At 56.1% G+C, this 115343-nt stretch carries 85 protein-coding genes and 1 pseudogene (1 of these 86 cut by a window edge); 23 read left to right on the forward strand and 63 right to left on the reverse strand.

Translation table 11 applies throughout. The features are described 5' to 3' along the window. Positions 1 to 66: 66 nt before the first annotated feature. From IDH45_RS04095 to IDH45_RS04110, 4 genes and pseudogenes are all read right to left on the reverse strand, one after another. Entirely contained in the window at positions 67 to 516 is a 450-nt protein-coding gene (locus tag IDH45_RS04095) for an SMI1/KNR4 family protein (protein ID WP_190924961.1), read from the reverse strand. A gap of 42 nt (positions 517 to 558) precedes the next feature. Further along, positions 559 to 1665 (reverse strand): hypothetical protein, encoded by a 1107-nt coding sequence (locus tag IDH45_RS04100; RefSeq protein WP_190924963.1) that lies wholly within the window; start codon positions 1663 to 1665, stop codon positions 559 to 561. A 49-nt stretch (positions 1666 to 1714) separates the two neighbouring features. Next, a complete protein-coding gene (locus IDH45_RS04105; protein ID WP_317891140.1) occupies positions 1715 to 3418 on the reverse strand; it encodes a DUF6138 family protein in 1704 nt (567 codons plus the stop codon). A 249-nt stretch (positions 3419 to 3667) separates the two neighbouring features. Continuing rightward, positions 3668 to 4836 (reverse strand): annotated as a pseudogene (locus IDH45_RS04110) (ABC transporter transmembrane domain-containing protein); the annotation flags it as partial. 568 nt (positions 4837 to 5404) lie between these two features. On the opposite strand from IDH45_RS04110, the gene IDH45_RS04115 reads away from it, so the two are divergent. Next, positions 5405 to 5833 carry a VOC family protein gene (locus IDH45_RS04115; protein WP_190924965.1) on the forward strand — a complete coding sequence of 143 codons (429 nt, stop codon included), beginning with the start codon at positions 5405 to 5407 and terminating at the stop codon, positions 5831 to 5833. A gap of 241 nt (positions 5834 to 6074) precedes the next feature. Further along, the gene (hfq, locus tag IDH45_RS04120; protein WP_317891141.1) at positions 6075 to 6317 is read left to right on the forward strand and encodes an RNA chaperone Hfq; all 243 of its coding nucleotides are present in this window, start codon (positions 6075 to 6077) and stop codon (positions 6315 to 6317) included. 76 nt (positions 6318 to 6393) lie between these two features. On the opposite strand, the gene IDH45_RS04125 is transcribed toward hfq, so the two are convergent. Both IDH45_RS04125 and IDH45_RS04130 read right to left on the reverse strand, forming a co-directional pair. After that, positions 6394 to 7617: a GTP-binding protein gene (locus IDH45_RS04125; protein WP_190925411.1), complete on the reverse strand. Its 1224-nt coding sequence runs from the start codon at positions 7615 to 7617 to the stop codon at positions 6394 to 6396. 311 nt (positions 7618 to 7928) lie between these two features. Next, a complete protein-coding gene (locus tag IDH45_RS04130) occupies positions 7929 to 8354 on the reverse strand; it encodes a Fur family transcriptional regulator (RefSeq protein WP_190924966.1) in 426 nt (141 codons plus the stop codon). Between the two features lie 268 nt (positions 8355 to 8622). On the opposite strand from IDH45_RS04130, the gene IDH45_RS04135 reads away from it, so the two are divergent. Continuing rightward, entirely contained in the window at positions 8623 to 10197 is a 1575-nt protein-coding gene (locus IDH45_RS04135) for a sigma-70 family RNA polymerase sigma factor (protein WP_190924968.1), read from the forward strand. Positions 10198 to 10395: 198 nt separating this feature from the next. Here the strand turns inward: IDH45_RS04135 and IDH45_RS04140 are convergent, their stop codons facing one another. Continuing rightward, positions 10396 to 11181, reverse strand: a complete 786-nt coding sequence (locus IDH45_RS04140; RefSeq protein WP_190924970.1) for a DeoR/GlpR family DNA-binding transcription regulator — start codon at positions 11179 to 11181, stop codon at positions 10396 to 10398. 167 nt (positions 11182 to 11348) lie between these two features. On the opposite strand from IDH45_RS04140, the gene IDH45_RS04145 reads away from it, so the two are divergent. After that, positions 11349 to 11807, forward strand: a complete 459-nt coding sequence (locus IDH45_RS04145) for an RrF2 family transcriptional regulator (RefSeq protein ID WP_190924972.1) — start codon at positions 11349 to 11351, stop codon at positions 11805 to 11807. Between the two features lie 230 nt (positions 11808 to 12037). On the opposite strand, the gene IDH45_RS04150 is transcribed toward IDH45_RS04145, so the two are convergent. The 8 genes from IDH45_RS04150 to IDH45_RS04185 all read right to left on the reverse strand — a co-directional run bounded on the left by IDH45_RS04150 (position 12038) and on the right by IDH45_RS04185 (position 18844). Beyond that, positions 12038 to 13489, reverse strand: a complete 1452-nt coding sequence (locus IDH45_RS04150) for a SulP family inorganic anion transporter (RefSeq protein ID WP_317891142.1) — start codon at positions 13487 to 13489, stop codon at positions 12038 to 12040. Positions 13490 to 13802: 313 nt separating this feature from the next. After that, positions 13803 to 14057: a hypothetical protein gene (locus IDH45_RS04155; RefSeq protein WP_190924974.1), complete on the reverse strand. Its 255-nt coding sequence runs from the start codon at positions 14055 to 14057 to the stop codon at positions 13803 to 13805. A gap of 10 nt (positions 14058 to 14067) precedes the next feature. Continuing rightward, positions 14068 to 14334, reverse strand: coding sequence for a DUF4184 family protein (locus tag IDH45_RS04160; protein ID WP_190924976.1), 267 nt, complete (start codon positions 14332 to 14334; stop codon positions 14068 to 14070). Positions 14335 to 14480: 146 nt separating this feature from the next. Continuing rightward, positions 14481 to 15233, reverse strand: coding sequence for a type I methionyl aminopeptidase (map, locus tag IDH45_RS04165; RefSeq protein WP_190924978.1), 753 nt, complete (start codon positions 15231 to 15233; stop codon positions 14481 to 14483). Positions 15234 to 15263: 30 nt separating this feature from the next. Then, complete coding sequence (locus IDH45_RS04170; RefSeq protein WP_223836368.1) at positions 15264 to 15902, reverse strand: serine/threonine-protein kinase; 639 nt, start codon at positions 15900 to 15902, stop codon at positions 15264 to 15266. 140 nt (positions 15903 to 16042) lie between these two features. Then, entirely contained in the window at positions 16043 to 17419 is a 1377-nt protein-coding gene (locus IDH45_RS04175) for a sensor histidine kinase (RefSeq protein WP_190924981.1), read from the reverse strand. Further along, positions 17416 to 18123 (reverse strand): response regulator transcription factor, encoded by a 708-nt coding sequence (locus IDH45_RS04180; protein ID WP_190924983.1) that lies wholly within the window; start codon positions 18121 to 18123, stop codon positions 17416 to 17418. Before IDH45_RS04180 ends, IDH45_RS04175 begins: the two co-directional genes overlap by 4 nt. 100 nt (positions 18124 to 18223) lie before the next feature. Next, positions 18224 to 18844 (reverse strand): phosphatase PAP2 family protein, encoded by a 621-nt coding sequence (locus IDH45_RS04185; protein WP_190924985.1) that lies wholly within the window; start codon positions 18842 to 18844, stop codon positions 18224 to 18226. A gap of 155 nt (positions 18845 to 18999) precedes the next feature. Between IDH45_RS04185 and IDH45_RS04190 the strand changes: the two genes are divergently transcribed. Further along, on the forward strand, positions 19000 to 19866 hold the full coding sequence (locus tag IDH45_RS04190) for a class I SAM-dependent methyltransferase (RefSeq protein WP_190924987.1): 867 nt from the start codon (positions 19000 to 19002) through the stop codon (positions 19864 to 19866). A gap of 127 nt (positions 19867 to 19993) precedes the next feature. Here IDH45_RS04190 and IDH45_RS04195 read toward each other — a convergent pair whose 3' ends face one another. Then, the gene (locus IDH45_RS04195; RefSeq protein ID WP_190924989.1) at positions 19994 to 20398 is read right to left on the reverse strand and encodes a MarR family winged helix-turn-helix transcriptional regulator; all 405 of its coding nucleotides are present in this window, start codon (positions 20396 to 20398) and stop codon (positions 19994 to 19996) included. A 251-nt stretch (positions 20399 to 20649) separates the two neighbouring features. On the opposite strand from IDH45_RS04195, the gene IDH45_RS04200 reads away from it, so the two are divergent. Beyond that, the gene (locus tag IDH45_RS04200; protein WP_190924991.1) at positions 20650 to 20820 is read left to right on the forward strand and encodes a hypothetical protein; all 171 of its coding nucleotides are present in this window, start codon (positions 20650 to 20652) and stop codon (positions 20818 to 20820) included. On the opposite strand, the gene gyrA is transcribed toward IDH45_RS04200, so the two are convergent. From gyrA to IDH45_RS04295, 19 genes are all read right to left on the reverse strand, one after another. Further along, positions 20817 to 23261: a DNA gyrase subunit A gene (gene gyrA, locus IDH45_RS04205; RefSeq protein ID WP_190924993.1), complete on the reverse strand. Its 2445-nt coding sequence runs from the start codon at positions 23259 to 23261 to the stop codon at positions 20817 to 20819. The genes IDH45_RS04200 and gyrA overlap by 4 nt on opposite strands. A 181-nt stretch (positions 23262 to 23442) precedes the next feature. Continuing rightward, positions 23443 to 25380: a DNA topoisomerase IV subunit B gene (parE, locus tag IDH45_RS04210; protein WP_190925413.1), complete on the reverse strand. Its 1938-nt coding sequence runs from the start codon at positions 25378 to 25380 to the stop codon at positions 23443 to 23445. Positions 25381 to 25666: 286 nt separating this feature from the next. After that, positions 25667 to 26665: an ABC transporter permease gene (locus tag IDH45_RS04215; protein ID WP_223836370.1), complete on the reverse strand. Its 999-nt coding sequence runs from the start codon at positions 26663 to 26665 to the stop codon at positions 25667 to 25669. Beyond that, on the reverse strand, positions 26658 to 27623 hold the full coding sequence (locus IDH45_RS04220; protein ID WP_190924995.1) for an ABC transporter ATP-binding protein: 966 nt from the start codon (positions 27621 to 27623) through the stop codon (positions 26658 to 26660). Before IDH45_RS04220 ends, IDH45_RS04215 begins: the two co-directional genes overlap by 8 nt. A 12-nt stretch (positions 27624 to 27635) precedes the next feature. Further along, complete coding sequence (locus IDH45_RS04225; RefSeq protein ID WP_190924996.1) at positions 27636 to 28436, reverse strand: GDSL-type esterase/lipase family protein; 801 nt, start codon at positions 28434 to 28436, stop codon at positions 27636 to 27638. Positions 28437 to 28598: 162 nt separating this feature from the next. Further along, positions 28599 to 29882: a LysM peptidoglycan-binding domain-containing protein gene (locus tag IDH45_RS04230; RefSeq protein WP_190924998.1), complete on the reverse strand. Its 1284-nt coding sequence runs from the start codon at positions 29880 to 29882 to the stop codon at positions 28599 to 28601. Positions 29883 to 30535: 653 nt separating this feature from the next. Beyond that, a complete protein-coding gene (locus tag IDH45_RS04235) occupies positions 30536 to 32314 on the reverse strand; it encodes an ABC transporter ATP-binding protein (protein ID WP_317891147.1) in 1779 nt (592 codons plus the stop codon). 89 nt (positions 32315 to 32403) lie between these two features. Then, positions 32404 to 34176, reverse strand: a complete 1773-nt coding sequence (locus tag IDH45_RS04240; RefSeq protein ID WP_190925000.1) for an ABC transporter ATP-binding protein — start codon at positions 34174 to 34176, stop codon at positions 32404 to 32406. Between the two features lie 668 nt (positions 34177 to 34844). Next, positions 34845 to 35903: a hypothetical protein gene (locus IDH45_RS04245; RefSeq protein ID WP_190925001.1), complete on the reverse strand. Its 1059-nt coding sequence runs from the start codon at positions 35901 to 35903 to the stop codon at positions 34845 to 34847. A 280-nt stretch (positions 35904 to 36183) separates the two neighbouring features. Then, a complete protein-coding gene (locus IDH45_RS04250; RefSeq protein WP_190925003.1) occupies positions 36184 to 39852 on the reverse strand; it encodes a dynamin family protein in 3669 nt (1222 codons plus the stop codon). 89 nt (positions 39853 to 39941) lie between these two features. Next, positions 39942 to 40214: an NAD/NADP transhydrogenase alpha subunit gene (locus IDH45_RS04255; protein WP_190925005.1), complete on the reverse strand. Its 273-nt coding sequence runs from the start codon at positions 40212 to 40214 to the stop codon at positions 39942 to 39944. A 38-nt stretch (positions 40215 to 40252) separates the two neighbouring features. Further along, the gene (gene nth, locus IDH45_RS04260) at positions 40253 to 40918 is read right to left on the reverse strand and encodes an endonuclease III (RefSeq protein ID WP_190925007.1); all 666 of its coding nucleotides are present in this window, start codon (positions 40916 to 40918) and stop codon (positions 40253 to 40255) included. 117 nt (positions 40919 to 41035) lie between these two features. Continuing rightward, positions 41036 to 43798 carry an S-layer homology domain-containing protein gene (locus tag IDH45_RS04265; protein ID WP_190925009.1) on the reverse strand — a complete coding sequence of 921 codons (2763 nt, stop codon included), beginning with the start codon at positions 43796 to 43798 and terminating at the stop codon, positions 41036 to 41038. 52 nt (positions 43799 to 43850) lie between these two features. Continuing rightward, on the reverse strand, positions 43851 to 44381 hold the full coding sequence (locus IDH45_RS04270) for a GerMN domain-containing protein (RefSeq protein ID WP_190925011.1): 531 nt from the start codon (positions 44379 to 44381) through the stop codon (positions 43851 to 43853). A gap of 153 nt (positions 44382 to 44534) precedes the next feature. Further along, complete coding sequence (locus tag IDH45_RS04275; protein WP_190925013.1) at positions 44535 to 46394, reverse strand: N-acetylmuramoyl-L-alanine amidase family protein; 1860 nt, start codon at positions 46392 to 46394, stop codon at positions 44535 to 44537. A 440-nt stretch (positions 46395 to 46834) separates the two neighbouring features. Further along, positions 46835 to 47428 carry a 3-isopropylmalate dehydratase small subunit gene (gene leuD / locus IDH45_RS04280; RefSeq protein ID WP_190925014.1) on the reverse strand — a complete coding sequence of 198 codons (594 nt, stop codon included), beginning with the start codon at positions 47426 to 47428 and terminating at the stop codon, positions 46835 to 46837. A gap of 34 nt (positions 47429 to 47462) precedes the next feature. Next, a complete protein-coding gene (gene leuC / locus IDH45_RS04285) occupies positions 47463 to 48884 on the reverse strand; it encodes a 3-isopropylmalate dehydratase large subunit (RefSeq protein ID WP_190925016.1) in 1422 nt (473 codons plus the stop codon). A 186-nt stretch (positions 48885 to 49070) separates the two neighbouring features. After that, positions 49071 to 52268, reverse strand: a complete 3198-nt coding sequence (locus IDH45_RS34915; protein WP_190925018.1) for a DUF4838 domain-containing protein — start codon at positions 52266 to 52268, stop codon at positions 49071 to 49073. Between the two features lie 25 nt (positions 52269 to 52293). Then, positions 52294 to 53640: an ABC transporter substrate-binding protein gene (locus tag IDH45_RS04295; RefSeq protein ID WP_190925020.1), complete on the reverse strand. Its 1347-nt coding sequence runs from the start codon at positions 53638 to 53640 to the stop codon at positions 52294 to 52296. A gap of 377 nt (positions 53641 to 54017) precedes the next feature. Here IDH45_RS04295 and IDH45_RS04300 point away from each other — a divergent pair, with 377 nt between their 5' ends. Further along, a complete protein-coding gene (locus IDH45_RS04300) occupies positions 54018 to 56945 on the forward strand; it encodes a TIM-barrel domain-containing protein (protein ID WP_190925022.1) in 2928 nt (975 codons plus the stop codon). A gap of 110 nt (positions 56946 to 57055) precedes the next feature. Here the strand turns inward: IDH45_RS04300 and IDH45_RS04305 are convergent, their stop codons facing one another. Both IDH45_RS04305 and IDH45_RS04310 read right to left on the reverse strand, forming a co-directional pair. Then, on the reverse strand, positions 57056 to 60865 hold the full coding sequence (locus IDH45_RS04305) for a heparinase II/III domain-containing protein (protein ID WP_190925023.1): 3810 nt from the start codon (positions 60863 to 60865) through the stop codon (positions 57056 to 57058). Between the two features lie 95 nt (positions 60866 to 60960). Continuing rightward, entirely contained in the window at positions 60961 to 62319 is a 1359-nt protein-coding gene (locus IDH45_RS04310) for an ABC transporter substrate-binding protein (RefSeq protein WP_190925025.1), read from the reverse strand. A gap of 324 nt (positions 62320 to 62643) precedes the next feature. On the opposite strand from IDH45_RS04310, the gene IDH45_RS04315 reads away from it, so the two are divergent. Continuing rightward, positions 62644 to 64239, forward strand: coding sequence for an FAD-dependent oxidoreductase (locus tag IDH45_RS04315; protein WP_190925026.1), 1596 nt, complete (start codon positions 62644 to 62646; stop codon positions 64237 to 64239). Between the two features lie 158 nt (positions 64240 to 64397). Then, positions 64398 to 67307 carry a TIM-barrel domain-containing protein gene (locus IDH45_RS04320; protein ID WP_190925028.1) on the forward strand — a complete coding sequence of 970 codons (2910 nt, stop codon included), beginning with the start codon at positions 64398 to 64400 and terminating at the stop codon, positions 67305 to 67307. Here IDH45_RS04320 and IDH45_RS04325 read toward each other — a convergent pair. The 3 genes from IDH45_RS04325 to IDH45_RS04335 are packed head-to-tail and all read right to left on the reverse strand — an operon-like array spanning position 67282 to position 73104. Next, positions 67282 to 71064, reverse strand: a complete 3783-nt coding sequence (locus IDH45_RS04325; protein ID WP_190925030.1) for a heparinase II/III domain-containing protein — start codon at positions 71062 to 71064, stop codon at positions 67282 to 67284. The two genes, IDH45_RS04320 and IDH45_RS04325, sit on opposite strands and share 26 nt — an antisense overlap. 19 nt (positions 71065 to 71083) lie before the next feature. Continuing rightward, positions 71084 to 72100 (reverse strand): Gfo/Idh/MocA family protein, encoded by a 1017-nt coding sequence (locus IDH45_RS04330; RefSeq protein ID WP_190925032.1) that lies wholly within the window; start codon positions 72098 to 72100, stop codon positions 71084 to 71086. Beyond that, positions 72097 to 73104 carry a Gfo/Idh/MocA family protein gene (locus IDH45_RS04335; protein ID WP_190925034.1) on the reverse strand — a complete coding sequence of 336 codons (1008 nt, stop codon included), beginning with the start codon at positions 73102 to 73104 and terminating at the stop codon, positions 72097 to 72099. Before IDH45_RS04335 ends, IDH45_RS04330 begins: the two co-directional genes overlap by 4 nt. Positions 73105 to 73374: 270 nt before the next feature. Between IDH45_RS04335 and IDH45_RS04340 the strand changes: the two genes are divergently transcribed. Both IDH45_RS04340 and IDH45_RS04345 read left to right on the forward strand, forming a co-directional pair. Next, positions 73375 to 74343 carry a LysR family transcriptional regulator gene (locus tag IDH45_RS04340; RefSeq protein WP_190925036.1) on the forward strand — a complete coding sequence of 323 codons (969 nt, stop codon included), beginning with the start codon at positions 73375 to 73377 and terminating at the stop codon, positions 74341 to 74343. Further along, a complete protein-coding gene (locus IDH45_RS04345) occupies positions 74340 to 75119 on the forward strand; it encodes an MBL fold metallo-hydrolase (protein ID WP_190925038.1) in 780 nt (259 codons plus the stop codon). Before IDH45_RS04340 ends, IDH45_RS04345 begins: the two co-directional genes overlap by 4 nt. Positions 75120 to 75181: 62 nt before the next feature. Here IDH45_RS04345 and IDH45_RS04350 read toward each other — a convergent pair whose 3' ends face one another. From IDH45_RS04350 to IDH45_RS04370, 5 genes are all read right to left on the reverse strand, one after another. Further along, positions 75182 to 75613: a methylglyoxal synthase gene (locus tag IDH45_RS04350; protein ID WP_190925040.1), complete on the reverse strand. Its 432-nt coding sequence runs from the start codon at positions 75611 to 75613 to the stop codon at positions 75182 to 75184. 699 nt (positions 75614 to 76312) lie between these two features. Beyond that, a complete protein-coding gene (locus IDH45_RS04355) occupies positions 76313 to 77071 on the reverse strand; it encodes an amidohydrolase family protein (protein ID WP_190925042.1) in 759 nt (252 codons plus the stop codon). A 37-nt stretch (positions 77072 to 77108) separates the two neighbouring features. Next, the gene (locus IDH45_RS04360) at positions 77109 to 77894 is read right to left on the reverse strand and encodes an amidohydrolase family protein (RefSeq protein ID WP_190925043.1); all 786 of its coding nucleotides are present in this window, start codon (positions 77892 to 77894) and stop codon (positions 77109 to 77111) included. Between the two features lie 29 nt (positions 77895 to 77923). Then, positions 77924 to 79153 carry an aspartate aminotransferase family protein gene (locus IDH45_RS04365; protein ID WP_190925045.1) on the reverse strand — a complete coding sequence of 410 codons (1230 nt, stop codon included), beginning with the start codon at positions 79151 to 79153 and terminating at the stop codon, positions 77924 to 77926. Positions 79154 to 79389: 236 nt separating this feature from the next. Beyond that, positions 79390 to 80187, reverse strand: a complete 798-nt coding sequence (locus IDH45_RS04370; RefSeq protein ID WP_190925047.1) for a carbon-nitrogen family hydrolase — start codon at positions 80185 to 80187, stop codon at positions 79390 to 79392. A 170-nt stretch (positions 80188 to 80357) separates the two neighbouring features. Between IDH45_RS04370 and IDH45_RS04375 the strand changes: the two genes are divergently transcribed. Beyond that, positions 80358 to 81560, forward strand: coding sequence for a pyridoxal phosphate-dependent aminotransferase (locus tag IDH45_RS04375; protein ID WP_190925049.1), 1203 nt, complete (start codon positions 80358 to 80360; stop codon positions 81558 to 81560). 93 nt (positions 81561 to 81653) lie between these two features. Here the strand turns inward: IDH45_RS04375 and IDH45_RS04380 are convergent, their stop codons facing one another. After that, entirely contained in the window at positions 81654 to 83540 is a 1887-nt protein-coding gene (locus tag IDH45_RS04380; RefSeq protein WP_190925051.1) for a PQQ-binding-like beta-propeller repeat protein, read from the reverse strand. A 574-nt stretch (positions 83541 to 84114) separates the two neighbouring features. Between IDH45_RS04380 and proB the strand changes: the two genes are divergently transcribed. The 7 genes from proB (at position 84115) to IDH45_RS04415 (ending at position 91848) form a co-directional block, all read left to right on the forward strand. Continuing rightward, positions 84115 to 85221 (forward strand): glutamate 5-kinase, encoded by a 1107-nt coding sequence (gene proB, locus IDH45_RS04385; RefSeq protein ID WP_190925053.1) that lies wholly within the window; start codon positions 84115 to 84117, stop codon positions 85219 to 85221. Between the two features lie 8 nt (positions 85222 to 85229). After that, positions 85230 to 86963 (forward strand): proline--tRNA ligase, encoded by a 1734-nt coding sequence (locus tag IDH45_RS04390; protein ID WP_190925054.1) that lies wholly within the window; start codon positions 85230 to 85232, stop codon positions 86961 to 86963. An 83-nt stretch (positions 86964 to 87046) separates the two neighbouring features. Continuing rightward, a complete protein-coding gene (locus IDH45_RS04395; protein WP_190925056.1) occupies positions 87047 to 88294 on the forward strand; it encodes a glutamate-5-semialdehyde dehydrogenase in 1248 nt (415 codons plus the stop codon). Positions 88295 to 88380: 86 nt separating this feature from the next. Continuing rightward, entirely contained in the window at positions 88381 to 89253 is an 873-nt protein-coding gene (proC, locus tag IDH45_RS04400) for a pyrroline-5-carboxylate reductase (protein WP_190925058.1), read from the forward strand. Positions 89254 to 89256: 3 nt separating this feature from the next. Next, a complete protein-coding gene (locus IDH45_RS04405; RefSeq protein WP_190925059.1) occupies positions 89257 to 90540 on the forward strand; it encodes a 2,3-diketo-5-methylthiopentyl-1-phosphate enolase in 1284 nt (427 codons plus the stop codon). Further along, positions 90537 to 91202: a 2-hydroxy-3-keto-5-methylthiopentenyl-1-phosphate phosphatase gene (locus IDH45_RS04410; RefSeq protein WP_190925061.1), complete on the forward strand. Its 666-nt coding sequence runs from the start codon at positions 90537 to 90539 to the stop codon at positions 91200 to 91202. Before IDH45_RS04405 ends, IDH45_RS04410 begins: the two co-directional genes overlap by 4 nt. 1 nt (position 91203) lies before the next feature. After that, positions 91204 to 91848, forward strand: coding sequence for a methylthioribulose 1-phosphate dehydratase (locus IDH45_RS04415; RefSeq protein ID WP_223836372.1), 645 nt, complete (start codon positions 91204 to 91206; stop codon positions 91846 to 91848). Positions 91849 to 92817: 969 nt separating this feature from the next. Here the strand turns inward: IDH45_RS04415 and IDH45_RS04420 are convergent. From IDH45_RS04420 to IDH45_RS04445, 6 genes are all read right to left on the reverse strand, one after another. Then, positions 92818 to 93504, reverse strand: coding sequence for a DnaD domain-containing protein (locus tag IDH45_RS04420; protein WP_190925065.1), 687 nt, complete (start codon positions 93502 to 93504; stop codon positions 92818 to 92820). A gap of 21 nt (positions 93505 to 93525) precedes the next feature. Further along, positions 93526 to 94818, reverse strand: coding sequence for an asparagine--tRNA ligase (gene asnS, locus IDH45_RS04425; protein ID WP_190925066.1), 1293 nt, complete (start codon positions 94816 to 94818; stop codon positions 93526 to 93528). Between the two features lie 39 nt (positions 94819 to 94857). Continuing rightward, the gene (locus tag IDH45_RS04430) at positions 94858 to 96075 is read right to left on the reverse strand and encodes an acetate/propionate family kinase (RefSeq protein ID WP_190925068.1); all 1218 of its coding nucleotides are present in this window, start codon (positions 96073 to 96075) and stop codon (positions 94858 to 94860) included. Further along, positions 96072 to 96944 (reverse strand): 3-hydroxyacyl-CoA dehydrogenase family protein, encoded by an 873-nt coding sequence (locus IDH45_RS04435; RefSeq protein WP_190925070.1) that lies wholly within the window; start codon positions 96942 to 96944, stop codon positions 96072 to 96074. Before IDH45_RS04435 ends, IDH45_RS04430 begins: the two co-directional genes overlap by 4 nt. A 317-nt stretch (positions 96945 to 97261) precedes the next feature. After that, positions 97262 to 98623 carry an AAA family ATPase gene (locus IDH45_RS04440; RefSeq protein WP_397326981.1) on the reverse strand — a complete coding sequence of 454 codons (1362 nt, stop codon included), beginning with the start codon at positions 98621 to 98623 and terminating at the stop codon, positions 97262 to 97264. Positions 98624 to 98762: 139 nt separating this feature from the next. Continuing rightward, positions 98763 to 99296 (reverse strand): hypothetical protein, encoded by a 534-nt coding sequence (locus tag IDH45_RS04445; RefSeq protein ID WP_190925074.1) that lies wholly within the window; start codon positions 99294 to 99296, stop codon positions 98763 to 98765. Between the two features lie 185 nt (positions 99297 to 99481). Here IDH45_RS04445 and IDH45_RS04450 point away from each other — a divergent pair, with 185 nt between their 5' ends. Next, positions 99482 to 99856 carry a cytochrome-c oxidase gene (locus tag IDH45_RS04450; RefSeq protein WP_190925076.1) on the forward strand — a complete coding sequence of 125 codons (375 nt, stop codon included), beginning with the start codon at positions 99482 to 99484 and terminating at the stop codon, positions 99854 to 99856. A gap of 60 nt (positions 99857 to 99916) precedes the next feature. Here IDH45_RS04450 and IDH45_RS04455 read toward each other — a convergent pair whose 3' ends face one another. Both IDH45_RS04455 and IDH45_RS04460 read right to left on the reverse strand, forming a co-directional pair. Beyond that, a complete protein-coding gene (locus IDH45_RS04455; RefSeq protein WP_190925078.1) occupies positions 99917 to 100402 on the reverse strand; it encodes a cell wall elongation regulator TseB-like domain-containing protein in 486 nt (161 codons plus the stop codon). Positions 100403 to 100441: 39 nt separating this feature from the next. Continuing rightward, positions 100442 to 101740: an amidohydrolase gene (locus tag IDH45_RS04460; RefSeq protein ID WP_190925080.1), complete on the reverse strand. Its 1299-nt coding sequence runs from the start codon at positions 101738 to 101740 to the stop codon at positions 100442 to 100444. A gap of 243 nt (positions 101741 to 101983) precedes the next feature. Here IDH45_RS04460 and IDH45_RS04465 point away from each other — a divergent pair, with 243 nt between their 5' ends. Beyond that, positions 101984 to 102604, forward strand: coding sequence for a DUF47 domain-containing protein (locus IDH45_RS04465; protein WP_190925082.1), 621 nt, complete (start codon positions 101984 to 101986; stop codon positions 102602 to 102604). Positions 102605 to 102625: 21 nt separating this feature from the next. Continuing rightward, the gene (locus IDH45_RS04470) at positions 102626 to 103624 is read left to right on the forward strand and encodes an inorganic phosphate transporter (protein ID WP_190925084.1); all 999 of its coding nucleotides are present in this window, start codon (positions 102626 to 102628) and stop codon (positions 103622 to 103624) included. A gap of 269 nt (positions 103625 to 103893) precedes the next feature. Here the strand turns inward: IDH45_RS04470 and IDH45_RS04475 are convergent, their stop codons facing one another. Beyond that, entirely contained in the window at positions 103894 to 105630 is a 1737-nt protein-coding gene (locus tag IDH45_RS04475) for a hypothetical protein (RefSeq protein ID WP_190925086.1), read from the reverse strand. Between the two features lie 107 nt (positions 105631 to 105737). Then, positions 105738 to 107066: an ABC transporter substrate-binding protein gene (locus IDH45_RS04480; protein WP_190925088.1), complete on the reverse strand. Its 1329-nt coding sequence runs from the start codon at positions 107064 to 107066 to the stop codon at positions 105738 to 105740. A 169-nt stretch (positions 107067 to 107235) separates the two neighbouring features. On the opposite strand from IDH45_RS04480, the gene IDH45_RS34920 reads away from it, so the two are divergent. Next, entirely contained in the window at positions 107236 to 108057 is an 822-nt protein-coding gene (locus tag IDH45_RS34920) for a helix-turn-helix domain-containing protein (protein ID WP_190925090.1), read from the forward strand. Between the two features lie 174 nt (positions 108058 to 108231). Here the strand turns inward: IDH45_RS34920 and IDH45_RS04490 are convergent, their stop codons facing one another. From IDH45_RS04490 to IDH45_RS04520, 7 genes are all read right to left on the reverse strand, one after another. Then, positions 108232 to 108852 carry a redox-sensing transcriptional repressor Rex gene (locus IDH45_RS04490; protein ID WP_190925092.1) on the reverse strand — a complete coding sequence of 207 codons (621 nt, stop codon included), beginning with the start codon at positions 108850 to 108852 and terminating at the stop codon, positions 108232 to 108234. Further along, the gene (dinG, locus tag IDH45_RS04495; protein WP_190925094.1) at positions 108849 to 111707 is read right to left on the reverse strand and encodes an ATP-dependent DNA helicase DinG; all 2859 of its coding nucleotides are present in this window, start codon (positions 111705 to 111707) and stop codon (positions 108849 to 108851) included. Before dinG ends, IDH45_RS04490 begins: the two co-directional genes overlap by 4 nt. 94 nt (positions 111708 to 111801) lie before the next feature. Next, the gene (locus tag IDH45_RS04500) at positions 111802 to 112452 is read right to left on the reverse strand and encodes a tetratricopeptide repeat protein (protein WP_190925096.1); all 651 of its coding nucleotides are present in this window, start codon (positions 112450 to 112452) and stop codon (positions 111802 to 111804) included. A gap of 152 nt (positions 112453 to 112604) precedes the next feature. Then, the gene (panD, locus tag IDH45_RS04505) at positions 112605 to 112988 is read right to left on the reverse strand and encodes an aspartate 1-decarboxylase (RefSeq protein WP_190925098.1); all 384 of its coding nucleotides are present in this window, start codon (positions 112986 to 112988) and stop codon (positions 112605 to 112607) included. 14 nt (positions 112989 to 113002) lie between these two features. Continuing rightward, entirely contained in the window at positions 113003 to 113881 is an 879-nt protein-coding gene (panC, locus tag IDH45_RS04510) for a pantoate--beta-alanine ligase (RefSeq protein WP_190925100.1), read from the reverse strand. 31 nt (positions 113882 to 113912) lie between these two features. Further along, positions 113913 to 114776: a 3-methyl-2-oxobutanoate hydroxymethyltransferase gene (gene panB / locus IDH45_RS04515; RefSeq protein ID WP_190925101.1), complete on the reverse strand. Its 864-nt coding sequence runs from the start codon at positions 114774 to 114776 to the stop codon at positions 113913 to 113915. 267 nt (positions 114777 to 115043) lie between these two features. After that, a protein-coding gene (locus IDH45_RS04520) for a biotin--[acetyl-CoA-carboxylase] ligase (protein ID WP_190925103.1) crosses the window boundary here: on the reverse strand, positions 115044 to 115343 show its 3' portion. 663 nt of this gene lie beyond the right edge of the window; 300 of the gene's 963 nt are visible here — the last part of the coding sequence; its start codon lies beyond the right edge, outside the window — the gene reads right to left on this strand; its stop codon occupies positions 115044 to 115046.

Raw genomic sequence — 115343 nt, forward strand, 5'->3', positions numbered from 1 at the left:
GTTCGTGATACGGCAATCGAACCTCGGTAACCTGATCCTCGTCGACAGCGATCCATCTTTCATTCCCTAGTATTCGAAAAAGTTATCTTCGATCAGTTCGGCAAATGATCCCGCCAGCATGCTCGTCTCTCCCGAGTCATGGTAACAAATATAAACTCCCCCTGTGGAAGCAATTAGGATGGGATCGCCGGAGCCGTCCAGCGAGATGACAAGGCCGCTTCGCAGCAGGGTCTCCGCCTCCGTTACGGTTCCCTCGTACTGCTTCCTGAAGTCCAGCGTTAATTCTACTACCGTCTCGTTTCCCATCGCCGAGCCGTTCGCAAAGGCATGTACGGGAAGACCAGCATAAGCGCCTCCGAACGCTTTAATAAATTCGATATAGTCGGCATCAAAACGAACATCCAACAACCGCTCGGCGGAGGCGATCTGCTCGTCGCCCGCCGGCGTGCCGGACAGCGAAGCGTTATCCGCCCGGCCCAAAAATTGTCGCAGCCGCTCCATCAGTTCTTCCTTCACCGCGGAAACCTCCTATTCCTCCAGCCCGTTACCGGCGCCGGGTTACTCTAAAGCATATAAGCTTACACAACCATAGTCCGTATAAACCGCCAAACAGTCCTTCGTAAACGCGAGATAACACGTTTTGACCACATGCTCGACATCCAAAACGAGTGTCTGCTCCCTCGTATCGAGATCGTACAGGCGAACTTTGCCGTACTTGTATACGGCGAGCAAGTTTTTGCCGGTATGGATCGCATAGCTCTTTATTTCACCCAGGTCCCAGTCTTCGCTCTTGGCCGGTTCCGCCACGTCATAGGCGAGCAGCGACCAGGAGCCGTATTCCTCTTGGGTGAACAAATAACGGCCGTCCGGCGAGAAGGACATGCTCGCCGTCATCGCTTGTTTCGCTTTGCTTATCGGCTGCTCGCGCCCTGTCGCCAAATCGACTATGACGATTTCATCGCTTTGCGCGCAGTAAGCCATCCTGCTCCCGTCCGGCGATAATACCGCACAAAGCTGGGGGCTGTGCCCGCCGTACAGCTCGGGTGTAACTTGGCGGGTATACCGGACGGCGTCCGCCCTCAGGTCGTACACGACGAGATGCGGATCGTCGTACCATACCGCCGACGCGCCTGACAGAGCCAGAGCGCTAACCGGATGCCGGCTCACGGCCGTATAGGCCCGGACTTCACCGTTCCCTGCAGACAGCCCGATGATTTGATGATCCCGGTTCATTAGCAGTACGTTCAGCTCGGGACAGAAACGCATGTCGAAGATCATCGGCCCGCCGGGAAGCTCGTACGATTTCCGTGTCTCGCCCTGATCGTCCAGCAGGTACACGTCTTCTTTCTCGAATTGATTCACTACATAGCTGCAGTAAAAAGTATTCGTATCCTCAACCGGCGCAAGCGGCATCGAACCGGTGTAACCGCCGCCGATATACCGGTGCAGGACGGGCTGTCCGGCGTCCGCCTCCGGGTTCAACAGCACCATTCCTTTTTTCAGCCGGCTCCATACTTCCTTCTGTACGTGCTTGGCGGCTTGCTCCGGATTTTCGAACGTTTTCTCTTTCGGCTTGCCTCCGTTTCCGGTGGTGAAAATCCGATTTCCGTCCTGCTGGATCGACCAGGTTTTCCCGCTCGCTTTATCCGTTAACGTTCGTTCCATAACATCCTCCTTGTGAATACACGGCAGCCATCCGAACGCGCACTCCCGTTCAGGGAAGGCGACGCTTCTTGTCCGTAAATGACAGGATGGAGGCTAATAATGGCGCAGGCTCTCCTTTTTCTTTGCGGATTCTCGCCTGTAGCTTGTCTGCGCCGCCCCAGACGATATCTACGAGATGCTCGGCCTCATACGGCTCCATGCCTTGAACGACAGCAGCCAAAGCTTGCAGAACCGCTTCGGTTTCGAACAAGGCCCGCTCCTTGGCGAGCTGCTTGGCGAATCGGCCTTCCGTACACTTCAGAAGACAGGCGGCTACGATCGGGATCGTCGACTCGTCGATTCCGTACTGCTTGACGAAGGTCAAGGTGAAAGCCGTCTGCACCGACTGATGCTCCTCGTCCACACAGCGCATATACGATTCGATCAACGGGAAATACCGCCGGTCCGCAAGCCCCAGTCCGAATACGGCGTACGTACCGGGCATGCAGCACGGCTCATCTTCGGTATCGTCATACCATTCATACTCGGCGATCGCGAGCTTCGCATACGTTTCCAGCCTTGGATACAGCTCGGCATATTGCAACGCGTTGGCGAAAAACCGGTGCGTTAACGATTTGTCCAGGCCCGGTACGGGGAGGACGTGCTTGGCCTGGGATTTCAGCTTGATCCGGTAGCTTTTGGAAAACCCCTTTTCGAGCAAATTGCATATAAAATCGATCGCTTTGGCGTAACTGTCGGCACACTCCGTCTTGATCTGCACCGTCACGGTCGAAAATACGTCGTTAGCCCGGCATTCCACAAGTTCGTCGCGATATCCGACATCCGCCGCATCCATCGTGCCGCTGCCTTCCTTCATGATCCGTTCCGCCTTGTCGCTTCCGAGTTCCTTCAGCCGTTCGAGCAAGTCCAGGCCCGATTGTCTGCTGTAATTCGGCTCGTGCTTGATAATGAGTATCGCCGTATTGAGCGCTAGCTCCATCTCCTTCGGATCTGCGGGCGTCTGCTCGCCGATCGCTTTCATCGTGTAAACCGGGAGGCCCCATTGTTCCTTTCTGCAATCGAAGTGCCGCGGGAGGAAGACGGTTTCCGTCCACTGGCTCAACGCGCGGATAAATGTAGCCCGATGCTCGGCCAGCTTCTCCTTGTTGCTTTTGTTCAGCTCGATGACTCGCTCGTACAGGCTCAGGATGCCGGCCGCGTCAACGTTCGGATACAAGCCCGGATCAACCAAATGATTCGATAGAAAAAAGGTTTCCAGCGGTTTCGTAGGATACTGTCCGTTGCGCAGCTTGTTCTGTATGTATTGGTCGAGCCTTAGCAGCAGCTGTGCTTTTTTCCCCTCATCGACATAGTCCACGACCGGGACGACGAGTTTGCCGTCCGCCAGCGTGAATTCGCCGATTACGGTAAACCTGTAATTCAACAGCGGATTCGACGCATAACGCGTAATCCGTTGCAGCAGACGCTCTTGCAGCTGCGGCAGCAACCCGCTTTCGATCGCCTCCTTCGTCAAAGGTTCCGTCCAGCGGCTGCCCTGCTCCTCCACTTCCGGCGAGCCGAAATCGTCGTCATACGAATAAAGGCGGATGCGGCCGTCTTTGTATTCGAAGCGCAAATAATCGTGGATGCCGATCTGCAGCGTCGTGCGTCTTACAATCTCCCCGGCATCCTTCTTCTCGATCTGATCGAACCACCGGTTGACCGCATCCGCGATCTCCTCCGCAATCGTTGTGATTTTCGTCTGTTGTTCCACTGTTGCTTCACCGCCATAACCAAATGATGTAGTAATAAATCTGCTTCCCTTGAAAACGATTATAAATTTTCAACAACGAAAGGTCTGCGGGTCCTTGTACCTAATTGCCTGGGACGCCTGCCGCCCGATTCGGTAAAACGTACTGCCGCCGGTCCGCTCGTCTCCGGAACGTACCAGCCGAGCGTATACCCGCTGACGATCACGTTCCCGCTTCCCGCTCCGACACCTCCTTACGGAGAACCCCCGCCGGCCCATCTTCACTTCCCCCTGGTCCGGATCGTAGAAACGGGCAATTAGCCGGAGCACGGTGCTTTTGCCGCTTCCCGACGGGCCGACGAGCGCTGTAAAGGAGCCGGACGGCATGGGCAGGCTCACGTCTTTCAGCACCGGCTTGTCGAGATAGCCGAACGTGACTTGCCTGAACTCGATATCGTGTCCTTCCGGCGGCGGCCGATCCCCTTGCATGACAGGCTCCTGCATCAGCTGTACGATCCGCTCCCCTGCTTGCTCATAGTACCGGAATTCCGCATAACCCGTAAGCGCCGTCGTCAAAGGATCGAACAACCGGGTACCGACGAAAAGAAAGGCGACGAATACGACAACATCCAGACTTCCCCCGAGCAGCGTGTATACCCCGGTGATGACCATCAGGGTAAGCCCCGCCCGGATGAAAACGATCGCGCTAAGCACGACCGGTCCGAGCGTTCCCTCAAGCCGGATGCTCTCCCGCATAAAGTCCAGAAACGAACGGTCCAGCCGGGCAAACCGGTCTCCGGTCATATTATACGCTTTGATGACACGGATGCCGCTCAAATACTCCTGGAACCGGTTCACCGCGCCGATCTTGGAGCTTCCGCTGGAGCCCGGAGGTCGTCAGGACGAGCAGGACGAGCAAGACGGCAACCCGGAAGCGCGGCGAACAGCGAAAGCGCCATCCGCCAGTCGAGCAGCGCCAGACCGGCGGGCGCGACAACCGGCATGACGACCGCGCCGATCATTTGCGGGACGAGATGGGAGATGCCGTGCTCCAGCATCGTAAAGTCGCCCATCATCATACCCGCCAGATCGCCGGGATCGCGCTTGTTCAAATAGCCGAGCGGCAGCTTGCGCAGATGTTCGGCCAGCCGCGCTCTCCCTTCCGCCGCCGCGCTGTATGCACTGCGGAATTGCGCCTTGCACGCCGGTACTTCGCACAGGTACAGCACCACCAGCGAAGCCGCCATCGCGCCGCACACCCACCAAAGCCGTACCGTATCGAATACCGCTCCGGGAGATGCAAACGGTTCGAACAGAAGCCTGACCGCTTCCGCCAACAGCGCATAAGGCACGATTCCCGCCAGATTGGCGAGCGATGTTAACAAGACGGGCTTGAGTAAAGCACGGGGATTACCCGCGGTTATGTTGCGCAGCATGTTCATGTCCGGGCACAGCCTTCATCCGCCAGCGTGTGGGAGTGAATGGGGATCTTCGCTCAACCGCTCGTTGATTAGGGTGTGTGAACAACTCGAATCCGAATGAAGCCACGCCCGTAAACCCGTTTCTTGTGAATGATCGCGTTGGGCGTTGCCGGGACGGCATGCATACAGGCTGCCACCGCAGGCAGGAGAAGTCGAGCAGCCGGGTGCCGGCCGCTTCCTCCATAAACCGGTGGAAGGCGGAAACCGGAATTCCGATCGCCAGCATCAGATAAGGCTCTTCCCCGTTAAACTCGAAATGGACTCCGAGCCCTAATCCTCTTGTCCTCGCCCCGGATGCAGCCGATATGCGTCTGCACAAGTTTAATCGGGAAACACAGGGGGAATATTGGATTCATGAGCCAAGTTGAGCAATCCCTTAGAGGTGATGCGCTAGAATTCAGGTGCAGTTCATACAACCTTTACAGATCATCGCCGCTTAGGAGGTTGGCTCAGAAGGCAGATCAATGATACAATTTTGTTGGACAACAATTTTCGCCCTTTCCAAATCCGGTTACGAGGAGTGAAGCAAGTGTCTGTCGATATTTACATGAATTTTAACGGTAATTGCAGGGAAGCCGTGCTGTTTTACGCTAAAGTGTTCGCTACGGAGCAGCCGCATATTATGACCTTTGGAGAGGCACCGCCGCCCCCCGACTACACCCTTCCGGAGGAAGCCAAAGAATTGGTCATGCACTCCCGTCTTCAGATCAGCGGCAGCAACGTGATGTTCTCGGACATCTTTCCGGGCATGCCGTTCGTCCAGGGTAACAACATAAGCCTCGCCGTCGTCAGCTCCAATCTCGACAATATCCAATCGTACTTCCATAGCCTGAAAGAAGGCGGCACGGTCCGGATGGAGCTTCAGGAAACGTTCTGGAGCAAATGCTACGGCAGTCTCGTTGATAAGTTCGGCATCGAGTGGCAGTTCAGTCACGACAACGGAGAAATGACGAAATAATTTAAAAAACCTCCAAAACCCATTTGCATGGTTCTGGAGGTTTTTCGTTGCCGGCGGTTCGGCTCAGCCGATCCGGTACAGCATACATTCGTAGTATCGGATGTGAAAAACCTTCCGAAACGGAAAAATTTCGCCTTCCCGTTACGATTACGTTGGAAATTCATGTAACTCGACATGATATTAAGTGCGGATCTATAGTATAATAGAGATAACCCTGATTAGTAGAGAGAGAGGGATATTGGTGATTGAAGAGCTGGCCCCGACAAAGGCGGAATTGATTCAAGACCGCCGTCTGAACACCCTGCGCAAAAACCGAGCAATCTGCACCATCATCATTATGAACGGAGCCCGGATTAAAGGCACGATCGACGCCTTCGACAAATTCGTCGTGTTGATCCGCGAATCCAAAAGCAAGCAGTATTTAATCTACAAGCACGCCATATCGACCATCGTTACAGACACCGCTGTCGAGTTCGACTCCTGAGCGCACAAGAAGAGGCACACCGGGAAGCTGCCGTACGGGCAAACTTCTCGGGGCCTCTTTTTCTTCGCGCTTTGGCTTACAACGGTTCGACCGCGCTCCATTCTTCCGCAGGGGCTTTCGGGAAATCGTCGCGGAAGCCGCGCCAATCGCGCGCCATCTCTTCCTCGGTCAGCAGACAGGAATCGAGCGCCGAGGCGATCGACGGAATATCCATCTCCATCCCGATCATCACCATCTTGCTTGCCCGGTCTCCATACGCCGGATGCCAGCTGGCCCGCAGCTTCTCGTCCTCCTGCAAATACAACCGACGCTCCTCCTCCGGCAGCGAAGCGATCCAGTAACCGGCGGGGCCGAATTGGATCGACGGACCGGCCTGGCTGATCGATTGGCCCATCTCATTGCGCGTAGCGAGCCAGACGATGCCTTTCGCACGGACGATTTCCGGCGGCCATTCGCTCATCCACCCCATCAGCCTGCCCGGGTGAAAGGGCCGTCTCCGTTCGTAAACGAACGACGATATACCGTATTCTTCCGTTTCCGGCGTATGGGCCGGCTTCTCCATTTCTTGAATCCAACCTGCGGACACACTCGCCTCGTCAAAATTGAACAAGCCGGTATTTAAAATTTGCCCGGGATCGACCTGCCCGTTCACCGCCCGAAGGAGTCTGGCTCTCGGCTGAAGCTTACGCAGCGCCGCCTCCAACTGTTGCAGGTCGTTTTCCTCCACCATATCGCACTTGTTAAGGATCAGCACATCGCAAAATTCGATCTGATCGACGAGCAGATCGACAACGTCCCGGGTGTCCTCCTCGCCTACAGCCTGCCCCCGGTCAAGCAGCGTCTCCCCCGACGAATAATCGTGCCAGAACCGGTAGGCGTCCACGACCGTCACCATGCAATCAAGCCGGCAATACCGCGACAGATCGATCCCCTGCGCCTCATCGACATAGGTGAACGTCTGGGCGACCGGCACAGGCTCCCCGACCCCCGTCGATTCGATCAGCAAGTAATCGAACCGGTTCTCCTTCGCCAGCTTCTCCACCTCGTGCAGCAAATCTTCCCTGAGCGTACAGCAGATGCAGCCGTTCGACAGCTCGACCAGCTTCTCGTTCGTGCGCGACAAACCTCCGCCGTTTTTGATCAGATCCGCGTCTATATTCACCTCGCTCAAGTCGTTTACGATGACGGCCACCTTCAGCCCGTTGCGGTTATTTAGCACATGATTCAGCACCGTCGTTTTTCCCGCTCCCAAATAGCCGCTTAATACGGTAACCGGAATTTTGTTGTCGTTCAATGCAATCGCGCTCCCTTGTATGTAATTTTTACGATCACAAGCCACACTTGCGCTTTCGTGCAACAATTTTTCGAAACCGGGCTGGCCCGGACCAATCGATGTACGCGTCTTGTATTAAATCGTAATTTTTACTATTAAATCGTAACACAAATCCGCTGATGCCGTCAACAGGCTATATGTGGGCCCGCCGTTTCCACCAACGGCCAAAAAGCCGCAAAAGCGGCTTGGGGAAAAAGCGCCGGACCCTTCCGCTCAGTAAAGTCCTCCGGCAAGTCCGTATCCGGTGCCGCTTCCGGCTGCGGCAGGTCCAGCCGTTATTAACTTTGGCATTCCTCGCAAATCCCGTAAATTTCGAAGCGGTGGTTCATAATTTTATAGTTACCCGGCAGACGATTGAGCTGCTCCATCGGGCAAAAGTCAAACGTTAACGTTTTCTCGCAATTGGTGCAAATTAAATGATGGTGATGGTGCGACGAACAGCTCGCCCTGAACTTCAAGCCGCCCTCCAGAAAATAAAACTGCTCCAATACGCCCATCTCGCTGAGCATCCGGAGATTACGGTATACCGTATCGAAGCTGACTCCGGGGTATTTGACCCGCATCTGGTCGTACACGTCCTTGGGAGACAAATAACCGTCCGCGCCTGCGAAGATGGACGCCATCGTCTTCCGCTGGTCCGTAATTCTCCATCCGCTTCTCGCCATCTTATCCAGCATGTTCTGTATCGAGCCGGTCTCCGTCATCCTAATCTCCTCCGTGTCGTATACTCTCCATTGTGCCGCAAAAGCTGTCGTAAATCAAGGCTTACTCCCCGGTACGGCCGTTCGAGCGGACTTTGCGCGGTTTGCCCGCTGGACAAAACAGCGCGATTGACATTGAATACCGGCAGCTTTTCCAGTACCATCGGAATGAACGTACGATTTTCGCATTCCTTTTTTATACGATCCGGTAACCTTTTCGTCAGCCTCCGGCACTTAGTAATAGAACGCTAGTCAGAAAGGATGGCATCTCATGGATTCGGTAAAAGCGGCGCAGCAGGGAGACCGCGATGCATTCGCTCAACTGGTCCGCCAATTCGGCGATATGGCCTATGCCGTCGCCTGCAATCAACTGAACGACCCTTATCTGGCCGAGGATGCGGTGCAGGAATCGTTTGCCGAAGCTTTCGTTCATTTATCCCGCCTGCGCGACCCGAATGCTTTTCCCGGCTGGTTCAAGACGATTGTTACCCGCCAATGCAACCGGATTGTGCGCCGGAACCGGGAATCGTCCTTGCCGTACGAATTCGTGTCACAGCTCGCCTCCGACCAGCCCTCGCCGCACGAACTGGCGGAGAAAAGGGAATTCCGCCGGATGATTCACCGGTCCGTCTCCGTCCTGCCCTACCGGCTGAGGGCCGCGGTCCAGCTGTTCTATATTCACGGGTATTCCCTCGCCGAAATTTCGGCCTTTCTCGGAACGCCGGTCCCGGCCTTGAAGAAACGTTTGTTTGACGCCAGACACAAATTGAGAAGCGTGATACCGGTTGCGGATTTCGTATCCGTATTCCGGGAGCTGAATGAAGGAGGAAGTAAGGTGCTGCACATTGTTAACGGCGATTCGGTAGTGGAAACTTTAAAGCAGGGGGTCGTTCAGGGGGACATTTTGGTATGGCGGGAAATTTATTCGGAAGGTCCGGTATTTGCCGAGCAGGCGAATCCGGACGCCCTCGCTTTCCGGGCTTCCCGCTTGGAGCAGACGCTCGGGATTCCGCGCGATCTGTTTTTATCCGGCTGTGAGGCGCAGGAGCGGCAGCTGGCCGGATTTCGCGACTATGACGAGATCGTGTTATGGTTCGAGTACGACTTGTTCGACCAGACGATGCTTTGTTACTTGCTCGACTGGTTTTCGAGACAATCGCTGGGACGGACGAAGCTGCATTTGTTATGCATCGGGTCGTTTCCCGGAATCGAGAACTTTCGGGGATTGGGCCAATTATCGTCCGGGCAATTGACATCGTTATCCGGAACGTGGAATCCGGTCAACCACTCGGAGCTGGAACTGGGCAGCCGCGCCTGGCAAGCGTTCGTTTCCCCGGACCCGCGCCCGCTGGCCGCGCTGCTTCAGGAAGACTGCTCCGCTCTGCCCTATCTCAAGGAAGCGTTTCGGTTCCACCTGTCGCGGTACCCTTCGGTGCACAACGGACTCGGAATCGTGGAGCAGTTGCTGCTGGAGCAGCTTGCCGGCGGCATCGACCGGCCGTTTGAACTGTTCAGCCGGGTCGGAGCGAAGGTGAACTGGTTCGGCATGGGCGATATCCAGTTCTGGTCCATTCTGCGTTCGCTGGCGCAGGGACGGGAAGCCCTTCTTCGTCTGGAAGGCGCGTCCGATTTCCCCGGTCTCACAGGCCCCCCGCCGGAATTCGGCAGCAGCCGCCTTGTCCTGACCGAGACCGGCCGTAATGTGCTCGAAGGAGCGCTGGATCGGATCGCAGTGCAAGGAATCGACTGCTGGCTGGGCGGCGTCCATCTGCATGCGGGTTCCCCCGACTGGCGGTGGGACCCGGAGCGACAAACGATTGTACGGATGGAACCCGGTCCGGAGTAAGGAGACACATGCGACACCAAAGGACTTAAAAACCGCAATTCGCCAACTGCCCGTTATCGTGCTGGCACGACATGTGCATCCGGCCCGAGGCGGGGCGGTTGGCCCTTCTTCCGGCGTATGGAGCGTATCGCCGCCACGTCCCGAGCTGTCCCCGGACGCGTCTATTCGAACCGCTCGCCTCCCGCCGCCAGCCCGCACTCAAAGCGCATGAATCCAGTTCACATCCAGCTCCTGCATGATCTCTCTCCACTCTTCCGGCATATCTACGTCGCATACGATGGTATCCACCTGCTCCAGATCGGCCATCTTATAAAAACGGGCTTCCCCCAGCTTGGAGTGGTCGGTCAGGACGACCGTCCGTCTGGAGTGTTCGATAATTTTGCGGGCGAGCTGCCCCCGTTCGGCATCGAACCCGGTAATTCCCCGCTCCGGCGTTACGCCGTCAACCGAGATGAAGGCGATGTCCGCATAAAATTGTTCGACCGCCTGTTCCGCGATCGAACCGGATACCCGGGCGTGAGCCGCATTCACTTTGCCGCCGAGAAAATACGCTTGTCCGGTAAACAGCCCTTTGTTCATATAGTCGATCAGCAGATGGAGCGCAGGCACGGCAAATGTCAGCACGGTCACATTGCGCTTATCCGACAAATAATGGATCACCTGCTGCGTCGTCGTGCCGTCGTCGATAAAAACGACGTCGTTGTCCTCCACCAGCGTAACGCCCGCCCGGCCGATGCGTCTCTTCTCTTCGGCAAACAACACTTCGCGGTTCAAATACGGCGGCTCCTCGCGCGACGGATTGAGCTTGACCGCTCCGCCGTACACCCGCTTCAGCTTGCGTTTGGCCTCCAGCTCCTCCAGATATCTTCGGATCGACTCGGAGGATACGCCGAACTGCTCCACCAGCTCCTGCGTCGTCACTTTCCCCTCGCTCTCAAGCCTGTCCAGTATCCAATGTTTTCTCTCCTCGCCTGCAAGCGACATCCGATCAGCTCCCGGAAACATATTCGTATTTTGCCATTATACCACGTTTGTCTCCACAATCTGTATACAACCGCCCTCCTGGTGGTCCGCCGGCAGACGGCAACGATAAGAAACCGCTTTTCAAATCGGACGGGAAGCGTCACAATAGAGAGGGAGGTGGAACTTGGATGACGACACCGGGCAATCAACACCCTTCAACGCCGAAAAGGCTCGGATACGCCCTGCAAACCTTAATCTTGCTGTCCAGACATCAGGACGGCGTCTGTCCCAGCTGCAATATGGCGGAGAGCATCGAATCCCAGGCGGCGCTGCTGCGCCGTATTTTGGCGCGGCTGGCCAGCCACGGGTTGGTCGAGGCAAAGGAAGGGCGGGACGGCGGATACCGGCTCGCCAAGCCGCCTGAGGCGATTACGATCGCGGACGTCTACGTCGCTATGCAGGTCGAAGAACCGCTTACCCGCGGCTTGATCGATTCCACCTCAAGCGGAATGTTCGGACAAGAGATGCAGGCCGTCTTCGCCGGATTGACGGAAGATTTGGAGAGACGGCTGCTGGACGGGCTTCGCCGGCAAACGGTCGCAGATCTGATCCGCTCGCTCGAATGCCATACCCGGGCCGCCAGATGAGGACCGAATCGGGGGCTGCTCCCGTACCTCATCCCCTATAAGGAAACAGCTTCGCATGATTTCCTGAGCCTGAATGAAGAAAAGCTTCTGCACAGGCGGCAGCTTTTCTCGTTGTTTAGGTCATGACGAGCCCCTACAACTACCAATAAGGCACTCCCTACAAAAAAGAATCCCTCCTGACTTCGCATCAAGGATGCGTCCGGAACGGATTCTTTTTTTGCTGGCGCTCGTTAGGGATTGGCCGGAACGGCCAGCCCCAGCTTGTCGACGAGCTGCCGGCTTTGCTCGTTAAGCCCGACGAGTTGTACCTGTTTACCCGCTTGCGCATATTTGGCCTGTACTTTGGCTATCGCCTTAACCGCCGACTGGTCCCACACATGCGAATGCGCAAAGTCGATCCGCACGATATCGGGGTCTTCCGTTACTGCAAACAAATCGGCGAACGGATACACCGTTCCGAAGAACAGCTGCCCGTACACCGTATAGGTGCGGACGCCTTGATGCTCGGAGGCGGTCGTCCGGATCGACGCCATTTTCCACGCAAATATAATCGCGCTTAGTACCACCCCGGCAATAACTCCTTTGGACAAATCATGAGTGACGACGACAATCGCCACGGTTGCGATCATCACGACCGCATCGCCAAGCGGAACTTTACGAAGCTCCGTTAAGGAACGCCAGTCAAACGTGCCGATCGAGACCATAAACATGACGCCGACGAGAGCGGCCATCGGAATTTGCTTCACTACATTCCCGAGCACGAGGATGAGAAAAAGCAGGAACATACCGGCCACGAACGTGGACAGCCTCGTTCGCCCTCCCGATTTGACGTTGATAACCGACTGTCCGATCATCGCGCAGCCCGCCATGCCGCCGAAGAAGCCGGTCACCACGTTGGCAATGCCCTGTCCTTTGACTTCCCGGTTTTTATCGCTTGGCGTATTCGTCATCTCGTCCACAATCGTTGCCGTAAGCAGCGATTCCATAATGCCGACTAGCGCCAGCGAGAACGAATATGGCAGCACGATCCACAATGTGTCCAGCGTGACCGGAACTTGCGGAAGATGAAATACCGGCAGCGAACTGGAAATAGTCCCCATATCACCGACCGTTTTCACATCGATTCCCGTACCGATCACAATAGCCGATATGACGATAATCGCTGCTAATGCCGAAGGGAACACCTTTGTCAATCGGGGAAGAAGATAGATGATGGCCAGCGTCGCGGCGACGAGCACATACATCAGCCAGCCCTCTCCTGCAAAATGCGTCAGTTGCGCCATAAAGATCAAAATCGCCAAAGCGTTGACAAATCCGGTTAAAACCGAATGGGGTACGAACGTAATCAGCTTGCCGATTCGCAGAACGCCCATCAACACCTGCAATATCCCGGTAACTACCGTAGCCGCGAACAAATACTCGACTCCATGCTGCTTCACCAATGTAACCATCACAAGCGCCATCGCTCCGGTCGCCGCCGAGATCATCGCGGGCCTGCCTCCGACAAATGCGATAATGACGGCGATGCAAAACGAGGCATACAACCCGACCATCGGGTCCACGCCCGCAATGAGCGAGAATGCGATCGCCTCCGGAATGAGCGCCAAAGCAACTGTAATGCCGGACAACACGTCTGCTCTCACGGTCGATACGTTCCAATTATTCAATTTTCCGCCAAACACAGGCAAAACTCCCCCTCTTATCGTTGTATCGTTGACTTTCCACTCTCAGAAAAGTCGGGTCCGATGTTCGCCAGTAGCCATTATACATAAAACGTTCGGATGGGACGAGTCCGGCAGTGTCGAATGAAAGCGCTTGTATAATCGTTATCCTTACTAATCCTCTTGCTTACGAATTATTTCCGACTGATTCGTCTGCACGCGTTGGCCGAGCCAGGCCAAGCACCAATAGACGCTCCCCGAACCACTTCTGAAGTGGATAGGAAGCGTCTGCCGCAGCAGTATGGACTCCAGTCGAACTTGGAGCAACTTGACCTCAACTCCCGGCGCCTTGTTTCCGGTCCGCCCGGGGCCTTCTCCTGCGCGCCGTAAGAAACGCCACCAAAGCGGTTATGAATCCGATCACCGCTCCCGTTACCGAAGCGACGGATACAATCATCAATCCATACCTGCGATACCCGGTATCGTACAGCAGCAGGCCCAGCGCCGTAGCGCCAAACAAAGACAACAGGACGACCGACCAATAACCGATCTTCGCCGGTCCGGATATAAATTCCGGTATACGGATCACATCACGTCTGCTATGTATAAAAGCAACAAACACCAGCAGCTCGATCGCCATGCACTAGCTTGTGAAAAAGATAACACATCAGGATGGAAACCGGCAGCCCAATCGTCAGCATCCCCATCGGAGAATGACCGAAACCGGTATCGGCCGGCCGGAGCACGACGAAATTCATCAAATCCGGCGCCAGCGTTCCCGCTACGAGTCCGGTTCTGTTGAATTTGTTCGGAAAAAGCTTGTCGATCGCGATAGCCGTTACCGGATGAGCGGGCGTGTAAGGCATCAAGCACCTCCGGCAGCAAAATCGGGGACGGTATCATCAGGATAAGTCACCGATACAAAACGTATCAGATCCTGTTTTATCTGTCAAATCCGATCCGCCTCCTTATCATTGCGTCTTTAACCGCTAATCGCGCTTATCCCTAGCGGTCAGACAGTCAGCACTACAGGCCCCTCGCTGGTCACCACAACCGTATGCTCGAATTGCGCGACGAGACTGCCGTCCGGCGTCCGGATCGTCCAGCCGTCCTGTTCCTCCAAGACGTATTCCGCACCTGTGGACAAAAACGTTTCGATAGCGACCACGACACCGTTCTGAAGCAGCCGTCCGTCCTTTTTATTCTCAAAATTCACGATATCGCCCGGCTCCTCGTGAAGCTTTCTCCCTACACCGTGCCCGGCCAGATTGCGAATGACCGTAAACCCGCTTCGGCGGGCTTCGCGTTCGATCGCTTTGCCGATCCGGTTCAGCTTCGCCCCCGGCTTCGCTTCCGCGATTGCCAGATCCAGCGCAGTCCGCGAGCTGTCGACCAGCCGCCGCTTCAGCTCCGTATTCAAACCGTTCCCTTCAACGACGATCGTAGCTCCGGTGTCGGCGTAATACCCGTCCAGCTCGGCCGAGACGTCTACGTTGACCATATCGCCCGTGCGGATTTTTCTGCGCCCCGGGATGCCGTGTGCGGCGACGTCGTTCAGGCTGATGCACGTCACACCCGGAAAATTATAGGTTTTGCGCGGAGCGGAGACGGCCCCGTGCTCCTTCAGCACCGATTCGCCGATCGCATCCAGCTCGGCCGTCGTCATACCGGGACGAACCGAACGCAGCATCGAGTCGCGCGCCATCGCCACAATCCGGCCGATTCGTCTAAGTCCCGCCCAGTCTTTCTCATTCTCAACTGTCATCGCAATCCCTCCCACTGCCTATGTTTCGGATCAGGAGCTGCCTCTTTTGCGGATGATCCGGTACCCCTTGCGCAGCATGTTCAGCAGCGGATTCGGGATCGGAACCGTCACGCGCAGCAGAAGCGGCTTATAAAACAAATTATACATCCTTTTGAAATCGTCCCACATCGCACAGTGCTCGTCTTTCAGAAAATCCGATACGTCCAGAACCGCTCCGCGCCCGTCGATCATCATCACATTTTTGCCGTGAACGTCGTGCGGATTAAGCCCTTGCTTCCGCGCATAATCGAGCGCCTTATCGATATCGGTAATAACCCGCTCCGGAATCCGGATTCCTCTTCGCAAACATTCGTACAGCGTCACTCCGGTAAGCCGCTTTAGAACGAGAAACGTATCGTCTGCATAATAACATTCCGAATAGGCCGGATGACACCCCAGTTTCCGGTATACCTGGATCTCATCGGGCAGTCCGGGACGGCCTTCGGCATAAATTTTGACGACTCTATCCGGCTCAGCCGGATGGAGCAGTACCGCCGCATAATTGCCGGCGCCAACTACCCTCCACGGCTTGGGTACGAAGACCACTTCAACCGGTTCGTACGGATCCAAACTGCGGATACTCAGCTGCGGCAACAGCTCGTCTTTCACCTGTTTCACATACGGTATCATCAGCAACACACTCTCCCGGACATCACACGGCCGCCGCATGCCGGACATCCTAATCAGCTACCGGTTTCCCGGTACTAGAATTATCCGGCAAATTCGCGCTTCCGTCAATTCTCCTCCGGATAAAATGAGCGCTTGTACGGTTACGGCGCAGTCAAACCGCCCGAGTCTAACGGTATCGATACGGCCACTCTCGTACCGGCGCCAAGCCGGCTTCGCACTGCAATCGTGCCCCCGTGGCGGCTCACTATATTTTTGGCGATCGACAGACCGAGCCCGAAGCCGCCGGTATGCCGTTCCCGGGCATGGTCGACCCGGTAAAACCGGTCGAAGATGTAGGGAAGCTCCTTCTCCTCAAATCCGATCCCCCGGTCCTCCACCTCGAACCGGACCGTCTGCTCATGGGAGGCGGCCCGGATTCGTACCGGCTTGGAGCTGTACTTCACGGCGTTATCCAGCAAGATGATCAGCAGCTGTCTGAGCTTCTCCGGATCGCCGGTCATCGGGATGGACTTCGCTTCGCATTCCACCTCGATCCGCCGCTGAAACCCGATCTCCATCGCCGCCGCCGCCGCACGGATGACGGCCAGCATGTCCATCGGCTGCGGCTTCAGCCGGTCCTCCCTTTCCGTATCGGCAAGCTGCATCAGCGCCTCTACCAAACCTTTAAGCCGGTTCGCCTCGTCTTGAATCGCTTCCACCGCTTCGTCCCGCAGCGCGGGATCTTTGCCGCCCCATCTCCGGAGCATGTCGGCATAACTTGCGATAATCGTCAGCGGAGTTCTCAGCTCGTGCGAAGCGTCGACGACGAATCTTTTCTGCTTGAGCACCTGCTCCTCCAGCCGGGCGATCATCTCGTTGAACGTAGTGCCGATTTTGCCAAGCTCGTCGGTTTTGTTCGTAAACCCGTCGTCGAGTTTACGGAACGTGCCGCTTTGCTGAATCATGTGCATCGTATTGTACAGCTGCCGGAGCGGTAAAAATATAAACCGGGAATAAAAAAAGCTGCCGATCACCGAGATCATAACCGCCCCGACCGAGGCGAGGACGATGGCCGACAACAACACATCCATATAATCGTTCCACCGGTGAAGCAGCCGCCCAATCTCCAGCACGCCGATTTGTTCATTTTGGGTCTGGATCGGCACGAGCACATACATATACCGTAGCCGGTCGATCCGCTTGATCAGAAACAGCCTGCGATCGACAACTTGAGGCGGCTTAAGCGCGATCGCCTCGTTGTTCAGCAGCTGCACCTTCACCTTGCCGTCCATGCCGACGATCCGGATCATCTCGTCGCTGACATGAAACTCGGCGAACAGCTTATTCGGACTGCGCCAGTTTTTCGGATCGAGCACCTGCTTGTTTTCGAGAATCGACTTCGCCTTGGTCAGCATCAGCTCTTTCTCGCTTTTCGTCGTAATGTTGATGACGAACCAATACAGGAACCCGCTGAACAGCACGAGGATGAACACGAGCCAGGCCGAGGATAACACCATTAACCGGACGCGGAGACTCATGTCGTCTTCTCGCCCTCAGACGGGTCTTTCATGTAATAGCCGACCCCCCGGCTCGTCTGGATCAGCTTCGTTTTATGGCCTTCGTCCACCTTCTGCCTCAAATAACGCACGTACACATCGACCAGATTCGTATCCCCGGCGAACTCGAATCCCCAAACGTCCGCCAGTATTTGTTCCCTGGACAGAACCGTTCCCGCATACTTCATAAAATAAAGCAGCAGCTCGAACTCCCGGGGAGTCAGTTCAATGTTCGCACCGCTCCGGACTACCGTTCTCGTCTGGGCATCGAGAGTCAGATCGTCGACCCGGTACGTCTGCTCCTTTCCTTCGGCCTTCAGCCTCGAGGAGCGGATCAGTCCGCGCACCCGCGCCATCAGCTCTTCGATCGCAAACGGCTTCGTCACATAATCGTTGGCGCCGAGGTCCAGACCGCTGACCTTGTCCGGAACCGAATCCCGGGCGGTGAGCATGATGACGGGGACCGTCTTGTTCGTCTTGCGCAAGTTCTCAAGCACTTCCAGCCCGTCCATACCCGGCAGCATAATATCCAGCAGGATCATATCCCAGGCGCCTGTCTGCGCCAGCTTGAGCCCTTCCGGCCCCGTCTTGGCCAGCGTGACCTCATATTGCTCGTGCCGCAGCTCCAGCTCCAGCACCCGGGCAATTTTCTTCTCGTCTTCCACCAGCAATACTTTACCGCTCATAGCTCCTCCGCGATCCGTCACATGTCCTAAGAATCCCTTCCGCTTCCACTTGCAGGGTCTTATTCCCATTGTTCCCGACCGGGACGGTTGTAATTCCTGATTAGGACCGTCCGGACACGGCTCCGGCACATACAAGCATCCAGGCGCCGCCTATGGCAAATCCCGCGACGATATCACTCGGATAATGGACGCCCAGATAGATCCGGCTGATGCCGATCCCCAGGATGAGCAGGATGCCGGCCACGACGGTCGTATAAGCGGCTGCCTTGTTGCGCCTTCTCCATTGCCGGTACAGCAAATAAACGATCAGGCCGTAGAACGACGCCGACATGAGCGCATTCCCGCTCGGAAAGCTGTAGCCCGCCGCTTCGATCAAAGCGTCGGCAGTTGGACGCGGCCGCTCGAATACACTCTTCAGCCCTTTGTACAAGCCGAAGGCGACAGCCAGGTTCATGACGAGTATAAGCGGCTCGAGCCGTTTCCTGAACGTAAAGACGAACAAAGCGGCAAACACAACCAGCAAAAGCGAGAATACCGTCGTGGACACCAGCGGGGAAAAAGCTTTGAACACGATGGTCAGACCGTCTGACCTCCAGCCTCTAATCCAGTCTCCGACCGCCTCGTCGAAGGCGGTCGGACCGTCCTTGCGCATCGTAGCCGCAATAACCGCAAACAAAACGAGCAACGCTACAGAACCGATCCAGTAGTTCCGTCCTTTCATTCCTAACCCTTCTTTCTTAGTTATCCGTAAAAATTTCAACTCCATGCTATCACAGATCGGCGTCCGTGAACAGAACGGAAAAGGAGAGTGGATATCGGCTTCCTTCATGATGTAGAATAGAGTGGAACCTTAAGATGAAAGAAGGATTGTGCCGCATGTTTTACGCAAACGATTGGAAAGATTACGAATTGCTGGACACCGGAGACGGGGACAAGCTTGAACGTTGGGGCGATGTCGTATTAAGACGACCGGACCCGCAAATCATATGGCCAATCCGCAAAGAGACGGGCGCCTGGAAAAACGCGGACGCTCACTACCACCGCAGCAGCTCCGGCGGAGGACAATGGGAGACGAAGGGCGAGCTGCCGGAGCGTTGGGTGATCGGGTATGACAAGTTATCCTTTTACATAAAACCGACCGGTTTCAAGCACACGGGACTATTTCCGGAGCAGGCGGTAAACTGGCGGTGGATGATGGACAAAATCGCATCGGCCGGCAGACCGGTCAAAGTCCTCAACCTGTTCGCCTATACGGGCGGGGCGACCGTTGCCTGCGCGTCCGCAGGCGCCGAAGTGTGTCATGTCGACGCGTCCAAGGGTGTCGTCCAGTGGGCGAAGGAGAACGTACAGCTGTCCGGACTCAGTCAGAAGCCGGTCCGGTTTATTACCGACGACGTGTTCAAATTCGTACAGCGCGAAGAACGCCGGGGCAACCGGTATGACGCCATCATTATGGACCCGCCTTCCTATGGACGAGGCCCCGGCGGCGAGACGTGGAAGCTGGAGACGAATTTGTATCCGTTCGTCGAGTTTTGCGCCGGGATCTTGTCGGACAACCCGTTGTTCTTCCTGATTAATTCCTACACGACCGGGCTGTCTCCTACCGTCATGCATAACATCTTGTCGATGACCGTCGCCCGCAAATACGGAGGGACGATCACATGCGGAGAGATCGGGCTGCCGATCACCTCGTCGAAGCTGTTCCTGCCGGCCGGCATCCTTAGCCGATGGGAAAGCAAGTAATCGCATACACAAGGAAAGAAGCGTACAGGGCCACTCCGCTGTGCGCTTCTTTCGTTTCACTGATATGGAATTCCAGACCGTCTACTTCCTTGAACATGATTTCCGGGCTAGACCGGAATAGAATGGACTAATTAGCTACCTTGCCGAGCAAATACACGAGGAGCTGCTGATTATGAGACGAGATCCGGTCCAACTGCGAGTGAATGAACTCATTGCGGAGCTCTACGCCGCGCGCGCACTCCGACTTTCCTTTCTCGGTCGGAATAATCCAGACGATCCGGCGGTCCTTCTCGTCGCGCTGACGCACGATTAGTTCGTTTTTCTCCATCCGGTCAAGCAGTGTCGTTACCGCAGCCGGGGTCGTATTCAGATGCTCCAGCAGATCGGACGGCTTCATCTGATCCTGGGCAAGCAGCACTTCAAGCACGTTTAACTGGCCTTCCGTAAGCGTCGGGGCAAGCTGCGTCTCCATGTATGTTCTCAAGTCTCTGCTGATTTTACTCCACAGCTTTACAAATTGGTTGGAATACAAATCATTCACCTCTCTTCAGCTTTGCGCGGGCAAAGCCGGCATGGGAAGCGCGGGGACGATCAACGATATCCGTTATGTTGCTACCTGTCTCTATTATAGCACCCGAGATTGTCGGATTAAAGGTTAATACTATTAATATTTTGCAACAGAAACCGGGGAAAGCTTTAACATTTTGATAGGTTTCAACATATGCTGAAGGATACGGCTCGCGGAACTTGGCGACTGGGAGCGATGAAGGAGGAATACCCGAGATGGATCAGGCGCAAAAAGCGGAGATTGTCAAAAAAGCGTTAACCGAGGGCATAATAAACGACCCACAGTGGCTTCATAAGCTGGATGAGCCTATGCCCGCGTGGGCCGTTATCGAATTAATCGTCAAGCTGCTGGAAAAGCTTGATCCTCCGTACGATACGTACGATTAAAGCGGGACGGATCGTTTGATGACGGAGATAACCCGGTCCCCTTTGGCAACGGGAATCACCGGCTTGCCGGGCGATTTGCGATCCTCGATCGACGCCTCCTCGGTCGAGAAGGAGTGCTGGACGCCGCTTTGAAGAATCGCAGTCAGATGAAGCGCATGTTTGACAAAAAACACTTCCTGCAAAGCCGAACCATTCGGCTTGACCCGCTTGCCTTCCTTGAATTCGAATGTAATGATCCCTTTGCCGCCCCGCCCTTGCACCGGATAATCGAGCAGGAGCGAGCTTTTGGCATATCCCAGATCGGTGACGACCCAGATTTCGCCTTCCTCGCCTTCCACCCACTGCGCCGCGATCACTTCGTCGTCATCCTTAAGCTGTATGCCCCTGACGCCCGCGGCCGCCCGGCCCATCGGGTTCACTTCCATTTCCTTGAACCGGATGCTCATCCCGAGCCGGGTTACGATTAATATTTCTTTCGAGTTGTCGCTTAGCACGACATCGATCACTTCATCCGAATCGCTGAGCTTAATCGCAACGATTCCTCCGGAGCGGTTCGTGTAATACTCTTTCAGCTCCGTCCGTTTGACTTGCCCTTTTTTGGTAAGAAAAACGAACGATTTGCCGGGATCGTCAAACGACTTGATCGGAATGACGGAGATGATCCGGTCTTCTTTGGCAATCGGAATCACGTTCACGATCGCGGTCCCGTTCTCCTTCCATTTGTATTCCGGAATCTGATGGACCGGGAGCAGATAAGACAACCCTTTTTGCGTAAAAATAAGCAGGCTGTCGATCGTATTCACTTCCAGCAGATGGCGGATGTAGTCGCCTTCCTTGACGCCGGTGCTTTCGATCTCCCCGCCCGAGCGGGTAAACGACAGCATGCTCGTCCGCTTCAGGTAGCCGTCCTGTGACAATGTAACGAGCACGTCCTCCGGCGTCACCATCACTTCCAGGTTCACCTTCAGCTCCTCGATCTCTTCCTGGATATCCGATCTCCGGTTGATGCCGTACTTGTCGCGAATCTCCGTCATCTCTTCCTTGATGACAGCCATCAGCTTCTTTTCGCTCGACAGCAGGCCACGCAAATATTGAATCGTCTTCTGGATTTCCTTGAGCTCTTTCTCGAGCGACGTAATCTCCAGATTGGTCAACCGGTATAATTGCAACGTTAGAATTGCGTCGGCTTGCCGTTCGGTAAAAGCAAACTTCTCGATCAAGTTTTTTTGTGCGTCCTGGCGGTTTTTCGAGGAACGGATCGTTTCGATGACAGCGTCGAGAATGTTCAGCGCCTTAACGAGCCCTTCCAAAATATGCGCCCGATCCTCCGCCTTCTCCAGCTCGAACTGCGAACGCCGGGTCAGCACTTCCTTCTGATGGGCGATGTACGCTTCCAGCATCTCTTTGACGCCAAGCTGCCTAGGCGTTTTGTTGACGATCGCCACCATGTTGAAGTTGTAGGCTACTTGCAGATCCGTCTTTTTCAGCAAATACGTCAATATCCCTTGGGCATCCGCTTCCTTCTTCAGCTCGATGACGATGCGCAGACCGTTCCGCCCGCTCTCGTCGCGCACTTCGGCGATACCCTCGATCTTTTTCTCGATCCGGATATTCTCGATCGCCGTGACGAGCTTCGACTTCACGACCTGGTACGGAATCTCGGTAACCACAATTTGCTGACGGCCGCCCTTCATATCTTCAATCGCGGTTTTCGCGCGGATATAGATACGGCCTTTACCGGTCTGATACGCTTCCTTGATCCCTTCCGAGCCCATAATGATGCCGCCCGTCGGGAAATCCGGACCTTTCATGATCTGCATCAGCTGCTCAAGCGTCATGCTGGAATCGTCGATCAGAGCGATGCAAGCGTTGATGACTTCGCGAAGGTTATGGGTCGGAATTTCCGTAGCGAAACCGGAGCTGATGCCGCTGACGCCGTTCACGAGCAAGTTCGGATAACGCGACGGGAGCACGGCAGGCTCCTTGGTCGTATTGTCGAAATTGTCCTTGAACAACACAGTCCGCTTGTCGATATCCCTCAGAAGCTCCATCGCGATCTGCGACAGTCTCGCTTCGGTATACCGCATCGCCGCCGCCGGATCATCGTCAAGCGAGCCCCAGTTGCCGTGCCCGTCGATCAGCGTATGCCCCATCTTCCACGGCTGCGCCATCCGGACCATACCTTCATAGATGGAGGAGTCTCCATGCGGGTGATAATTGCCCATGACGTCCCCGACCGTCTTGGCGGACTTGCGGTAAGGCTTGTCCGGCGTATTGCCGGCATCGTACATCGCATACAGGATGCGGCGCTGTACCGGCTTCAGACCGTCGCGGACGTCGGGAATCGCCCGGTCTTGAATAATATATTTGGAGTAGCGGCCAAACCTGTCGCCGACTACTTCTTCGAGGAATGCAGGCAAATGCTGTTCGGATGCGCTCAAGCTCGGATCACCTTCCTATCGATAATTAACAAACGCAAATTGGGATGCGAAAAGGGCGGAACGTTCCGGCTGATGCCGGCAGAAACGCGGAATAACTGTAAATTCGACGAATTTACAGCAAAAGCGCGACAACCGCGACCGATCTTCAAGGAGGTCGAGAAGCCGGTCGGATGCGGGCCTCCTACTCCTCGTATTCCGTAAAATCTACATTTTCGATAATCCACCGTTTTCGCGGGTCCACTTTATCGCCCATCAGTGTCGATACGCGGCGTTCGGCTTTGGCCGCATCTTCGATCTGCACTTGCAGCAGCGTCCGCTGCTCGGGGTCCATCGTCGTCTCCCACAACTGATCCGGATTCATCTCGCCGAGTCCTTTGTAGCGCTGCAGCTCGACGTTTTTCCCCATTTCCTTTACAATCGCCGCGAGCTGTTCGTCGGAGTATGCGTACTTGACGACCGTCTGCTTCCCGGACTTCTTGGACACCTTGAACAGCGGCGGCTGGGCGATGTACACCCGTCCGGCATCGAGCAGCGGCTTCATATACCGGTAGAAAAACGTCAGCAGCAGCACCTGGATGTGTGCGCCGTCCGTATCGGCATCGGTCATAATAATGACTTTGCCGTAATTGATTTCTTCGAGTTCGAAGTCGGACCCGACTCCCGCGCCGATCGCCGCGATGATCGCCTTGTACTCGTCGTTCTTCAGCACGTCGGCCAGCTTCGCCTTCTCCGGATTCATCGGTTTGCCCTTCAGCGGCAGCAGCGCCTGATGGCGCGAATCGCGTCCCTGCTTGGCCGAGCCGCCGGCGGAATCACCTTCCACGATGAACAGCTCGTTGCGCATATGGTCTTTGGATTGCGCCGGCGTAAGCTTACCGCCCAGATTGGAACTTTCGCTTTTTCCTTTTTTGCCGTTGCGCACTTCTTCCCTAGCTTTGCGCGCCGCTTCCCTCGCCTTGGCGGACTGCACCGCCTTGCGGAGCAGCAATTGGGCGACTTGCGGATTTTCCTCGAGAAAAACCGCCATCTTCTCCATCACGACGGCATCGACCGCACTGCGCGCCGATGCGCTGCCGAGCTGGTCTTTCGTCTGGCCGACGAATTCGACCTCGCCCATCTTGATGTTGATGACGATCATCATGCCTTCGCGGAGATCGACGCCTTCCAGGTTTTTATCTTTTTCTTTCAGCAGCCCCGCTTTTCTCGCATATTCGTTCATGATCCGGGTGAAAGCGGTTTTAAAGCCCGTCTCGTGCGTACCGCCCCCGCGTGTCGGAATCGAGTTGACGAACGAAGCGATCGTCTCGGTATACCCGTCGTTATACTGGAACGCCACCTCGACCTCGATCTCGTCCTTCTCCGCCACAAAATGGATCACATCGTGCAGAACCGTCTTGTCCTCGTTCAAAAATTGGACGAACTGTTTCGCTCCGCCCGCATATTCGAACGTCTCCTCGTTGCCCGAACGTTCGTCCTTCAGATGGACTTTCAGTCCGGAGTTCAGGAAAGCGATCTCCTGCAGCCGCTCCGATAACGTATCGTAATTAATCGTCGTCCCGCTCTGAAACACCCGTTTGTCCGGCTTGAACGTAATCTGCGTGCCGGAACGGTTCGTATTGCCGAGCATCTGCAGGCCGGTTACCGGCTCTCCCACATGCTCCTTGCCCGATTCGTCCACCCAATACTCGAACCGCTGCCGGTGCGTCTTGCCGTCACGCCATATTTCCACTTCCAGCCATTCGGACAACGCGTTCGTAACCGAAGCGCCGACGCCGTGAAGCCCCCCGGATTTCTTATATCCGCTGCCGCCGAACTTGCCGCCCGCATGCAGAATCGTAAATACGACCTGCGGAGTCGGTATCCCGGTCTTATGCATGCCTGTAGGAATTCCGCGGCCGTTATCGCGAACGGTTACGGACTGATCTTTATGTATAATGACATCGATCTTCGAGCAAAACTTCGCGAGATGCTCGTCAACCGCGTTGTCGACGATTTCCCAGATCAAATGGTGAAGCCCGGAAGCGCTTGTGCTCCCGATATACATGCCCGGCCTTTTGCGGACAGCCGTTAGCCCCTCGAGTACCTGAATATCGTCCGCATCGTAACCGGAAGAAAGCACGTCCGATGACGCGCCTGCGGCCGGCTGTTTATTCGTGGCAGCCTTAGCGCTTCCCGCTTGTTTCTCTGCGGAAGCTTTGCCGCCGTTACCCGATTTGCCGCCCGGCGAAGCAGGCGCCGTTTTTTTACCGTCCGATGACGCCGGTGCCGAAAACAAGTCCAACTGCTGCTCTGACAATCCGCGTGCCCCCTATTCTTTCGTTTCTTTTGTGTCAGCTATTATGCATTATACTCAAAGCGGGCCGCTTTTACCATGCCCGCCTGAAAAGCGGCTCCGCCTGCAACTCCTAGTTCAAAATATCTTTTTTGGTGAATACCCAAAACGACACGATCAGCGACGCGATTCCCCATACCGCTAGAACGGTCATCGAGAAGGCGAGATCCATCCCCTCGATCGGCGGCAGCCTGCCGGACAAGTAGTCGGTCAGGGTCAGATTGACCATAAACAAATATTTGGCCGTCTCCCAGGACGATACCATGTTCGTCAAAATGTTGCCGGCGATCAGCACCGCCAGCATAATCCCCATCCCCGCCGCCGTGCTTCGCACGAGAACCGATACCATCAGCGACATGAATCCGACGATCAGCGCCGCGAACCAGACGAGTCCCATCTCCATGATGAGATAGAGCCATTGCGGCACGGGATGCACGTTCGACGCGTCGACCTCGGAACCGACGATCTTGAAGCCGGTAAACGACGGGAGCTGCCAGCCTCCGTAGCCGAATACGAGACCGGATATGAGATACGCCAGCAAAGCCGTCGCCAGAACGGTCAGCGATATGTAAAAGATGAGCGCGATATATTTGCTCGCCAGCACTTTCCATCTCTGGACCGGCCTCGTCAGCAGCAGTTTGATCGTCCCGGCGGAATGCTCCGAGGAGACGAGATCGGACGCGATCACCATCACCATCAGCGGGATGAACAGCCCGATCGCATTGGCAACGAACGTAGTCGTGAAGGTAACTCCGTTCGGTGCCTTCGGATCGACGTTTTTGTCCAAATAATATTGCAGCACCTTCACCTGGACGCGGATGTACTTTTTCCATTCCTCCGGCACCCGGTTGCTGGCCAGCCGGTTCGTATAGTCCTGAATTTGCTGCTGAGTAACGAGTCTCCAGTCTTGGGAGCCGAACTGCTTCTGGTTGTTTTGAGCCACTTTCATCTGTGCATACGTAAACATTGGAATAAGAGCAGCCAGCAGAAGCAATATGACGAGAAACCGTTTTTTCTTCCATATCTTGATCGTTTCGTTCTGAACCAATGGCAAGAGTCCGATGCTATTCAATGTTCTCCCCCTCCGTCAAACGCAAGAACAGCTCCTCCAGCGTCGGATGATGGATGCCGATCGAATAGACGAGAACGCGCGCCGCCACGAGTTTCTCGTTCCACTCGGGTATCCGCTCCTGCTCCATCCGCACGGTCAGCTTGCGTCCTCCCGCCGAATCCTCTCCGTCAAGCTCCGGATCAAGCCGGGCGGAATCGAGCACTTGAACGGACGGATCAGAAGCCAAAATCTCTCGCGCGCGTTCATACGGCTCGACATGCCAAACGATCGTGCTTCCCGACTGCTGAAGCAGCTCGTCCACTTCTCCGACGGCGATCACTTCACCGTGGCTGATGATCGCCACCCGATCGCACATTTGCTGGATCTCGCTTAACAGATGGCTGGATACGAACAAGCTTAGCCCTTCCGAGGCAAGCCTGCGGATAAACTCGCGCATTTCTTTGATTCCTTGCGGATCGAGGCCGTTGGTCGGTTCATCGAGAATGAGGAGGCTGGGCTGGCCCAGCAGAGCTTGCGCGATGCCGAGCCGCTGGCGCATGCCCAGCGAATACGTCTTGACCTTATCGTGGATGCGCTGGCCGAGTCCGACGATATCGGTAACCTCGCGAATCCGCTGTGCTCCGACGCCGGGAAGCATCCGGGCAAAATGCTCAAGATTCTCCCAGCCGGTCATATACGAATACAACTCGGGATTTTCGACGATACAGCCTACGTGTCTCAATGCGTCCGTTGGCTGCCTGGCTACATCGTAGCCGCCAAGCGTGATGCTCCCTTCGGTCGGTTTGATCAGCCCGACCAGCATCCGGATCGTAGTCGTTTTGCCGGAACCGTTCGGCCCAAGAAATCCGAATATTTCGCCGCGCCTGACATCGAACGATATCCCTTTAATAATGAGCCGGTTTTTAATCTTTTTCTTCAATTGATGGACGGACAGTACGACAGACGAATCCTGGCTCATGACCGGACCTCCCTATTCAAGCGCCTGCACGACGCGGTCTGCGATTCGCACATACCCTTCCTGGTTCGGGTGGAAGTGGTCGGTGTACATATACTTGTCGAATTGAAGCTGAAACAGGTCCATCGTCGGTACAAACACCATATTGGGGTACTTGTTCGCTACCCGGAACGCCGCATCGTTCCACTCCTGAATATGGACGGAAGCCGGGCGCATCTCCGGCAGATCATAAAACGGGTTGTACACGCCGACATACACGATCGTCGCCTTCGGATTCAGCTCCGCCAGCCGGGTTAAAATGTGCTCCAGCCGTTTTTGCGGCTCCGGCATCCGCTCCCGGATCTTGACCGGATCGAGCTCGTCCGTCTGCGAATTCATCACATCCCGGCCGATCGCGAACAGATCGTTGCCGCCCATCGTCAGCAGGACGATATCGGCCCGTTCGATGCCGTAAGGCACGCCTTTGGCGTTTTGCAGATCGTTAAGCAGCTGCCCGGTTGTGTACCCGTTAACGGCGTAATTGCCGATTACATTTACCTGTTTCTTCGTAGCGGCCGCCAGCTTGTCCTTCACGTTCTGGACATACCCTTTCCCGCTGACGTCACCGGTCCCGACCGTAAGCGAATCGCCGAGCGCCACGATATCCACTGTCGTCTTCGCCTCCGCCGCCGGCTGCTGCTGCGGCTGCTGAACGAAGTCGGCCGGCTTCGGGTTCATAATATCGTTCATCGCATACACGAGACCGCCGGCCATCAGAAGAGTGGATATCGCCGCCGTCGTGCCGATCGTTCTCCATAACGTTCGCGTCGATTTCAAGACGACCCCTCCCAAATAATACGCGCGAAAAATGGTGTTAACTTTAGAGTAAAGGTTCCGACTTTATTTTGCAAATCAAGCCTTTGAAAAAAAGCTTTCCCGGATAAGGTCCGGAAAAGCTTTACGCCAATACGATTTGTGAACGGGCCTCGTTGCCCGAATTTATTTAAGCGACTTGATCGTAAAATTCGCTTCGAGCAGCGCCCAATTTTGCGGGAAGCTTTGGCCGAGCACCCAATAGCTGATCCCGCGCAGCCCGTATTCCTTGATCAGGTCGAACTTCGCCTGCATGCTGCGCGCATCCTCGAACCAGACGATATGCTCCTTCGCATCGTTGTCATAATACGAGAAGTGAGGAGCTTGAGCGGTATAATCGTACTGGATATAGGCGCCGACATCCCGGGCCAGCTCGACGGCCGCCTTCGGACTTAAGGTCGGGGCGAACTTGCCTCCTTTGACATACGGAAGCGTCCAATTGTAACCGTACAAAGGCGCGCCCATCATGATCTTGCCCGCCGGTATAACTGAGAGGGCGTATTCGAGCACGCTGCGTACTTGCGGGATCGGGGCTACAGCCATAGGCGGTCCGCCGGACCAGCCCCATTCGTAAGTCATAATGATGACGAAATCAACGATTTCGCCGTGCGCCGGATAATCGTGAGCTTCGTACCATTGCCCGGCCTGTTCCGCGCTGGTCTTCGGGGCAAGTGCCGTGGAGACGAGTTTTCCTTCCGCGTGAACGCGAGCCGTTATTTCTCTCAGGAAGGCGTTATACTTCTCCCGGTCGGCCGGATACATATGCTCGAAGTCGATATTCAGCGCATAAAACGACTTTCGTTTCATCGTCGCTATTACGTTGTCGATCAGGTTTTGCCGCGCTTCCGCATTATCGAATATCGCCCGCGCAGTATCGGGGGTGAACGTCCCGCCTTCGAAGTTGGTGATGACCATCATCGGCACCGATGGGGTCGGCCGGATCGCAGCGAGCGCCGCTTCGTCGTTCGGAGCTTGGAGCGTCCCGTCCTTCTGGACGATATATTGGAAGATGCTGAAGTATGTAAGATAGTTTGCCGTCTCCGCTACGATGCCCCGGTCCTTCTCCGCATTCGACGGCTGCAAGTAACCGTTCGTCTCGATTACCGGCCTGACCGGCTCCCCCGGGACGCGAAGACGCTGGCCGATATATAATCGGGACGGGTCGGTTATTTGGTTCGCTCTCATCAGCTGATCGACAGAAGTGCCGTACTTGCGGGCAATCGTCCACAACGACTCTCCGGGCGCTACGACATGGACCCGATCTTTCGTCGGAATGACGAGCGCCTGACCGGCGACCAGTCTCGTCGGATCTTCGATTCCGTTTATTCGGGCGACTTCGTCCGCCGTCACTCCATAACGTTTCGCAATCGCCCATAACGAATCGCCCGGCTTGACCACCTCGATTAACATAGATCTCCTCCCTCTTGTTCCGCGCTTTCAACTGCCGCAGTTTCCGCTCTAAGGCAAGCGTATTCGAAAGAGGCTCCGATATTGCCAGTCCTAATAAAAATAAATCAGGCGAAAGATAAGAAAGCTTGCAAACGAAGCCTTTTCCACGATGCTAACGCTAGCTGGCGCTAACTAGCCTTGATAGCGACGCTTGCTAACACTTGCAAACCCAATAAGAGTCTTTGGCACCTTCTATTTTCGGCAAATGGAGAAAACAGGGACGAATAGAGGCGATTTGCACCCCTTAGTTCAACCGACTGATGGGATGCGCACCCCTTTTGCGGATTTTAACAGTTTCAAACCGCTCTTATTCCGTCGACAGGCCGGGTTTCGGACAAAATAGAGGATACAAACCACTCCTATTCGCTTCCCTCTGGACTATAGGCGGACACATCAAGTCAAAGCTGCCATGATCGACAGCCACGGCGCTTGCTGGCACATTCAGAAAAACATTTAAACGAAGCTTTGCCGCGATGCGATGTATGACCCTGCGTTAGTTGTTGCTTGTCTTGCGAGCAGAAGGCACCCGTTTCTCCCGAATCGTATACTATCGATTAAAAATAATCCGCCGCCGCTTCTCGGAGGAAGCGGCGGCGGATTGGCCTGACGGAAGCTTAGACAGCTTCGCTTAAAAATTTGTATTGGGCCTGCACGAGTCCGTGATAAATGCCTTCCAGCCGCATCAGCTCGTCGTGATTGCCTTCTTCCATTATATTACCGTGATCCAGCACGACGATTTTGTCGGCCCCCCTGATCGTGGACAACCGGTGAGCGATAATAAACGAGGTACGGCCGATCAGCAGCGTCTTCAGCGCTTCCTGGATTTTCAGCTCGGTTTCCGTATCGATGCTCGCTGTCGCCTCGTCGAGAATTAATACCCGCGGGTTGGCCAGCAGCGCCCGGGCAAACGAGAGCAGCTGGCGCTGTCCCATCGACAGCATATTGCCCCGCTCCTCCACCTGAGTGTCGTAGCCGTCAGGCAGCTTGCTGATGAAATCGTGGGCGTGCACGGCTTTGGCCGCCGCCTGGATCTCATCGTTGGTCGCGTCCAGCCGTCCGAAGCGGATATTATCCCGGATCGAGCCGGAGAAAATAAACGTATCCTGCAGGACGATTCCGACTTGCGAACGCAAGCTTTGCAGCGATACGTCGCGGATATCGTGGCCGTCCACCAGCACGCGTCCTTCGACCGGATCGTAGAACCGGCACAGCAGGTTCATAATCGTACTTTTGCCCGATCCCGTATGCCCGACCAGCGCCACCGATTCGCCCGCCTTCGCTTCCAGGCTGATTCCTTTCAACGCCGGACGGCCGCGCTCATATTCGAATACGATATTTTCGAACCGGACATCGCCCTTGATCGGCGGCAACATCTTCGGCTCGGCTTTCTCCGCCACATTCGGCTTTTCGTCCAAAAACTCGAATATCCGTTCCGACGAAGCCATCGCCACCAGCATCTGGTTGTACATCTGCCCGAGACGATTGATCGGCTCCCAGAAGTTGCCGATATAGCTGGCAAAGGCGACCAGCATCCCGATCGTAAGCTCCTTGGATTCGATCAAATAACTGCCGTACCAGAACAAGATACACGTACCGATGGCTGCGGTCAGCTCGATAATCGGTCCGAACGCCTGGTTGAGCATCGACGCCCGGTCCCACGATTTTTTGTTGATCGTATTCATGTCATCGAAATATTTAATGTTTTCCTTTTCTTGCGTAAAAGCTTGAGTGACGCGGATGCCCTGTATCGATTCGGCCAAATGCGAGTTAATCCGGGACTGCTTCATGCGGACGTCCTGCCAGGCTCTTCGAATCCGTTTACGCAGCGATGTCGATACGATGAACATCAGCGGTACCGTAATAATAATCGCGATTCCGAGCTTCGGACTAAGCGTAAGCAGGATGATGACGATACCGACGAGCTGCACGCAGTCGATCATCAGGTTGACGACGCCGTTCGTAAACAAGTCCTGCAGCGAGTTCACGTCATTCGTAATCCGGACCAGCACCGACCCGGCCGGACGCTTGTCAAAAAAGCGGAACGACAGCTGCTGAATGTGTCTGAATAATGCATACCGCAAATCGAACAGCACTTTCTGCCCGATCACGTTAATATACCGGATCCGGTATACGTTGACGAGCCACTGCACTACATACAGGGCAAGCATCGTCGATGCATAGATGAGCAGCAGATTGCCGTCGCCGTTAAAGATTGCCTTGTCGATCGCAAGACTGATCAAGTAAGGGATGGCGAGCTTGGACAGCGTACCAAGTATCATCGTAACGAGTATAATCGGCAGCAATTCCCGGGAATACGGCTTCAAATATTCCCCCATCCGCTTCAGCTGACTCCAGTCGAACGCCTTCTCCATCTTGTCGTCGTCCTGGTAGATGAAACGCTCCTGCGAATTCGAATTTCGGCCCGCCGTTTTAGGCGTAGTATCGGATTTTGGGTTAGTATCGGAATATTCCTTGGACTGGCTCAATTGGCCACCCTCCGTTCTTCCTTGTGCGAGGTAAAATCCGGATGATCCGAATATTGGATTTTGTAAGTTTCAAAATACGCTCCCGACTGCTTCAGAAGCGACTCGTGCGTTCCGCGCTGGACGATACGTCCTTCATCGAGTACGAGTATTTCATCGGCATGCTTCAGAGAAGAGATCCGGTGCGCGATAATAAAAGTCGTACGGCCCTTCATCAGTTCCTGGAAACCGGCTTGGATTTCGTGTTCCGTCTCCATATCGACCGCGCTCGTCGCATCGTCCAGTATTAATATTTTCGGGTCTTTGATCAGCGCTCTGGCGATGGCGATTCGCTGTTTCTGACCGCCGGACAGCCCCATACCGCGTTCGCCGACCACCGTATCGTAACCGAGCGGCAGCTCCATTATGAAATCATGCGCTTTCGCCAGCTTCGAGGCGCGGATGATCTCTTCGTCAGATACATCCTTGCGGCCGTATGCGATATTGTTGCGAATCGTCGAGGAGAACAGGAACGTCTCCTGGAAGACAAGCGCGATCTGCTGACGCAGCGTCTCGATTTTAATGTCGCGAATGTCCTTGCCGTCGAGCAGGATACGGCCTTCCTTAATATTGTAAGCCCGCAGCATCAGCTGGATTACCGTCGACTTGCCCGATCCGGTTCCCCCGAGCAATCCGATTACGGAGCCTGCGGGCGCATCCAGATCAAACTTCGTAAGCGCCGGCTGCTTGTCGGGATACGCGAAGGTCACCTCGTCGAAGCGGATCGAGCCGGATACTTGCTCCGGTCGGAGCGCGACTGCATTATCCTTGTCTTTTACATGTACGTATTGATTCAATATTTCCAATACGCGTTCGCCGGAAGCCTTTGATTGCGTGTAGTTGTTAATATGGAAGCCGATATCTCTCATCGGTGCGATAATGTACCAGATAAAGCTGAAAAATGCGACCAGTTCGCCGATCGACATCGAACCGTTGATGACGAACATACCGCCCGTGACGAGCAGGATAGCGACGCATACAGAGGACAGCAGTTCCATCATCGGGAAATAGTTCGCCCACGTTTGCGACAAATGAATGTTGCTTCCTTTATACTCCTCGTTGCGGACTGTGAACTTCTCCACCTCGTAAGGCTCGCGCGCAAACGATTTGACCGTTCGCATGCCGTTGATATTCTCCTGTACTGCCGTCGTTAAGTTGCTGTTGGCAAGTCGGATCGCCCGGAACCCCGGATGAATTTTGCGCTCCAGACGAAGTGCGGTGAAGACGAGAAACGGCATCGTCACAAAGGTAACCAGCGTCAGTTTCCAGTCCATCAGGAGCATCGTAATGGTGCCGAACGTAAACATGATGAACACGTTCAAAATTTGCGCAAATCCGAATCCGATAAACTGGCGGATCGCTTCCAAGTCGGCCGTCAGCCTGGACATCAGGTCGCCCGTCTTGGCTCTGTCGTAATATTGAAACGACAAGTATTGCAGCTTCTCGTACAAGGCGTTACGCATGTTAAAAGCGACGCGGTTGCCGAGTCTTCCTCCGGAGAAGCCGTGCAGGAAAGCGAAGGTCGCTTTGACCGCCACTACGGCGACAACGGTAAGCGCCAGATAGGGCACCCACTGATATTGCTCCTGCCTAATGACATCGTCAATCAGAAATCGGAGCAAATGAGGGTAAACGAGCCCGAGTGCAGTGGAACACATCAAACAGACAATCGATGCGAACAGCAAGTAACGATCTTTCCAGTAAAATTGCTTCAATTGCTTTAATACGTTCATGGTCGCCCTCCCAGCCGGCCGCTTTCCAATTTCTTAATGAATCTTATCACCATCCCTCCTATCGAGCAATCGGGCGAATCGGGTAAAACGATCAATATCACCCTAAAACCCACAAAAAGAGACGAAAACGGGAAGGAATCCATGCGATTCTTCCGAATCATCGCTTTATGAACCTATGGATGCGCTTTCTTGAAAGTTGTGAAGATTGGGTGAAAATGTCGGGGAATTCTGGCGAGAGATACCGGTCAAAGCTTCCGGAATGTGGGATTTTTTGTCCGTTGGAATAGGCCCCGGCCGTTGCTCCAGGCTGTCAGATAAGCGGACAGGCTCCCCCCATTTTCGTGAAACAAGAGCGTTGAGCTTGGCAAACCATGTAGGCTTATGGTAACTATTGGAAGCTATTCTGAATAAGAGCGATTTGCAGCTTTGTTGCTGGCTGTCCAGATATACGGGGAGCCGCGAGCACAGGCAAGACCGAGCTTATGCGAGGAGCGTCCGTCCTGCTCCAAAATAAACGTTTTGCTGCGTGCAGCCGCATCCGTTCAGCTTGGCCAACCCGAACTGGCTCGAACCGCTCAAGCAAGCAAGGGAGGGATCGTAGCGGGTTCGTCAAGTTAAGCACAAGCATCCACATTCGCGAATAAACAAAAAACCGGAACCAGTTCCGGTCAAATCATCTCATAATGGAACGTGCCGATTTTCCAGCGGCCATCCTCGTACTCCAGCTCGCAGATCAGTCTCGCATCGCTTACTCCAGTCACGATCCAGTCGGCTGTCAGCAAGTAGCTCCCGTCTTCTTGCTCCGCCAGCTTCATGCTGCCGACTTCTTGTATAATCACGGGTGGAATCAGTCCCGAAGAACCGCCTACGATTAAATAGCCGCCGTCGACGGCCGGTACGTGTGAATCCGCCAACTGCTCCGTCGCAGTGTCTGTAAACGCCTCCGCCAGCCAGCTTTTGACTCGTTCGCGCTGCGCCTCGCTGATCCGTTTGCCGTTATAAGCCAGCCCATAAAACGACCGGTGGACGCCCTCGATCCACTCGTATACCGGTTCGGGACTGCCGAGCGCCTTCTGCGGTGTTATCGTCAAGACCGGGAAAGGCTTCATCTCTTTATCAAAGTCGGGGTTACTCTCTTCCGGGCTGCTCGGTGCAATCACATTCAGCGCTTTCACTTCGGTCAAGCTCGCCTTGTCCGAGGTTCCTTCGAGAATATCGGCATAAACAGCCAAGTAATCCGATATGACGATCGAACCGGTTCCCGTCGAGCCGGCCGAACCGAACTTCGCCTTGTCCGTTTCATTGGCAAATTTCAAAACGAAATGATTCGGCACCTCGTGAAACCGTATAGGCTTCGGCAGACTGGTCGCCGACTTGTTGTCCACATAAAAGATAACGTCTCCCGGGTTATATGGCTGTGTTTCCTGATCCATTACTTCAAACCGTCCGCTAATCTCCTTGGTGCCTTGAAACGTAACGGCGACCGACTGCAGTCCATACGTGCCGGATCGGATCTCCTGTGCGGTCATTCCCGCCACCCGGTCGCCTGGGCGAATCGAGGCCGGATCAAACATCTGAGAATCGCCGGATGGGGTCTGGATAGCGGGCTCTGACGAAGGGGCCGCCGAAGACTCCGGGTTACTCGAATCGTATAGCGACAATCCGGCCAGAAGCAATGCGGCTCCTGTCAGTACCATTGTATATCGGATGGAAGTGCGTCGTTTCATACCTAAGCTCCCCTTCCCTTCATACTCATATAGACGCCAAATTCCGGCAATTGTTGCGGCTTCGCAGACGAATCCGACATGAATTCCATCATTTGGTTCTAGCGACCTACATCGCGCGTATTTACATCCGGTAGAAAATGGAGCGGGGAGCCATCCTTCGTAAGAACCAGCTTTTCTTAGGGGCAGAATACCTTCTGTTTCGCTGAACACATAGCCGTTCCCGCCTCTACACAAAAGAGACGCTTCGCATATAGCGATAGCGTCCCTCAAATGGCAAATCTTATGCATTCATAAGCGACTGCAGCTTCTCCCGGGTCGATGCCAGACGAGCCAGATCGACCTTCATCTCGAGCGCAGCCACCATTCCTTCCGCATGCTCGTTCAGCAGCAGGTAGAGCCGCTCCTGAACCGCGCCGACCCGCTCCCTGTATGCTGCGGCGTACTCGGACTCGAAGAGCGCTCTGTGACGTTCCGCATAATCCGCGACCGGCTGGGTCAACGTTTTCTCGAGCGATTCTTTCAGTTGGCTTTTGCCGGGCCCCTCGAAAAAGTGTTTGCCGTTTTTGTAAAAACCCGCAAGCCACTTGTCATCTGCAGAAGCTTCCATCGCTTCCTCTACGTTCGGCGTCCGGAAAGGCAGCGCCTCGTAGCTGCCTCCTTCGAATCCGTCCAGAAGCGAGCTGATCTGGCTTATCTTGTCGGCCTGTCTTTTCTGCGCCAGACGGTTCAGCTGGTTCTCGATCCGCAGCGTAGTCGCGTACAGCTCCTGAGACAAATCGTAAGAGATCAGCCGCAGCAAATCCATCCATGCCGCGCGCATCGAGCTGCGGATCGCCCCGGCATCCTCGCGCAGCGACGCTGGGTTGAACGCGTACTGGAACAGCTCGCCATAACGGTACGTAAGACGCTGCTTGACGTAATACAGCAGCTCCTGAATCTCTTTGCCAATCTCGCGCTCCTCCGTAGCCGTATCCGAGTCTTGCAGAAGCACAGCCGCTTGCTTCCAGGATTCCCGGACGATCTCCAGTCTGCGCTTCCGCTGTTCCTCGCCCTCGCGTGCCCCGGCTATCCATTGTCCGAGCAGCGAAGCCGAACGCTCCAGCTCCTGTCCGGCCGACCTCACGGCGATGCCCGCCAGCTCGCCGACCGCGAACCGGACGAAGTCCCGTTCGAACCGGACGATTCCGCTATTCGCGGCAAGCGCCGCATCACGCTGCAACTTGCCGTCCAGCGCCATGAGACTGGACACCGGATAGATGCGCGGATTGCGAATCCCGTAACGAAGCAGATTGTCGGCCACGTGGCCAACGACGCCGCTCAGCTCTTGTTCGCTGGCTGCGAGGTCCGCCGCGTTAACGAGGAAAAACATTTTATCGAGCTCGAAGCTGTCCTTCACCCTTCCCAACTGCAGCAGAAACTCCCGGTCCGCCTGCGAGAAGGCATGGTTGTAATACGTTACGAATAAGACCGCATCGGCGTTTTTGATATAATTAAAAGCTACGCCCGTATGCCTTGCGTTGATTGAATCCGCTCCCGGCGTATCGACCAAAATCATCCCTTGATCGGTCAGCGGACAGCTGTAGTAAAGCTCGATATATTCGACGAAGCAAGATTTGCTCTCTTCCGCCACGTACGCGCGGAACATCTCCAGATCGACCCGAAGCTGTGTCCCGATGATATCCTTGGCTTCGCTCCACCCTTTGCCGACCGCTTTGAGGAACGTGTAATGCGGCTTACCGCTAGGTCCTACACGATCCGGAGACAACCGGTCGATCTGCGACAAAGCCGAATCCAGGTCGGCCGCCTGGACACCCAGGACGTTCAAGGAATACAAAACGTCTTCGCGGATCGCATCGGCTGACTTCATCTGCACCTTTACGGCACCGTGAGGCCAAGCATCCGTTGGAGGCATAATTTTGTTTATGGCGGCCGTCGTCGGATTCGGCGATACCGGCAATACCGATTCTCCCATCAGCGAGTTGGCAAAAGACGACTTGCCTGCGCTGAACGCACCGAACAGCGCAATCGTAAAGTTGCTCTGCGCGAGCCGTTCTGACTTTTCCTTCATCGACCGGACGATCGATTGCATCGAAGGAATCGGCTCGAGAAGCGCGCACGCCTCATTCAGCTTCGAAGCCGTATGCGCCATTGTCGCCCGAAAACTGCCGTCGCCGCTCCCGTCAGCCTTATAACCTTGCTCCGTTTCCTTGCCAAGCGCTACGGACCACCGCTCGCCCGACGAAGACGCAGAGCCGTGTTCTCCTTCAGCCTGTGCCGTTCCCTGTCTCGTCTCGTCCGTTGTATACGACTGCGGGTCCGGCAGCTTACCGGCAAGATCGGGCGCCCGCTCCGGAAAACGGACTAGCAGCGATTCCGCGTGCAACCGCTCTTCGGTTTCCAGCGCCTGCAGCTGGCGGTACGCGGTCAGACGTTCTGCAAGCTGCTCCTTCTCCTGTGTCAGCTCGAATACTTCGCGGTCGGCCCGGCTCGACAGCACCCGGACGATGTCACCGATCAGCTCGAAGCCGGCACGGCGGAATATCGTTTTGGCCTCGGCAGCGATCTGCCTCGAATAGTTCAGCGTATATTCGTTCGAAGCGATGGCGCCCGCCTGAACCTGCCCGCTTAGCCACTCTTCGCCTATGGAACGGACCGTGCGGCTTAATGCTTCATCGACGGCCTCGGGGCCTATTCCATACGGCTCGCCGGTTTGAATGAGCAGCTGGCGCAAATGCCAGACGATATTCGCCTCTACCTTCTCCACGAATTCCGAGCTGAACGCGCTCAACCGGCTCTCGATTTCTTTGGCGGTCGTGGACGCGCGTGCAAATAACCCGGCTTTGAATCCGGGCTTCCGGCTTTGCAAGTAATGATGGGCCAAATCGCGCGTAGTCGCAGGCGTAATATTGGCATTTTCGAGCAGATGAGCGGTTTCCTTCCTCAGCTCGTTCTGCAGCTTCTCTCCGGCGTTCTTCCGTTCCTCGATCCGAACCTCCAACGATTCGTAACGCTCCGGGAGACCTTCGCCCCCCTCCCGCTCGAACTGTTCACGAAGCGCCATCTTCGCCGCCTCGTTGTACTCCGACAACCATACTCCGTGCTCGCCGATCAGATGGACGACCGACTTCGCCAGGCTGTTGTCCCGCAGCATATCGGCAATGCCGCTCAAGTCACCGATCAGCCGGGCCAGCTTCACCCATTCGTTGTTCGGATGATCCGGCTGCTTCACCGAAGTAAACAAGATGCCGTCCGGCTCGATATGCCAGCTCTCGAAAGCATGCGCCACACTGTCCCGGTATTCCGTGAAAGGAAGCTCGCGCTCTCGGTGCTTGTCGATCATATTTACGATCAGGTAAAGCGGCTTGCCCCATTCCTTCAGCCTTTTCGTAAAGGCGAAGTTAATCTCCGACTGGACGTGGTTATAATCCATCACATAAAAGACGACGTCCGCCATATGCAGCGCCGATTCGGTCGCCATCATATGAGCGCTGTCCGTCGAATCGATGCCCGGCGTGTCCAGCAGGGCGGCCCGCTCTCCGAGGAACGGAATCGGGTAACGAATCTGAACCGATTCGATTTCCTCGCCGTTTTTGCAATATTCGTCCAACCGGTCCAGCTCAATCTCGGCAAATTCGCCGCTGCCCCCGCCTCTGGCGGCATGTTTGACGATCGCTCCGGCGGGGCCGTTCTGAATCGTCACGACGTTGGCGCTGGTCGGGATCGGACTCGATGGCAGGAGCTGATGCCCGCATAATTTATTAATCAAGCTTGACTTGCCTGCGGAAAAGTGACCGCAAAACGCGATATTCAGCGCCTGATCCGCCGCTTTGCCGGCAAGCTGCTCCAGTTTCTCCGCATGATTGCGATCCCCGGCCTCGGCCATCGCCCGGCCGATCGCCCGAATGGACTTCTCTGCGTTGGTCATCCCCCGGATGTCTACTGCACTCATAAACCTATCTCCCCACAGCTGCTATAAATGTCGGACCTGTCCGTCAAAAATAACGGTCCGAAAAAGAAAAAACCGAATTTCTCCGGTTTCTAGTGTACCACATTTTCGGTTTCGGGTATAAATATTTCAAACACTTCGCCATGCTGCAAAATCGTTATGTCCTTGTCTCTTACTTTCATGACGACGACATCGGGTTTGATCCGCATCCGGTCGATATAATGGTCGGGCACGTCGCCGGACTCGCTGATCATGACGCCTTCCACTTCTTTTTCCTCATTCTCGGCAAGAGGAGTGCTGATGACTTTCTCATAGATGTCGGAAAACACTTCAAAGTCGTTTGTATACACCGCTATGCATTTCATGCTGGTTCCCACCTTCGATTATTGGCTGGTAAAATCATCTACTTTATAGATTTCCTCTTTACGACCGTTTTTAAACGTAATTTGCCTTCGCCGCACTTGTCAAGCAACGGGCATACGCCGCACCCCGGGTTTTGGGCTTTGCAATGATACCTACCGAAAAAAATAAGCCGGTGATGCGTCTGCGTCCATTCTTCGCGAGGCACTTTCTTCATCAGCTTCTGCTCCACCTGAAGCACCGTATCGTCCGGATCCGCCAACCCAAGCCGTTTCGAGACCCGTTCCACATGAGTATCGACTGCAATGGCCGGTACGTCGAACGCGTTCGACATCACCACATTGGCCGTCTTCCGTCCGACACCGGGCAACTCTACGAGCTGCTCGTGCTTGCGGGGTATCTCGCCGTCGTATTTTTCCAGCAGCAGCCTGCATAAGCTTTGAATGTTTTTGGCTTTGTTCCGGAATAGTCCGATCCGGCGAATATCCTGCTCCAGCTCCTCCAGCGAAACGGCTATGTAGTCTTCCGGCTTGTTGTATTTGCGAAATAAATCGGCCGTCACCTTGTTAACCGTCTCGTCCGTGCACTGGGCGGAAAGCAGAACTGCAATCGTTAATTCGAACGGATTGGAATGGTGCAGCTCGCAATGGGCATCCGGGTACATCCCGGCGATCGTGTCGAGAATATGCCGCACTCTTTTGCCCGTCATGATTGTCGCCACCTTGTCCGATAGTCGGTTTCGTTCATTTTACACGCAAAAACGCCGCCAGCGCAAGCTTTTGCCTGCTGCCGGCGACGCTAACCGTATCCAATCGTGAACGCTTCGTTACGGCTTTGCGATTTCTACAACTTTGTCGTTCACGAAATAAACCGTTACCCGGTCTCCCGGATTAAGCGCAGTCGGCTGAATGATCTGCGTTCCCTGGGAGATATAGGCTTTTTCGTGAAGCAAATATTTGACCTTGTCGTTCAAATTGCGGCGTTCGAACGTCATCTCGCGGGTCGAGGCGTCATAGGAATAAATGCCTCTCTGCTCGCCGGTAATGATCCGGATCGTCGTGGCGCCTGCCGTATCCTTCACAATCTCTACCCGGTCATCCGCTTTGAGAGCGGCCAGCGTGTACGTATTGGCGCCGTTTTTGACGACAGCGCTCGTACCCGCCTCTACAACGCGGGAGATGCCCGTGTAATCCGTGACGGTGACTTTACCGGAAGCGGCGTCGACGGCCGTTACTTTACCGCGGACCGTATCGAGAACTTGAACGTTCTCCAGCGTCCTGCCGATAAACGTAACCTGCAGCGGCTCGTCCACCGCGATACCGGCCACGCCTACCGCCAGCCCGTTCCGATGGACCGGAATACCGAACATCGAATACGAGGAAGTGTTGCCCGCGCTGTCCCGGATCGTAATCCGCGAGCCGTCGGCTTCCTTCGAGACCGTATGGACGATAAGGCTTTCCCGTACGGATAAACCTACTACGGTTTCCTGAGTCGCATCGAAAAACCCGCGGACAAAGTCGCCTTGTCTGAGATCCGACAGCTTCGCGTTCGGCAAGCTGTATTTATCCACTCCGGCATAACTCATCGTTTTGTACGTTTGGATGGCTCCGCTGGCCGTCTTGACCGTAATATCCCCGCTAGTAGAGCTTACAGAGGTGATGGTGCCTTCCATTCTTGTTGCGACTTGAACGGACAAGAGCGTACCTTCGGAAGCGACGATATTGACTCGTTTGCCCTTGACGAAGTTTGACTGGAAGCTGGCGAGCGGAATCTCGTTATTATCGAACAAAAGTCGGGTTTTGTCCGTCAGTTTGTAGATCATCGGTTTGCCGAGCTCGTCGATTACGGTCAAAAACTTCGTGTCGGCATCATAGCCGTGTACGGTTGCCAGCGTAAAGTTTTGAATGCTACGGCTTTGCACTGCAATTTTGTCGATTTTGTTTTGATTGATTTCCAGCTTCAGATCGTCGCCGGGCATCAGGTCGCGGACGGAACCGAACTGACTGCCTTCCATCAGTACGATGACGCGGTCGGATACTTTGTAGGAAGCGAGTTCGTCACCCGTCTTTTGGATCGTCACAATCGTCTTGTCGTCGCTTACTGTGACGAGTCTGCCCTGATCGCGCTTTTCCACGAGCTGCTGAACGACCTCTACGGAAATGACCACACTGTTCTTGATCTGAACGCGTACGATGTCGCCCTCGAACAAATTCGCCGGATCGAAATATTTGTCCCCTTGAACAAATGCCGAGCGGTCGGAAATTTCGTAAGTCTCGATTAAACCCGTATCCTTGTCGGTAACCGTTACGGTCAGTGCAGCCGGATCGAAGGATTGGAACGAGCCGTTAAACGTTTTGTTGAGCGGAACCTGCTTCACGATAATTTGCGATATTTTGGCGTCCTCGATCAATGCGTGCTTTTTCAGCTCAAGGACGGAGTTATCCAAAAGCGAGCCAAGGCTGATTCCGGCCCCGTTCAGATCGCGGATCGTCACATTGGAAGCGAGGTCGTATGTATAATATTTACCGTCGACTTCAAGCGAAGCGGTCAAATCGTTAATATTCACGCTGACCAGCTTGCCGGTAATGCTGGACATCGGGATCTCGTCGTTCGTCACTTCGATGAAATAGGCGGTACCCTGATTTTGCAAAATGTACACTTCGTTGTACAGCTTCACATCAGAGGAGGTAAGCTTGGCCGTATCATCCTTGAACGTATAAAACGATGCGTTCGAATGAAGCTGAACGTCTCTTTTTTGCCCGTTTTTCTCCAGAATCGTCAACCGGTTGCCGGAGATGGACGTAATCGTGCCGACCATCACTTTATCGGACGGATTCACCAAATATTTCTCGGCTCTGCTCAGGAAGGTCGCCATCTGCGCCCTCGTTACGCTGCCTTCGGGACGGAATGTATTGTCTTCGAACCCGTTGACGATGCCGAGTGAGATCGCTTCGTTTATGTAGCCGAGCGTCGACGAGGAGATGCTGGTATTGTCCGCGAATCCGGTAGGCAGGTTCGATTTGTTGAGCGCTTCCTGCTTTTTGCCGACAGCGCGGATAACAATTTTGGCTACCCATTCGCGGGAAGCGTCCTGATTGCCCCACTTCATCCCCCCGGCCACTTCTTCCTGAAGATCGATCAGCCCTTTATTGATCGCGTATGCGACATAGGGGCGCGCATCGGTACGGACGTCCTCGAACGGCAGCGCGATCGTCGTTTTGTTGTCGAGAGCTTCCTTCTCGAAGCCCATCATCCGGATCGCCATAATGATCGCGTCCTGCTGATTGACCGAATTTTCCGGATTGAACTTGCCCTGATCGTCCCCCTGAACGATGCCGATCAAGGCCAGCTTGGATACGTGCTTGATCGCCCAATGGCTGGAGGGCACGTCCGGGAAGCCCAATCGTATATTCGAGTTGCTATTCGAATTCGTATTGGAGTTGGTATTCGAATTGCTGCTTGACTGCGATGTGCCGGTATTCGTCTTATTGTCGTTAATCTCCGCATAAGCGGGGGCAGCCAGCACCATCGTAGATACGATGGAGTATACGACCGCCTGCTTCAAAGTTTTCTTCATCTTGCGCTTCATACCGCTTCTCCCTCCGCTAATTCCGATGCTTGTCCCGTGCGTTCCCTATGCGTTAGTTCCGTTTAATCGGATGCGGGAGGCTGACGTGACCCATCATACTTTCCGTCTTTTTCCCGTCCACCAATATTTCGATCGTTTTGACTTCCGTAAATTGAAACATGGAATTCCGGATCGATTCGACCAGCAAATCTTCCCCCGGAGCGCCGAGCCTTCCGTCGCTTGCGATGGACAGATCGATCGTCAGATTTCCGCTGTCCAGCTTGGCCGAACGGTAAGTAATTCCTTTGCTCAGCGGGAACAGCTTCGCATCCGGCGACGTCTTCAGCGCATCCAGAGCCGCCTTGTACTTATCGGAGTCAGCCGTATACGTGATGTTCACTTCCCGTTCGAACAGCTTGTCGAGATTGTCGTCCGTGTAAAACGTTTTGACTTTTAATTGCTTGGCAGCCGGAGTCTCGACTGGGGTTCCGCCGCCCTGGGTTTCGTTTGTCGGATTGTTTGGCTTCGTGTTGGCGCAGCCGGTCACGGCAATCGATAGGGTTAAACCGAGAAGTATGTGCTTGTAACCGAATCTTCGCTTCATCGAATCACTCCTAAGAACTTTGCCGAAGGCAAAGTTTTCTTCGTAAGCATTACCGAACTTTGCCGAAGGCAAAGTTTTCTTCGTAAGCATTACCGAACTTTGCCGGGGGCAAAGTTTTCTTCGTACGTATTACCAGCACTTCGCCGTGTCCGATTATTTGACGGATTGGGCCGTCTTCGAATCGGATTGGGCGGATTTGTCAGCTGTCTGCGTTTGCGCTTTGGACGTATCGGATTTGGTGTAATCGGACTTGGACGCATCAGACTTGGAAGTATCCGATGTCGTTGTACCCGGCTTAGACGTACCCGCCTTCGCTCCGTCCGATTTGGCAGTATCCGCCTTGTCCGTACCCGGCGCCGCCGCCTTAACCGGATTCGACTTGTCCGTCTCGCCGGTCCCTGACGGCTTATTCGCGCTATTGGACTCGACTGCCTTCTTGGCACCCGCTTCGCTGCCGATCTGGAGCTGCTCCTTGATTCCGGCCACAATCGCTTCGGCCACTTTATCTTGAAACTGCTGACTGTACATTTGGGCTTCGTCACTATCATTGGATAAATACCCGATCTCCAGCAATACAGCCGGCATCGTCGTCTCGCGGATTACTTTAAAATCCGATTTGCGGACGCTGCGATCGGGAAGTCCTGCCGCTGCGATCACGTGACGGTGCATAATATTGGCAAACGCCAGGCTGTCCGGACGGGAATAATACGTCTCCGTTCCGCTGATCGAAGGCTTGAAGGAATTGCCGTGAATCGAGACGAACAGATCGACTTTTTTGCCATTGGCCAAATCGACGCGCTCCTGAAGTGTCGGGTATGTATCGTCCTTACGCGTCATAATCGTCTTGATGGACGGCACTTTTTGCAGCAGCTTGTACACTTTATTCGCTACCGCTAGTGTAAAATCCTTTTCGCTTCGCGAATTTATCGAGCCGGCGCCCGGGTCTGACCCACCGTGACCGGCGTCAATTACGACGCTGAACTGCTTGTCCGTAAAGGAAATAGACCATTGCTTGGTCGTTTTATTTTCCGTTAAATGGTAATCGGAATTTTGCTTCATATCGAATACGATACGTACCGTTGACGGATTGTCGGAAAATTGGGCATAGCGAACTTTGTCAATTTTCGGATGCTGAATCGGCACTTCCACCACTTGACCCGGGCCGGCCGGCTTCACAAATGAACCGAGTCCCGTATTCGGCAAATCGATCACGATCCGGAACGGATCTCTCAGTGTAAACGATGCCGGCTTCACGGCCGCGCTCGTTTGAATAACGATCTCGTCCTTTACCGCTTCCAGCTTCGTCAGAACGGCAAGGACGCTCTCTTCGGCAGAGCTGCCGCCTTCCGGCTTTTTGGTATCCGTAGGCTTTTCTGAGCCCCCGCTTCCTGACGTACCAGTCGACGGTTTACCGTCTCCGGAGCTTCCGGACGTACCGTTACCGTTGCCATTCCCGTTGCCAGACGGCTCCTGCGGCTTGCCGCCTTCTCCGGGTTTGCCGGACGTATCTCCGCCGCTATTCGGATCGTTGGAACCTTCGGGGGCTTGTCCGTCCTTACCGGTCTCGGTCGACTCCTGCGCCAGCTTAAACAACATAACCGACTGGGTCACCTGATCCCAGCCGACCATTAGGCCTAGCTGTTCGGCAATAAACCGGATCGGTACCAGCGTATTCCCATCTACGATCATCGGGGCTTCTTCAAGCTCTTCGCTCTTCCCGTTCACCTTGACGACCTTGTCGTCAATTTTCATTTCGATCACTTTCTCGCCTTGCTCTACCTTTACCTTGCGTTCCTGATCGTTCCAATCGACCTTGGCCCCAAGCTCCTGCGAGACGATTCTGACGGGAACCACCGTAACTCCGGCGCCAATGATCTTGGGCGGCACCTCCGGTTCCAGCTTCTTCGAGTTCAGGTACAATTGGATCGGGTTGTCCGCGGCGTTAGCCTGGACGGGAATCATAAACAATAGGGCGACCAACAAAACCGGCAGCAACACTTTTACGTACTTCATCGTTCACCTCTGCGTTCATTCGGTATCGTAGCCGTTCCGGCCCATCCGCGTCAGATCGCGCCCCTCCTCTACCAAACGGGAAATTCGGACAGCAATCTGCATAGATTTGCCATGTTAGACATACGTATAGACGCCGCAAAACTAGCAAAAGTTGCGATAAAAATACAAAAAAGATGATTCAGCAGACAAAAAAGTTGCGAAACAGCCAAAAAGAGAGGCAACGCTCCGGTTTTTGCCGATCTTCGCCGAATTTCGCTTTCATTTCCAGCTGTGGAGGCTGTCTATTACACTTCGGTCATAAGTTGGAAGATTCGCCAGTTTCATAGAAACCGTCTACCAAAAACAAAAAGCCCGCCGGTTCCTGGTAAGGTCCGTACGGGCAGGCTGAATGCCGGATTCAGTTAGCTAGACTAGAAATTTGCTTGAAGCATAGCGGCTGATTAGTTCGCGGCGCGCTTCGCCTCGTAAGCGGAGATCAGGTCTTCATGCTGCAAAGTCAGGCCGATATCGTCCAGACCGAGCAGAAGGAATTGACGACGGTGTTCGTCCAGATCGAACGCGATGCTGAGACCTTGTCCGTCCGTAATCGTCTTGTTCTCCAGATCGACGGTCAGCTTGTAGCCGACGTTGGCAGCCGTACGCTGGAACAGATCTTCCACCTGCTCTTCGCTCAGCTTGATCGGCAGAATGCCGTTTTTGAAACAGTTGTTATAGAAAATATCGGCAAACGACGGAGCGATTACGACTTTGAAGCCGTAGTCCATGATCGCCCATGGAGCATGCTCCCGGGACGATCCGCAGCCGAAGTTCGCGCGGGAGATCAATACCGACGAACCGGCATAGCGCTCTTTGTTCAGATCGAAGTTCGGATTCACATTGCCTTGCTCGTCGAAGCGCCATTCGAAGAACAGAAACTGGCCGAAGCCGGTCCGCTCGATCCGCTTCAAAAATTGTTTAGGAATAATTGCGTCCGTATCGACATTAACCCGGTCCACAGGACCTACGAGACCGGTATGCTGTTTAAATGCTTCCATCGGTTACCCTCTCCTTATCGGTTGTCGCCTTGGATCAAACGCCCGCTTCGACTTTGAATTTCCAGTCGCGGACGTCGACGAAACGTCCTTCGATCGCTGCTGCCGCGGCCATGGCCGGCGACACCAGATGCGTACGTCCGCCGCGGCCTTGACGGCCTTCGAAGTTCCGGTTGGACGTCGACGCGCAGCGCTCGCCCGGGCTCAGGACGTCCGGATTCATCGCCAGACACATGCTGCAGCCCGCATCGCGCCATTCGAAGCCTGCATCGGAGAAAATTTTGTCCAGACCTTCCTTCTCCGCTTGCAGCTTCACGCGTCCGGAACCCGGTACGACAATCGCATTAACGTGCGAAGCAACCTTGTAGCCTTTGGCAACTTCGGCAGCCGCGCGCAAATCCTCGATCCGGCCGTTCGTGCAGGAACCGATAAAGACGCGGTCCACCTTCAGCTCGGTCATCGGAGTACCCGGAGTAAGCCCCATATATTCGATCGCTTTTTCAGCGGCTTTGCGATCATTTTCAGTCGTCATGTCTTTCGGGTCCGGCACAAGCGCCGTAACGTCCGTGCCCATCCCCGGGCTCGTTCCCCAAGTAACTTGCGGGATCAGCGACTCGGCGTCGAACTCGACAACCGTATCGAACTCAGCGCCTTCATCCGTTACGAGCTTCTTCCACTCTTCCACGGCTGCATCGTACGCTTCGCCTTGCGGCACATAGTCGCGGCCGCGCAAGTAGTCGAACGTCGTCTGGTCCGGAGCGATCATCCCTGCTCTCGCACCCGCCTCGATGGACATGTTGCAGACGGTCATCCGCTCTTCCATCGTCAAACTGCGGATCGACTCGCCCGTATACTCGATAACGTATCCCGTAGCGAAATCGGTGCCGTATTTGGCGATGATGCCGAGAATCAGGTCTTTCGCGGTAATGCCCGGCTTCAGCTTGCCGAGAACGCGAACTTCCATCGTCTTAGGCTTCGACTGCTGCAAGCATTGGGTAGCGAGCACGTGCTCGACTTCGCTCGTTCCGATCCCGAACGCAAGCGCGCCGAAAGCGCCGTGCGTCGAAGTATGGCTGTCGCCGCAAACGATCGTTTTGCCCGGATGAGTCAGACCGACTTCAGGACCCATGACGTGGACGACGCCTTGGTCGACGTGATTCAGGTCGAACAGCATAACGTCGAAATCCGCGCAGTTTTTGGACAGCGTGTCGATCTGCTGCTTGGAGATCGGATCTTTAATATTGAACCGGTCTTTTGTAGGTACGTTATGGTCCATCGTGGCGAATGTCAGGTCCGGACGGCGTACTTTGCGGTTCCCCAGGCGAAGCCCTTCAAACGCTTGAGGCGACGTAACTTCGTGCACCAGGTGAAGGTCGATGTAGATGATACTCGGTTTTCCTTGCTCCTGATAAATAACGTGATTGTCCCAAATTTTCTCGAACAACGTTCTCTTTGCCATAAGATTCACCTCTCCGATCTTTGTTACGATCATACCACGTCGTCCTTCATTGCTCCAAGATATAATTTCTATAGACCCGATAGGCGAAGACTATAACCGTATGAGCGGCTTGCGCCGGAAAGTACAAAAAAACCGCCCGCAGTTCCACATGAGGAACCGCGGGCAGGCACTCTTACCTGGGGTGAGTTATGATTTGGCCACGCTGTAAAATTTGACGTCGTCGATGTACACTTCGACAGGCTCGATACTGGATACAAGGACGATCAATCGTGCTTGCCTGACCTGCTTACCGCTGAGGATCTGCGGAATTTCTCCGTCCAGACGCGCCTCCAGCCATTGAGATTCCGCATCCGCAATAGAAGTGACCGGGGAGCGCACCGTGCTGAAGTTGATCCATTCTCCCTGGTCGTCAAGCAGATCGAAGCCCCATTGGATGCTGCCGGCCGTGTTCCCGCCCTGCGGAATATGGTAACGGAAGCTCATGCTTGCCAGCCCTGGCTCTACGGCGATTACCTGGCTGGGGCCGCCCCATCCTTTCCCGTACACCTCCATGCTGACTGTACCGGCAAAGGCCGTCCCTTCCGCCCGCCGAACGGAACGGGTCGATGTGGAACGCGACAGCAGCTCCCATGGCGGAGCCGACTCGTCGCCGTCCTCGAAGGATGGATTCTGCACCGCCGACTGGAGGGACAATGCCTGCAGCATCAGCGCGGCGTACTGTCTGCCCTCGGGCGAAGGATGCGTCGAGGCCAGCTCTGACGCCCGAAGCCGCACCGGCCCGCCGGTATTCTCCTGCTCCCTCATGTAATCGACCAGTGTCCAAAACTCCGGCGCATTCCAACCGGACCAGATGAGCTGATTGAACTTTCTCGCATCCATCTGCTGCAGAAGGGCCGGATTCGACTTGAAATCGTCCAGGAGCGCGAACCGCTTCCCGGCCATCTCGATCCGCTCCCCGAACAGCTCGACCGAATGCTCCAGGAGGGCAAGCGCCGAAGACGTTTCTGCCGGCCGCTCGCCGATCCGCGGATAGCTCAGAGCGGACGCTTCATAATACTCGAAGGCACGCAGGAGCAGATGGGCCCTTGCCTTCTGCGGAGCCGTTTCCGCAGAGGCGACAACGGCTTCCAGCCATTCGCGGCTAAGCGATAGGTCTTCCTCCGTGACCGCATTCAAATAACTAGGGTCGGCAAAGTTTTGATAAATGGTGCCGGGCAAAAACCACGGCTCGAGGATGGCGCGCTGCGTCCAAAAGTTTTCCCAATACTCGTAATATACCTTCAGATACGTCGCCGCCGTCACGCCGACCGCGCGCGAATACCATTCCTGCTGCAGCGCCTCGACGTCTTGTTCGGGATTCCAGAGCAGCTTGGACGCCACCCATGCCTTCGGCCCCTCGCCCCAATTCGGATACAGCTCGGCGTAATACGAGCCGATTCCTTGCTCGTGCGCATGCAGGAGCGTTTCCGCCATTTGGTGTGGGTACACGCGGGGAACGAGATACGGGCTGCCGTAAATGTAATCGTAGTAGCCGATCTGGCCAGCCGCCTGCAGCCAGCTTTCCTCTTCCGCGTAGCCGAGAGTTTTGGCGTCCGGATCGACCCAAGCCATCCGGTCCTTGGTTAGAAAAGGAATGACACGCGGGTTCAGCGGAAACGACGGTGGACGGATGACCGACTGATAGGCGAGAAGACCGAACCATTTGTCGGGGTAAACGGCCAACACTCGCTCCACGACCTGATTGACCCAATTGTAGTAGACCGGAATCGGATCGCTTTCACAGTAACCGTTCCCGTCGTTGATCCCGAGCGAGTACGACTGCGCATCCAGGTTGTTCTGAAAATAAGCCAAAATTTCCACGACGGCCGCGTCCACCGTATCGGGATTCGAGAAGCACGGCTGCCATCCGGAGATCGAATTCGCCGCAGGCGGCTGCCCGTTCGGATAAAACTCCGGATGCGTCGCCCCGAATTTGGACACCGCAAACAGGTTGTACATATTGTGATGGAAGCTGACGGGAGCGTTATAAAACCCTTGCAGCTTGTTTTGCTGCGCCCATAGGTGCAACTGCTGGTACACATCCGCACCGTTGTCCGGCTTCCCGTGCAGCGGACTAAACACCCGGAATCCGAAGGCCGGTTGTTCCCGGACGATGGTCCGACCCGCCGACAAGTCGCTTATTTTCGGCACATCCTCGCCGTTTGGTCCCGGCATCAGCCAACGAATATTGGCATATCGTTCCAGAAAACTATATACGCCGTTCACCGTCCCCCAGACGGTGGTACCGGCGATCGTAACTGTTTGGCCTTGCGGGTAGATAACGAACCCGTCGCCGTCCAAGTCGGCGAGCAGTGCATCAAGCGCGGGCGCGTTTCCGTAGACGCTATCCGTCGTGCCGATACGAATGACGACTTGGTCCGGCCCGCCGCCCCCGCCAGCCCCGGCACTGTATTCAGGCTCGGTCATGATCGGCAGAAGCGCGCCCGTCGATTTCCGCACGTAGTCGACCAGCGTTTCGGCCGGCCCTCTCCTGACCGGAGTTAGCGGTTCGAAGCCCGGATTGGCCAGCGGCACCTCGTTCCCGGTGACCGACCTCAACCGGATATCGTCAAAATAAACGGTTGCCTGCGGGATGCCGGTATAAAGTCCCGCAGCGGCATAAGCGGCCTGTGCGGGCGCTGTCCCCGTTACGGACGCCTCGGTCCAGAAGGCGCCGGTTCCGGTTACCCGGAGCCAGGGCTGGCTGCCGATACGCGCCTTGTTCTGGTCGTAATACCGGATAAAGATTTGCGGATCGTCGCCTGATTCGCGATACACCATCGCAGAGACGGTGTAGGTTTCGCCTCCGCTGATCTCGACGAGATCGCTTAACACCCCGTAGGCGGAGCCGTCGTCATCGTTGAAGTGCAGGCTGTAATTGCCCGTATGGCTGACGGCATCGGTCACGGCAATGTTGCCGGTCCCGTACGCCTGCGTCCACCCGCGAATACCGTTCGGTACCGGTCCGGGGGCCGTCTCGTCCGGATAAACCGTATCGTCGACGACCACGACCGCATTCGCCTGTCCGTCTAACACGATGTCCAGCGAGGATGCTCCTTGGTTCTCCGGGGGGGAGACTGCGGCTATCCGGTCAAGCGCCGGGGGATGCGGCTCTGCGCCGCCGCCATTCGTCCTCTGTTGCTCCCCCAAATTCAAAGTCGTTCCGTCCCGATTCATTCTCACGTCCCCTTCTGCAGCGAAGGCGGACTCGCCTTCCGCCTGGCGGCCGCTTCCGTAAACCATACCGTTTGCCGGGAAACCGCCGATCGGCAGGCCCGCGGCCAATATTGCCAAAATGAGAAGCTTTGCCCACATGCGCCGGGCATTCCGGTTGCCAACATTCACATGGCCTCCCCCTCTACTGTACGGGTTATTGGTTTTTCAGCTCCGCGATTTTTTTGTCCGCCCGCTCCTCGGCTTCCCGGAGCGCCGTATTCGTATCTTTCCGGCCGCCGACGACTTCGTTGAACGCTTGGATCAGCTCAGCCCTTGCCGCAATGTAGTACTTGTCCTTCACATTCATTTCGCCGTAGTTGGGCGGAACGAGCGCCTTGGCGTTCTTTCCTTTCAGCTCCGGAATGCCGCTGCCGAGCAAATCCATATAATCGGCCTTTTGCAGCGGCGGCGTAAATCCGTTTTTCACCTGATCCCGCTGGATGTCGTCTGAGAGAAGCTGGGTGACCGCCGCAAACGCTTCTTCCCGGTGCTTGCTGCCGTTTGCGATCAAATAATAGCGCGTGCTGGGCTGCGGTCCTTCCTTCGGCGCGTTTTTGAAGGCGGGAAACGGCGAGATCTCCCAGTTCAGATCCCATTTCTCGCTGGCCGCGCGGACGCCGGCATCGTTGATGCCGAGCAAGATCGCCGCCCGCTTTTCCTTCAGGAATAAATCTCTCGACTTGCTCAGGCTCGTCAGCAAGGCGGGGTCCGGAATATCCGGAAGCATGGTGAAAAGTGGCACGGTCCGGTCGAACTTTCGTTTCCAATACTCGCTGTTCAACGTGGCCTTCAAGTTTTTCGCATCCACATATTGGGGCGCACGCTCGTTCATATCGAGCAGTGCGATAATATCTGCGGCGAAGCCGTAATATTGCATGCCGCCGTCGGACCGGGTAAGCTTTTTCGACGTTTCCAATATGTCTTCCCACGTCATCTTGTCGTTCAAATAAGGTACGCCGAACTTGTCGAACAAGTCCTTGTTGTAATACAGCGTATACGAGCTCACTCGGCCGGGAAGTCCGAGCACCTTGCCGCCGGCCAACTGTTTCATCATATCGATCGTAACCGGGATGAACCGGCTCAGATTGTAGTTGTGCTTCTTAATCAGATCGGAAATATCCGAATCGAGACCCACGTCGATGACTTGCTGCAGGTCGGGAGACGAAATAATAATATCGATCGGCGTTTTTGCCGCGACGATATCCCGCAGAGTGGTCCCCGTCCCCGGCAGCATATAGTTGAACTTGAAATTCGGATACTTCTTCTGAATGTACTGCCCTTCCGAGCTCATAAATCCTTCGTAATTGCCGCCAAGCAGCGAATATACGGTCAACTCTACCTCTTTGTTCGGATCGACCGCCTCCGCCGTTTTTCCGGTTTCGCCGGGCAGAACCGGCTCCCCGGCTGTTCCCCCGCCGCCTCCTTCTTTGCCGCAAGCGGCCAATAGCAACAATGCCGACATCGCCGCCGCGCCAAGCCACCTTTTATTCGTTCCGCTCATCTTCGACATGCCCCTCTCAACTGCTTATTTGCGGAGCAGGTAGCTCGCAAAGAAATGACAACGCTTTCGCCTGCCCACAGCTTTGATTATAGCGGTCCGCATTTTTCTCCAACAAGAAATCCTCATGACTTCATATCGGATTTTCGTTACTTATGGACGCAGCGTCTTCCCGATCTGCCGAATCGTCCATTAAAGGACATCAAAATACCGTCTCGCACCAAAGGTCATGAAAATACCGTCCAAGGTCATGAAGTTCATAGGGTCCGCTCCAGTATGCGGCTGCAATTCCTGGAGGTCTAATACATGTGTTAAAATATAGAAAACTTTGGGCTGGATAGCTTCCGTTTTCTTCCGGCGCATCATGAGGAGGCGTTTCTGTGAGCAGCACCCGCGCGGCTGTAGTCGTACAAACCCCGAACGGATTACACGTGTGCATCGAACCGATAGCGCCGCATACGTTTCATGTCCGGTTGAATCGGACAGGCCGTTTCGAGGAACCCGCTCCGCTGGCCCGTCTCGGAGTTGTCGCCCCTTCCCCTTTGCCGGTATGCTGGGAAACGAAAACGCGAGGCGAAGAAATGGACGTGAGCACGGACTCCGCCTCTATCCGGCTAGACCGCCATTCCGGACAACTGTCGCTGTACGGCGAAGCCGGAACGCTGCTCACCCGGCAAAACCGCCCGCCTCGCGTGGGCTGCGGGACACTGTCCGGTCCCGGCGGCGCTGCTGCCGGAACGTCCGAAGACGGCTTCGAGACGCAGTTTGCGCTCGCTGCAGAAGAACGCATATACGGGTTGGGCGACCAGCACGATACGCCTCTAATGAAACGGGGCTGTAAAATTTCAATATGCTTTCACGTCGGCAAAGAGGTACACGCCCCGGTCCCGCTACTCCTGTCGAGCGAAGGGTGGGGGCTGCTGATGGATACGGACCGCCGGCACGAGTTCGACGTCGGCAGTTCCTCGCCGGATGTTGTGCGGATACGCGGAAGGCGCGGGGAGCTGGCGTTTTACTTGTTCGCAAGCGACGGGCTTGCCGGATTGCTGCAGAAATACTCGGAGCTGACCGGCCCCGCGGCGCTGCTCCCCGTCTGGGCTTACGGGCTTGCTTACAACTGCAACCAGCAGACGACGGCCCGCGATATGCTTGAGGATGCGCTGAAATTCCGGCGGGAGGGCATTCCGTGCGATATGATCGGCCTCGAGCCGACCTGGATGGACCGGCCGTTCGATTACGACGCGCCCGTCGATTGGCACCCGGACCGTTTCTACAATCCGCAGTGGCTGCCGCAAGGCGCTCACACGTTCATGGGCGCTTTGCACACGGCCGGATTCAAGCTGACCCTCGGCCTATATTTGCAGGATAACGGCGAAGCGGGGCAGCAACGCAATTTGCCCGAGGATTGGTACAATTATTTGAAGCCGTTCGTCGCACAAGGCGTGCTGGGCTTCAACCTGTGCACCAAAATCCCGGTCCGGGAGATGGCGAACGTTCCTGTTGCCGCGGACGACAGTGCTCTCGACACGGAAAACTTGCCGCATTCGACCTTGGTCGGCCGCTCGATCCGGGAAGGCTTCGCCACTCAGACCGGACAGCGGCCGATGATCTATACTCCTGTCGGGTATACCGGCATTCAGAAATATGCCGCCGTCTGGTCGGGCGGGAGGACGCGCGCCCACTTGTCCGTGCTCGGGCTCGGACTCTCCGGCATCCCGCACATGGCCGTCGATATGGAGCTGCACACCGCCGCGGGCATCCACTTCGGGTTTTTCCAGCCTTGGTCGAAGGTGAACAGCTGGGCGTATTGGCGGCACCCTCTTCTGCTCGACCCGGAACTGCTGCGGCTGTTCAAGACGTACGCCAAGCTCCGCTACCGGCTGCTGCCGTACATTTATTCCGCGGCCCACGTCGCTTCACGCACCGGACTGCCGATCGCCAGGGCGATGCCGCTCGTCTTCCCCGACGATCCGCACGCCGTCACACAGCAAAACCAATACATGTTCGGGGATGCCTTCCTGGTCGCGGTATTTACCGACCGGGTATACTTGCCAGCCGGGGAATGGCATGACTATTGGACCGGGGAAAAGTTCGCCGGCCCTGCCGATATCCCGTACCACCTTCCCAAGCAGGCCGGCGGCCCGCTCTTCGTCCGCGCCGGCGCGATCGTGCCGATGTGGCCGGATACGGAGTACGCAGGACAGCGGCCGCCCGACCGGCTGGAGCTGCACCTGTACCCGGGCGGCGACGGTGAATGTACGCTGTATGAGGACGACGGGAGGACGTACGGCTACTTGCACGGGGAAATGGCAGAGACGAGCATTGTCTGCCGGGACGACGGGCGCGTCTTCAGCGCCGAGATCGGGCTTCGCATAGGCCGCTACCCCGATATGCCCGAGAGGCGGGCGTGGGACGTCGTCCTTCATACGCTTGACAAGCCTTCGGCCGTCAAGGTGGACGGCCAGTCATGGCGCGAGACGAACGGCTCTCACAAGGAACCGCCCCCGGCTTCCTGGTCGTACTACAGAAAAACCGGCACGCTTCGGCTGCTCGTCCCCGATGCCGCCGAAAGGCAGGCCTCGCTCCGGCTCGAATTCGTCCGCTCCGACGGCCGCGAAGTTCAGCGGATGTCCGGAAGACGGCAGCGCTCGTTGCCCTGCCCGAGCAGCGACCGGCGAACGGCGGGCGAACTGGAGAAAGATATCGAGGTCGGGCTAGCGACGGAGAGTACGGTCAAGGCGTTGTCCACGCTCGAACGCTGGTGGGCCGTGCGGATGGCCGAATCGGACTCGGTTGAAGACGTGCGCGAGCATTGGCTGGCTATGAACGGCCTGTTCGTCAGGACGGCCGAGCGGAAAGGACGGACGCTTCACGAGATCGCCGGAGGCGACCCTCTGCTCCGTACCCGGCTTCAGCCGCCCGATAACGCGGAGGATGCTTACAGCTCGCTCGCCTTTATCGCGGCGCGCCTCATCGAATACGGCAAGCGCCGCGGCGATCCACACGGCATCGTCCGTCAGGCGACTGACATCATCATGAGCGAGATCGACCAAGAGCTGTCGCTGCAAGCGGTCGCCGACCGGCTCCATCTCAGCTCCTCCTACTTAAGCCGCAAGTTCAAGCATGTTATCGGCCTCGCCTTCTCCGATTATGTGCTCGAAAAAAAGATGGAGCTCGCCAAGGAGCTTCTGCTGGCCGGCTCGACCGTCGCCGCCAGCGCGGAGCAGACCGGCTTCAAGGACACCAGCTACTTCATCCGCGTCTTTCGTAAATATTGGGGCGTCACTCCGGGGGAAATGAGGTCGTGAGACAAACAAGCCGCCGGCTATAACCGGCGGCTTCCTGCTTTTTTACCAGTGGCTTGCTGCGGACAAACCCGGGCAACCCCTTATCGTGTCGGCTTGCCCATCCCGGCCGGTTACGGCGCCAGACGGTTAACAGAGTCAATCCGGAACGTATGCGTCCCGTTCCATGTTGTCCCCGGGAAGTAATGCAAGCGCGAAGGCCGGTCAGCTGTCACGGCTTCACTCGTATAGTCGAAGCCCGGGTCCATGTCGACCGCGATAACGGTTTCGCCCGCCGCTTCGTTGCGGGTAACCCCCGTAATCCGGTAGGCATGCGTCGTCTGATCCGGATGATCGACCACGATGTAATGTCCGGCAACCGATGGCGGTACGATGGCCGGGGTAACGAAACCGTTCGTCTCTCCCGGAAGCTGCGCGCGCAATACGCGATGGATGTCCCCCGAGAAGACACCTTCGCCGTTCAGCGTCTCGCTTCCTTTTTGCAGCAGCGTGCCGCCTGCAAGGTACATCGCCTTGACGGCGCCGTTCTCCAGCCGGATGAAGCCCATCTTGCCGATCATCGTCAGATCGCCGGCCGTCAGCGGCTGGCCGTCGTTATCCGGAGAGCTGAGGATAATGTCCGTGATGCTGCCGTAAGATACGGCGACGATCGCTTCCCTGGATTCCGCGTCCGATCGCAACACCTGGACATTCCCGATCTTCGGTACGGCTCCTCCGGCATAAGGCTCGATGACGTGAACGAATTGACTGCTCAGATCCGCGCCTTCTTTGCGCAGCACGAATTTGGGCATCGTATAGGCGACGGCCTGCGCATTCGTATCGGCGCTCAGGCCGGTTACGCGCGTCGCTCTCAGCGAAGGCGCTTCGCCGATAAACAACCGGTTGTCGCCCGCCCCGGCGAAGCCGAACACCTTCATGCCCGCAAGATCTGCATTGCCGCTGCTCGTCGTCATCGTCAGCTTATAGGAACCTCCCGGCACATCGGCGGTTTGGACATCGCGTACGTAAATGTAGCCGTAATACTGGTTGTCGCTCGTTCCGCCGGTGTCGGTCTCCTGGGCAGGGTGAATGATCGTCGGATTGCCTTCCACCAGATACGGACCGTACGGCGTAAGCGGCACATCCGCCGTGATCGCGGCATCGCGGTTCGCGTCGCCGTTCAGCGTATACTCGTGCTTCGCGCCCCCGCTTACCCGGAACAGGTCAAGCACGTACCCTTCCCCGCCGGCCGCCCCGTCAAACCCGACGAACCACGGCTCCCTGCTGTAATGGTCCAGCCCCGGATAGGCGTTCTCCTGGTGTGCCCGCATCGCTTGCACGTCGCCCGAAGCCGACAGCCGGACGAAGGCGGACAAAGTCCCTCCCCGCTTGCCGTCTTCCTTGATCGACGCATCCTTGCCGTCTACGACGACCGTGTTATGGCCCAAGGTGGATAACGTCCATTGCCGGTAAAACGTATGCGTGTATCCGATATCCGGAAGCAGCTCCTGACCTTCCGCATATAAAGCCAGGTTGAGCGGATCTTTATGATCGTGGCCGTATTTCGGCGAGAATGTCATGTACAGCTGCGACTGGCCGGCTCCTTGTCCGCGGATCAGCTTAGCGATACCGGCCCCCGGCATAAGCAGCGACGAAACGTTTTGCGGCGCCGTCGCCTTTTGGAACGCCCAAGTGTCGTTGATCGGGTAATAATAACCGTTCGGATAAGCGAGCAAATTCGGTACGTTCAGCAAGGCGCCGAGCTGCGGCACCGATACGGACGGATCGAAGTTATCGAACCGCTGTCCGGTGATGGAGGATAAATATCCGGGAGGGTCCGTCCATCCGGCGGCGTAGCCGGTCGTACCGCGCAGGCCGTTGCTCGTCTGATTGTGATAGGACAACGTAATCTCTTTCCAGAATCCGTCCATATAAAATCCGCTCTCGGCAAAATCGGCCATCCGCTTCACCGCTTCATGAATGTATTGCGGCTCCTTCAGCGCTTTGCCAAGCTGGATCAGGCCGATCCAGTTCGAATATTCGATATTATGGTTCAAGGTCGGATACGAGAACACCTCCTTCAGAGACGGAAGCAGCATCCCGTCTACGATTTTGCTGCGGACATCAACTCCGGTTTCGACGCTCAGCAGCTCGAACGCGTCCGTTTTATCGACCTCGGCGAAAGCGTCGGCGAGCGGACGCAGAGCGACAAGCTCCTGCAGCGTCCATCGTTCCCAGATGCCGCCGAAATACGGGTAAGGCGGAGCGGCGCTGCCGGCCAGCGGATACTGAATCCAGACCGTATCGTTAATCCGCACCCAGCCGGGATACGCCTGACTGAACCGGTACAGCAGCCTCGCTGCGCCGAGCGGGTCCGCCGCCGCCAGTTCCTTGGTCCGCTTCACCGCATGCTGCCGCTGATAATGCCACAAATGGGCGGACAAGAAGTACCGTTTGCCCGAGCTGTCCGTATAATACGGATACTCCACCTGCTGGCCCAGTTTGTTCGTTACCGTAAGCGTATCCGTCTCCGGATACTGCTCGTTCGGATAATCGAGCTTCTGCGTATCCGCGGACGTAATCTTCCACGGATTGGCGGCGCTCCACGTATAGTTCGCCGAGCGGAATCCGAGCTGCGTATTGTGAGGGATGCCGGCGGCGAAAAACCCGACCTTGTCCGGAATAAGCTGCAGCAGCTGTTGCACTTCTGCAGTCGGCGGCGCGTAGGTGACCGACGTGACGGGAGCGCCCGGCGCCGGAACGCGATACATGTGTTCGCCGGCCTGGATCAGACTGTTGCGGTCGAATGAAAAGTCGGCGAGTTTGACGGCTCCGCTTCCCGGTCCGAAGGCCGCCAACTGCAGCCGGTACTGTCCGTCCTCCAGCGGCGCAGGGTGTGAGAATTCGATCGTGTAATCGGACTTGATCTTGCTCAGCGCCACATCGTCCAGAACCGTGCGTTCACCGGACGGAGTCGTCCAGACGAGACGCAGCTCGGCATGCTTTAATTGGGGAAAGCTGGACTTCTTGAACATCAGCACTTTCTCGCCGAAGCTTTTGAACTTCAGGCGGGGCTGCTGCGTCTGCCACGGCTCCGCCAATCCGGCCGAATCGGGAATCGGCGGTCCGGCGAGATACAAGCTGCCCATTCGTCCTTCATTGGTAATCCCGGCATGGAGGATGAATCCCCGCTGCGCCAGCGGACGGTTGCGGTCGTCGTCGATCAGCGCCGATGTGCGGACCGGCGACCAGGCGCTCGCCGGGTGCGAGGAATCCGGCCCATAGTAACGGACCGCATTCAGCCGCAATTCGGTTCCCGGCGCAAGCTGCGGGCTACCCAGCGCACTCCACGGGATCGTCATTTCCGCCGTCCAGCTGCCGTCCGGCTGCTTCGCCACGACAGGCGCGACCTTTTGAGTTAACACGAGATTAACGAATGTTTGCCGGCTGTCCTGCGGGTCCTGACCGGTCCAGTTGTTGAAGTTGATCGAGACGGGATGCGAGTCGGTCGTGATGTTGACGGGAATCATGTAGTACTTATACTCGTCATCCGGCGTGCCCAGCAGCACAAATACCCGTTCCGCCTGCGGCGCCGCATCATAGCCGAGCGGGCTTTGCAGCGCAATATACAAGTTTTCGGCATCATAAACGGCTTTCATGATCGTATCGCGCTCCGCCGGCTGCACGTCGAAAAACGTGCGGAACTGCCCCATCCCGGGCGCTCCCGCCCATGCGGCCTCGTTCAGCAGCCCGTCGGCCGCAATCGCCCCGCCGCCGAGCGGCAAGGCAATCCCGAAGCGGTCATCCAGCAGCTCAACATCCGGATAGGCGTCCGGATCGGGAACCTGATTGGCGGCATACAGGCCGGGCACAGCGGCGGCAAGCAGCACGATCAGGAACAGGATCGACCAAGCCGTCTTACCGTCGCGAATAAGCTTTATCATCGTATCACTCCTTCAACTATGGATGATCCGGCCGGCTCCTGCTGTCACTTCCGCAGCGATGACCGCTGCCGGCGCTTCGCTGCGGAAGAAGAAGGCTACTTGTTCTTCAATTCCTCGATCTTTTTGTTCGCGCGCTCCTCCGCTTCGCGAAGCGCCGTATTGACGTCCTTCTGGCCGCCGGCCGCCTGGTTGAACGAGGCGATCAGCTCCGCCCTTGCGGCGATATAATATTGATCCTTCACATTCATTTCCCCGTAGTTCGGCGGGACGAGCGCCTTTACATTTTTCCCCTTCAGCTCGGGAATGCCGCTGCCGAGCGAGTCGATGTAACCGATCTTTTGCAAGGGAGGCGTTGCCGCCGCCGCAACCAGTTCCTTCTGAATGTCGTCGGATACGAAATGGGTAATAGCCGCAAAAGCTTCTTCCCGGTGCTTGCTGCCCGAAGAGATCAAATAGTAGCGGGTGCTCGGCTGAGGTCCTTCTTTCGGCGATCCTTTAAAGGAGGGAAACGGCGCAATATCCCAGTTCATATCCCACTTCTCGGCGACCGCCCTGGTGCCGGCGTCGTTGACGCCGATCACGATCGCCACATTTTTGTCCTTGGTAAACATCGACCTCGATTGGGTCAGATTCGTCAGCTTGGGCACAAGCGTTTTGTCGGAGACGATGTCGTAGAGCGGAAGCGTCCGGTCGAAGATCCGCTTCCAATAATCGGTGTTGAGCGTCGCCTTGACCGTCTTCGGATCGACGTATTGCGGAGCGCGCTCATTCATGTCCAGAAGCGAGATAATATCTCCCGCGAAACCGATGTACTGCACGCCCCCCTCGACCCGGGTGAGCCGTCTGGCCGTCTCCAGAATATCTTCCCACGTCATCTTGTCATTCAGATACGGCACGCCGAACTTATCGAACAGATCCTTGTTGTAATACAGCGTGTACGAGCTTACCCGGACGGGAAGACCGGGCACCTTGCCCCCGGCGATCTGCTTCATCATGTCGATCGTAACCGGGATGAAGCGGTTCAGGTCATAGTTGTATTTCCCGACCAGATCGGAAATGTCCGACAGGAGCCCGACGTCGATGATCGGCTGCAGGTCCGGGGTCGAGATAATAATATCGATCGGCGTCTTGGACGTAACAACATCGTTCAGCGAGGTGCCGGGCCCGGGCGCGATAAATTTAAATTTGAAATTGGGATATTTCCGCTGGATATACTTTCCTTCCGACTCCATAAATCCTTCATAATTGCCGCTTAGCATCGAATAAACCGTCAATTCCGCCACTTTGTTCGGATCGACCGGCTCCGCCTTGACACTGCCGGGAGCTTTCGTCCCTTCCGGCGTCTTCTCCGGCTGCACCGCGTCTCCTCCGCTTTTGCCGCATCCGGCCAATAGCAGAAATGCCGCTGTCGCCGCCGCCGTCGTACCGATCCACGCTTTGTTCCTTTTTCTCATTTCGGCTTCGCCCCTCTCAGGTTACTGTTGGTTGGAACGGGCGTGCTCCGCATATCCCATCATATCGGGAAGTTTTGTCGCTTGGTAACGTTTTCACCCGTTCGTTGCTTCCGATTATACGGACTGCCCGTAAGCCCAACAAGAAAGCTTTATGACTTCGGATAGTAATTTGATTGCCTCTCGGCGCCTTCTGCACCCGAATTTGCCAAATCCGGACGACAAGGTCATGAGAATACCATTACATGTCATCAGACTTGCTTATCCCGGGCCCGGTTCCAAGCTACCATGAATAAGAATTCACTATCCACCCTGGAGGTATGTAGGATGATACATGAAATGAAAGCGGACATCGTCATTATCGGGGGGAGCCTGGGCGGCTGCGCCGCCGCGCTCGCCGCCGCAAGACTCGGCAAAACCGTCGTGATGACCGAAGAAACGGAATGGATCGGGGGACAATTGACTAGTCAGGCGGTTCCTCCCGACGAGCACCACTGGATTGAGACGTTCGGATGTACGGCCAGCTACCGGCAGTTCCGCAACGGAGTCCGCAATTATTACCGGCAGCACGTTCCGCTTAGTCTAGAGGCGGCGGCGCTCCCCCATTTCAATCCGGGCAACGCCAAAGTGAGCCGGATCAGCCACGATCCGCGCGTCGCCCTCGCTGTATTGCTGGAAATGCTGGCTCCGTACACGCTATCCGGCCGGGTGGTCGTCCTAACCCGCTGCCGCCCCGAATCGGCCGAGACGGACGGGGACCGCGTCCGTTCGGTCACGGTGCGGCATAGCCTGACGGACAGCCGGACGGTGTTGTCCGCGCCTTATTTTCTGGACGCGACCGATTGCGGGGATCTGCTGCCGCTCACCGGTACGGAATATGTCACCGGAGCGGAGTCCCAGTCGGAGACGAACGAAAGACATGCGCTGGTAGGACCGGCCAATCCGCAAGACATGCAGGCCATTACGCACTGCTTCGTCGTCGATTATCTCGAAGGCGAGACACATACGATCGACAAGCCGAACGATTACGCCTTCTGGCGTTCGTACCGTCCCGACTTTTGGCCCGATCAGTTTCTCAGCCTCTCTGGCGTCCGGCCGTCCACGCTCGAACCGGTCCGCTACGATCTGTTCCCGGGCAAGCAAGGGCTGACGTTCTGGGAAGGGTTCTCGCTCGTCTCTTACCGGCGTCTGGCAGACAAAACCTTTTTCGCTGACGGCACGTTTGCGGGCGATGTGACGGTCGTCAATTGGCCGCAGAACGATTACTTTCTCGGCTCGATCATCGATGTCGACGAAGCGGAAAAAGCCCGCAATCTGCAGCGGGCCAAGGAACTCAGCCTATCCTTGCTTTACTGGCTGCAGACGGAGGCTCCGCGTCCGGACGGCGGCTGCGGTTACCCCGGATTCCGGCTGCGCAGGGACGTATTCGGCACCGAGGACGGGATGGCCCTGTATCCGTATATTCGCGAGTCACGCCGGATCAAGGCGGAATTTACGCTGCTGGAGCAGCACGTCAACCCGCTGGACCGTCCGGACGGCCGCGCGGAGACGTTCGCCGATTCCGTCGGAATCGGACACTACGGGATCGACCTTCATCCGAGCACGGGCAACCGACACTATATCCACCTGTCTGCCCTGCCGTTCCAAATTCCGCTCGGCAGCCTGATTCCGATCCGGATGAACAATTTGCTGCCTGCTTGCAAAAATATCGGGACGACGCATGTTACGAACGGCTGCTACCGGCTGCATCCGGTGGAATGGAATATCGGCGAAGCCGCCGGCGCTTTGGCCGCCTTCTGCCTCGACCGCGGCGAAAGCCCGCGTGCCGTGCGGAATAACGCAGCGCTCCTGGAGGAGTTCCAGCACGTCCTGCAATCGCAAGGAGTCGAGCTCGCCTGGCCGGAGCCTGCCGTCTCCCGCTGATCGCCCGGGGCCGGTGCTTCCGGCCGCCAATCAGACTGACCGGCAGCGATGCCGCGTAAGGCTCCCCTCCCTGCACGGCTCCGGATTATGCTAAAATGTAGAAAACCAGAAGCAGGGCCGATCCGTCTTGACCCGGCTCATCCGAGGGGGCATCCATGTTGAGCATCGCTGCAACTTCCGTAATCGTCCATACCCCGGACGGCTTGTATATTCGCATCGAACCGGTCGCTCCGCATACGTTTCATATTCGGGCGAACCGAACGGGAACGTTCCGGGAACCCGCTCCGCTCGCCCGGCTCGGCATCGTCGCGACTCCCGCCTCGCCGGCTCTCCGGGAGACGGAGGAAGCCGGCGATGATCTGCGCGTCGTTACGGAGACGGCGGCTCTCCGAATCAACCGCCTTAGCGGAGAGATGTCGCTTTCCGGCATCGACGGAAAGCCGCTGACCCGGTTCACCCGGCCTCCGCTCGTCGGCGGACAAACCTCCGGTCCGGACGGCGTCCGGGACCGATTCGAGGTCCAGTTCGCGCTGGCCAAAGAGGAACGGCTGTACGGTCTGGGCGACCATTACGAGACGCCACTGATGAAGAGAGGATATCGCGTCGACATCCGTCTGCTCGGGCGGGTGCACGCTCCCGTCCCGCTGCTTCTGTCAAGCGAAGGGTGGGCGCTCTTGATGGACACGGACCGGGAGCACGCCTTCGATGTCGGCTGCTCCGAACCGGATCGTATGAGCGTGTGCGGCAGCGGAGACGAGCTGGCGTTTTACTGGATCGCAGGCGGCAATCTGGCCGAACTGCTGGAGAAATATACCCTCTTAACCGGCCCCTCCGCGCTGCTGCCCATCTGGGCTTACGGTCTGACTTTCAACTGCAACCAGCAGGCGACGGCGCGCGATATGATCGAGGACGCCCTGAAGTTCCGGCGGGAAGGCATTCCGTGCGATATGATCGGACTGGAGCCGACCTGGATGGACCGCAGCTTCGACTATGACGCCCCCGTGGACTGGCACCCCGACCGGTTTTACATTCCGCAATGGATGCCGGAAGGCGCGCATACGTTCATGGGCGTTTTGCGCACGATGGGTTTCAAGCTTACGCTCGGCCTTTATTTGCGCGACCAGGAAGGTACCGCGGCGCATCCCGATGCCGATTTGCAGTGGTACGACTATTTGAAGCCGTTCGTCACACAAGGGGTGCAGGGATTCAATCTGTGCACCCGGCGTCCGGTGCAGGAGCAAGTGAGCACGGCCGATTCCCCGGACGGCGCCGGACCGGACCGGTCCATCCTGCCCCAATCGACCGTACTCGGACGCGTCATCCAGGAAGGCTTCGCCGCCCAGACCGGGCGGCGCCCTTTAATCTGCACGCCTGTCGGGTATACCGGTATTCAGAAATACGCGGCAATCTGGTCGGGAGGACGGCCGAAGTCTCATTTATCCGTGCTCAGTCTCGGCTTGTCGGGTATCCCGCATATGGCCGCCGATATGAATCTGCACACCGCAGCTGGCATCCACTGCGGCTTCTTCCAACCTTGGTCGAAAGTGAACAGCTGGGCGTACTGGAGACATCCGCTCCTGCTAGATTCGGGCCTGCTGCGACTGTTCAAAATGTACGCCAAGCTGCGCTACCGGCTGCTGCCTTACATTTATTCCGCAGCCCACGTCGCCGTGCGCACAGGACTTCCGATCGCCAGGGCGATGCCGCTGGCATATCCCGACGACCCTCAGGCCGTCGTCCTGGACAATCAATACATGTTCGGGGACGACTTCCTGGTGGCGGTGTTTACCGAGCAGGTTTATTTGCCCGCAGGGGAATGGATCGATTACTGGAGCGGCAAAGCGTATTCCGGCCCGGCCGAGATCGCATACCGCACTCCCGAACAGGCAGGCGGCCCTCTCTTCGTGCGGGCGGGAGCAATCGTGCCGATGTGGCCGGACATGCAATACGCGGGACAGCAACCGGCCGTACGGCTGGAGTTGCACCTGTATCCGGGGGGAAGCCGCGAATATGCGTTCAACGAGGATGACGGGGCGACGTTCGGCTATAGGAGCGGGGAATGGGCGACGACCCGTATCGCCTGTCAAGAGGACAGACGAGGATTCAGCGTCGAGATCGCGGCTCCCGCCGGTTCTTATACCGGCATGCCGGAGAACCGGACATGGGACATCGTCATTCACTGCAACGATAAGCCGGCGGCGGTCAAAGTCGACGGCGAGGATTGGCGAGAGAGCGCAGGCTGGGCAGGCTCCCGCAAAGACCCGCCCCCGTCCTCCTGGTCGTATCACCGAAAAACCGGCACGATCCGGCTGATCGTGCAAGTGGACGCCGGACGGTTGTCTCCGGCCCGGATTGAGGTGAACCGGTCCGGCAAGGCGGAAACGCGGCACACCTCCGTCCGGTCGCAGCCGTCGCGGCCGAGCGGCACAATGCGTACGGCGGGCGAGCTGGAAAAAGATATTGAGGTCGGGCTGGAGACGGGCAATGCAGCCAAGGCGTTGTCCGCCTTGGAGGATTGGTGGAACATCCGGATAGCCAGGTCGGACGCCGCCGAAGACGTGCGCGAGCATTGGCTGGCCATGAACGGCTTGTTCGTCAGAGCGGCGGAACGCAAAGGGCGGACTCTCCACGAGATCGCGGAGGAGGATCCGCGCTTCGGCTCCAGCCGCCAACCGCCGGACAACGCGGAAGAAGCTTACGCTTCACTAGCGCAAGCGGTCTCGCTCATTATCGAATCCAACAACCGGCAGCCCGGCAAAACGAATGAAATCGTCCGCCAGGCTACGGATATTATCCGAAGCGAGCTGGACCGCGAGCTTTCCTTACACGCGGTCGCAGACCGCCTCCATCTCAATTCCTCGTACCTGAGCCGTAGATTCAAGCGGGAAATCGGGCTGTCCTTCTCCGACTACGTGCTGGAGAAAAAAATGGAGCTCGCAAAGGAGCTCCTCCTGGCCGGCTCGACGGTCAGTGCCGCCGCGGAACATACCGGCTTCAAGGACACAAGTTACTTTATCCGCGTGTTCCGCAAATACTGGGGCGTCAGGCCGGGGGAAATGAAGCCTTAACCGCGTTGTCGATATGGAACGTATGAGGGCCGGTCCACACAGTCTGAGGAAAACAGGTCATCCGCGACGCCCTTCCCGCTTCGGAACTTTGACCGGAGGCGGCGTCCGTATAGGCAAACCCGGGGTCCTCATCGAGTTCAATCCGGGTTTGTCCCGTTATCCCGCAGCGGCAGATCGAGGCGATCGGATATACCGAAGTGGCCGAATCGGGATGCGTGACCACGATGTGCGGACCCGTAATGTCCGGCGGAAGCACCGACTTGGGAATCAGCACATGTCTCCCGCCCTCCCGGTCGGGCTGAAGCACGTCCGCGATCGTGCCGGACACCGGTCCGGAGCCGCTCAGCGTCCGGCCCTCCGCCGCTAGCCGCGTCCCCCCGATCAGCGCCATATGCCGGATGGCTCCGTTCACCATACGGATGATGCCGGCTTTGCCTTCCAGTTCCCATTCCCCCGCCCGCAAAGGCTCGCCGCTGTAGCGCGGCGCGCTCATCACAATATCGGTAACGGCCCCGTACGTTACGGCCACTACAGCCCGCTGCGAAGCCTCATCGGACAACAGCACGTCCATCCGTCCGATCCGGGGCGCGCTGCCGGCTGCGCACGGCTCCATCACATGGACGAACTGGCTGTTCAGCGCCTCCCCGTCCGCAGGTTCCCTGCGCACGATCCATTTGGGCAGCTCGTACCGGACCGCTTCGCTGTTGCGGTCCCCGGCCAGCCCGTTCAGCCGGGTCGACCGGAGGGAAGGCGCGCGTCCAAGAAACACCCGGTTGTTCCCCGGTCCGGCATAACCGTGCACCTGCATGCCGGACTGTTGTCCGTCTGCGCCGCTCGTCGTCATTTCCATCACATAAGCGCCGTCCGGCAGCTCCGCGGTCCGGACATCTTTTACATACGTATAAGCATAATACTGGTTGTCACTCGTTCCCCCGGTATCGGTTTCCTGCTTCGGCAGGATAATTTCCGGATGTCCCTCGATCAGATGCGGCCCGTATTCCGCCAGCGTCAGGTTTGCGCTCATGACCGCATCCCGGTTCGCAACCCCGTTTAACGCGTACTCGTGACGCGTCCCGCCGCAGACGCGGAACAGATCGAGCACGTAACCTTCGGCGCCCTCAGCATCTTCGAATCCTACAAACCACAGCTCCCGCTCATATACGGACACTTCTTCATAAGCGTGCTCCTGCCGGGCGCGAACGGTCTGCACGTCCAGCGGCCCGGCCAGCCGGGAGAACAACTCGAGATTGCCCCCGCCCCGGGCGCGGCCGATGACCGACGCGTCCCGGCCGTTTACGGTTACCGTATTGTGGCCCAGCGTCGACAACGTCCACTGCCGGTAAAACGTGTGCGTATACCCGAGATCCGGCAAAAGCTCCTGCCCCTCCGCATACAGCGACAGCTGCAGCGGATCTTTGTGATCGTGCCCGTTGTACGGGGAGAAGGTCAAATACAGCTGGGCCTGGTCAGCACCGGCTCCCCGCGTCAGCTTGACGATTCCCGCAGCCGGCATACATAGCGATTCCGTGCACAACGGCTGCTCCGCTTTCTGGGACGCCCACGTATCGTTGACGGGCACACAGGTACCGTCCGGATACGCAAGCAAGCCGGGCACGCGGATCATTCGCCCGAACAGCGGCAGCACGGCTTCCGGGTCGAACGAATCGAAGCGCCGTCCGTCGCGCGGAGAGACGTATCCCGGCGGATCGCTCCAGCCCTGAAGATGCCGGATCGTTTGCCGGATGCCGTTAATCGTCTGCAGATGATAAGAAAGTGTAATTTCTTTCCAGAACCCGTCCGGCAAAAAGGAGCATTCCGCAAACTTCGCCATCCGCTCGACCGCTTCATGCACATACTGCGGCTCGCCAAGCGCCTTGCCCAGCAGGATCAAGCCGATCCAGTTCGGATAATCGACGTTGTGCTGCAGCACCGGATACGTCAGCGCCGATTCCAGAGACGGGCGGAGCATGCCGTTGATGATCGCACTGCGGACATCTTCCCCGGCTTCCCCGCTCAGTACCTCGAACGCATCCGTCCGCTCGACCTCCAGAAACGCTTCCAGCAGCGGCAGCAAGCCGTGCAGATCCATCAGACTCCAGCGGTCCCACATGCCGCCGAAATACGGGTACGGCGGACCTGCGCGCCCGTCGATCGGATGCTGCACCCAGACCGAGTCGTTCATGCGCACCCATCCTTCGTACCGGCGCGCAAACCGGTACAGCAGCCTCGCCGCGCCCAGCGGGTCCTCCGATGCGAGGCGGGCCGTCTCGCGAACGGCATGCTTGCGCTGAAAATGCCACAAGTGGGCGGACAAAAAATAGCGCCTTCCTTCGCCGTCCTCGTAATACGGATAATCGACGGATTCCCCGCGCTTGTTCCGTACGGTCAGCGCCTTCGACTCCGGATACCGGTCATTCGGATACGCCATGCCGTCATCATCCACGGAACGGATCGACCAGGGCGACTCGGGACTCCACGTAAAATTGGTGGAACGGAAGCCGAGCAGCGGACGATGCGGCACCCCGGAGCCGAAAAATCCGATGCGCTCCGGAATCAGACGCTCCAGAAACAGCACTTCGCCGGAAGGGGGCGCATACGGTACCGCCATCCGCATCCGCCCGGCCCGGCCTTGTGCCAAAGGCCGGACGGCCCGTTCTCCCGCTGCGATCAGATCGCACCGGTCGAACATCAGTAAGGCGAATGGCGCGGCGCTCCCGTCGCTTTTTTCCGCCGGCAGCCGGATCTGGTACAGGCCGTCAGCCAGCGGCTCGGGATGGACGAAGTCGAGCTTGCATTCCGCACCTTGCCGGTGTATGGCTGTCGCCTCAACCGGTGTTTCCCTGCCGAGCGGGTCGACCCAGACGATGGTCGTCGTCCGTGCAGCGGGACTCTCCAGCGAACCGTTATCGTGCAACACGAGCGTTTTGCGCGTAAAACTCCGAACCTTCAAAGAGGCGGATAAGCCGGCGGACGGCTCTGCAGTCGACATCCCAGGCCCGGCAGTTTGCCCTCCGGCAGGAGAACGATCGACAAAAACGGAACCGAGCCGGCCTTCGTTCGCAACGAACACTTGCAGGCGGAATACCCGTTGTTCCAGAGGCCGATGAATATCGTCCATCAGGACCGTGCCGGTCCGAATCGGAATCCAGGAGCATAACGGCTCGGAAGTGTCCGGACCGCAGTAGCGGATGATGTTAAATCTCCATTCCGCGCCGGATTGTACGTCCTGCGATCCGAGCGTGTTCAGCGGAATGGCGATCTCCGCACTCCAGCTTCCGTCCGTCCGGTTCGATACCGCTTGCCTGACGCCGTGTCCGCTCCCAAGCTCGATGAATTGCTGCCGCCTGTCCGTGAGCTCAGCCCCCGTCCAATTGTTGTAGCCGATCACGATCGGATGCGAGCCTTGCCTCACAACGACAGGAACCGAGTAAAATACATCGCGCTCCGAAGGCGTGCCGAACAGGAGGAATACGTTCTCCGCTTCGGGAACCGCCGCTGGGTATGAAGCGCTCTCAAGCGCTATGTATAGATGGCGGTCATCGTACAGCAGCTTGGCACGCATGTCCCTTCCGGCAAGTTCGTTGTGAAACATCGTCACAAATCCATTCAACGCCGGTGCCTGCTCCCATTCCCGCTCCACCAGCTCCCCGTCGATTTGCGGAGCCGAATCCGCTTTCGCCATAACCGCCCATCTATCCGTATATAACCGGACCGCCGGTTCCGCGGCGTTTTCGCTTGCCGTTCCCAATCGACCCACTCCGATCCCTCCCGCACCATTAGTCCCCGTTAGAGGGAATTGCGACGATTTTCCGCTCGGCTGCCGACAGATAAGCGGCTTCCATCAGCTGCGTCAGCGCCAGCCCGTGCCCGATCGGAATCGCCGTCGGCTTGTCATACAAAACGTAGTCGACCCACTGGTCGAGCGGCGCCGGCATACCCGCAGGCAGCCTCTCCGGCTTGATCCAGCCCGGACAAGGACCGGACGGCAGAAGCGAGCTCCGAATCTCCGCGTCCTTGCCGATCAGGAGACAACCCTCCGTGCCGTATATTTCCACCAGTCCGGGGGAATGCCGGCTCGCAAACCCTGCTTCCACAACCGCCATGCAGCCGTCCCGGTATTGCATCGTAACGACGGCGTTGTCCTCCACTTCCCTGCCGGTCACATAGCCGAACTGGGCGGATACCGATTCGGGCATCCCGAGAAAATGATAAACCAGCACCATCGGATGTGCGCCAAGATCGATCAGCGCCCCGCCTCCGCTGGATTCCCGGTCGACAAAATGCGGAGGCAGCCAGCCAGCCGGAGCACCTTCCCGCGGCAGCAGCCCGTCGTGGGCCAGACGTATCCGAACATACGTGATCCGTCCGAGCAGCTCCTGCTCCAGCACCTGCTTGGCGTACAGCGTCTTCTCATCGCCAAGCTTCGGCAGCGAGACGGTCAGCTTTACGCCCCTCCGCCCCGCTGCGGCTATGATCCGGTCCGCTTCCTCGGTTCGCAGAGCCAGCACTTTCTCAGTGAAGATATGTTTCCCGGCTTCAGCCGCAGCGATGATCACTTCCGGATGTTTGGTAGTCGGAGCGTTTACAACAACCGCATCCACTTCCTCGCTTGCAAGAACCTCATCCAGATCACTGTAATAAGGCACGTTCAGCTGTTCGGCGAACCGGCTGCCGCGGGCGGCGTCCTCGTCCCAGACCGCGACGATGGAGCAATCGGTCCTCTCCGACAATTTTTTGGCGTAACCTGGCGCATGTACGTGCCAGAAGCTGAGTATGGCGATCCGAAGCTTCATGACGACACCTTCCTTCCCAGATCGGTTCGATCGGCCGAACCGGGTTCGTACCCCGCCGCCTCATAGATCGCCTCGGTAAACTTCACGACTTTCAGTGCGTACTCGCCGGACACCATCACTTCGCGCCGGCCGAGTATCGCATCGACAAAGCTGCTGTCGGGATCGGTCTCGGCTTCGGGAAGCCGGGGCTGGACCGGATCTTCTCCGTACCGGTGCAGCGTAATGACACCGTTGTCATAAAAGATCCCGCCCGACTCGCCAATAAAGGCATAGGTTTCCTTCAGCTTCTGCAGCGGCGCGTATCCGATAATAGTCATCGTTCCGATAACGCCCTGATCGTAGCGGATGCTGGTCAGCGTATCGACTTCCACCGGAGACCCGTAACACTCCAACTGAACCGTCACCGACTGCGGCGTCAAATTCGTCGTCCACAGCAGGACATCGATTATATGGCTGCCGGAATCCATCAGCATGCCGCCCCCGGACAGCGCAGGATTTTGCCTCCACGTCCCTTCCTGGGACTTCTTCCAATTTTGGTACAACGCCGCCTGTACGCTCGTCAGCTTGCCGATCGTTCCGTCCTGAATGGCTGAACGGATGTACAGGAACGGCGGCAGAAAATGACGCTGAAACGATACTTGCAATACTTTGCCGCACGATTCCGACAAAGCGATCAACCGTTCCGCTTCCGCCGAGCTGCAAGTCATCGGCTTCTCGACCAGCACGTGCTTGCCTGCCGACAGCGAGTCCCGGATATGCCCGTAATGCAACGTATGCGGCGAACAAATGACGACCGCATCCAGCTCCGTGTCGTTCAACATGTCCGTGTGGCTGTCGAACTCCTGCACTTGATCCAGCCCGAACTTTTCCTTGAGAAAAGCCCGGCTCCCCGCCCCCGGGTCGGCCAGCGCCACAATCCGCACCTCCTCCAACCGGGACATTCTCAAAACATGACTGTGAGCGATGTTGCCGCAGCCGATTATTCCAACTCGTATAGGACTCATGCCCAATCCCCCTCTTTGCCGATGATGATGTTGATTATACAGAGCGGGCTGGAGCGCGGACAATGCAATCTGATGCCCTCCGGCTGCACTTTCATTACCTCATGCGGCAGGCTGCGCAGCGGAGGATATCAAATTACTACAAAGCGGGACGGACCGGGCGGCATGATCGGCAAAATGGACAGTACCCCCGTTTCCTGACGGAAGATTTGAACGGGGGCTCTTGTATGGTATACAGTATAAGGATGGAAATGTTGCGAAGGGGGAAGCCGCATGGAATTCAGGCAGTTGCAGTACGCCATTCAAATCGCCGCAGAGAAAAACTTTTCGCGCGCCGCCGAAAAGCTGCACATCGCCCAGCCTTCGCTAAGCCAGCAGCTGTCCAAGCTGGAGAAGGAGCTCGGAGTGCTGCTGTTTCACCGGAACACGAACTCGGTTGAACTGACGCATGCCGGAGCGGTATTCGTGGATAAAGCGCAGAAAATTGTCGACATGGTCGGGGAAATCCGGCAGGAAATGGACGACATCTCCCAGCTTCGCAAAGGGAAGCTGATTATCGGGAGCATGCCGATTACCGGCGCTCATATGCTGCCTCATATTCTCCCCGTGTTCCAGGAACGGTACCCGGATATCGAAATCGCCCTCGTCGAAGAAACGTCGGCGAACTTGACGCAGCTTACTTCGGAAGGCAAAACCGACTTCAGCCTGCTGGCGCTTCCTCTGCAGGAGCAATCTCTGGAGTATGAGGTGCTGATCGACGAGGAGCTGCGGCTGGCGGTGCCGCGGAACCATCCCGCCCTCTCCGTCCCGTCCGCCGACGGGACGGTCGATTTGGCTTCCTTTGCCGGCGAGCCGTTTATTTTGCTGAAGAAAGGACAGGGCTTGTATCAGACGGCGATCGATTTATGTCTGGCTGCCGGTTTTACGCCCCGTATCGCCTTCGAGAGCAGCAACATCGAGACTGTGCAATCGCTTGTAGCTGCAGGCATGGGCGTCGCTTTCATCCCCGCGATGGTCGAGAGGGGCAAGTGGAGCGAGATGGCGCCCGCCTATTTAACCGTTAGAGGGAGGCCGGCCCGGACGCTCGTCATCGCGCGGCGCAAAGGCCGCTACATGTCCAAGGCGGCGCAGGCGTTCATCGGGACGATGCACGAGCTGGTCGGCCAATCCGCAAACCGGCGCTCCGGCGCGCCAAGCGGCAAGCCGGGTGCAGACACGCTGCAGGAAGGAGCGGAAGCATGACGGAACATTTAACCTTTCTGGGGACGGGAGATTCGATGGGCGTGCCGCGTTCCTACTGCGATTGTGGAATCTGCTCGGAAGCGCGGTCGACGGGTCTTAACCGGAGGTTCCGCTCTTCGGTGATGATCCATACGGACGAGGGAGATCTGCTGCTGGACTGCGGGCCGGACTGGCCCGCGCAGATGGAGCTGCTGGGCAAGCGGCTGCTCGAACACGTCCTGATCACGCACCCGCATCATGACCATATCGCGGGCTTGCCCGAATGGCTGGACGCCTGCCGGTGGACCGGAAGCCGCGGAACCGCATATGCGCCCGAGTCCGCATTCAGGACGATCCGCAGCCAATACCCTTGGCTGGAGCGGCGGCTTACCTACGTTCCCAACGACCGGGGCATGCATTTCGGAGGATGGTTCATTGTTCCGTGGGAAGTGTGTCACGGCCAGAACGGCACTTCGTACGCGTACCGCTTCGAAAAAACCGGCTACGCCTGGGCTTATTGCTCTGATGCGATCCGGCTGACCGAACAACAAAAAAAGCCGCTTCACGGCTTGAACATGCTTGTGCTCGGCACCAATTTCTACAAAGAGACGGCCGATCCGGCCACGCGCTCCGTGTACGATATGACCGAAGCGGTCGAACTGTTGCGGGAAGTGAAGCCGCAGGCCGTTTATTTTACGCATATGTCTCACGGGGTCGATATCGATGCTGCCTATCCGCTGCCTCCGAATGTCACACTGGCCCGGCTCGGCATGAGGGTCGATCTGGGACATCGGTAGACGCCCGCCGCTCTCCTCGGGACTGCGGACATCCCGGGGAGTTGTCTGGACCGCTGCCGCCGTTACCCTTCCGTTCCGCTTCTGCGTTCAAGCCGGTACCGGTGTACGATATTTCTCCAGGCCAGGTCGTGCCTCTCGAGCGATTTCACTAACAGCTCGGCGGTTGCGATATTCGTCGCCACCGGCACGCATTGAACGTCGCACAGTCGCAAGAGCGCGGTGACATCAGGCTCGTGCGCCAATGCGACAAGCGGGTCGCGAAGGAAGATGACCGCGTCGATCTCATTTTGCGCGACCAACGCTCCGATCTGCTGATCGCCGCCAAGCGGCCCCGCCTTTAATTTGTACACGTGAAGCTTGGCTTCCTCGGCAATTTTCTGCCCGGTCGAACCGGTTGCGAACAACGAGTGCTGGGAGAAAATTTTCTCATACGCTATCACCAGGTTCACCAATTCTTCCTTCTTCACATCGTGCGCGATTAAAGCGATATTCATACAACCCTCTCCTCCCGATCCCTATTTTTGTTAGTTAACATGACGCATATAGTGCTGATAGTTGAATTTTACATCAGTTTTTTTGTTAATTCAATGCTTTATGTCATATAAATTAACATTAATTTGGATTATTTTTAGTTAAAACGCTTTCATGTAATTTTAACTTACACATTGAGGGGCCGAACGTGCAAGAACGTCTGAACAATCGTTTGACGCGCAACTCTATACCTGTCACCAGAGGGAACGAACGTTAGCTATCGCTTTTCCCCTATTATCGTTCTTAGGATGAGTTTTTCCAGCGCGGGAAAGCTTCAAATCCGGTTGCCTGCTGCAGCTTTTTATGGGAACAGGCCGGGTTTGGCTGCGCTGACACCGCCATGGGCTGCTCACGAGAGCTTTCCCGACCCCGCGGCCTCCGAGCGGCGCTGTTTCGCTCCATGAAGGCTGTCGGTCGGCCATAATAAGAGTTTCTGACACCCTCTATTTTCGGCCTTTTCGAAAAGCCGGGGCGAATAAAGGCGGTTCGCACCCCTTATTTCCACCAACTGGCTGGGGCCGCACCCTTTTCGCCGATTTTAGCAGCTGCAAACCACCCTTAATCCGCTTCCGCTCCCCTACGCTGAATGTCGAACCTGCTTTCACGCAAAAAAAGAACTGCCCTAAACAGGCAGTCCCCTTTTATCGCAACAAACCTATTTCTTATTTGCCCAACGCCTTCACATTGCCTGAGAAAATCGCCCGCTTCGTTTCCTCCGGAATTTCCACCATATCAACCACGCAATGAGAGCTTTTCAAGCAGTACAGCGGATGCTGGGAGCCGTACATGATTTTCCCGGCAGGGATCACCTTCAGCAGCTCTTCGAGCACGAACACTTTATCTTTCAGCCCCGATGTGTCGACGAACAGCCTCGGCAAGTCGTTGATTTCCTGCTTCATGGTCGAAATTTCGCCGAAACGGATATTCAAAATGACAATATCCAGATCCGGCTGGCCGGATACGAACGTTTGCAGGGCGGCGACTTCAAGCGGCTTCGGCTTCAACAAATAATCCAAACGCTCGTCTTCCATCCGTTTCGTTACGAATAGCGGCAGCCGGTGTTTCTTCAGCGCCTCGCACAGCTCGGCTACGGGCGCCGTATTCAGATCGTAATCGTGATAAGTCGGATAAATGCGGACTCCTTGTATGCCGAACCTGGCGATTCCATCCTCGATGTCGCGCTGCCAGCCCGGCAAGGTCGGGTTTACAGTCAGCACATGTTTGTACTCCGTGCCGCCGATCATCTCGTGCAGCTCCTCGTCCCCTTCGAACGGATCGTTATAAAAGATGCTGTTCAAGGAAGCGACATAACCGCCCGTAATCTGATTATCCTGATGAACGTTCCTCAGATCGGCGAGCGTATTTTTGCGAATTTTACGAAACGGCCAATGGCCGAGTAATGCGTTAACGTCCGTGTTCAACCGTGTTCCCCTCCTGGCGTGTGTAACCGGTGCGGCGTTATCCGACCTTCAAGCTGCGGTCGAACAGCTCCAGCGCGTTTTTGTAGTAAATCCGGTCTTTGTCTTCCTGCGACAGATCCGCTTCTTCCACTTGGCCGTAATTCACCAGATAGGTGATCGGCATATCGGAACCGAATACGATCCGGTCCGCTCCGACCCGCTCCACTGCATAATCGACGTCGTCCCGTCGGAACGGGGTTCCCGAGAAATCGTGCCATACGTTGCGCAAGCCCCGTACCGCTCTGATCCCATGATAACAGTTGCCGCCAAAATGTGCCATAAGCAGCTTCGCTTCCGGATAACGCCGCGCCAGATTGGCCACATGAACGCCCGTCGTCTCGTAGGTCAGTTGATCGACCGCCTTGTGAAACGAATGGATCAGGATCGGGATATTAAAATCGATGCACCGCTCAACAAGCGGAAATACGCGCGGATCGTCGCAAAACGTCGCTACCCACAGCTTCATTCCGTTCATGCCGTACTGCTCGATTCCCCGGTTCAACACATCCAGCGCGTTCGCATGCGCCGGACTTACGTAACAATACCCTTCCACCATTCCGGGCTGTTCCTTCATAAATCGATATACATCCGCATTTAATTGTCCGACTTCCGCTTCATCCGGATAATGCGACTTCAGTCCGGACACGTGAATCTTCGATATTCCGAACAGATCGCACGCCCTCAGAAGCTCTCGTGTACTGTTCTCGTAGTCCCCGCCCCATATGTGCGTGTGTGCGTCTATGATCATCGGTGTCACCGCTTTCCTGTATGCAGCATGCTTCATGATTGGGATTCCACTCGGCAAGCCGTTCCTTATTCGCCTTCCAGCTCCGAGCAAGCCCGGTCCAAACGTTCCAGCGTTTCCTCGATATCGGCATCCTTGTGGCTGAAATTGACATAGGAAACGTTGTACAACGATACGCCGTTCCGGTACGCGGCGCGGAAAAAGCGCTCTTTAACCGCAGGAGCGGCGCCGCCAGTCAGCGTAAACGTCGGACAAGGCCAAAAGCCTTTCAGTTCGATCGGGATGTGACGGGAAGCGAAGATCGCGTTTAACCCGCCCCACAGCTTCTCCCCTTGCTTCCACAGATGACCGACGACGTCCTGCTCCTTGTATACGCCGATCGTCGCTTTCGAAGCGGCCAGCGACAACGTTTCTCCGCCGAACGTGCTGGAGATGACCGTGCCTCCCCGGTCGCATGCCGACATCACTTCTTTGGAGCCGACGTAAGCGGAAAGCGGCATGCCGTTCGCCATTCCTTTGCTGAATACCGCCAGATCCGGCTTCACGCCGAAATATTGCTGAACGCCGCCGATCGCGATCCGGAAGCCGGTAACGATCTCGTCATAGATCAGCAGCGCGCCGTGTTTGCTTGTCAGCTCGCGAACCGCCTTGTAATACGATTCGCCCTTCTCCATCTCCGCATAATCCGCGGCAATGATGACGGCCGCAATATCGCTGCCGATATGGTCGAACCATTGTTCCAAGGCGGCGATATCGTTCCAGCCGGCCGCATGGTGAAGCGCGCCGAGCGCTGCCGGTACGCCCGGGATGCCGCGTCCCGACGACGGCTGCCCAGGCAGCGCCTGCCCTCCGCCGGCGAGCGCATTCAGCCAGCCGTTATAGCCGACCTGCACAATATGCTCGCGCCCCGTATAAGCACGCGCAATCCGGCTGGCCGCGGCAAGCGCTTCTCCGCCCGTCTTCAGAAACCTAGCCTGCTCCGCGCAAGGAATTACTTCACGTAAAAGCTCGGCAACCTCCGCTTCCAGAGGATGCGGGTGACCGAAAATAATCCCGCTCTCCAACTGACGGCGGATCGCCTCGTCCACGTCCGGATGCTGATAACCGAGCGTAATCGGGCCGAGGCCGTTGCGATAATCGATAAATTCCTTCCCGTCCGCATCCCATACGCGGCAGCCTTTGCCCTTCACTATAACGGCAGGCTCTTCCGGAAGCATGGAGGGCGCCTTCGAGCACGTACTCGAGCCCCAAGGGATCGACTGGCCCAGCCGTTCGTGCCACTGCATCGAAGTATTCATCGTTTTTCTCTCCCCGTGGTCATAATTCATCTTCACGATACATCGGAATGAAATGTCCAATTATACCTGTTTCCAACCTGTATACTATTGAAACACATTCAGGGGCGGCTGACAACTGTCGTATCCTTCCTTAATCGGCTTTCGTTCCGCACCAAGCCACTTCAAGCGCAGTGATAGCATCGTTTTCACACAACAGGAGGGCATCCGACGCTTTTCTCGGATACCCTCCATCTGTGTTAGTACAATTCGGGACGGCGGTCCGCAAACACCGGAATCGTCGCCCTCACTTTATCCACAACGGTCAGGTCGAGCTCAGCGGTCAAAATCTGTTCCGACTCGTCCCCTTCCGTCAAAATTTCCCCCCAAGGATCGATCACCATCGAATGCCCGAAAAACGAAGTCGTCCCGCTCGTTCCGACCCGGTTGCACGCAACGACGTACATCTGGTTCTCGATCGCCCTCGCGGTCAGCAGCGTCCGCCAATGATGAAGTCTCGGATGCGGCCACTCCGCCGGCACGAACAGCACCTTCACCCCGTCCAGCGCGAGGCGTCTGCTCAGCTCCGGGAACCGGATATCGTAGCAGATCATCATCCCCGCGGGCACGCCGTCCAGCTCCAGCTTGCCGAGCGTATCGCCGGCGGTCAAATATTTCTCCTCGTCCATCAGACGGAACAGATGGATTTTCGAATATTCCCCCGCCTCCCGGCCTTCCCGGTCGAAGGCGTATATGGTGTTGCGCACTTGATCGCCGTCCAGCTCGGCCACCGAACCCGCTACGATATTCACGCCGTGCTTCCGGCAGAAGGCGGAAATGAACGCTTTCGTCCGGTCGCCGTCCCGATCGCCGATCTCGCTTATCCGATCCAGCGCGTAGCCGGTGTTCCACATCTCCGGAAATACGATCACATCCGGCTTGCTCTCCGCTTGTACGCACGATTCCAGCAGCTCGGACAGCTTGGCGAAATTGGTTTCGGGCTCCCCGATGGCGATATCCATTTGCAAAATAGCGACTTTTAATTGTTGTTCCGACATGTTGGACTTCCCTCCGTTTCCATATAAGCTCTATCATAGTCGATCCGGCAGGCGGGGAGCAACGCCCTTCGGGATGACCCGCGCGAAATACCGGTTGGAAAAAATGTTCGGTCCGGGTATAATCAAACATATCGCCTTATTAAAAAGTCTACAATCCGGAGTGAAATACAATGAATTTACCCGTCCATTCGCCGGCCGCCTTCCCGATTCGGGCCGCAGATCGGCTAAACCGGCTCCCTACGCAATTTTTCGCTTCCCTCGTCAGCAAAGTGAACCGGCAAATATCGCTTGGCCATGACGTCATTAATCTGGGACAGGGCAACCCCGACCAGCCGACCCCCGGTCATATCGTAACCGCCCTTCAGGAAGCGGCTCCCGATCCGCTGTACCATAAATATCCGCCGTTCAGCGGCTTTTCGTTTCTGAAGGAAGCGATAGCGAAACGGTATTTGGAAGATTACGGCGTCCGGCTCGATCCCGAGACCGAGGTCGCCATCCTGTTCGGCGGCAAGACGGGACTTGTCGAGATCAGCCAGTGTCTGCTGAACCCGGGCGATGTGTGCCTTGTGCCTGATCCCGGCTATCCGGACTATTGGTCCGGCGTAGAACTGTCCGGCGCCCGGATGGCGTTTATGCCCTTGCTGGAGAGCAACAGCTTCCTGCCCGACTACTCGGCCTTGTCGCCAAACGACGTGAAGCTCGCCAAGCTGATGTTTATCAACTACCCGAACAATCCGACGGCGGCGGTCGCGTCCGCCGGGTTTTATGACGATACGATCCGTTTCGCGGCAGAGAACGGAATCGTCGTCGCCAGCGACTTCGCATACGGTGCGATCGGTTTCGACGGCCAGCGTCCGATCAGCTTCCTGGAACGTCCGGGGGCGAAGGAAGTCGGAGTGGAATTTTACACGTTGTCCAAAACGTACAATATGGCCGGATGGCGCGTAGGCTTCGCGCTCGGCAACGCGGAAGTCGTCCGGTTGATCAATCTGATCCAGGACCACTATTATGTCAGCTTGTTTGGAGGCATTCAGGCCGCTGCGGCCGCCGCGCTAACCGCGCCGCAAGATTGCGTCGCCGCCTTGAACGCTACCTACGAGAGCCGCCGCAACGCCTTGTTCGGCGCTTTGTCGCGCATCGGCTGGGAGGCGACGCCGTCGGCCGGATCGTTTTTTGCCTGGCTGCCCGTTCCGAAACCGTACACCTCCGCAGAATTCGCCGATCTGCTGCTGAACGAAGCCCATGTGATGGTCGCTCCAGGAATCGGGTTCGGCACACACGGCGAAGGGTATGTGCGCGTAGGTCTGCTTTCGTCCGAGGCACGGCTGGAGGAAGCGGTAAGCCGTATCGGGAAATTGAATTTGTTCCGTTAGGATAAGAAGTAGCTTTTTAGAATTAATGATGGTGTAAAGAAAAGGCGCCGAGCCTAGAGCTTGGCGCCTTTCGTATGTACGGACTTCCCCGGCTCAATTATCCATCCGATACTCGTAAAGCTCGGTCCCGCGCGTAAAATAAATCGTCCCTTCGGCATTTTGGGCGAAATAGGCGGCTTTGTCGGCAAGAATCTCGAAGGAACGTTCACCGGGTTTGTAGCGGAACAATTGGCCAAGCGCCGTCCCGTACAAACAGCCGTCCTCGTGAAAGCGGATCGTGCCGCCGATCCAGCCGCTTTCGGGAAAGTCCGGGTTAAAGCCTTCGAGCGGGACGATCTCAACCGTCTTGGACTGCATCGGATCGAACCGGAATAAGGCGCGATACGTCAGCCCCCACAACATCCCGTCCTCCGCTAACGCAATCGAATAGATAACCTTGGCTTCCGGTACCGGAACGCAGGTCCATTCCTTTTCGCGCTTATCCGCGTCGAATCGAAACAGGCTGGCCGCCGTTGTCTCCGGCTCCGTACCGAGACCGCCGTGTATAGACGTGCCGCCGTATATAATACCGTCCCGGTAGGCCAGGCAAACGACGCTTTGATTTCCGGCGATATGACGGTACACATCGATTTTGCCCGTATCCGGATCGTACAAGGTCAGTGCGCCGCCATGCTGGCCGTAATAAGGAACGGTACCGATGGCAAGCGCGTCTCCCGCGGCAACCATCGCAAACGGCCGGTCCTGATACCGGTCATTCAGAGCGAACAGCTTGATCGGATTTACGTCTGTACGGTATTCCGCCTTCGGGTCGTACCGGTAGATGCGCGCTCCCGGATAAACGCCCGCGTAGATGCTCCCCTTAAACTCCACCATGCCTTCCTGCTGGCCGAAGGTTCGGTATTCGGTCAACTGCCCGGATACCGAATCGTATTTGGCGAATCCGCCGCTGAAGAAACCTCCGACCCATAACGTGCCGTCCGATGACAACGTCAGCGTTTGCGCTTTGTTCGGCTGGCCGGGTACGTTCACTTCGACGTGTCTGCAATGGCCGGATTGCGGATTGTACACCCAGAAGTCCCCGTTCGTCTTAGCACTGACGAGACTCCAGCCGGGATAATCGCCTTCTTCGAGCCGGACCCAGCCGAAGTCTTTGGCCCCTTGCACGGAAATATCGGTTGCGGCCAGCTCCTTCGTCCCCGGATCGTAACTGTGAAGCATATTGCCGCGCACCAGATACAGCTTGCCGCTGTCCGGAGACGGGCGGGATACATCGAGACCGGATGCGTCCGATATGGCGTCGGTCCACCTCTTCGCCTGCAAATCGTACACATGCAAAGTGTTGGACGGCACCGTTCTCGCAAATAACCGCTCGCCGACTTTCGTTACGTCGTACACAGTCTGATCCTGTTCATACCCTTCGGGGAACGGTATTTCCCGCTTGATCCCGGATTCTGCGTCTACTTCATACAGCCGGGCCCGCTGCGTGCCCACTCCGACGTAGATGAAGCCGCCGCCTGCGGCGATGCTTCGCGCATACTTCTCGTTGTCGCTCATCCGGCCGTAGTCGCGGAAGCTTCCCTCAGCCGGATCGTACCGGAACACTTTACCTCCGTCGTAAGTCCCGCCGTATATGCGGCCCTGCTCGTCGCAAGCCAGCCTCCAGACGAAGCTTTCTCCCGGTATCGGCCTGCCGAGGTTTTCGGCCTTGTCCGCACCCGGCCGCCAGCGGTGCAAATACCCTTGGGAGCTGCTCATATAGACGGCTCCGTCTGGAGCGACCGCTACTCCCCACGTATGGGTCGTTCCTTCCAGTTCCGCGCTTTGCAGAATACGTCCCGTTTGGACGTCGATCACATACAGGGTCGCGGTTTTGCCGCTCGACACCGCGTACACTTTCGGTCGCTCGGCTCCTTCCTGATCGTAGCCCGCAGCTGCGACCGCCACCGTATGGACCGGTGTTCCGAGATGCTTTTCAGCCATCGGCCTCGCCTTCTTTCCCCTCATCAGTCGGATGCCGTCCAGAAGTTATTCCGCAGTTTCCCGATAGCACGGCTAACATCCGATCAGGAGTTCTTTTTCCGCCGGTTCCCCGGGCGATCTTTTACCTATACTTGTCAATTACTTGTATAACCTCTATTATATTGCCTGCTCCCGGTTCGGTTTGTCAATACCGGAAAGGGCGCGGATTCACGGCTCATTTGCCTTTACAAACCGGACTCTCCGTGTTATTCTATGTAGTAACCATTTCGATATGTTAGATAACGTGATGACGGGACCAGTAGGATAGAACCGACGCGCCCAGAGAGTAAATTCCGCCGGCTGAGAGAATTTACCGCGAACGTCTTGCCGAACCCACCCCCGAACGGTCAGCGACGAGCTGAACAGCCCCTGCTGTTATCAGGGATCTAGAGGGATGACGGCCGCAGTCTGTCATCCGAATTAAGGTGGTACCGCGGAAGCCGGACTTTCGTCCTTACATGGACGAGAGTCTTTTTGTTTTTTCCGGAACATGCGGCCACCCGCCATTACACCATAGCAAGGATGGGATTTTCTCATGCAACAACGAATCGTGGTCAAAATCGGAAGCAGCTCGCTGACGTCGGACGAAGGCGGGCTGAACCGCGACAAAATCGAATATTTCGCAGCAGAGCTGTCCCTCCTGCACAATGAAGGATACGAAGTCGTGCTCGTCACGTCGGGAGCGGTAGCGGCCGGGTTCCGCCAAATCGGATACGCCAGGCGGCCGAAGGCGCTGCATGAGAAACAGGCTTCCGCAGCCGTCGGCCAAGCGCTGCTCATGCAAAGCTACAATGAAGCGTTCGCCGCTCACGGGTTATCCGTCGCGCAAATTTTGCTCACCCGCTCCGACTTTTCCAACCGGAAACGAATCCATAACGCGCTTATGACGATGCAGGAGCTGATCGCCCACCGGGTCATCCCGATCATCAACGAAAACGACACCGTCTCCGTCGATGAACTGAAGTTCGGCGACAACGACTCGCTTTCCGCGCTGGTCGCCAATCTGCTGAAAGCGCAACGGCTGGTCATCATCACCGACACGGACGGCCTGTACACCGAAGATCCCCGCAAAAACAGCAATGCACAGCGGATCGACCGCGTCGTCGAAATCAGCGAGGACATCTTCCGCATCGCCGGCGGCTCCGGATCTTCCGTCGGTACGGGCGGCATGCGCTCCAAAATCGAGGCGGCCCGGATCGCCACAAGCGGCGGCGTCCCCGTCTTCATCGGCCGGGCGGTCGAGCCCCGGGACTTGCTGGACGCGGTCGGCGACTGCGGCAGAGGCACTTATTTCGATACGAGCTCCCATACGCTCTCCACGAAGAAACAGTGGATCGGCTTCCATTCGAACCCGCAGGGCAAAGTCCAGATCGACGCCGGAGCGGAACGCGCCCTGATCGACGGAGGAAGAAGCTTGCTCCCGGCCGGCGTAACCGAGATTACGGGGGAATTCCACCCGGGAGACGTCGTCGAGGTGACCGATATGCAAGGCCGGACACTGGGCCGGGGAGTCGTCAATTACGCTTCCTGGCAGCTCAAGGCGGTAGCCGGTCTGTCCACCGAGGAAGTACGCAAGCGGGTTGAAGTCAGCCGGATTGAAGTCGTTCATCGCGACGAATGGATCGAAATTGCCGGGAGGTGAATCTTGCCATGAGACAAACACATCTGCTTATACCGACGCTTCGCGACGATCCGTCCGACGCGGAAACGAACAGCCACCGCTTTATGGTAAGGGCCGGGCTGATCCGTCAGATGGCCGCGGGTGTATACTCGTACCTCCCTCTCGGCTACCGCGTCCTTCGCAACGTGGAGCGGATCATCCGCGAGGAGATGGATGCGGCCGGGGCTACCGAGCTGCTGCTTCCCGCCCTTCATCCGTCTGAGCTGTGGAAGGAAAGCGGCAGATGGGACCAGTACGGTGACGAGCTGATGCGGCTTAGCGACAGGCAAGGCCGGGCATTCGCACTTGGAGCGACGCACGAGGAAGCGATCACCTCGCTTGTGCGCGACGAAGTGAAATCGTACAAAAAGCTGCCGATGACGCTGTACCAGCTGCAGACAAAATTCCGCGATGAACGGCGTCCCCGTTACGGGCTGCTGCGCGGACGGGAATTCCTGATGAAGGACGCCTACTCGTTCGACGCAACCGACGAAGGGCTGGACCGAAGCTACCGGAGCATGTACGACGCTTACTCCGCCATTTTCAACCGCTGCGGTATTCGCTACTTGGCAGTAGAGGCCGATTCCGGTTCGATCGGGGGGACCGACACTCACGAATTTGTCGCCCTCTCCGGCATCGGAGAAGATACGATCGCCCATTGCGGCGAATGCGGCTATGCGGCCAATGTCGAGCTGGCCCAGTCGGTCCCTCCCGATGCGGAGCGGACAACGGCGGCCCGCGCCGATTCGGGACAGCCGGAAAATCCGGCTGCAGGACCGCAACTGACCGATACGCCAGACGTCCGTACGATTGCCCAATTGACCGCCTATCTCTCGATCCGGCCCGCCCAGATAATCAAATCGGTAGCGCTGCTGGTCGACGGCAAGCCGGTCGTAGCGCTTGTCCGGGGAGACCGCGAACTGAACGAGACGAAAGTAAAGCGGCTGCTCGAAGCTTCAAGCGTTACGATGATGAGCGAAGCGGACATCGCTGCCAAGCTTGGCTCGCACCCCGGTTATATCGGTCCGGTCGGACTGGGGCCGGACGTCACGATCGCGGCGGACGAACAGATCCTCAGCATGACGGCTGCCGTCGTCGGAGCGAACGAGCCGGATCGTCATCTGACGGGAGTGGCGCCGGGACGCGATTTCCGGATCGATGCGTCCGGAGATCTGTGCACCGCCGTACCGGGCGACTTATGCCCGAACTGCCGCAAGCCGCTGCTGCTGGACAAAGGAATCGAGGTCGGCCACGTGTTCAAGCTCGGCACCAAGTACAGCGAGCCGATGCGCGCCACCTTCCTGGATGATACGGGCAAACCCCGGCCGTTCCAGATGGGCTGCTACGGCATCGGCGTCTCCCGGTTGCTTGCGGCGATTGCCGAGCAGCATCACGACGAAGCGGGTATCGTATGGCCGTCCTCTGTCGCCCCTTTCCACGTTCACCTGATCGTGGCCAGCTCCCGCGACGACACCCAGACCGCCTTGGCCGAGAAGCTGTATGACGAGCTGCGGCGGGCCGGTATCGACGTTCTACTGGACGACCGGGACGAACGCGCCGGAGTCAAATTCGCCGACAGCGATCTGCTGGGCATCCCGATTCGGGTGACGGTCGGCAAGCGGGCGGCCGAAGGGGTAGTCGAATGCAAGCGGAGACGGGATTCCGAAGCCGTCCAGGTGGAGACCGGCAATTTGACGGCGTATATTCGGTCATTGGACGTATAGCTTTTGTTTCACTAACGAATTGACACATACTTGGTAACGGGATTCGTACACGAATTGCGTTCATTACGGGGAGGAACCGACTGATGAGTGAAGTACGCGAAAAAGCGGCGCTGGCCAAAAAAGCGGCGCAAGCGATGAATCGAATGACGACAGAGCAGAAAAACGAAGCGCTGCTGCTGATGGCGGACGCGCTTGTAACCAATAGCGCCTCGATTATCGAGGCGAACGCGCGGGATCTGGAGCGCGGCCGGGCGGGCGGAACTCCCGCTTCGATGCTGGACCGCCTTGCGCTGAACGATCAGCGGATCGAAGCGATCGCCCAAGGGCTGCGCGAGATCGTGGAACTGCCGGACCCTACGGGCCGGATTATCGAGGAAGCGACGCGGCCGAACGGTATCGTCATCCGCAAGCTTAGCGTTCCGATCGGCGTCATCGGCATCGTGTACGAGGCTCGCCCGAACGTCACTGTCGATGCGGCCGGATTATGCCTGAAGACGGGCAACTCGGTTGTCCTGCGCGGAGGTTCCGCGGCGCTTGAATCGAACCGCCGGATTATCGAGGTCATGCATGAGGCGCTCTCCCGCTCCGCCTTGCCTCCCGAAGCGCTGCAGCTGATTGAGAGCTCGGACCGTTCCTCCGTCGATGAGATGCTGAAGCTGAACGGTTTGCTGGACGTCATCATTCCGCGGGGCGGACGCTCGCTTATCCAGAATGTGGTCCAAAACGCCACGGTTCCGGTTATCGAAACCGGTGAAGGCGTCTGCCACACGTATGTTGACGACGAGGCCGATCCCGCAATGGCCGAAGCGATCGCGATCAATGCGAAAGTGCAGCGCCCTTCCGTCTGCAACTCGATGGAGACGCTGCTCGTCCACGAACGGTTCGCAGGCGCCCATCTGGCTGCTCTGGCCGCCAGGCTGCAGGAGCTCGGCGTCGAACTGCGGGGCTGCGCCAAGAGCCGGACGCTGGTGCCGGGCATGGGCGAAGCGGCAGAGACCGACTGGGGCACCGAGTACAACGACCTGATCTTGTCGGTGAAAGTCGTAAGCGGCCTGGACGAAGCGCTGGACCATATCCGGCTGTACGGCACCTCCCATTCGGAGTGTATCGTAACCGGGAATACGGAGCGCGCGGAGCGATTCCTCGCGGAGATCGACGCCGCCGCCGTCTATCATAACGCTTCGACCCGTTTTACCGACGGTTTCGAGTTCGGATACGGCGCGGAGATCGGCATCAGCACGCAGAAGCTGCATGCCCGGGGACCGATGGGGCTGCCTGCCCTGACTTCGACCAAGTTTATCATACACGGAAACGGACAAATCCGCGGGTAATTCCAGCGGCCGTTTGCAAAACGGCCTTCGTTCAGTCATCATAAAAAGCGGACAGAACTAAAACCGCTGCGGAGGGAATTACGGATATGAGCCATACGCCTTTACAAGTAAACATCGGCTTTATCGGCGCGGGGTCGATGGCCGAAGCGATATTGCGCGGCCTGATCGCTCCCGGCATCGCCGATCCGGACCGGGTATTCGCCTTGAACCGTCAAAACGACGAGCGGCTGGCCGAGCTCCGGAACAAATACGGCATCCGGACGACCCGGATGCCGGAGGAACGCGACCGGCTGATCTCCGAGGCGGACATTCTCGTGCTTGGCATGAAGCCCAAGGACGCCGCTGCGGGAATCGCCGACATCCGGCACCTGCTTCACCCCGGTCAGTTGATCGTTTCGCTCGTTGCCGGCTTTTCGATCGGCGCTATGGAACGCATCGTCGGCGGCGCTCAGCCGATCGTCCGCACGATGCCGAATACGTCGAGCACGATCGGACTCGGCGCGACCGGAATCAGCTTCTCCAGCGCCGTTACGGCCGAGCAGAAAGAGACATGTCTCACCTTGTTCCGGGCAATCGGCGAAGTGACCGTCATCGGGGAAGAAAGCTTCGATATTTTGACCGGCGTATCGGGGAGCGGGCCTGCTTACCTGTACTATGTGATGGAAGCGATGATCAACGCCGGCGTGGAAGGCGGCTTAAGCGAGGAAGCAGCCCGTCTGCTGACGGCGCAAACCGTCCTGGGTGCCGCCCAAATGGTGAAAACGACAAACGAATGGCCTGGCGAGCTGCGCCGCAAAGTAACGTCTCCGAACGGAACGACCCAAGCCGCGATCGAAGTGCTCGAGTCGGGCCAGGTGGGCGATACCGTTGCCCGGGCTGTCAAACGGGCGGCCGAACGGTCGCGGGAGATTAGCGATTCGCTCGCCGAACAGGCCGAGCAGTATGGAAAGCAGGTGTAACGATTGAACTCGTATTGTGTCGCGACTTACCGCTGTTACGACGCTCAAGCGGATTTTCATAAAAAAGCCCAGTCGATCGCCGTCGGCCTCACCGTAGGAAGCTGGACGGAGCTCCCTGCAGCCAAGCAAAAAGAGATGGAACAACATCTCGGTCTGGTGTTATCCGTCGATGTGTACGAGCCGGGAGCGGCCGGCGAACAAGCTGACGAGGGGCGGTACGCCGATATACGCATCGCTTATCCGGACATCAACTTCAGCGCCGATATCCCGGCTCTGCTCGTGACGGTGTTCGGCAAGCTGTCGATGGACGGCAAAATCAAATTGACCGACCTGCACTTCTCCCCTTCGTTCCTCAGCCGGTTCTCCGGTCCGAAGTTCGGCATCTCCGGCGTCCGCGACTTGCTGGGCGTTCACGACCGGCCGCTGCTGATGAGCATCTTCAAGTCGGTCATTGGCCATGACCTGGCCGAGCTCGGGGAGCAGTTTTACGGCCAGGCCGCGGGTGGTGTCGATCTGATCAAGGACGACGAGATTTTGTTCGAAAACCCGCTGACCCCGATCGAGAAACGGGTTCAAGTGTGCATGGAAGCCGCCCGCAAGGCGCAGGAGACGACCGGACAAAAGCTGCTGTACGCCGTCAACATCACCGGTCCGGCATCCAGGCTGGCCGATCAGGCCAAAAAAGCGATCGACGCCGGCGCCAACGCGCTGCTGTTCAACGTACTCGCCTACGGCTTCGATACGCTGCGCGAGCTTAGCGCCGACCCGGACATCAACGTCCCGATCGCCGCACATCCGGCGCTGGCAGGCGCTCTGTATCCGTCGCCGCATTACGGCATCTCAGCGTCGGTGCTGCTCGGCAAGCTGATGAGGCTGGCCGGAGCCGATCTCGTCCTGTTCCCGTCGCCTTACGGTTCCGTCGTTATGCCGAAGGAAGAGAATTTGGCGATTCAGCATGCGCTCGCGACCGAACGTCTCGCCGAAGACTACTTATACGTTCCGTCAGGCGGTTCGGACGGACCGTCCGTTTCCTTGCGCACCAGCTTCCCTGTCCCGTCGGCTGGCATTCATCCCGGGCTCGTTCCATGGATTATCCGCGACTTCGGCTCCGAGGTCGTCGTCAACGCCGGGGGCGGCATTCACGGGCACCCGATGGGAACCGCCGCGGGCGGACAAGCGTTCCGCCAGGCGATCGACGCAGTGAGACAAGGCGTCCCGCTGGCCGACTATGCAGGCAGCCATCCGGAGCTGAAAGCGGCCATCGACCGCTGGGGTGTGAAGGAATGAAAAAAACGATCATCTTTTGCGACTTCGACGGAACGATCACCGAGAGCGACAATATCGTAGCCATCATGAAGCATTTTAATCCGCCGGGGTGGGAGCCGCTCGTCGAGCAGGTCGTGAACCGGACGATGAGCATCCGGGAAGGGGTCGGGCGGATGTTCGACCTGCTCCCTTCCTCCGCGAAAGCCGAAGTGGCCCAGTACGTCTTCGATACCGCCAAAATTCGCGCCGGATTCCCGGATCTGCTCGACTACTGCGATCGTGCGGACATCGAGTTTCTCGTCACCAGCGGGGGGATCGATTTCTTCCTGCTGCCACTGCTGGAGCCGTTCCCGATCGAGGAGGACCGCATTTATTGCAACGCCAGCGATTTTACGGGCGAACGGATTCGCATCGTATGGCCGCATCCGTGCGACGACGAATGTCACACCGACTGCGGCATGTGCAAAACGACCGTCATCCGCCGTTATCCGAAGGAAAACTACTTCCGGATTCTGATCGGAGACAGCGTCACCGATTTTGAAGGGGCCAAGCTGGCCGATCTCGTCTTCGCCCGCTCGCACCTGATTACGAAAAGCGAGGAGCTCGGCTTGCCGTACGTTCCTTTCGAGACATTCCATGACGTCGTCCGTCATCTCAATACGATTCAACAAGGAGAAGGTTAGATTGAACGAGCCTCTGTATACGCTGGAGCAGCGCCAGCAAGCGTTCACGAAGCTGCGGGAAGTCAAGACGGAATTCGCCTCGCGCGGCTGGTTCCCCGCCACAAGCGGCAACTTGTCGGTCCGCGTCGGGGAGTATTCCCCCGAACAATTTACATTCGCCATCACGGCCAGCGGGAAGGACAAGTCCCAGCATACGCCGGAAGATTTCCTGTTGGTCGATCATCGCGGACAGCCGATCGAGCCTACGCGGCTGAAGCCTTCGGCCGAAACGTTAATCCACTGCGAGATTTACCGGTTGACGGGCTGCGGCGCCGTATTCCACGTGCATACGGTATTCAATAACATCGTCTCCGAGCTGTACGCGGAACGGGGCAGTGTCCCGATCGAGCGGGTGGAGCTGATCAAAGCATTTAACATCTGGCAGGAGGATGCGCAGATCGAAGTTCCCGTCCTCCCCAACTACGCGGATATTCCGAAAATCGCCGAGCTGGTGGAAGGCCGGATCGACCGCGCCATCCCGGGGATCATCCTGAGAAATCACGGGATCTACGCATGGGGCGCGAACGTATTCGAGGCGAAGCGTCATCTGGAGGCGTTCGAGTTTCTGTTCGAATATGTGTACCGCTGGAAAGCGTTACACTTGTAGGTTCTCGTTTAAAAAAACCGTCCGGCTATAGAGGTCCGGACGGTTTTTTGACGTGCCGACCCGCACGTGTGCGCGTGGAAAGGAAGGGTCGGAAAGGAAAGAGTCCGAAGGGAACGGGTTACCTTCGCTCCAGCCGCTTGTACTGAAATGCGTAAATCATTGAACAGTTAGCGTTGCAAAACCTTACCGGCGTATGTCCATTTAAACGGTCTGGCCATGGTGCGATTGAAATAGCGGATAAAATGGAGTACCTGCTCTTTCAAGTCCTGTTTCGAGACGAAGCTGCCCCGCCGAATCAATCGCCGTACCAAAATGCTGAACCAAATCTCGATTTGATTTAGCCCACCCGTTTCACACCGATTGGAAACTGTTGGGGATCTTCAGCTATTCAGTACTAGTTGATGCGGTTATGTTTCGTGCGAACCATCCGCCCCCCCAAGGAAGCCCGTTATCCTCTCAGTTGTGAGCAGGGTATATTCGCCTTCGCCAAAACGTGTCACGCGACCCCTGAACCAAATAGGAGTCTTTCGAGGCTTCTATTTTTTCCCTTTTCGCAAAACGAAACCGAATAGAGGCGGTTTTCACCCCTTATTTCAGCCAACTGTTGGGGTCAGCACCCTTTTCGCGGATATTAGAAGCTTCAAACCGCTCTTATTCCGTGTCCAACCCGGGTTTCGGACAATATAAGGAATGCAAACCGCTCTTATTCACTTCCTCCCCCGCCGCTTCAAGGCCTTGAAAAAGCGTAAAAGCGGCTTGCGGCGTTTGCGGACTCGACAAGGACGCTGACCCTCTCCGCTTTTCCACGCTCGTACCTATAACATGACGCCACGCCGCCCGCACAGCCCGAAGCATCAGCGCCTCCGCTTTCGCTCTCGTACGTATATCCTGACAGCACAATCCGGGGTGCAGGTCACCCATCCGCAACGTTGCCGTTGCCCGGTCCGCCCAGCAAAAAAAAGGCGCCCGCTACCGGGCGCCTCTGAACTTCTGCGTATATTCTCTCGCCTGCTCGGGCGTCTGCACGCGGTTGCGGCTCCACTCCAGCAAGATCCGATCGATATAGCGGAAATGAATAACACCGGCGAACACCGCCTCCTTGAGCGCGAACAAAATCAGCTCTTCCGGATACCGGTCGCGGTCAATCCATTGCGAGACGGTCTCGCATTCCATCGGCGTAAGCGGACGGGCGAACTCCTTCTCGAATACGGTGAAAATGTCGGACTTTTCCGCCGGCGCCGCAGCGGCTTTCGCTGCTTGTTGCGAAGACGCACCGGACTGCTTCGCGTCTTCGATCCAGGCTGCTGCAAGCTTCCGGTACAGCGGCGACAGATTGTAGCGTTCGCTCAGCACCCCGCTGACCGGATCGGTCTCCCCGTCAATTTGCAGCATCTCTTCCTTAAGCAGCCGCTGGAGCGCCCTCAACACCGACTCGTACGTTGCCGACATCCGGCTTTGCAGCTCCTCCGGAGTCGGAAAATCGTTGCCCTCCTTCTCCTTGAACTGAAACAGATGGATGAGCAGCATCGCTTCCATATCCGACAGCTTCATCGCTTTGTACAGCTTCAGCAGCAGCGAAGGAACCGATACGCTGCCTTCGCGCATTGCCGCAGCCATCCCCCGCTCGATCTGCTTCCAGTCTACCCCTTTTGCCATATTCAGCCAGCCTCCTTGCCGTTACGGGTACAGACGGTTCAACAAACGCGGAAACGGGATCGTTTCCCTTACATGTTCGAGCCCGCAGATCCAGGCGACCGTACGCTCCAGTCCGAGCCCGAATCCAGAATGCGGCACAGTGCCGTATTTGCGCAGGTCGAGGTACCAGCGGTACGCGTCCTCTCCCAGCTCATGCTCCTTGAAGCGCTGCTCGATCAGTACCGGATCATCGATCCGCTGGCTTCCTCCGATGATCTCCCCGTAACCTTCGGGCGCGATCAGATCGGCGCACAGGACCACTTCCGGACGATCCGGTTTAGGCTTCATATAGAATGCTTTGAAGGAAGCCGGATAATGGGTAATAAACACCGGCTTATCGAACTGCTGCGCGATCTCGGTCTCGTGCGGCGCACCGAAGTCTTCGCCCCATGTAAAGGCATGGCCTCGCTCCTGAAGCAGCTTGACGGCATCGTCATAGGTTATTCGGGGGAACGGGGCGCGCACGCTCTCCAGCTTCGATACGTCGCGTCCGAGCGTCTCCAGTTCTTTGCGGCAGTTGGCAACGACCGATTGCACCACATGGGATACGAACTGCTCCTGAATAACGAGACTTTGTTCATGATCCACGAACGCCATCTCCGGCTCGATCATCCAAAATTCGATCAGGTGGCGCCGTGTCTTCGATTTCTCCGCCCGGAACGTCGGGCCGAACGAGTACACTTTGCCGAGCGCCATCGCCGCCGCTTCCATGTACAGCTGTCCGCTCTGCGTCAAATAAGCGTCTTCGTCGAAATATTTCGTATGGAACAAATTCGTCGTCCCTTCGCAGGACGAAGGCGTCAGAATCGGCGGATCAACGAGGGTGAAGCCGTGTTCGTCGAAGTATCCTTGTATCGCCCGGATAATCTGCGCACGGATGACCATAATCGCCCGCTGTCTCGGGGAACGGAGCCACAAGTGGCGATGGTCCATCAAATAATCGACGCCGTGCTCCTTAGGCGTAATCGGATAATCCTCGGAGATTTGGATCGTTTCGATTCCGCTTACCGTCAGCTCGTACCCGCTCTGGCTGCGCGCGTCCTCTCGTACTTCTCCGGTCACGTACAGCGAGCTTTCCTGAGTAAGCTTGGCAGCCGCCTCCCAGACCGGTTCGGACACTTCGCTTTTGACGACTACCGCCTGGATGAAGCCTGTGCCGTCGCGAAGCTGCAAAAACTGGATTTTGCCGCTGGACCGTTTGTTGTACAGCCAGCAGCCGATCCGGACCGTATGCCCGGCATGTCGGTTCACTTCACGAATGGTACATTGCTCCATCGCTTACGTCACTCCTCCAACAAATATGAGATTTGAGATTTACGCTTGCGGGGTCAGCGCTTTGGAAGCTTCGCGGAACGTGTCTCTTGCGATCATCAGCTCTTCGTTCGTCGGGATCACCCATACTTCAACTCTCGAATCAGGGGACGATATGCGGCGGTCGTCGCGGCTGCGCGCTTCATTGGCGCTGTCATCCAGCTGGATTCCGAGGAACGTCAGCTTGTCGCACACGGCTTTGCGAAGGTAAGCGCTGTTCTCGCCCACTCCGGCCGTGAATACGAGCGTATCGATTCCGTTCATCGCCGCCGCATAAGCGCCGATATATTTTCTCAGCCGGTACTCGTACATGTCGAACGCCAGCTTCGCGTTGCGGTCTCCCTCTCCGGCCGCCTCGATAATCTCCCTCATGTCTCCCATCCCGCCGGAGACGGCGAACAAGCCGCTATGTTTGTTCAGCATCGAATTGACTTCGTTCAGCGACAGGTCTTCCTTATCCATGGCAAAAGGAACGATGGCCGGGTCGATGTCGCCGCTGCGGGTTCCCATCATCAGTCCTTCGAGCGGAGTCATGCCCATGCTCGTGTCGAACGATTTGCCGTCCAGGATCGCGGTTACGCTACCTCCGTTCCCGATATGACAAGTAATCATCTTCATCTGTTCGAGCGGTTTCCCGATCAGCTCCGCCGCCCGGTCGCTGACGTATTGATGGGACGTGCCGTGAAAACCGTATCTGCGAACGCCATGTTTGCGGTAAAACACGTTGGGGATCGGATAGCGGAACGCAACCGGCGGCATCGTCTGGTGAAAGGCCGTATCGAAAACGACGACCTGCGGAATGTCCGGCAAGTTCGCTTCCACCGCCAAAATCCCCGTTAATGCGCCCGGATTATGGAGCGGGGCGAGGTCAAACAGACGCTTGATCTCCTCCTTCACCTTATCGTCGACCTTCACCGAGCCCGAGAACGCCTCCCCGCCGTGAACGACGCGGTGGCCGGCGGCATGTACTTCCTCGATCGAACGCAAAACCCCTTCCTTCGGATCGATCAGGATTCGCAGCACCCGGCGGATTGCCGACGTATGATCGAGAATCTCGCTTACCTCGCGCAGCTCCGGTCGGCCTGTAGGTTCGTGGGTGAGCATCGCCGTCTCCATGCCGATCCGTTCGACCTTGCCTCTGGCAAGCACCGATTCGGTCGTCATATCGAACACCTGGTACTTCAGCGAGGAACTTCCGGCGTTAATCACGAGTATGTTCATATCCGGTCACCATCCTTATCATAGCGGAAAAACCCTTCTCCCGTCTTGACGCCCAGATGGCCCGCACGAACCATCTGTTTCAGGATAAACGACGGACGGTATTTCAAATCGCCGTATTCACGGAACATCCGTTCCATCGCCGCGAGAATCGCGTCGAGACCGAACCGGTCGGCCATCTCCAGCGGCCCGAAACGAAAATCGTAGCCGATCCGCATCGCCGAGTCGATATCTTCCGCGGAAGCGACCCCTTCGGACAGCGTATGCATCGCTTCGTTGATCAGCGTACAGATCAGGCGTGTCGTGACGAAACCGGGGGATTCGTATACCATGATCCCCTTTTTCTGAATCGTTAACTCCACGAAGCGGCGTACCGTCTCATACGTTTCTGTAGACGTTTTCAAACCGCGGACAATTTCAACCAGATGTATTTTATGAACCGGATACAAGAAATGAAGTCCGATAACGCGCTCCGGCCGTCTCGTTTCTCCGGCCAATTCGGTTAAGCTCAGCGTGGACGTGTTGCTGGCGAAAATCGTTTCTTCGCTGCATACCGCATCCAGCTTGCGGAATACGTCCTTTTTCGTCTCCAGATCCTCGGATACCGTCTCGATGACCATCTCGCAGCCGGTCAGCTGTTCTACCGCGTGGGCTTTATGTATCCTGCCCAATGCCGACTTTTTCTCGGCTTCCGTAATCGCCCATTTTTCCAGCCGTTTCTCGAGACTAAGCTCGATCATCTCCCACGCATGCTCCAACTGATCGGGCGTCTTCTCCAGCAGATAAACGTCGATCCCCTTCGTTGCAAGCATTTCCGCTATGCCCTGCCCCATCGTTCCGGCTCCGACTACGCCGATTTTTGTGAGTTGCATATCTATGCTCCTTCCAGGTCTAAACGATGATGTCTGTTCGCTCATTCATAACGATTTTACAACGAATAAGCTTTTTTTTCATCACCCGACACAATAAAGTAGGTTTTATCCAGCCAAATCTAACGGATTTGTTAAAGTAAGCCCTTTCTGACGGGGAAAACGGACATGCAAAAGAAAGCCTCCTCAAGAGGCTACCACATTTGTCACAGCGATTAAATCGGAACCTGCCTTCCGTCAATCTCCGCCGGTCAGCGTTCAGCAGAAGGCGCCCTAGCCCGTCTTGCAGCTAAAGCGCCCGCCATCGTAAACGTTTCAGATCAAGCCGGTGTTTGTCCGGCAGACGAGGGTACCCCGAGCAGATCGCGGAATTGGTCGCCGGTCAGCACTTCCTCGCGAATGAGAATGTCCAGCGACTGCTCGAAGACGTTCCGGTAACGCTCCAGCATCTCTCTTGTACCGCGATGGAGCTCGTCAAGAATGACGGCATTTTCCTTCATCAGCTCTTCCTTCGTCACCATATCCCGGTCGATGATGCCAAGGCCGGTCAGACCCGAGTCCATCATCGTGCGGACGAGCCGGAGCGCCTGTTCAAAATCGTTGCGCGAACCGGTGCTTCGTCCTCCGTAAAACATCTCCTCCGCCACCGCTCCGCCGAGCGCAATCATGATTTGCTGCTCCAGCTCGGTCCGGGTGTACAGGTACTGATCCTGCTGCGGGTTGTGACGCACATAGCCGAGCGCCTGGCCGCGCGGACTGAGCGATACCATCGATACGGAGCCCGGCTTCACCTGTTCGGCCGTAATCGCGTGTCCGAGCTCATGCAGCGCGACGCGCTTGCGCTCTTCCATCGTCGCCTCACGGTCGGTTTTCTCGCCCATCATCACCTTATCGATCGCCCGGGAGAAGTGGTGCTGCTCGATGACAGGCAGATCGTCGCGCATCGCATAGATGGCCGCTTCGTTCATTACGCTCTCCAGCTGGGCGCCCGAGAATCCGAACGTCTCGCCCGCTACGCGCTCCATGCTCGCCCCTTCGGCGATCGGTTTGTTTTTGGAATGAATGTTCAGGATATGCATCCGGCCCTTCTTGTCCGGAAGATCGACCTGAATGTGACGGTCGAACCGTCCCGGCCGCAACAGCGCGCTGTCGAGCATCTCTTTGCGGTTCGTTGCCGCAATCATCAAAATGCGGGGCGTCTCGTTCGAATGCAGCCCGTCCATCTCGGTCAGCAATTGGTTCAGCGTCTGATCGTATTCCCGGTGCTGCCCGCCGTCCCGCTTGCCGCCGATTACATCGATCTCGTCGATGAAAATAATCGCACTTTCTTTATTTTCCTTGGCCGCACGGGTTTTCGCTTCTTTGAACAAATCGCGCACCCGGCTGGCCCCGACTCCCACGTACATTTCCACAAACTCACTGCCCGAAGCGGATACGAAAACGGAGTTCGTATAGTGGGCAGCCGCCTTGGCCATTAGCGTTTTCCCGGTTCCCGGAGGTCCGGTAAGCAGGATGCCTTTCAGAGGCCGAATACCGAATTTGCGGATTTCTTCGTGCCGGATCAGGAAATCGAGCGCTTCTTTCAGCTCGTTTTTGGCCCGGTCCTGTCCCCCGATATCGTCAAACGTCAAGTAGGACGGGGTACGGCTTTTGCCTTTGCGCTCGGACGAAGCCGACCCCATTCTATCCCTCATCCGGGTGACATAAAATAAGGAGAACAAAATAACGCCCGCAAGCACGATCGGAATAACATTAATGCCCATATAGATTAAAAAAACGAGCAATACCGGCACGAAGCCGATTAGCATTTCTTTACCGAGCTTACTCATTCGGCCACACCCCTACCTTCTGCGGCTTGCGGGGAAGCAGCATATATTTATAATGCGTCCCGTCCGTCATGCGGACATACACATAACGTTCGTCCATCTCGGTAGTTACTACGAGACCGGGGAGCGCGCCTTTCTTCGCTTCCAGAGCGGCCGGAATCGCAGCATACCGCTTGCTCTCCATCGCTTCCGCAACGTCGAACAAAGCGCCCGACCACCAGCTGTCCAGCTCCGGCGTAGTCATATCCTTCACGATCAGCTCGACCGTCCGGTCGCCTAGAATCGATCGGCCCTGCTCCGTAATCGACTTGTATATTTCACGAAGATTCGCTTCCGGCTTCGGCGTAATCTCAATCGTCACCGTATTATTTCCCACGCTTACTTTCGATAGCTCCAGTCCCGGCTGCTCCTGTACGATCCGGGTTAACGGATTTTCCATAGCCAGGCTGTCATATAAAAACCATCCTCCGAACAATACAGCCGAAGAGAGGACAACGCTCGTTAATACAGGCCATAGACGCAACTTCACGCAACGTCCCCCTTTCTATGCAGACGATGAATTTGATAGATCAGTTGATATATCCATAGTATATCACATGATATACACCCATTTCGATGCAAATGTTTGGAATGAAAAGTGATCGGCGTCGAAGGATTTTATACATATTGCTAGAAATAGTTATAGAAGTGAAAAACTATAGGGAGGCAAGTACGATGGGAGCACGTTTTATTCAAGTCGCGGTCGTTTATTTATTGATCGGCGTATTACTCGGAATGGGGATGGGAATGGCGGAGAAGTTCATCTATACCTCTGCGCATGCCCATATCAATCTGCTCGGCTGGGCGACGCTGGGGCTGATCGGAGTCGTGTATACCGTATACCCGGAGGCGGGGAGCACGAAGCTGGCCAGCGTCCAGTTTTGGCTGCACAACATCGGCTTGCCGCTGCTCGTAATCAGCATGTTCCTGTTCGCTCAAGGCAACACAGGCCTCGGTATCCCGTTTTCCGCTGTCGGGGGGCTGCTGGTTATCGTATCGGTTCTCTTGCTCGTCGTTAACGTCTTCCGCCACATCAAGCCCGGACGGTAATCCTACTTCGAAAATGGACCGTACCCGGAGCATGGGATCAGCTCAGGTACGGTCCTCGTATCAGTGTCGGCTCATTCGCCACGTATCGATTTCCTCGCCGTTGTCGAAGCGGTAATAGCTGTAATAATACCGGCTGCCCTCTTCGTCCTTGCGTTTGTAGAACACTTCCCACAAATATGTTTCATTCAAGGCGCCGGGCATCACACGAAGCACTTCATTATCCGGATTGCTCTCTTCGACTTTGCGCTGTGCTTCTTCGGCCGTGATCCCGGTGCTCGCGTACCTCATCTGCGCCTTACCATCGTTCACCCAGGCGATCGCTTCTCTGCCTTCCTCGTCCTGTCCGAATACGACCATGTACGGCTTCTCGCCGACGAACCTTTCGATCCGGTCCACCGTGCGCATGTAGGTGCTGGCGATAACGGTCGATTTCGCCTCGAGCCGCTCCGCCCATTCTTCCTCATGAATCGACCTGTAGAAGAAGACGAGAACAATCGTCACGACGGCTAGCACAGCAGCACACCACAGCGCTATTTTCCTCGCCATTCCCGTTCCCCCTCCTTCTTAAAATAGGTCCGCCAACCTTTATCCGTTCGTCAACAGCTCGAAACGGCGCTGCGCTTCGAACTTGATTTTTTCCTCGTCGATCGTCAGGCACTCGCCTCCGCGGACAAGCTGTTTGCCGTCAACGTACACATCGGTTACATCTTTTGCGGACGCCGAGTACACAATATGAGAGACGTAATCCGATTTCGGCAAAAAGTGCGCCTGATCGGTATCGAGGGCGATAAAGTCCGCTTTGCTGCCGACGGACAACGTGCCGACGTTATCGAGCCAGATCGACTTCGCGCCGTTAACCGTTCCGAGCTTCAGCGCTTCCTTGGCCGGCACCGCTACCGGATCGCCGGATACGCCCTTATGGATCAGAGCGGCCAGACGCATCTCTTCGAACATGTCGAGATTGTTGTTGCTCGCAGAACTGTCCGTCCCGAGCGATACGAGTATGCCCGCCTTGAGCATGTCCGGCACGCGCGCGACTCCGCTCGCCAGCTTCAGGTTGCTACCCGGGTTATGGGAGACGTGGACGTTGTGCTCTTTCAACGTAGCGATCTCCGCATCCGTCAGATGCACAGCATGCGCGACGATCGAAGGACGCGAGAACAAGCCGAGCTTGGCCAGATGATCGACCGGACGCAGCCCGTACTGCTTCTCGTTCTCCAGCACTTCGTACAGCGTCTCGGACATATGCGTATGCATCGGCAAGTTCAGATCGTGAGCCGCTTCCACGAATTTGACGATAAACTCCGGCGGACACGTGTAAGGCGCGTGAGGCGACATCATGGTCGTAATCCGGCCGCCGGCCTTTCCGTGCCAGTCTTTGGCGAATTGGACGGCTTCCCGGCGCTTGTGCTCCTGGACGTCCGGCGGACAATGTCCGATCGCGCCGCGCGTCAGGCAGCCTCGCATTCCGGATTCTTCAACGGCTTTGGCCACTTCGTCCATATGATCGTACATATCGACGAAACTGGTCGTTCCGCCTTTGATCATCTCAAGGATCGACAGCAGTGTTCCCCACCTGACGTCTTCACCGGTAAATTTGGCTTCATTCGGCCACATTTTCTGCTCCAGCCATACTTGGAGCGCCAGATCATCCCCGTACCCGCGCAGCAGCGACATCGCGGCATGGCAGTGGGTATTGACGAGTCCGGGCATGTACAACTTGCGGCTTCCGTCCACAATTTCGTCGAACTGCTCCGCCGGGTCGCGCTCCTGCTCGCCCAAATATACAATTTTGTCGTCCTCTATAATCATGCAGCCGCGGACAACCGGTGCTTCTTCGGTTACGGTGACGAACGTGCCGTTTTGGATCAACGTTTTTGCCATCATCAATCAGCCTTTCGGTTCGGATTAGAATTTGCATTTAAAAGTTCGTGGTCACGAATAACATACCGTTACAAATGTACCTCTTCGGACAGTCAAAATCAAGCAACTCGGCTCTGTTTTGAATGTCCCGTGCAATTAGTTCGTTCAATCGATTGCAATTGACCGTCCGGATATGATAATTTTAATTTTGTGTTAAGGAACGACAACTTTTTTCAACATCCGACATTGGGGGTCATAAGCTTGATGATTTTCAATAAAAAGGGCGAGATCGATTTTCTGAATCTGCTCATTCAAAGCGCGGAAAATACGCTGAATGGCGCACACATGTTCCGCAGCGCCATGATGGGGAATCAGCCGCCAGCCACTTACTTCGGTAAACTGAAAGAGATCGAAGAAAAGGGCGATTCGTTTACGCATGAGATTTTCAAAGGCTTGAACAAAGTATTTATCACGCCGCTTGACAGGGAAGACATTATGGAGCTAGCGGTTCGGTTGGACGATGTCATGGATGGGATCGAAGCCTCGATGGCGAGGTTCGATTACCTGAACATTACGTTCACGAATCAATATATGAAGGATTTCTCGGAAGTCCTCGTCTCCTCGTGCGAGCATCTGCTCGAAGCGTTTAAGCTGTTGTCCAAGAAGAAGTACATGCAGATCCAGGAGCATACGGTACATATCAACAGCTTGGAAAATGAAGGCGACCGGCTGATGCGCGAAGGGATTCGCGAGATTTTCACCAGCCCGACCGACCCTTACCACGACTTTAAGCTCAAGGAGCTTTACGAACGGCTCGAACAAACGACCGACGCTTGCGAGGACGTTGCGGATATATTGGGAAGTGTCGTACTGCGCTACGCTTAATCCACCTGTTAGGAGAAAATCATGCTAACCCTGATTATCTTTATTGTCCTGTTGGCGCTCATATTCGATTTCATCAACGGCTTTCACGACACGGCCAACGCGATCGCCACTTCGATCTCGACACGGGCGATGTCACCGCGGTTTGCGGTGCTGTACGCAGCCTTTCTTAACTTTGTCGGCGCCATGCTGTCATCGGAAGTAGCCAAAACAGTCGGCGGGAGCATCGCCAATCCGGCGGAAATCCAAAATGGCGTTCAGGTCGTCATAGCGGCCCTCATAGCGGCTATCTTCTGGAACCTGCTCACCTGGTATTACGGCATTCCTTCGTCGTCCTCCCATACTTTGATCGGCGCGCTCGCAGGAGCGGTTATCGCCGGAGCCGGATTCCAATCCCTTCATATGGAAGGTTTCCTGAAAATTGTTTATATTTTGATTTTGTCGCCAGTCATCGCTTTTGCCGTAGGTTTCATCATCATGTTTCTGCTTAAATACATCATTCTTTTCAGCGGCAACAAATCGCGGTCAAAACTGAACCGGGTGTTCCGCTCGTTCCAGGTCGTATCGGCCGGACTGCTGTCGTTCAGCCACGGGGGCAACGACGCCCAGAAAGCGATGGGGATTATCGTATTCGGTCTCGTAGCAGGCGGCTTTCAGACGACGCTTGATGTCCCAATCTGGGTCAAAATATCCGCCGCGGCGGCAATGGGTCTCGGAACTTCCATCGGCGGCTGGCGGATTATCAAAACGGTCAGTAAAAAGATTATGAAGATCGAGCCGGTTAACGGCTTCGCTGCGGATCTGAGCTCCTCGATTATTATCCAGACGTCGACCTTTATTGGACAACCTTTGTCGACGACACACGTCATTACGTCGTCCATCATCGGTACGGGCAGCGTCATCCGGTTTAAGGACGTCAAGTGGGGCACGGTCGGACGGATGATCATGACATGGGTCATCACAATCCCGATCAGTATGGTGCTTGCTTTTCTGGTGTACAAGGTGTTGTTTTCGTTGTTTTAGAGTCTTAGATTAGATAACAAAAAAGGCTGTTCCTTGGCGTATTTGCCTTGGAACAGCCTTTTTTCACCTTTTCCTTCAGAGGTTCACCCTGATGATGAATGTCCATTAAAGTTCGTGATCAAAAAGTCCGGTTTTCAGCACCGAGAAGATTTTTCGGGAGTTTCTGTAAGACTATGCTTTTTCGCCGATATGCGAGCTAAGAATGAATCGTTTCCGAACGAATATGAACGCATACTAATTTGCGCAGCGCAATGATGGGAAGTGAAATATTAGGATAAATTGTTTTGCAATAGCTTTGTAACAGAAACGCCGCCCGCACTCCAGTCAGCGGTACCTCCAGTAAGATCATTGCCTTCTGTAATTAAAGCGCCGACATTACCTGATACCCCACTAACTGAAAAAGTCAAGTTGTTTGTATCGTTGTCACGTATGGATATTTTCCCATATTCTGCACTTGAATCAGAGCCCAAATCTATTTCAGCAAAAGTTCCGCTTATATGCCCCGTGCTGTTTTTAAAGTTTTTTGCGCTTGAATTTTTAATTGCTATATTTTCACTTATGCTTTTCCCTTGATCTGACGGTGATTTTGCTCCACCAAAGTGCACAGCGACCGGTCTTTGTGCATAAATAGCGTTTACGTTGTCTGAATTGATTTTTATTTCAGCAGAAATCACATTCGGTGTCATTTGTATGAGCCTGTCAGAGTTGCAGTTTACGTGCTTAACATCAAGTATAAGCCCGCTAATGTTAACACTTTGATTGCACTGAATCGGACGAGTAAATGTGCCTGAAATTATCCCGTCAAAACGAACATCGTCAGCCTGAACATATAATGGACATGTAGGTTTAGATAGTGGATAATCACTTTCAATAACTGCATTTACAATAGAAGCTTTTGAGCTGACTTCTGATCCAACGCCAGACCCCTTTACTACAATTACTCCTTGATTACCTCCAGCATTTTTCATTCTAGGGCTAACTATTGCCGTGTTTGCAGCTTTAATGTAAATTCCTTCAGCGTGATAGGATGAAGACGTGTGTTCAAGGTTACGGATGTCAGGGTTCTCGATGTAAACATTTTGACAGCCAGTCACATAGATCCCGTTGACCTCTGTTATTCCTGCCTGCTCACTTAGACCATCTCCAATTAACCCCAATATCCTCACAATCTGGTTTGAGGATGCATTTTCACCTGTAGCATTGTTTCCAACTCCTATAAATCTTGTCTTGCAGCTTTTAAACTTGGGTCTTATGAAAGATAGGTCACCAAAAACAGCCGGGCTTATGTCTATTCCCCAATTCGAAAGATTACTACACCATACGTCTTTTATTACGGCTTTTCTTAATGACCCTGATTGATTGTCCGAGTACCTCATATTTATCATTGCGCCCATGTTTTTGCAAATCATGCCATTAACAAAAAGATCAATTTCTTCTCCTATTCCCAAAAAATGAAGCCCGTTTAAAAAACCTTCAAGCGTAACAATCCCATTTATAAGTGCTGTGTTTGAAAGGTTCAAGAAGTTTTGTTGTGTATCGCTGTTTATTAAAGTTCCGTTTTGGAACTCAATCTCTATAGGCTTATTTATTGTTGGAGTGCTCCACCCGGATAAATATAAAGCCTTATTGCTTGGTATAAATAATTTAAACCCCTCATCTGCAGCTGCGGTTATTGCGTCATACAATACTTCGGAATGATTGGATTGTGTAAGTTTACCAAAGTATCTTAAGGCGCGATATTCGCCAGTAAATTTAGGAGATATATGGATGTAGACTTGCTCTTGATCAATAACCTCTACTGCTTCGCCTGATTGTGAAGGTCTTACAGCTGCGGCGGCCTTTCCCAACGCTCCGAATTGCTCGGCTTTAGTGGCTGCAGCGGCCACTCCCACCGCTCCCAAAGCAGCCAGCAGTTTCCTTCTGCTGACCTTCCGGCCGGATCGACTGCGGCCTTTCTCATGAGCCCGCTCTTCATTGGATCTATTCGGATTCGAGCTTGGTTTCATTATATACGCCTCCCGGCTGAGAAATATGATTTGTTACCTGTAACGAAAGATCTTTGTTAACGCTTACATACACACCGGCGGTTTCATACCAAACATCATTAAATTCGTCATTTCAATTCGGCAATCGCCTTCTCGGCTTCTTCTTGCGCTTCGCGCAACGCCGTATTCATATCTTTGGCGCCGAGCAATACATCGGCAAACGCATTGCTGATCGCATTCTGCGAAACGATCGTGTGGTTGTTCCAGGTGATCGGTACAGCCATTTTGCTCGGGAGAAGCGCTTTCACATTTTTTCCCTTCAGTTCGACTAGGCCGTCGCCGAACGACTCTCGAATAGACTTTTCCGAAAGTGCGGTAGCGTTTCCAAGCTTGGACAACGCTAGCTGCGATTCGTCGGACAGCATCTCTGCCATAGCCAGAAACGCTTCCCTCTTCTGCTTGCTGGTTGCCGACAAGAGCATATAGGTTGGCGCTGGCGGGGGCCCCATATCGGGAATGTCCTTGAAGACGGGATAGGCGGCTATGTCCCAATTCAGATGGGATGATTCCTTCGACAGGCCTGAAACCCCGCCAATCGTTGAGAGCATGATCGCCAGCGTCTTGTCTTTCACGAACAAATCGTTTTGTTTATTGAGAATTTCCCGAGTCAACCCGTTGCTCGGTATTTCCGCGAACCGGACAAAGTTCTCCATATACCCTTTCCAGAAATGATCTGTAAAGGTCGGCACGCGCGTTTTCGGATTGATCAACTCATGCGAATATTGATTCAAGGTTAAAAAATTTTGGTAGAAATTCAGCGAAATGCCCCAATATTGTACGCCTCCCTCCAACCGGGTCAGCTTCCTTGCCGTTTCGTAAACGTCGTCCCAGCTCAATCCGTCCTTCATATACGGCACGCCGAATTTGTCGAATATATCTCTGTTGTAGTACATTGCCATCGCGTTGATTTTGTAAGGCAGGCCGACAATGCTGCCGTTTGTGATTTTCCGCAAGTTTTCGACCGCCGACAGCTCGAGCCGGCTCAGATCGAATTTGTTCGCTTTTATCAGATCCGAAATGTCCGTGAGCAAGCCCAATTCGCCCAAGCTGAAAATTTGACTTTGCGAGGCGATAATAATATCCATATCCGCCTTCGCCGTGACCATATCCTGAATGGTGCTCCCCTTCGTTTTCTGGGTCAGCTTGAATGTCACATTCGGGTATTTTCTCTGAATAAGCGACCCGAAGCTTTTCATAAAATCTTCGTCCGTCCAGTTGCTGTACATGTAATAGATGTTCAACTCCGTCGGCTTGTCGATTCCGGCCGCGGGCAATTCACCCTTCGTTTCAGTCACTGTTTTCGGTGAATTGGCGACCGTGCCTTCGTTTCCTCCGCAGGCGGACATCAGTCCGATCGAACAAACCAGCGCGGTCATCGGGATAAGTCTTTCCTTCATGAAAACCCCTCCATTTGAAATAAATGCAGTCGGGAGCTTTTCGCCAAACATTTCCTTTTCGCTCTCTTATTCTCACTATAAGGGGCTTGATGTGCTTTTAAAATGTCTGAAACTGAATTATACTATATCCAAAATTAAAGCTTCCTTTTAGCCGAAAGGAGTGCATGCGGTGAATGTGATTGGCTTTGTTCCTCAAGTGCGGGAACTTATGTATTGGCACAACAAAGAAAAATTTATCCTTTACGAGGATACGAGCGCGGCATGGACGCTGTTTGCGATGGAATCCGGTTCCTTCTATTACGAAATCGGAGAAGAGAAGGGAACGGCCGCTTTTGGCGATATCGTCATCTGTCCTCCACTGACCCCGTTTCGCCGGGTGGTCATCACCCCGCTTTGTTTTTTCGTGATCAAACTGGACTGGGGCAAGATTGACAGCCAGCCCGCCGACGCGAAGAGCTTGCAACTGGGAACCACGAAGATCAGCTTTCAGAACACAAGCAGACTGGTCGCCAATTATAACATGCTCAAGAAGATCGATGCGCTGCACATGCACCATGTCGCCAGAAACCCGCTCAGCAATCACTACTTATACGATATATGGCTCCTGTACAGCGAGGAGGCCGGCATGGTCCCGTGGACTGCGGTTTTGCAACGCGATTCGCAGCAGCCGGACCGGTTGATGGCCAAGGCTGAAGCCATGATCCAGAAGCAGGCGTTCCAGCCGATCGCGCTGAATGAGATCGCCTCCTCCCTCGGTCTGAGCACCGTCCGGCTGATTCAGAAGTTCAAAGCCTGCTATGGCGATACACCCGCCCAATATCAGATCAAGCTTCGTCTCGAACGGGCCAAGAAGCTGCTGCTGGAGACCAATCTGACGCTGGATCAGATCTCCGATCATATCGGCTACCAAAACGGTTTTTATTTGAATCGGATATTCAAGAAGCATATGAACATGACGCCCGGAAAATATCGCAAAGTGCACCGCGTATAAAAGGCCCACCGTGTACCCTGTGTTCTGTTCCATTGCCGCTGTGGGCGGCGGCTTACTTCCTCTCGGCGTCCCGAAAGGTTTTCGCAGTGTCGCCTGCTTACGATTGATCGGCAAAGAAGCTTCCGAAACCATCACGGTACTCGTGAAGGCGGAAGCTTCTTTTGGTTTGTCGCCTCAATCCAAATAATAAGCCAAGCTCTGCAGCTCGGTCGTAAAATCCGCATGATGAACGCGAATTTCGTTCGGCACCTTAATAATGACCGGCGCGAAGTTAAGAATCGCTTCCACCCCGGCGTCAACGAACTGGTTGGCGACCAGTTGCGCTTCGAACGCCGGGACGGTAATGATGCCGATCCGCACCTTGTGCTCCCGGACCGTTTCGTGCAGCACCGTCATGGGCTGGACGGTCAAATTGTTAATATGCTCGCCGAGCTTGTCCGGAGAGCTGTCGAAGACCGCTACGATCTTCATATTGTCTTTCAGGTAGGCGTTATAATTGCACAAAGCCCGGCCCAGGTTTCCGGCTCCGACCAGAATGACCGGAATAATCTGGTCCAGCTTTAAAATTTGGCGGATTTTCTCGATCAAATAGGCGACGTCGTAGCCGATCCCTTTTTTGCCGAATTCCCCGAAGTAAGCCAAATCTTTGCGGATCTGCGCCGGATTCAGATCGAGCTTTTGGCCCAGATCCTGCGACGAGACCATCTGCACGTTGCGCCGGCTAAGCTCATTCAAAAAACGAAGATAAACCGGGAGACGGCGGACGACCGCCTCCGAAATTTTCGGTGTCTTCATCCGTTTTCCTCCCCCATCCAATCTGATATTCGCGGTACCAACTGCTGTGTGCTCAAATGTTCGATTTTCGGACCGGGCAGCGAATACAAAAAGTTGCGGCCATAGGAGGTTTCCAGTACGCGCGTATCGTAAATCACGACGACACCGCGGTCTTTAGCCGTCCGAACGAGACGTCCGAAGCCTTGCTTGAATCGGATAACCGCCTGCGGCACCGACAGCGCCGTAAACGGGTTCAGGTTGTTCTTTTTCAGCTGTTCGCTTTTGGCTTCGACCAGCGGGTGGTTCGGAGGCTGGAACGGAAGTCTGACTATCGCCAAACAAGTCAACGCCTCCCCCGGAATGTCGACGCCTTCCCAGAAGCTGCTCGTGCCCAGCAGAACGCTCGACGACTGCGATCGGAACATCCGGATCAGCTTGCTGCGGTTGCCGCTGTCGACGCCTTGGCCGAGCACCTGAATGCCGCTTGGCTTCAGCCGCTCCTTCAGCTCCGGATGAATTTGCTTCAACATCCGGTGCGAAGTGAACAGGACAAGCATCCGGCCCTTCGTCTCCTTCGCCACATCGGCCAAAGACCCGACGAGCGCCCCGAGGAACACTTCGTCCGCCGTCGCCCCTTTGACGCTGGGGAAATCCCGCGGAATCAGCACAAGCGCTTGCTTGCGGTACTGGAACGGCGAAGCAAGCTGTACCGTCTTCACCTTCTCGGTATCCGACAACGGTTGCAAGCCCAGCTGCGAGGCGCTGTATTGGAACGTTTTGTTAACCGTTAAAGTCGCCGACGTTAATACGACACTGTCCTTCGCCTCGAAGAAGTGCTGCTTGAGCAGATGGCTGACATCAAGCGGCACGGCAAACACCTGGAGCGACTTGCTCTTGAAGTACGGAGCGGCCTCAAGCCAGTACACGTAATGCGGATCGGGCATCTGCATAAAGAACCGGAGCACGTCCCGGTGCCGCAGCAACGCCTTCACCGACCCCGACAAGTCTGTCAGCACGCTGCTCGTCGCAAACTCGTCGGTTTCCTCCTTCAGCTCGGTCACAAGCCGTTCCAGCTTTTTGCCGATCTCGGTCGCTTCGAGGTAAATGTTCTCTTCGATCACAAGCAGCGAGCTCCACGCCTTCGGCAGCGCTTCCGGCTTGAGACGGAGCACGAGTTGTCCGCTCTCGGTCCCTCCGCCGTCGTTGCGCTCGGAGACGAACATATACAGCAGCTCGGTCAGCTTGTCCCATTCTTCCTTGATGCGCACCATGCGCGGATAAACCGACTCGATCGTCTGGTTCCAGTCGGCGGCCTTTTGCTCCGAGCCGCGCTGCAGTCTGAACTGAAGCGAGGGCAGCTGGCCGTTCTTCGCATCCTTATACAGCCACAGCAGCGTGTTTACCAAGGAGGCATAATGCAGATCCATCCCCAGATGTTTGCTCGCCACTTCCTCGAAATGATGCGCTTCATCAATGACGAGCTGCTTGTAGGCCGGCAGAAGCCGGTTTTCCGCCTGAATGTCGGTAAACAGCAGCGAATGATTGGTAATGACCACGTCCGCAATATTCGCTTCGTTACGCGCGCGGTGGTAAAAACATTTTTTGAACCAAGGGCACATCCGGTTCAGACACGAATCGGTGTCGCTGCCGACCGTCTGCCAAAATTCGGCCCCGCGCCCGGCGAAATACAGCTCCTCGTCATCGCCGTGGTTCGTCTCCGAAAGCCATACGACCATCTGGGCCGCGGTAATCCGGTCTTCCTTCTCGCTGGCAAAGTCGCGGTTGTATAGCTTCTGCTCGAATTTCCGCAGGCATAAATAATGGCTCCGCCCCTTAAGCACGGCCGCCCGAAACGGGACCGGAAATATATCCTGAAGCAGCGGGATGTCCCGCTGGCGAAGCTGCTCCTGCAAGTTGATCGTGTGGGTGCTGACGACCACTTTTTTGTCTTCCTTGATGCCGTGGTACAGGGAAGGAATCAAGTAGCCGAGCGATTTCCCCGTGCCCGTGCCCGCTTCCACCATCAGATGGCGGTCGGACGAAAACGAGCTCTCCACCTCGCGGATCATATGCTCCTGCGCTTCGCGTTCCTCGTAGTGCTCGAACTTGGTGCGCAAATTCGTCTTGATTTTATCGTAAAACTCGTCGAACGACTCGTTTTTGCCGATTGAAGGTGAACCTTCTTCCTCACGCGCCGGCTTCTCCTCATCCCAGTCCCCGACATTCAGCACGTATTGACGAAAATACCGGTTCGTCTCGGGGTCGATACTGACTGCCGATTCTTTGCGCACCCGCATCTCCTGCATAAACCAGCCCATGTCTGAAGGATCGGACTCGAACAGCTGGGCCAGCTTCTGAACGGTCAGCAGCGGCAGCGTATCGAACCGCTCCAAACATTTGAGCCAGATAAGCGCTGTCACTTCAGCGTCGCTGTCCGCCTGGTGCGGACGATCGTGACCAAGCCCGAAAGCGGCGCTCACCATCGACAGTTGAAGGCTCGTCAGCGAAGGGAACAGGATGCGCAGGAACGGAATCGTATCGATAACCCGCCCGTCAAAAGGAAGATATCCGCTTCGTTCGCAAGCATATCGCAAAAACATATGGTCAAAACCCGCATTGTGGGCCACAAGCGCGCTGTCCGCAAGCAAAGGAAGCATGTCGGACAACACGTCTTCGAGAACCGGAGCGTCCGCCACCATCTCATCGGTGATGCCTGTCAGCTGTACGATAAATTCAGGTATGGATTTATTAGGCCGGACGAAGGATGAATACCGCCGGCTGATGACACCATCTTCTATAACAACAAGACCAACCTGTATGATATCATCCGAAGGTTGGTCTCCCGTTGTTTCAAAATCGATTACCGCATATCTCATCCGGTACTCTTCAATCCCTTCTTCGCGATTCCCTTCTTAGCATACCAAATTATTGCGTAGCCGAAAAGGGAAGCCGAAGCGAGGCTATGATCATTTAATGGATAAATCCTTCTCCGGCGCTTTGGCTCCCGTGATGCGACATGCATATTCCCATGTTGATCATCGGCTCCACGCTGCTCGGATCGGCCATATAGGCCAGTTTGAAGAAATGCTGGGCTTGCTCGATATTGGCATTTTTGGCATGAATGCATCCCATCGCGTTATACGAGACGGCCTTCATCTGGTCGTGCTCCGTCAGCGAGGTAATGAACCGGAAATGCCGGTACGCTTCGGCGTCGTTTCCTTTGCGCATATGGCCCATAGCCAAGTACAGCCGGCCCAGAATGAACTCGGGGTGTCCTTGGACAACCGACTCGAATTCGCGAACCGCATTGTCGTACATGAGCAGTTGAAAATAACCCTGGCCTCGCTTGAACGCCTCGGAGGCATCGCTGCCTTCCGGCAAGGCCGGAGAAGCGCCGCTGCTCCCCGCAACGGCCCAACCGGACGATTTCGGCAATGTTTCCAGAAATCGAGCCATCTTCTCCTCGAATTGCAGCCATTCCTCGATAAAGGAATCACTCATCGCTTTTAATACGTCCAGCTTGTTGTGAAGACCCTGCTTTCCCTTGGCGTCGGCAGTCGGGAAATGTTTTATCACGTCGTCTAACGTGTCGTGCATCGAGGCAAACAACTGTTTCAACATGATCTGATCCCACCTTGGCTGAGAAATCGTGCTGTCCGTGCTTGAAGAGGTTGTTCAAAAAGTCCACTTTTGATCAAGAAGTACATCCGAAAGCCTGCTCGACATCGAATATGGAATTCAGCCGGAACTTCCGGTGCTCACGTAGCTTGCACTTAAAGGATTGTGGAATGAGTTTCGACATTCAGTGTATCGACGACCTTGTTGTTTTCTCCCATAATGGCAATTTTCGGCTTATGAGCTTTCGCTTGTTCGCCCGTCATCAGCGCGTAAGAAATAATAATGACAGTATCGCCCGGATGAACGAGACGAGCCGCTGCACCGTTCAAACAGATGACTCCGGAACCCCGTGGGCCGGGGATGACATACGTTTCAAGGCGGGCTCCGTTGTTATTATCTACAACCTGCACTTTTTCATTAGGTAAAAGTTCGACCAAATCCATCAGATCTTCGTCAATCGTAATGCTTCCGATATAATTTAAATTCGCTTCCGTAATCGTCGCGCGGTGAATTTTCGATTTCATCATCGTTAAAAACATGCCGGTTCTCCTCCTCAAGAGAAAAAAATGCGATTGTCGATCAGGCGGGTTTTACCGAATTTGACGGCGAGCGCCACCAAAATCGGTTGTTCTCCGTTAAATGGCTGTACGCCGGTTACCGGTTCAAGTCCCGGATAGGTTAAAATCGTAACGTAGTCGATAACGGCCAAAGGCGCGGACTCGATCATACGTCGAATGTTCAGCTCCAGCTTTCCTACCGTCATGTCCGGCTCCGCCATCCACGACTCGGCTTGGCTAAGCGACTTGGACAAGACGAGCGCCTGCTTGCGCTCGTCTTCGTTTAAGTACACGTTGCGGGAACTCATCGCCAGTCCGTCAGGCTCCCTTAACGTCTCGCAGCGGACGATCTGCACCGGAATGTTCAGATCGCGGGTAAATTGCTCGATCACGGCGACCTGCTGGGCGTCCTTCATGCCGAAATAAGCGCGGTCCGGCTGCACGATGTTGAACAGCTTGGTTACCACCGTCGCCACGCCGTCAAAATGGCCCGGGCGCGACGCGCCGCACAGCGTATCCGTCAATTCCTTGACGACTACCGTCGTCTTCGTCGGAGCCGGGTACATTTCCGTTACGCTGGGCAAAAACACATAATCCGCTCCCGCTCCCTCCGCAAGCGATAGGTCCCGTTCGTTGTCGCGCGGGTACTTGTCGAAATCTTCGGTTGGCCCGAACTGCAGCGGGTTCACGAAAATGCTGACGACGACGATGTCGCACTCCCGGCGAGCCTGACGAATCAAGCTCATATGGCCTTCGTGCATATAGCCTAGGGTCGGCATAAAGCCGACCCGTACTTCGCCCTCCGCATTTGCTTTATTGCGTCTGGCTGCCTTCAGTTTCGAACGCAGCTCTTCGATCCGGACAATAGCTTCCATGTATGATGATTGCTCCTCTCCCGGGTTGACCTCAGTCGTTGTCGGGCGATTTGCCGCCATACAGATGTCCCGCAAGCTCCAGATCCGCGTGAAATGTATGCTCCTGGGCCGGGAAGCTGCGGCTTTTGACCTCTTGGACATATTGGGCGATCCCGTTACGAATAGAGTCCCCAATGTTGGCGTACGCTTTAACGAATTTTTTAGGAAATACCGGCGATGCATATTGCAGCAGATCGTGGAAAACGAGCACCTGTCCGTCGCAATGAACGCCCGCCCCGATGCCGATCGTCGGGATCGACACCGCCTTCGTAATCTCCTCCGCGATCTCGTCCGTGACCAGCTCGACCACGATGGCGAACGCTCCGGCCTGCTCCAGCGCCTTGGCGTCGTCCATCAGTTTGCGGGCCGAAACGCCGGTTTTTCCTTGAATCTTATAACCGCCGATCTGATACACCGACTGCGGAGTGAGGCCGATATGGCCCATAACGGGTACCCCTGCCTTCACTACCGCGTCGACGGTATGGGCGATCTCCGTTCCGCCCTCCATCTTGACCGCCTTGCACAATCCTTCCCGCATCAGCCGCCCGACGTTGTGAAGCGACTGATCGATCGACCCGTGATACGTCATAAACGGCATATCACTTACGACAAACGGAGCCGAGATCGCGCGGGTCACCATCTTCGTATGATAAATCATCTCATCCAGCGTAACCGGCAGCGTCGATTCCTGGCCTTGCACGACGTTGCCGAGCGAATCGCCCACCAGGATGACGTCCACGCCCGCTTCCTCGGCCAGTTTGGCCGACGTGTAGTCATAGGCGGTGACCACCGAGATCGGCACGCCGTCCGTCTTCATCTTTCTCATTCGGGTCGTACTCATTTTTTTCGGTTCCATCCGAACACCCGCTTTCGATTTGGTTGGCTCGTGAACCGGTCCGGAACGCACAAAAGCCTTTTAGCCGCTCGGCTAAAAGGCTTAGAAAACAACAGGAAACGAATCGTCAGATTTGTTTTCTGTCTCGGTCCCTTTTAGGCTCAGAGCAGAATTCCGCGACTTGCATGTCAAACTTGTTTTACTTGCGTGCAGGAGTGCAGTTCCACGTAGGATACCGCCTCTACGCAATATTATACCAGATCGTTCACGAAATCTACATGTTTTTAGCTAAATATCCGCGGAATACAGCTTGGTCACACTTCCGTCCGGATGCCGGACAATCAAGGCGCCCATCTCGTCGATCGATTCGGCGACACCCTCCACAACGCCTCTGGGGGTCCTCGCCGCGATCGGACGGCCCAGCGAATAGGCAGACGCTTCCCACGCCGTCCGGATCGGCTCGAAGCCTTCCGAGTCGTACAGATTGTACAACGCTTCGAACTGCTCCAGGAACGCGCGTATCAGTTCGGAACGGCTCCATTCCCGGCCGCTGAGCATACGGAGCGACGTAGCGATTCCGCGCAGCTC

It is taken from the genome of Paenibacillus oceani, assembly GCF_014705615.1.
Lineage (GTDB): Bacteria > Bacillota > Bacilli > Paenibacillales > NBRC-103111 > Paenibacillus_AB > Paenibacillus_AB oceani.

Excerpts from the sequence above, each read along its gene's own strand:
- IDH45_RS04190 (WP_190924987.1), top strand. The coding sequence starts at position 19,000 with ATGTTTTACGCAAACGATTGGAAAGATTACGAATTGCTGGACACCGGA.
- nth (WP_190925007.1), bottom strand. The coding sequence starts at position 40,918 with ATGACGGGCAAAAGAGTGCGGCATATTCTCGACACGATCGCCGGGATG.
- IDH45_RS04245 (WP_190925001.1), bottom strand. The coding sequence starts at position 35,903 with ATGAAACGACGCACTTCCATCCGATATACAATGGTACTGACAGGAGCC.
- IDH45_RS04360 (WP_190925043.1), bottom strand. The coding sequence starts at position 77,894 with ATGAAGCATGCTGCATACAGGAAAGCGGTGACACCGATGATCATAGAC.
- IDH45_RS04305 (WP_190925023.1), bottom strand. The coding sequence starts at position 60,865 with ATGATAAAGCTTATTCGCGACGGTAAGACGGCTTGGTCGATCCTGTTC.
- IDH45_RS04255 (WP_190925005.1), bottom strand. The coding sequence starts at position 40,214 with ATGAAATGCATAGCGGTGTATACAAACGACTTTGAAGTGTTTTCCGAC.
- IDH45_RS04435 (WP_190925070.1), bottom strand. The coding sequence starts at position 96,944 with ATGCAACTCACAAAAATCGGCGTAGTCGGAGCCGGAACGATGGGGCAG.
- asnS (WP_190925066.1), bottom strand. The coding sequence starts at position 94,818 with ATGGAGCAATGTACCATTCGTGAAGTGAACCGACATGCCGGGCATACG.
- leuD (WP_190925014.1), bottom strand. The coding sequence starts at position 47,428 with ATGGAAGCATTTAAACAGCATACCGGTCTCGTAGGTCCTGTGGACCGG.
- IDH45_RS04270 (WP_190925011.1), bottom strand. The coding sequence starts at position 44,381 with ATGAAGCGAAGATTCGGTTACAAGCACATACTTCTCGGTTTAACCCTA.
- proB (WP_190925053.1), top strand. The coding sequence starts at position 84,115 with ATGCAACAACGAATCGTGGTCAAAATCGGAAGCAGCTCGCTGACGTCG.
- IDH45_RS04375 (WP_190925049.1), top strand. The coding sequence starts at position 80,358 with ATGAATTTACCCGTCCATTCGCCGGCCGCCTTCCCGATTCGGGCCGCA.
- proC (WP_190925058.1), top strand. The coding sequence starts at position 88,381 with ATGAGCCATACGCCTTTACAAGTAAACATCGGCTTTATCGGCGCGGGG.
- IDH45_RS04330 (WP_190925032.1), bottom strand. The coding sequence starts at position 72,100 with ATGAAGCTTCGGATCGCCATACTCAGCTTCTGGCACGTACATGCGCCA.
- IDH45_RS04450 (WP_190925076.1), top strand. The coding sequence starts at position 99,482 with ATGGGAGCACGTTTTATTCAAGTCGCGGTCGTTTATTTATTGATCGGC.
- IDH45_RS04500 (WP_190925096.1), bottom strand. The coding sequence starts at position 112,452 with ATGTTGAAACAGTTGTTTGCCTCGATGCACGACACGTTAGACGACGTG.
- IDH45_RS04145 (WP_190924972.1), top strand. The coding sequence starts at position 11,349 with ATGACGACACCGGGCAATCAACACCCTTCAACGCCGAAAAGGCTCGGA.
- IDH45_RS04455 (WP_190925078.1), bottom strand. The coding sequence starts at position 100,402 with ATGGCGAGGAAAATAGCGCTGTGGTGTGCTGCTGTGCTAGCCGTCGTG.
- panB (WP_190925101.1), bottom strand. The coding sequence starts at position 114,776 with ATGGAACCGAAAAAAATGAGTACGACCCGAATGAGAAAGATGAAGACG.
- IDH45_RS04475 (WP_190925086.1), bottom strand. The coding sequence starts at position 105,630 with ATGAAACCAAGCTCGAATCCGAATAGATCCAATGAAGAGCGGGCTCAT.
- IDH45_RS04465 (WP_190925082.1), top strand. The coding sequence starts at position 101,984 with ATGATTTTCAATAAAAAGGGCGAGATCGATTTTCTGAATCTGCTCATT.
- IDH45_RS04100 (WP_190924963.1), bottom strand. The coding sequence starts at position 1,665 with ATGGAACGAACGTTAACGGATAAAGCGAGCGGGAAAACCTGGTCGATC.
- IDH45_RS04310 (WP_190925025.1), bottom strand. The coding sequence starts at position 62,319 with ATGAGAAAAAGGAACAAAGCGTGGATCGGTACGACGGCGGCGGCGACA.
- panC (WP_190925100.1), bottom strand. The coding sequence starts at position 113,881 with ATGGAAGCTATTGTCCGGATCGAAGAGCTGCGTTCGAAACTGAAGGCA.
- IDH45_RS04135 (WP_190924968.1), top strand. The coding sequence starts at position 8,623 with ATGGATTCGGTAAAAGCGGCGCAGCAGGGAGACCGCGATGCATTCGCT.
- IDH45_RS04470 (WP_190925084.1), top strand. The coding sequence starts at position 102,626 with ATGCTAACCCTGATTATCTTTATTGTCCTGTTGGCGCTCATATTCGAT.
- IDH45_RS04380 (WP_190925051.1), bottom strand. The coding sequence starts at position 83,540 with ATGGCTGAAAAGCATCTCGGAACACCGGTCCATACGGTGGCGGTCGCA.
- IDH45_RS04410 (WP_190925061.1), top strand. The coding sequence starts at position 90,537 with ATGAAAAAAACGATCATCTTTTGCGACTTCGACGGAACGATCACCGAG.
- map (WP_190924978.1), bottom strand. The coding sequence starts at position 15,233 with ATGACAGTTGAGAATGAGAAAGACTGGGCGGGACTTAGACGAATCGGC.
- IDH45_RS04200 (WP_190924991.1), top strand. The coding sequence starts at position 20,650 with ATGGATCAGGCGCAAAAAGCGGAGATTGTCAAAAAAGCGTTAACCGAG.
- IDH45_RS04220 (WP_190924995.1), bottom strand. The coding sequence starts at position 27,623 with ATGAGCCAGGATTCGTCTGTCGTACTGTCCGTCCATCAATTGAAGAAA.
- IDH45_RS04160 (WP_190924976.1), bottom strand. The coding sequence starts at position 14,334 with ATGCCTTACACGCCCGCTCATCCGGTAACGGCTATCGCGATCGACAAG.
- IDH45_RS04340 (WP_190925036.1), top strand. The coding sequence starts at position 73,375 with ATGGAATTCAGGCAGTTGCAGTACGCCATTCAAATCGCCGCAGAGAAA.
- IDH45_RS04395 (WP_190925056.1), top strand. The coding sequence starts at position 87,047 with ATGAGTGAAGTACGCGAAAAAGCGGCGCTGGCCAAAAAAGCGGCGCAA.
- IDH45_RS04480 (WP_190925088.1), bottom strand. The coding sequence starts at position 107,066 with ATGAAGGAAAGACTTATCCCGATGACCGCGCTGGTTTGTTCGATCGGA.
- IDH45_RS04180 (WP_190924983.1), bottom strand. The coding sequence starts at position 18,123 with ATGAGCGGTAAAGTATTGCTGGTGGAAGACGAGAAGAAAATTGCCCGG.
- IDH45_RS04230 (WP_190924998.1), bottom strand. The coding sequence starts at position 29,882 with ATGTTAATCGAGGTGGTCAAGCCGGGCGATTCGTTATGGGCGATTGCG.
- IDH45_RS04420 (WP_190925065.1), bottom strand. The coding sequence starts at position 93,504 with ATGGCAAAAGGGGTAGACTGGAAGCAGATCGAGCGGGGGATGGCTGCG.
- IDH45_RS04295 (WP_190925020.1), bottom strand. The coding sequence starts at position 53,640 with ATGAGCGGAACGAATAAAAGGTGGCTTGGCGCGGCGGCGATGTCGGCA.
- IDH45_RS04315 (WP_190925026.1), top strand. The coding sequence starts at position 62,644 with ATGATACATGAAATGAAAGCGGACATCGTCATTATCGGGGGGAGCCTG.
- IDH45_RS04390 (WP_190925054.1), top strand. The coding sequence starts at position 85,230 with ATGAGACAAACACATCTGCTTATACCGACGCTTCGCGACGATCCGTCC.
- dinG (WP_190925094.1), bottom strand. The coding sequence starts at position 111,707 with ATGAGATATGCGGTAATCGATTTTGAAACAACGGGAGACCAACCTTCG.
- IDH45_RS04130 (WP_190924966.1), bottom strand. The coding sequence starts at position 8,354 with ATGACGGAGACCGGCTCGATACAGAACATGCTGGATAAGATGGCGAGA.
- IDH45_RS04460 (WP_190925080.1), bottom strand. The coding sequence starts at position 101,740 with ATGGCAAAAACGTTGATCCAAAACGGCACGTTCGTCACCGTAACCGAA.
- IDH45_RS04240 (WP_190925000.1), bottom strand. The coding sequence starts at position 34,176 with ATGAACGTATTAAAGCAATTGAAGCAATTTTACTGGAAAGATCGTTAC.
- IDH45_RS04345 (WP_190925038.1), top strand. The coding sequence starts at position 74,340 with ATGACGGAACATTTAACCTTTCTGGGGACGGGAGATTCGATGGGCGTG.
- IDH45_RS04370 (WP_190925047.1), bottom strand. The coding sequence starts at position 80,187 with ATGTCGGAACAACAATTAAAAGTCGCTATTTTGCAAATGGATATCGCC.
- panD (WP_190925098.1), bottom strand. The coding sequence starts at position 112,988 with ATGTTTTTAACGATGATGAAATCGAAAATTCACCGCGCGACGATTACG.
- IDH45_RS04175 (WP_190924981.1), bottom strand. The coding sequence starts at position 17,419 with ATGAGTCTCCGCGTCCGGTTAATGGTGTTATCCTCGGCCTGGCTCGTG.
- IDH45_RS04170 (WP_223836368.1), bottom strand. The coding sequence starts at position 15,902 with ATGATACCGTATGTGAAACAGGTGAAAGACGAGCTGTTGCCGCAGCTG.
- leuC (WP_190925016.1), bottom strand. The coding sequence starts at position 48,884 with ATGGCAAAGAGAACGTTGTTCGAGAAAATTTGGGACAATCACGTTATT.
- IDH45_RS04335 (WP_190925034.1), bottom strand. The coding sequence starts at position 73,104 with ATGAGTCCTATACGAGTTGGAATAATCGGCTGCGGCAACATCGCTCAC.
- IDH45_RS04275 (WP_190925013.1), bottom strand. The coding sequence starts at position 46,394 with ATGAAGTACGTAAAAGTGTTGCTGCCGGTTTTGTTGGTCGCCCTATTG.
- IDH45_RS04365 (WP_190925045.1), bottom strand. The coding sequence starts at position 79,153 with ATGAATACTTCGATGCAGTGGCACGAACGGCTGGGCCAGTCGATCCCT.
- IDH45_RS04430 (WP_190925068.1), bottom strand. The coding sequence starts at position 96,075 with ATGAACATACTCGTGATTAACGCCGGAAGTTCCTCGCTGAAGTACCAG.
- IDH45_RS04185 (WP_190924985.1), bottom strand. The coding sequence starts at position 18,844 with ATGAAAGGACGGAACTACTGGATCGGTTCTGTAGCGTTGCTCGTTTTG.
- IDH45_RS04265 (WP_190925009.1), bottom strand. The coding sequence starts at position 43,798 with ATGAAGCGCAAGATGAAGAAAACTTTGAAGCAGGCGGTCGTATACTCC.
- IDH45_RS04350 (WP_190925040.1), bottom strand. The coding sequence starts at position 75,613 with ATGAATATCGCTTTAATCGCGCACGATGTGAAGAAGGAAGAATTGGTG.
- IDH45_RS04490 (WP_190925092.1), bottom strand. The coding sequence starts at position 108,852 with ATGAAGACACCGAAAATTTCGGAGGCGGTCGTCCGCCGTCTCCCGGTT.
- IDH45_RS04140 (WP_190924970.1), bottom strand. The coding sequence starts at position 11,181 with ATGTCGCTTGCAGGCGAGGAGAGAAAACATTGGATACTGGACAGGCTT.
- IDH45_RS04440 (WP_397326981.1), bottom strand. The coding sequence starts at position 98,623 with ATGGGGTCGGCTTCGTCCGAGCGCAAAGGCAAAAGCCGTACCCCGTCC.
- IDH45_RS04250 (WP_190925003.1), bottom strand. The coding sequence starts at position 39,852 with ATGAGTGCAGTAGACATCCGGGGGATGACCAACGCAGAGAAGTCCATT.